Source organism: Delftia sp. WSY_10 (assembly GCF_043104705.1).
In the GTDB taxonomy this organism is placed as follows: Bacteria; Pseudomonadota; Gammaproteobacteria; order Burkholderiales; family Burkholderiaceae_C; genus Comamonas; species Comamonas tsuruhatensis.
The window spans coordinates 333,652-442,737 of the sequence record NZ_JBICKY010000057.1 but is presented as its reverse complement, the minus strand read 5'-3'; the positions used below and the strand labels follow the sequence as shown (position 1 = coordinate 442,737).

Annotated in this window: 107 protein-coding genes, 1 tRNA gene and 1 riboswitch (2 of these 109 cut by a window edge); of the genes, 52 read left to right on the top strand and 56 right to left on the bottom strand. The window is 67.8% G+C overall.

The window, feature by feature from the left end; all coding sequences use genetic code 11:
• On the bottom strand, positions 1 to 79 hold the start of the coding sequence (locus tag ACF8ML_RS27915) for a delta(1)-pyrroline-2-carboxylate reductase family protein (protein WP_392408545.1). It extends 869 nt beyond the left edge of the window; only the first 79 of its 948 coding nucleotides appear in the window; its start codon is at positions 77 to 79; its stop codon lies off the left edge, out of view.
• Positions 80 to 180: 101 nt separating this feature from the next.
• Between ACF8ML_RS27915 and ACF8ML_RS27910 the strand changes: the two genes are divergently transcribed.
• The 3 genes from ACF8ML_RS27910 (at position 181) to ACF8ML_RS27900 (ending at position 3,212) form a co-directional block, all read left to right on the top strand.
• Positions 181 to 537 (top strand): hypothetical protein, encoded by a 357-nt coding sequence (locus ACF8ML_RS27910; RefSeq protein WP_227472599.1) that lies wholly within the window; start codon positions 181 to 183, stop codon positions 535 to 537.
• A gap of 108 nt (positions 538 to 645) precedes the next feature.
• Positions 646 to 1,530 carry a neutral zinc metallopeptidase gene (locus ACF8ML_RS27905; protein WP_392408544.1) on the top strand — a complete coding sequence of 295 codons (885 nt, stop codon included), beginning with the start codon at positions 646 to 648 and terminating at the stop codon, positions 1,528 to 1,530.
• A gap of 185 nt (positions 1,531 to 1,715) precedes the next feature.
• Positions 1,716 to 3,212, top strand: coding sequence for a DEAD/DEAH box helicase (locus tag ACF8ML_RS27900; RefSeq protein ID WP_016452606.1), 1,497 nt, complete (start codon positions 1,716 to 1,718; stop codon positions 3,210 to 3,212).
• A 78-nt stretch (positions 3,213 to 3,290) separates the two neighbouring features.
• On the opposite strand, the gene ACF8ML_RS27895 is transcribed toward ACF8ML_RS27900, so the two are convergent.
• Positions 3,291 to 4,136, bottom strand: a complete 846-nt coding sequence (locus ACF8ML_RS27895) for a symmetrical bis(5'-nucleosyl)-tetraphosphatase (protein WP_392408543.1) — start codon at positions 4,134 to 4,136, stop codon at positions 3,291 to 3,293.
• Between the two features lie 24 nt (positions 4,137 to 4,160).
• Here ACF8ML_RS27895 and ACF8ML_RS27890 point away from each other — a divergent pair, with 24 nt between their 5' ends.
• The 3 genes from ACF8ML_RS27890 to ACF8ML_RS27880 all read left to right on the top strand — a co-directional run bounded on the left by ACF8ML_RS27890 (position 4,161) and on the right by ACF8ML_RS27880 (position 7,452).
• Positions 4,161 to 5,474, top strand: coding sequence for a hemolysin family protein (locus tag ACF8ML_RS27890; RefSeq protein WP_016449005.1), 1,314 nt, complete (start codon positions 4,161 to 4,163; stop codon positions 5,472 to 5,474).
• A 100-nt stretch (positions 5,475 to 5,574) separates the two neighbouring features.
• Positions 5,575 to 5,868, top strand: coding sequence for an H-NS histone family protein (locus ACF8ML_RS27885; RefSeq protein ID WP_016449004.1), 294 nt, complete (start codon positions 5,575 to 5,577; stop codon positions 5,866 to 5,868).
• A gap of 375 nt (positions 5,869 to 6,243) precedes the next feature.
• Positions 6,244 to 7,452, top strand: a complete 1,209-nt coding sequence (locus ACF8ML_RS27880) for an FAD-dependent monooxygenase (RefSeq protein WP_343740274.1) — start codon at positions 6,244 to 6,246, stop codon at positions 7,450 to 7,452.
• 18 nt (positions 7,453 to 7,470) lie between these two features.
• Here the strand turns inward: ACF8ML_RS27880 and ACF8ML_RS27875 are convergent, their stop codons facing one another.
• Both ACF8ML_RS27875 and kynA (ACF8ML_RS27870) read right to left on the bottom strand, forming a co-directional pair.
• The gene (locus tag ACF8ML_RS27875; protein WP_160853130.1) at positions 7,471 to 8,772 is read right to left on the bottom strand and encodes a nitrate/nitrite transporter; all 1,302 of its coding nucleotides are present in this window, start codon (positions 8,770 to 8,772) and stop codon (positions 7,471 to 7,473) included.
• Positions 8,773 to 8,863: 91 nt separating this feature from the next.
• Positions 8,864 to 9,739, bottom strand: coding sequence for a tryptophan 2,3-dioxygenase (gene kynA, locus ACF8ML_RS27870; protein WP_392408542.1), 876 nt, complete (start codon positions 9,737 to 9,739; stop codon positions 8,864 to 8,866).
• A gap of 163 nt (positions 9,740 to 9,902) precedes the next feature.
• Between kynA (ACF8ML_RS27870) and ada the strand changes: the two genes are divergently transcribed.
• On the top strand, positions 9,903 to 10,811 hold the full coding sequence (ada, locus tag ACF8ML_RS27865; protein ID WP_017407564.1) for a bifunctional DNA-binding transcriptional regulator/O6-methylguanine-DNA methyltransferase Ada: 909 nt from the start codon (positions 9,903 to 9,905) through the stop codon (positions 10,809 to 10,811).
• A complete protein-coding gene (locus ACF8ML_RS27860) occupies positions 10,808 to 11,818 on the top strand; it encodes a DNA-3-methyladenine glycosylase family protein (protein WP_392408541.1) in 1,011 nt (336 codons plus the stop codon). Before ada ends, ACF8ML_RS27860 begins: the two co-directional genes overlap by 4 nt.
• 17 nt (positions 11,819 to 11,835) lie before the next feature.
• Here ACF8ML_RS27860 and kynU read toward each other — a convergent pair whose 3' ends face one another.
• From kynU to ACF8ML_RS27815, 9 genes are all read right to left on the bottom strand, one after another.
• Positions 11,836 to 13,140, bottom strand: a complete 1,305-nt coding sequence (gene kynU, locus ACF8ML_RS27855) for a kynureninase (protein WP_392408540.1) — start codon at positions 13,138 to 13,140, stop codon at positions 11,836 to 11,838.
• Positions 13,141 to 13,192: 52 nt separating this feature from the next.
• Positions 13,193 to 13,822 carry an arylformamidase gene (gene kynB / locus ACF8ML_RS27850; RefSeq protein WP_392408539.1) on the bottom strand — a complete coding sequence of 210 codons (630 nt, stop codon included), beginning with the start codon at positions 13,820 to 13,822 and terminating at the stop codon, positions 13,193 to 13,195.
• Positions 13,823 to 13,826: 4 nt separating this feature from the next.
• Positions 13,827 to 15,224: an amino acid permease gene (locus ACF8ML_RS27845; RefSeq protein ID WP_016448996.1), complete on the bottom strand. Its 1,398-nt coding sequence runs from the start codon at positions 15,222 to 15,224 to the stop codon at positions 13,827 to 13,829.
• 99 nt (positions 15,225 to 15,323) lie between these two features.
• Entirely contained in the window at positions 15,324 to 16,109 is a 786-nt protein-coding gene (locus ACF8ML_RS27840) for an AraC family transcriptional regulator (RefSeq protein ID WP_016448995.1), read from the bottom strand.
• 12 nt (positions 16,110 to 16,121) lie between these two features.
• Entirely contained in the window at positions 16,122 to 16,742 is a 621-nt protein-coding gene (locus ACF8ML_RS27835; protein WP_034365336.1) for a LysE family translocator, read from the bottom strand.
• A 105-nt stretch (positions 16,743 to 16,847) separates the two neighbouring features.
• Complete coding sequence (locus ACF8ML_RS27830; RefSeq protein WP_013803668.1) at positions 16,848 to 17,225, bottom strand: RidA family protein; 378 nt, start codon at positions 17,223 to 17,225, stop codon at positions 16,848 to 16,850.
• 40 nt (positions 17,226 to 17,265) lie between these two features.
• Positions 17,266 to 18,126, bottom strand: coding sequence for a tryptophan 2,3-dioxygenase (gene kynA, locus ACF8ML_RS27825; protein ID WP_392408538.1), 861 nt, complete (start codon positions 18,124 to 18,126; stop codon positions 17,266 to 17,268).
• Positions 18,123 to 19,328 (bottom strand): amino acid aminotransferase, encoded by a 1,206-nt coding sequence (locus ACF8ML_RS27820; protein WP_200903718.1) that lies wholly within the window; start codon positions 19,326 to 19,328, stop codon positions 18,123 to 18,125. Before ACF8ML_RS27820 ends, kynA (ACF8ML_RS27825) begins: the two co-directional genes overlap by 4 nt.
• 75 nt (positions 19,329 to 19,403) lie before the next feature.
• The gene (locus ACF8ML_RS27815; protein WP_392408537.1) at positions 19,404 to 20,843 is read right to left on the bottom strand and encodes an amino acid permease; all 1,440 of its coding nucleotides are present in this window, start codon (positions 20,841 to 20,843) and stop codon (positions 19,404 to 19,406) included.
• 138 nt (positions 20,844 to 20,981) lie between these two features.
• Between ACF8ML_RS27815 and ACF8ML_RS27810 the strand changes: the two genes are divergently transcribed.
• Positions 20,982 to 21,452: an Lrp/AsnC family transcriptional regulator gene (locus ACF8ML_RS27810; protein ID WP_016448991.1), complete on the top strand. Its 471-nt coding sequence runs from the start codon at positions 20,982 to 20,984 to the stop codon at positions 21,450 to 21,452.
• A gap of 24 nt (positions 21,453 to 21,476) precedes the next feature.
• Here ACF8ML_RS27810 and ACF8ML_RS27805 read toward each other — a convergent pair whose 3' ends face one another.
• Positions 21,477 to 21,797 carry a YkgJ family cysteine cluster protein gene (locus ACF8ML_RS27805; protein ID WP_026062772.1) on the bottom strand — a complete coding sequence of 107 codons (321 nt, stop codon included), beginning with the start codon at positions 21,795 to 21,797 and terminating at the stop codon, positions 21,477 to 21,479.
• A 195-nt stretch (positions 21,798 to 21,992) separates the two neighbouring features.
• Between ACF8ML_RS27805 and ACF8ML_RS27800 the strand changes: the two genes are divergently transcribed.
• The 3 genes from ACF8ML_RS27800 to ACF8ML_RS27790 are packed head-to-tail and all read left to right on the top strand — an operon-like array spanning position 21,993 to position 24,498.
• A complete protein-coding gene (locus ACF8ML_RS27800; protein WP_016448989.1) occupies positions 21,993 to 22,349 on the top strand; it encodes a FeoA family protein in 357 nt (118 codons plus the stop codon).
• Positions 22,346 to 24,289 (top strand): ferrous iron transporter B, encoded by a 1,944-nt coding sequence (locus ACF8ML_RS27795; protein ID WP_016448988.1) that lies wholly within the window; start codon positions 22,346 to 22,348, stop codon positions 24,287 to 24,289. Before ACF8ML_RS27800 ends, ACF8ML_RS27795 begins: the two co-directional genes overlap by 4 nt.
• Positions 24,290 to 24,303: 14 nt before the next feature.
• Positions 24,304 to 24,498: a hypothetical protein gene (locus tag ACF8ML_RS27790; RefSeq protein ID WP_047474007.1), complete on the top strand. Its 195-nt coding sequence runs from the start codon at positions 24,304 to 24,306 to the stop codon at positions 24,496 to 24,498.
• 50 nt (positions 24,499 to 24,548) lie between these two features.
• Here ACF8ML_RS27790 and ACF8ML_RS27785 read toward each other — a convergent pair whose 3' ends face one another.
• The 4 genes from ACF8ML_RS27785 to ACF8ML_RS27770 form a co-directional block, all read right to left on the bottom strand.
• Positions 24,549 to 24,896, bottom strand: coding sequence for a YkgJ family cysteine cluster protein (locus ACF8ML_RS27785; RefSeq protein ID WP_047217800.1), 348 nt, complete (start codon positions 24,894 to 24,896; stop codon positions 24,549 to 24,551).
• Between the two features lie 94 nt (positions 24,897 to 24,990).
• A complete protein-coding gene (locus tag ACF8ML_RS27780; protein WP_016448985.1) occupies positions 24,991 to 25,209 on the bottom strand; it encodes a hypothetical protein in 219 nt (72 codons plus the stop codon).
• Positions 25,210 to 25,250: 41 nt separating this feature from the next.
• Complete coding sequence (gene argF, locus ACF8ML_RS27775) at positions 25,251 to 26,183, bottom strand: ornithine carbamoyltransferase (protein ID WP_016448984.1); 933 nt, start codon at positions 26,181 to 26,183, stop codon at positions 25,251 to 25,253.
• Between the two features lie 10 nt (positions 26,184 to 26,193).
• Entirely contained in the window at positions 26,194 to 27,390 is a 1,197-nt protein-coding gene (locus tag ACF8ML_RS27770) for an aspartate aminotransferase family protein (protein WP_392408536.1), read from the bottom strand.
• Positions 27,391 to 27,739: 349 nt separating this feature from the next.
• Between ACF8ML_RS27770 and ACF8ML_RS27765 the strand changes: the two genes are divergently transcribed.
• On the top strand, positions 27,740 to 28,057 hold the full coding sequence (locus ACF8ML_RS27765; RefSeq protein ID WP_012204103.1) for a DUF3579 domain-containing protein: 318 nt from the start codon (positions 27,740 to 27,742) through the stop codon (positions 28,055 to 28,057).
• Between the two features lie 235 nt (positions 28,058 to 28,292).
• On the opposite strand, the gene rpsT is transcribed toward ACF8ML_RS27765, so the two are convergent.
• Entirely contained in the window at positions 28,293 to 28,592 is a 300-nt protein-coding gene (gene rpsT, locus ACF8ML_RS27760; protein ID WP_016448982.1) for a 30S ribosomal protein S20, read from the bottom strand.
• A 181-nt stretch (positions 28,593 to 28,773) separates the two neighbouring features.
• On the opposite strand from rpsT, the gene murJ reads away from it, so the two are divergent.
• Positions 28,774 to 30,339: a murein biosynthesis integral membrane protein MurJ gene (murJ, locus tag ACF8ML_RS27755; RefSeq protein ID WP_016452589.1), complete on the top strand. Its 1,566-nt coding sequence runs from the start codon at positions 28,774 to 28,776 to the stop codon at positions 30,337 to 30,339.
• Positions 30,340 to 30,389: 50 nt separating this feature from the next.
• Entirely contained in the window at positions 30,390 to 31,235 is an 846-nt protein-coding gene (locus ACF8ML_RS27750; protein ID WP_016448980.1) for a SirB1 family protein, read from the top strand.
• Between the two features lie 19 nt (positions 31,236 to 31,254).
• Here ACF8ML_RS27750 and ACF8ML_RS27745 read toward each other — a convergent pair whose 3' ends face one another.
• Both ACF8ML_RS27745 and purM read right to left on the bottom strand, forming a co-directional pair.
• The gene (locus ACF8ML_RS27745) at positions 31,255 to 32,313 is read right to left on the bottom strand and encodes an AI-2E family transporter (protein WP_016448979.1); all 1,059 of its coding nucleotides are present in this window, start codon (positions 32,311 to 32,313) and stop codon (positions 31,255 to 31,257) included.
• A 17-nt stretch (positions 32,314 to 32,330) separates the two neighbouring features.
• Complete coding sequence (gene purM / locus ACF8ML_RS27740) at positions 32,331 to 33,383, bottom strand: phosphoribosylformylglycinamidine cyclo-ligase (RefSeq protein WP_016452588.1); 1,053 nt, start codon at positions 33,381 to 33,383, stop codon at positions 32,331 to 32,333.
• Positions 33,384 to 33,706: 323 nt separating this feature from the next.
• Between purM and hda the strand changes: the two genes are divergently transcribed.
• From hda to folK, 4 genes are all read left to right on the top strand, one after another.
• Positions 33,707 to 34,405, top strand: coding sequence for a DnaA regulatory inactivator Hda (hda, locus tag ACF8ML_RS27735; RefSeq protein WP_026062235.1), 699 nt, complete (start codon positions 33,707 to 33,709; stop codon positions 34,403 to 34,405).
• 88 nt (positions 34,406 to 34,493) lie between these two features.
• On the top strand, positions 34,494 to 35,195 hold the full coding sequence (locus ACF8ML_RS27730; RefSeq protein ID WP_047325866.1) for an HAD family phosphatase: 702 nt from the start codon (positions 34,494 to 34,496) through the stop codon (positions 35,193 to 35,195).
• Positions 35,192 to 36,775 (top strand): polynucleotide adenylyltransferase PcnB, encoded by a 1,584-nt coding sequence (gene pcnB, locus ACF8ML_RS27725; RefSeq protein WP_016448976.1) that lies wholly within the window; start codon positions 35,192 to 35,194, stop codon positions 36,773 to 36,775. The genes ACF8ML_RS27730 and pcnB overlap by 4 nt, the downstream gene beginning before the upstream one ends.
• Complete coding sequence (gene folK, locus ACF8ML_RS27720; RefSeq protein WP_016452586.1) at positions 36,750 to 37,265, top strand: 2-amino-4-hydroxy-6-hydroxymethyldihydropteridine diphosphokinase; 516 nt, start codon at positions 36,750 to 36,752, stop codon at positions 37,263 to 37,265. The genes pcnB and folK overlap by 26 nt, the downstream gene beginning before the upstream one ends.
• A gap of 84 nt (positions 37,266 to 37,349) precedes the next feature.
• Here folK and ACF8ML_RS27715 read toward each other — a convergent pair whose 3' ends face one another.
• The gene (locus ACF8ML_RS27715) at positions 37,350 to 38,318 is read right to left on the bottom strand and encodes a tripartite tricarboxylate transporter substrate binding protein (RefSeq protein ID WP_026062233.1); all 969 of its coding nucleotides are present in this window, start codon (positions 38,316 to 38,318) and stop codon (positions 37,350 to 37,352) included.
• 100 nt (positions 38,319 to 38,418) lie between these two features.
• A complete protein-coding gene (locus ACF8ML_RS27710) occupies positions 38,419 to 39,471 on the bottom strand; it encodes a CDP-6-deoxy-delta-3,4-glucoseen reductase (protein WP_016448973.1) in 1,053 nt (350 codons plus the stop codon).
• Positions 39,472 to 39,539: 68 nt separating this feature from the next.
• Here ACF8ML_RS27710 and ACF8ML_RS27705 point away from each other — a divergent pair, with 68 nt between their 5' ends.
• Positions 39,540 to 40,559: an SDR family oxidoreductase gene (locus tag ACF8ML_RS27705; RefSeq protein ID WP_016448972.1), complete on the top strand. Its 1,020-nt coding sequence runs from the start codon at positions 39,540 to 39,542 to the stop codon at positions 40,557 to 40,559.
• Between the two features lies 1 nt (position 40,560).
• Here the strand turns inward: ACF8ML_RS27705 and ACF8ML_RS27700 are convergent, their stop codons facing one another.
• Together ACF8ML_RS27700 and ACF8ML_RS27695 are read right to left on the bottom strand one after the other, a co-directional pair.
• On the bottom strand, positions 40,561 to 41,259 hold the full coding sequence (locus ACF8ML_RS27700; protein WP_047325864.1) for a DUF4124 domain-containing protein: 699 nt from the start codon (positions 41,257 to 41,259) through the stop codon (positions 40,561 to 40,563).
• 96 nt (positions 41,260 to 41,355) lie between these two features.
• On the bottom strand, positions 41,356 to 41,976 hold the full coding sequence (locus ACF8ML_RS27695) for a hypothetical protein (protein ID WP_392408534.1): 621 nt from the start codon (positions 41,974 to 41,976) through the stop codon (positions 41,356 to 41,358).
• Between the two features lie 278 nt (positions 41,977 to 42,254).
• Positions 42,255 to 42,423: riboswitch (FMN riboswitch) on the top strand.
• A 109-nt stretch (positions 42,424 to 42,532) separates the two neighbouring features.
• On the opposite strand from ACF8ML_RS27695, the gene ACF8ML_RS27690 reads away from it, so the two are divergent.
• Both ACF8ML_RS27690 and ACF8ML_RS27685 read left to right on the top strand, forming a co-directional pair.
• Positions 42,533 to 43,075: a 6,7-dimethyl-8-ribityllumazine synthase gene (locus tag ACF8ML_RS27690; protein WP_392408533.1), complete on the top strand. Its 543-nt coding sequence runs from the start codon at positions 42,533 to 42,535 to the stop codon at positions 43,073 to 43,075.
• A 158-nt stretch (positions 43,076 to 43,233) separates the two neighbouring features.
• On the top strand, positions 43,234 to 44,364 hold the full coding sequence (locus ACF8ML_RS27685; protein ID WP_016448968.1) for a branched-chain amino acid ABC transporter substrate-binding protein: 1,131 nt from the start codon (positions 43,234 to 43,236) through the stop codon (positions 44,362 to 44,364).
• Positions 44,365 to 44,411: 47 nt separating this feature from the next.
• On the opposite strand, the gene ACF8ML_RS27680 is transcribed toward ACF8ML_RS27685, so the two are convergent.
• Positions 44,412 to 45,368, bottom strand: a complete 957-nt coding sequence (locus ACF8ML_RS27680) for a LysR family transcriptional regulator (protein ID WP_016448967.1) — start codon at positions 45,366 to 45,368, stop codon at positions 44,412 to 44,414.
• Positions 45,369 to 45,491: 123 nt separating this feature from the next.
• Here ACF8ML_RS27680 and ACF8ML_RS27675 point away from each other — a divergent pair, with 123 nt between their 5' ends.
• The 3 genes from ACF8ML_RS27675 (at position 45,492) to ACF8ML_RS27665 (ending at position 47,941) form a co-directional block, all read left to right on the top strand.
• Entirely contained in the window at positions 45,492 to 46,145 is a 654-nt protein-coding gene (locus ACF8ML_RS27675) for an NAD(P)-dependent oxidoreductase (RefSeq protein WP_016448966.1), read from the top strand.
• A 79-nt stretch (positions 46,146 to 46,224) separates the two neighbouring features.
• Positions 46,225 to 46,614: a VOC family protein gene (locus ACF8ML_RS27670; protein ID WP_016448965.1), complete on the top strand. Its 390-nt coding sequence runs from the start codon at positions 46,225 to 46,227 to the stop codon at positions 46,612 to 46,614.
• A 100-nt stretch (positions 46,615 to 46,714) separates the two neighbouring features.
• A complete protein-coding gene (locus ACF8ML_RS27665) occupies positions 46,715 to 47,941 on the top strand; it encodes a sugar transporter (protein WP_016452582.1) in 1,227 nt (408 codons plus the stop codon).
• Positions 47,942 to 47,947: 6 nt separating this feature from the next.
• On the opposite strand, the gene ACF8ML_RS27660 is transcribed toward ACF8ML_RS27665, so the two are convergent.
• Both ACF8ML_RS27660 and ACF8ML_RS27655 read right to left on the bottom strand, forming a co-directional pair.
• Positions 47,948 to 49,186: a cyanate transporter gene (locus tag ACF8ML_RS27660; RefSeq protein WP_392408574.1), complete on the bottom strand. Its 1,239-nt coding sequence runs from the start codon at positions 49,184 to 49,186 to the stop codon at positions 47,948 to 47,950.
• Between the two features lie 4 nt (positions 49,187 to 49,190).
• Positions 49,191 to 49,652 (bottom strand): nucleoside deaminase, encoded by a 462-nt coding sequence (locus tag ACF8ML_RS27655; protein ID WP_047217797.1) that lies wholly within the window; start codon positions 49,650 to 49,652, stop codon positions 49,191 to 49,193.
• Positions 49,653 to 49,769: 117 nt separating this feature from the next.
• On the opposite strand from ACF8ML_RS27655, the gene ACF8ML_RS27650 reads away from it, so the two are divergent.
• Positions 49,770 to 50,648 carry a LysR substrate-binding domain-containing protein gene (locus ACF8ML_RS27650; RefSeq protein WP_392408532.1) on the top strand — a complete coding sequence of 293 codons (879 nt, stop codon included), beginning with the start codon at positions 49,770 to 49,772 and terminating at the stop codon, positions 50,646 to 50,648.
• Between the two features lie 46 nt (positions 50,649 to 50,694).
• On the opposite strand, the gene ACF8ML_RS27645 is transcribed toward ACF8ML_RS27650, so the two are convergent.
• From ACF8ML_RS27645 to ACF8ML_RS27635, 3 genes are all read right to left on the bottom strand, one after another.
• Positions 50,695 to 51,669 carry a tripartite tricarboxylate transporter substrate binding protein BugE gene (locus tag ACF8ML_RS27645; RefSeq protein WP_047325859.1) on the bottom strand — a complete coding sequence of 325 codons (975 nt, stop codon included), beginning with the start codon at positions 51,667 to 51,669 and terminating at the stop codon, positions 50,695 to 50,697.
• A 141-nt stretch (positions 51,670 to 51,810) separates the two neighbouring features.
• Positions 51,811 to 53,058: a CaiB/BaiF CoA-transferase family protein gene (locus tag ACF8ML_RS27640; protein ID WP_013803646.1), complete on the bottom strand. Its 1,248-nt coding sequence runs from the start codon at positions 53,056 to 53,058 to the stop codon at positions 51,811 to 51,813.
• Between the two features lie 189 nt (positions 53,059 to 53,247).
• Positions 53,248 to 54,444 (bottom strand): acyl-CoA dehydrogenase, encoded by a 1,197-nt coding sequence (locus ACF8ML_RS27635; RefSeq protein ID WP_016448959.1) that lies wholly within the window; start codon positions 54,442 to 54,444, stop codon positions 53,248 to 53,250.
• 229 nt (positions 54,445 to 54,673) lie between these two features.
• Here ACF8ML_RS27635 and ACF8ML_RS27630 point away from each other — a divergent pair, with 229 nt between their 5' ends.
• Positions 54,674 to 55,621 carry a LysR substrate-binding domain-containing protein gene (locus ACF8ML_RS27630; protein WP_012204131.1) on the top strand — a complete coding sequence of 316 codons (948 nt, stop codon included), beginning with the start codon at positions 54,674 to 54,676 and terminating at the stop codon, positions 55,619 to 55,621.
• A 120-nt stretch (positions 55,622 to 55,741) separates the two neighbouring features.
• On the opposite strand, the gene ACF8ML_RS27625 is transcribed toward ACF8ML_RS27630, so the two are convergent.
• The gene (locus tag ACF8ML_RS27625; RefSeq protein WP_392408531.1) at positions 55,742 to 56,488 is read right to left on the bottom strand and encodes an LrgB family protein; all 747 of its coding nucleotides are present in this window, start codon (positions 56,486 to 56,488) and stop codon (positions 55,742 to 55,744) included.
• Positions 56,485 to 56,862, bottom strand: coding sequence for a CidA/LrgA family protein (locus tag ACF8ML_RS27620; protein ID WP_017407068.1), 378 nt, complete (start codon positions 56,860 to 56,862; stop codon positions 56,485 to 56,487). The genes ACF8ML_RS27625 and ACF8ML_RS27620 overlap by 4 nt, the downstream gene beginning before the upstream one ends.
• A gap of 252 nt (positions 56,863 to 57,114) precedes the next feature.
• Between ACF8ML_RS27620 and ACF8ML_RS27615 the strand changes: the two genes are divergently transcribed.
• Positions 57,115 to 57,336, top strand: coding sequence for a hypothetical protein (locus tag ACF8ML_RS27615; protein WP_016452574.1), 222 nt, complete (start codon positions 57,115 to 57,117; stop codon positions 57,334 to 57,336).
• Positions 57,337 to 57,974: 638 nt separating this feature from the next.
• Here the strand turns inward: ACF8ML_RS27615 and ACF8ML_RS27610 are convergent.
• Positions 57,975 to 58,059: transfer RNA gene (locus tag ACF8ML_RS27610), tRNA-Leu, on the bottom strand.
• Between the two features lie 39 nt (positions 58,060 to 58,098).
• Here ACF8ML_RS27610 and cysM point away from each other — a divergent pair.
• From cysM to ACF8ML_RS27595, 3 genes are all read left to right on the top strand, one after another.
• Positions 58,099 to 59,004 (top strand): cysteine synthase CysM, encoded by a 906-nt coding sequence (gene cysM / locus ACF8ML_RS27605; RefSeq protein ID WP_017407070.1) that lies wholly within the window; start codon positions 58,099 to 58,101, stop codon positions 59,002 to 59,004.
• Positions 59,005 to 59,081: 77 nt separating this feature from the next.
• Positions 59,082 to 59,684 carry an NUDIX domain-containing protein gene (locus ACF8ML_RS27600; RefSeq protein WP_016452506.1) on the top strand — a complete coding sequence of 201 codons (603 nt, stop codon included), beginning with the start codon at positions 59,082 to 59,084 and terminating at the stop codon, positions 59,682 to 59,684.
• 26 nt (positions 59,685 to 59,710) lie between these two features.
• Complete coding sequence (locus tag ACF8ML_RS27595; RefSeq protein ID WP_012204137.1) at positions 59,711 to 59,938, top strand: sulfurtransferase TusA family protein; 228 nt, start codon at positions 59,711 to 59,713, stop codon at positions 59,936 to 59,938.
• An 85-nt stretch (positions 59,939 to 60,023) separates the two neighbouring features.
• On the opposite strand, the gene galU is transcribed toward ACF8ML_RS27595, so the two are convergent.
• From galU to ACF8ML_RS27580, 3 genes are all read right to left on the bottom strand, one after another.
• Entirely contained in the window at positions 60,024 to 60,911 is an 888-nt protein-coding gene (gene galU / locus ACF8ML_RS27590; RefSeq protein WP_392408530.1) for a UTP--glucose-1-phosphate uridylyltransferase GalU, read from the bottom strand.
• Positions 60,912 to 60,922: 11 nt separating this feature from the next.
• On the bottom strand, positions 60,923 to 63,835 hold the full coding sequence (locus ACF8ML_RS27585; RefSeq protein WP_392408529.1) for a valine--tRNA ligase: 2,913 nt from the start codon (positions 63,833 to 63,835) through the stop codon (positions 60,923 to 60,925).
• A gap of 146 nt (positions 63,836 to 63,981) precedes the next feature.
• Positions 63,982 to 64,611 (bottom strand): VOC family protein, encoded by a 630-nt coding sequence (locus ACF8ML_RS27580; RefSeq protein ID WP_012204140.1) that lies wholly within the window; start codon positions 64,609 to 64,611, stop codon positions 63,982 to 63,984.
• Between the two features lie 247 nt (positions 64,612 to 64,858).
• Between ACF8ML_RS27580 and ACF8ML_RS27575 the strand changes: the two genes are divergently transcribed.
• Together ACF8ML_RS27575 and ACF8ML_RS27570 are read left to right on the top strand one after the other, a co-directional pair.
• Positions 64,859 to 65,752, top strand: a complete 894-nt coding sequence (locus tag ACF8ML_RS27575; protein ID WP_043790489.1) for a cation diffusion facilitator family transporter — start codon at positions 64,859 to 64,861, stop codon at positions 65,750 to 65,752.
• A 37-nt stretch (positions 65,753 to 65,789) separates the two neighbouring features.
• Positions 65,790 to 66,038, top strand: coding sequence for a DUF1272 domain-containing protein (locus ACF8ML_RS27570; protein WP_012204142.1), 249 nt, complete (start codon positions 65,790 to 65,792; stop codon positions 66,036 to 66,038).
• Here the strand turns inward: ACF8ML_RS27570 and ACF8ML_RS27565 are convergent, their stop codons facing one another.
• From ACF8ML_RS27565 to ACF8ML_RS27555, 3 genes are read right to left on the bottom strand one after another with little or no spacing between them, the layout of a single operon-like run.
• Positions 66,039 to 66,443 carry a DUF2809 domain-containing protein gene (locus ACF8ML_RS27565; protein ID WP_392408528.1) on the bottom strand — a complete coding sequence of 135 codons (405 nt, stop codon included), beginning with the start codon at positions 66,441 to 66,443 and terminating at the stop codon, positions 66,039 to 66,041.
• Between the two features lie 20 nt (positions 66,444 to 66,463).
• A complete protein-coding gene (locus ACF8ML_RS27560; protein ID WP_016452503.1) occupies positions 66,464 to 66,811 on the bottom strand; it encodes an antibiotic biosynthesis monooxygenase in 348 nt (115 codons plus the stop codon).
• A gap of 34 nt (positions 66,812 to 66,845) precedes the next feature.
• Positions 66,846 to 67,475: an FMN-binding negative transcriptional regulator gene (locus tag ACF8ML_RS27555; protein WP_392408527.1), complete on the bottom strand. Its 630-nt coding sequence runs from the start codon at positions 67,473 to 67,475 to the stop codon at positions 66,846 to 66,848.
• A gap of 100 nt (positions 67,476 to 67,575) precedes the next feature.
• Between ACF8ML_RS27555 and ACF8ML_RS27550 the strand changes: the two genes are divergently transcribed.
• Complete coding sequence (locus tag ACF8ML_RS27550; protein WP_392408526.1) at positions 67,576 to 69,081, top strand: PLP-dependent aminotransferase family protein; 1,506 nt, start codon at positions 67,576 to 67,578, stop codon at positions 69,079 to 69,081.
• Between the two features lie 63 nt (positions 69,082 to 69,144).
• On the opposite strand, the gene ACF8ML_RS27545 is transcribed toward ACF8ML_RS27550, so the two are convergent.
• The 7 genes from ACF8ML_RS27545 to hemC form a co-directional block, all read right to left on the bottom strand.
• Positions 69,145 to 69,723 carry a YceI family protein gene (locus ACF8ML_RS27545; protein ID WP_016448945.1) on the bottom strand — a complete coding sequence of 193 codons (579 nt, stop codon included), beginning with the start codon at positions 69,721 to 69,723 and terminating at the stop codon, positions 69,145 to 69,147.
• 69 nt (positions 69,724 to 69,792) lie between these two features.
• Positions 69,793 to 70,365, bottom strand: coding sequence for a YceI family protein (locus ACF8ML_RS27540; RefSeq protein ID WP_016448944.1), 573 nt, complete (start codon positions 70,363 to 70,365; stop codon positions 69,793 to 69,795).
• Positions 70,366 to 70,457: 92 nt separating this feature from the next.
• Positions 70,458 to 71,051: a cytochrome b gene (locus ACF8ML_RS27535; RefSeq protein ID WP_016452500.1), complete on the bottom strand. Its 594-nt coding sequence runs from the start codon at positions 71,049 to 71,051 to the stop codon at positions 70,458 to 70,460.
• Positions 71,052 to 71,249: 198 nt separating this feature from the next.
• Complete coding sequence (locus ACF8ML_RS27530; RefSeq protein WP_016452499.1) at positions 71,250 to 72,557, bottom strand: heme biosynthesis HemY N-terminal domain-containing protein; 1,308 nt, start codon at positions 72,555 to 72,557, stop codon at positions 71,250 to 71,252.
• Positions 72,558 to 72,576: 19 nt separating this feature from the next.
• Positions 72,577 to 73,719, bottom strand: a complete 1,143-nt coding sequence (locus ACF8ML_RS27525; protein WP_034399587.1) for a uroporphyrinogen-III C-methyltransferase — start codon at positions 73,717 to 73,719, stop codon at positions 72,577 to 72,579.
• On the bottom strand, positions 73,716 to 74,525 hold the full coding sequence (locus tag ACF8ML_RS27520) for a uroporphyrinogen-III synthase (protein ID WP_392408524.1): 810 nt from the start codon (positions 74,523 to 74,525) through the stop codon (positions 73,716 to 73,718). The genes ACF8ML_RS27525 and ACF8ML_RS27520 overlap by 4 nt, the downstream gene beginning before the upstream one ends.
• 13 nt (positions 74,526 to 74,538) lie before the next feature.
• Positions 74,539 to 75,477 (bottom strand): hydroxymethylbilane synthase, encoded by a 939-nt coding sequence (hemC, locus tag ACF8ML_RS27515; protein ID WP_392408523.1) that lies wholly within the window; start codon positions 75,475 to 75,477, stop codon positions 74,539 to 74,541.
• 112 nt (positions 75,478 to 75,589) lie between these two features.
• Here hemC and ppc point away from each other — a divergent pair, with 112 nt between their 5' ends.
• Positions 75,590 to 78,439, top strand: a complete 2,850-nt coding sequence (ppc, locus tag ACF8ML_RS27510) for a phosphoenolpyruvate carboxylase (RefSeq protein WP_017406380.1) — start codon at positions 75,590 to 75,592, stop codon at positions 78,437 to 78,439.
• Between the two features lie 126 nt (positions 78,440 to 78,565).
• The gene (locus ACF8ML_RS27505; RefSeq protein WP_016448937.1) at positions 78,566 to 80,674 is read left to right on the top strand and encodes an EAL domain-containing protein; all 2,109 of its coding nucleotides are present in this window, start codon (positions 78,566 to 78,568) and stop codon (positions 80,672 to 80,674) included.
• 36 nt (positions 80,675 to 80,710) lie between these two features.
• Here ACF8ML_RS27505 and flhC read toward each other — a convergent pair whose 3' ends face one another.
• The 5 genes from flhC to ACF8ML_RS27480 form a co-directional block, all read right to left on the bottom strand.
• Entirely contained in the window at positions 80,711 to 81,253 is a 543-nt protein-coding gene (gene flhC / locus ACF8ML_RS27500) for a flagellar transcriptional regulator FlhC (protein ID WP_016448936.1), read from the bottom strand.
• 27 nt (positions 81,254 to 81,280) lie between these two features.
• Positions 81,281 to 81,607 carry a flagellar transcriptional regulator FlhD gene (gene flhD / locus ACF8ML_RS27495; RefSeq protein WP_012204159.1) on the bottom strand — a complete coding sequence of 109 codons (327 nt, stop codon included), beginning with the start codon at positions 81,605 to 81,607 and terminating at the stop codon, positions 81,281 to 81,283.
• A 319-nt stretch (positions 81,608 to 81,926) separates the two neighbouring features.
• The gene (locus ACF8ML_RS27490; RefSeq protein WP_392408522.1) at positions 81,927 to 82,835 is read right to left on the bottom strand and encodes a sulfurtransferase; all 909 of its coding nucleotides are present in this window, start codon (positions 82,833 to 82,835) and stop codon (positions 81,927 to 81,929) included.
• A 93-nt stretch (positions 82,836 to 82,928) separates the two neighbouring features.
• Complete coding sequence (locus ACF8ML_RS27485; RefSeq protein WP_016452492.1) at positions 82,929 to 83,834, bottom strand: DMT family transporter; 906 nt, start codon at positions 83,832 to 83,834, stop codon at positions 82,929 to 82,931.
• Between the two features lie 365 nt (positions 83,835 to 84,199).
• Positions 84,200 to 85,339: an aromatic ring-hydroxylating dioxygenase subunit alpha gene (locus ACF8ML_RS27480; protein WP_016448933.1), complete on the bottom strand. Its 1,140-nt coding sequence runs from the start codon at positions 85,337 to 85,339 to the stop codon at positions 84,200 to 84,202.
• A 340-nt stretch (positions 85,340 to 85,679) separates the two neighbouring features.
• On the opposite strand from ACF8ML_RS27480, the gene xseB reads away from it, so the two are divergent.
• The 5 genes from xseB to ACF8ML_RS27455 all read left to right on the top strand — a co-directional run bounded on the left by xseB (position 85,680) and on the right by ACF8ML_RS27455 (position 91,582).
• Positions 85,680 to 85,916, top strand: coding sequence for an exodeoxyribonuclease VII small subunit (gene xseB / locus ACF8ML_RS27475; protein ID WP_016448932.1), 237 nt, complete (start codon positions 85,680 to 85,682; stop codon positions 85,914 to 85,916).
• Positions 85,917 to 85,924: 8 nt separating this feature from the next.
• On the top strand, positions 85,925 to 86,875 hold the full coding sequence (locus tag ACF8ML_RS27470) for a polyprenyl synthetase family protein (protein ID WP_016448931.1): 951 nt from the start codon (positions 85,925 to 85,927) through the stop codon (positions 86,873 to 86,875).
• Between the two features lie 203 nt (positions 86,876 to 87,078).
• Positions 87,079 to 88,959 (top strand): 1-deoxy-D-xylulose-5-phosphate synthase, encoded by a 1,881-nt coding sequence (gene dxs / locus ACF8ML_RS27465; RefSeq protein WP_017405740.1) that lies wholly within the window; start codon positions 87,079 to 87,081, stop codon positions 88,957 to 88,959.
• A 264-nt stretch (positions 88,960 to 89,223) separates the two neighbouring features.
• Positions 89,224 to 90,306 (top strand): TRAP transporter substrate-binding protein, encoded by a 1,083-nt coding sequence (locus ACF8ML_RS27460; RefSeq protein ID WP_016452489.1) that lies wholly within the window; start codon positions 89,224 to 89,226, stop codon positions 90,304 to 90,306.
• 196 nt (positions 90,307 to 90,502) lie between these two features.
• Positions 90,503 to 91,582: a TRAP transporter substrate-binding protein gene (locus tag ACF8ML_RS27455; RefSeq protein ID WP_016448928.1), complete on the top strand. Its 1,080-nt coding sequence runs from the start codon at positions 90,503 to 90,505 to the stop codon at positions 91,580 to 91,582.
• A gap of 150 nt (positions 91,583 to 91,732) precedes the next feature.
• Here the strand turns inward: ACF8ML_RS27455 and ACF8ML_RS27450 are convergent, their stop codons facing one another.
• The 3 genes from ACF8ML_RS27450 to ACF8ML_RS27440 all read right to left on the bottom strand — a co-directional run bounded on the left by ACF8ML_RS27450 (position 91,733) and on the right by ACF8ML_RS27440 (position 95,558).
• Positions 91,733 to 93,565 carry a TRAP transporter large permease subunit gene (locus ACF8ML_RS27450; protein WP_016448927.1) on the bottom strand — a complete coding sequence of 611 codons (1,833 nt, stop codon included), beginning with the start codon at positions 93,563 to 93,565 and terminating at the stop codon, positions 91,733 to 91,735.
• A gap of 17 nt (positions 93,566 to 93,582) precedes the next feature.
• Positions 93,583 to 94,191, bottom strand: a complete 609-nt coding sequence (locus ACF8ML_RS27445) for a TRAP transporter small permease subunit (RefSeq protein WP_016452488.1) — start codon at positions 94,189 to 94,191, stop codon at positions 93,583 to 93,585.
• Between the two features lie 176 nt (positions 94,192 to 94,367).
• Complete coding sequence (locus tag ACF8ML_RS27440) at positions 94,368 to 95,558, bottom strand: helix-turn-helix domain-containing protein (protein WP_016448925.1); 1,191 nt, start codon at positions 95,556 to 95,558, stop codon at positions 94,368 to 94,370.
• Between the two features lie 267 nt (positions 95,559 to 95,825).
• Here ACF8ML_RS27440 and ACF8ML_RS27435 point away from each other — a divergent pair, with 267 nt between their 5' ends.
• The 9 genes from ACF8ML_RS27435 to ACF8ML_RS27395 all read left to right on the top strand — a co-directional run bounded on the left by ACF8ML_RS27435 (position 95,826) and on the right by ACF8ML_RS27395 (position 105,178).
• Entirely contained in the window at positions 95,826 to 96,302 is a 477-nt protein-coding gene (locus ACF8ML_RS27435) for a (2Fe-2S)-binding protein (RefSeq protein WP_013803615.1), read from the top strand.
• Between the two features lie 29 nt (positions 96,303 to 96,331).
• Positions 96,332 to 98,722, top strand: coding sequence for a xanthine dehydrogenase family protein molybdopterin-binding subunit (locus ACF8ML_RS27430; protein ID WP_310037964.1), 2,391 nt, complete (start codon positions 96,332 to 96,334; stop codon positions 98,720 to 98,722).
• A gap of 10 nt (positions 98,723 to 98,732) precedes the next feature.
• Positions 98,733 to 99,524, top strand: coding sequence for an FAD binding domain-containing protein (locus ACF8ML_RS27425; RefSeq protein ID WP_392408521.1), 792 nt, complete (start codon positions 98,733 to 98,735; stop codon positions 99,522 to 99,524).
• 157 nt (positions 99,525 to 99,681) lie between these two features.
• The gene (locus tag ACF8ML_RS27420) at positions 99,682 to 100,623 is read left to right on the top strand and encodes an AAA family ATPase (protein WP_392408520.1); all 942 of its coding nucleotides are present in this window, start codon (positions 99,682 to 99,684) and stop codon (positions 100,621 to 100,623) included.
• Positions 100,620 to 101,876 carry a VWA domain-containing protein gene (locus tag ACF8ML_RS27415; RefSeq protein WP_392408519.1) on the top strand — a complete coding sequence of 419 codons (1,257 nt, stop codon included), beginning with the start codon at positions 100,620 to 100,622 and terminating at the stop codon, positions 101,874 to 101,876. The genes ACF8ML_RS27420 and ACF8ML_RS27415 overlap by 4 nt, the downstream gene beginning before the upstream one ends.
• Positions 101,877 to 101,914: 38 nt before the next feature.
• The gene (locus ACF8ML_RS27410) at positions 101,915 to 102,646 is read left to right on the top strand and encodes a CoxG family protein (RefSeq protein ID WP_016448920.1); all 732 of its coding nucleotides are present in this window, start codon (positions 101,915 to 101,917) and stop codon (positions 102,644 to 102,646) included.
• Between the two features lie 254 nt (positions 102,647 to 102,900).
• Complete coding sequence (locus ACF8ML_RS27405; RefSeq protein WP_016448919.1) at positions 102,901 to 103,971, top strand: XdhC family protein; 1,071 nt, start codon at positions 102,901 to 102,903, stop codon at positions 103,969 to 103,971.
• Positions 103,972 to 104,141: 170 nt separating this feature from the next.
• Positions 104,142 to 104,834, top strand: coding sequence for an AzlC family ABC transporter permease (locus ACF8ML_RS27400; protein ID WP_338497474.1), 693 nt, complete (start codon positions 104,142 to 104,144; stop codon positions 104,832 to 104,834).
• A 5-nt stretch (positions 104,835 to 104,839) separates the two neighbouring features.
• Complete coding sequence (locus ACF8ML_RS27395; protein WP_392408517.1) at positions 104,840 to 105,178, top strand: AzlD domain-containing protein; 339 nt, start codon at positions 104,840 to 104,842, stop codon at positions 105,176 to 105,178.
• A gap of 2 nt (positions 105,179 to 105,180) precedes the next feature.
• Here the strand turns inward: ACF8ML_RS27395 and ACF8ML_RS27390 are convergent, their stop codons facing one another.
• Complete coding sequence (locus ACF8ML_RS27390) at positions 105,181 to 105,570, bottom strand: nuclear transport factor 2 family protein (RefSeq protein WP_013803605.1); 390 nt, start codon at positions 105,568 to 105,570, stop codon at positions 105,181 to 105,183.
• A 422-nt stretch (positions 105,571 to 105,992) separates the two neighbouring features.
• Between ACF8ML_RS27390 and ACF8ML_RS27385 the strand changes: the two genes are divergently transcribed.
• Complete coding sequence (locus ACF8ML_RS27385) at positions 105,993 to 107,600, top strand: efflux RND transporter periplasmic adaptor subunit (RefSeq protein ID WP_392408516.1); 1,608 nt, start codon at positions 105,993 to 105,995, stop codon at positions 107,598 to 107,600.
• Positions 107,601 to 107,645: 45 nt separating this feature from the next.
• Positions 107,646 to 109,086, top strand: partial view of an MdtB/MuxB family multidrug efflux RND transporter permease subunit gene (locus ACF8ML_RS27380; RefSeq protein ID WP_392408514.1) — the beginning only. 1,691 nt of this gene lie beyond the right edge of the window; 1,441 of the gene's 3,132 nt are visible here — the first part of the coding sequence; it begins with the start codon at positions 107,646 to 107,648; the stop codon falls past the right edge of the window.

The window sequence follows — 109,086 nt, the reverse complement described above, 5'->3', positions numbered from 1 at the left end:
CCAGCTCCTTCCAGGGCAGCAGGGCGGCGGTGGCCTGCGCGTCTAGGGCGGCGGAGGAGTGCGTGCTGGAATGGCTCATGGCCGCGACTGTACACAGTAGGCGCGCGCAGGCCAATGCGCGATGTGTCCGGTGGTGCACCCAGGCCCGCGCGGGCTTGCGCAGGCACTACGATGTCGCCTATGTCACAAAAGCCTTCTTATCCGCGCGAGGAGCCCAGCTGGGACGGTTCGGCGCGGCCCGAAGCTCCCCGCAAGGAATCGGCCCCGCGCTACGAGCAGCAGCGGCGCGGGCCCGCGCCCGAACCGTGGCAGCGCGAGGAGCCTCCCAGCGAACAGGCACCTGCGCCCCGCAGGCCCGGCGAGCCTGCACGCGAGCGGCGCAGGCGCGGCGGATGGGGGCTGGGCCTGGCGGTCGTCGTCGGCCTGTGCATCGTCGCCGCGCTGCTGGCCGGCATGGTGCTGGTGGCGCGCGAGCAGGTACTGCGCAGCCAGGCGCCGCCCGTCACTGCCCCCATGGCGGTGCAGCCCGTGCGCTGATACACGCCGTATCATTGCCGGGACTGCGGACGCTGCGGCCCCGCAGGTTCCGACGTAATATCGCCGCCCGATGCTGCAGGCCGCAGCACAGATCCAGGAGCGAACACCATGAGATGGGAAGGCAACCGCGAGTCGGACAATGTGGAGGACCGCCGTGATGACGGTGGTGGTGGTGGCGGTGGTGGTCCCGTCTTTGGCGGGCGCAGCATCGGCATCGGCACCATCGTCATCGCCCTGGTCGGTGGCTGGGTGCTGGGCATCAATCCGCTGACCATCCTGGGGGCGCTCAGCGGCGGCGCGCCGGTGCAGGTGCAGCAGCCCCAGGGGCCGGCCCACAAGCCGCCGGCCGACGACCAGCTCGCCCGCTTCGTCTCCACCGTGCTGGCCGATACCGAGGATGTGTGGCGCGAGGTGTTCCGCCAGGGCGGCGCCCAATATGCCGATCCCAAGCTCGTGCTGTTCCGCGGCGCCACGCCCACGGCCTGCGGCACGGGGCAGTCCGCCATGGGGCCGTTCTACTGCCCTGCCGACCAGAAGGTCTATATCGACCTGGGCTTCTACGAGACGCTCAAGAACCAGCTCGGCGCCCCCGGCGATTTCGCACAGGCCTATGTGATTGCCCACGAGGTGGGCCACCACGTGCAGAACCTGCTGGGCATCAGCGCCCAGGTGGACCGTGCGCGGGGCCGCGTCAGCAAGGTCGAATACAACCATCTGTCGGTCAAGCTGGAGCTGCAGGCCGATTGCCTGGCCGGCGTCTGGGCGAACCGCGCGCAAAGCGCACGCCAGATCCTGGAGCAGGGCGATGTGGAGTCGGCCATGAATGCCGCTTCCAAGATCGGCGACGACGCCCTGCAGCGCGCCGGTGGCGGCGCCGTCGTGCCCGACAGCTTCACGCATGGCACCAGTGCCCAGCGCCAGCGCTGGTTCAGCACCGGTCTGCGCACCGGAAGCGTCAAGTCCTGCGACACTTTCTCGGCCGCTTCGCTTTGAAAAATGACCCCCGAGGGGCGCTTTCCCATCTCGAGGCGGCGGCCCGGCGATGAAAAAATGCCCGCATAGCGGGCCCTCGTACCGGGTTTTTGCGGGTTGCGCTCACGCAACGCCATGCTTGTCCAGGTGCCAATTGGCGTTATTGCAACGCACAAATCGCGCTAGGTGCGACAATAGCGTCCTCAATGACAAGCTCTTTCTCCAATCTCCAACTGGCCGAGTCCCTGGCGCGCGCCGTGGCCGACATGGGCTACGAGTCCATGACGCCCATCCAGGCGCAGGCCATTCCGGTTGTTCTGACCGGCAAGGATGTCATGGGCGCAGCCCAGACCGGCACGGGCAAGACGGCAGCGTTCTCGCTGCCGTTGCTGCAGCGGCTGATGCGCCACGAAAATGCCTCCGCTTCGCCTGCACGGCACCCCGTGCGGGCGTTGGTGCTTTTGCCCACGCGCGAACTGGCGGACCAGGTGGCTCAGCAGATCGCCCAGTACGCCAAGTACACCAAGCTGCGCAGCACCGTGGTGTTCGGCGGCATGGACATGAAACCGCAGACGCTGGAACTGAAAAAGGGCGTCGAGGTGCTGGTGGCCACGCCGGGCCGGCTGCTTGACCATATCGAAGCCAAGAACGTGGTGCTCAACCAAGTCGAGTACGTGGTGCTCGACGAGGCGGACCGCATGCTGGACATCGGCTTTCTGCCCGACCTGCAGCGCATCCTGTCCCATCTGCCCAAGACACGCACCACCTTGCTGTTCAGCGCCACCTTCTCGCCCGAGATCAAGCGCCTGGCCGGCAGCTACCTGCAAGACCCCGTCACCATCGAAGTGGCCCGTCCCAACGAGACGGCGTCCACGGTGGAGCAGCGCTTCTACAGCGTCAGCGACGACGACAAGCGCTATGCGCTGCGTTCGCTGCTCAAGCAGCGCGAGATCCGCCAGGCCTTCGTCTTTTCCAACAGCAAGCTGGGCTGCGCCCGCCTGACGCGGGCGCTGGAGCGCGACGGTTTGCGCGCAACGGCGCTGCACGGCGACAAGAGCCAGGACGAGCGCCTGAAGGCGCTTGAAGCCTTCAAGCGCGGCGAGGTGGATCTGCTGGTGTGTACCGATGTCGCGGCCCGCGGCCTGGACATCAAGGACGTGCCGGCCGTCTTCAACTACGACGTGCCCTTCAACGCCGAAGACTATGTGCACCGCATCGGCCGCACGGGACGCGCAGGCGCCTCCGGCATTGCCGTGACCCTGGTGACCAACCACGATGCGCGCCTGGTGGGCGAGATCGAGAAGCTCATCAAGAAGAAGATCAACGTCGAAACCTGCCCCATGGAAGATTTCCGCGGCAGCGCACCGCGTGGTCACCGTTTCGACGAGCTGCCGCGCCAAGGCGCTGGCGGCGGGTACGGTCGTGAACGGGATCGCGGCGGCGAGCGTGGCGATCGCGGTGCCGATGCAGCACGGGGCAGCACGGGCTTCGGCCATCGCGGCTCGCGCATGGCCCAGCGCCCGGCGCATTCCGACCCCTTCTTCGACAAGCCCTATGAGCCTTCGGCCAGCGCCGACGCCAACTGGGAAAGCCAGCGCGCTGCGCCCAAGGCCGGCGGCAACATCAAGCCCAAGCGCAAGCTGGCGGCGCTGTTCAAGGCGCCGGTCGCGCCCGCCGCGCCCGTCGCCACCTCCGAGGTCTGAGCGCCGCACACGCGGCCTGCTTCCCGAATAACGCCTGCTTTGCAGGCGTTTTTTCATGGGTGCACGGGCTGCTCCCGATCAGCCTGGGACCTGGGCCTGCGGGCAATCCACCTGGATCAGCTCCCTGTCCGCCAGATGGTTGCCGAAGCGCATCATGCTCAGGCAGCCACCCCAGACGCAGCCCGTGTCCAGCGCCACCAGATCGGGCCGGTTGATATGGCCCAGCGTGGACCAGTGGCCAAAGGCAATGGGCACGCCCGCCGTGGCGCGGCCCGGCACATCGAACCAGGGCATGAGTCCTGGCGCCGCCTGCTCTGCCGACTCCGTGCTGTCGAAATCCATGACCCCCTGAGCGCTGCAAAAACGCAGCCGGGTCAGCGCGTTGACGATGACACGCAGCCGTTCCCAGCCCTGCAGATCCGGCGACCAGCGATCGGGCTGGTTGCCGTACATGGCTTGCAGGAAATCCGGCAATTGCGCGCTGCGAAGTACCGTGTGCACCTCGCCTGCAAGGTCCATCACTTCCTGGGCGGTCCACTGCGGCAGCACGCCTGCGTGGACCATCAGCAGCTCATCGCCATGCACCGTGCGGTGGCTGCGCGCCAGCGGCTGCTGTCGCAGCCAGTCCAGCAGCTGGTCACGATCGGGCGCTTGCAGCACCTGGGCCAAGGTGTCGCGGCGGCTGTTGCGGCGCACGCCGTGGGCGGCGGCCAGCAGGTGCAGGTCATGGTTGCCCAGCAGGGCGCGCATGGAGTCGCCGGCGGCCATGCAGGTGCGCAGTACCTTGTCCGATGCCGGGCCGCGATTCACCAGGTCGCCGAGGATGTACAAGGTATCGCGGCTGGCGGAGAAATCCACGCGTTGCAGCAGGCGCTCAAAGGCGTCGTGGCATCCCTGGATATCACCGATACAGTAAAGTGCCATGGTCTTCTTTCTGATATACGAACCATGGATTTTCTGCTGATCGCGTTGCTTACGCTGCTCAATGGGGTGTTTGCAATGTCCGAATTGGCACTGGCCTCCAGCCGCAAGGCTCGGTTGGTGGCACTGGCTGAAACAGGCGACAAGGGGGCGGTGGCGGCACTGGCCTTGCTCGACAACCCCACGCAATTTCTTTCTTCGGTGCAGGTGGGCATCACCTCCATCGGCCTGCTCAACGGTATCCTGGGTGAGGCGGCCTTCAGCGACGGACTGGCCGCATGGCTGCTGGGCCTGGGCGTTCCAGAGCGCGCAGCCAGCATTTCGGCAACGGCAGTCGTCGTGACCGTGATCACCTTCGTCACCATCGTTTTCGGCGAGCTGGTGCCCAAGCGCATCGGCCAGCTCTATCCCGAAACCGTGGCCATCGTGGTCTCACGGCCCATGACGTGGGTGGCGTCGGCAGCCAAGCCTTTTGTGCGGCTGCTGGCCTTCTCCACCCGCGCCATGCTGACCTTGCTGCGCATCAATGAATCGGCGGCACGCTCCGTGACCGAGGAGGAGATCGCGGCCAGCCTTGCCGAGGGCCGCGATGCCGGCGTCATCGAGGCCAGCGAACACCAGATGGTGCAGAACGTCTTCCATCTCGATGACCGCTCGCTGACGTCGATCATGGTGCCGCGCGGCGATGTGCAATGGCTGGATGCCGACATGACCGTCACCGAGGCATTGCAGGCTTCGGCCGATGACCACGCAAAGGGCGGCCATTCCTGGTATCCGGTGTGCCGCAATTCCCTTGATGACGTGGTCGGCATCATCAGCGTGGCGCGCCTGCTGGCATTGGGTCCCGATGCGGCGGGCTCCACGCTCTACGAGCATGTGCTGCCGGCCTCGTTCCTGCCCGAGACGCTCAGCGCCATGGAACTGCTGGAGCAATTGCGTGCCCGATCCGGGCGCATGGTGTTCGTGGTGGATGAATATGGCGTGGTGCAGGGCATCATGACGCCGCGCGATTTGCTGGAGGCGATTACCGGCGAGTTACAGCCTGTGACCGAAACGGAAGCATGGGCCATGCAGCGTGGGGATGGCTCCTGGTTATTGGACGGGCTGATGCCCATATCGGAGCTGAAGGCGCGCCTCGATATTCGTGACCTGCCCGATGAGCACCGTGGCCGATACAACACCGTTGCCGGCCTTCTCATGGCGGAAAGCGGTCATTTGCCGGTTCTGGGAGAGCGGATCAGCTGCGCGGGCTGGATCTTCGAGGTGATTGATCTCGATGGCAAACGCATTGACAAGGTGCTTGCCATTTCGGAATTATCCGAAGGGTCCTCGCTGCAATAGGCAACTGCGATATTGTGGATTTTGCTTACATGCGTCTTGCCCTGTAGGGCGATTATGTTTTTATAATGAAAGCTCTTAAACAACTTTCAAGGCGCACACCATGAGCTCTTACAAGGAATTGCTGAAGCAGCGACAGGAACTGGAGCAACAGATCCAGGAAGCGCGCAAGCGTGAACTGTCTGACGCCGTGGGCAAGGTTCGCAATTTGATTGCCGAATATGGCCTGACTGCGGATGACGTCTTTCCTTCGGCTCGTGGTCGCGGCAATGCGGGTGCAACGGGCACCAAGGTGGCGCCCAAGTACCGTGATCCCGCCACTGGCCAGACCTGGACCGGACGCGGCAAGCCGCCGAAGTGGATTCAGAATCAGGACCGCGAAAAGTTCGTCATCTGATTTTTCCATCGCGCATGTTGAAAGAGCCCGCCTTGTGCGGGCTTTTTTCATTGGCACGGCCATTTGTCAAAAATTGACTCGGTTGAGAATGACTATCATGCGCTGTGCAAAGCGTGGGCCTGTGCACGGACATTGCGCGGCGGCGATGCCAGGGGCGATTTCTGGCGGTAACGCAAAATGCACGGTGCCAGTGATGCACCTTGCGGCAGTTTGGAGCATGCGAGGTGGGTGTTTCCGGGTCTTGGCGTCTCAACGCATGGCGGATGCATGCGTGTTTCAGACAAATCCGATGATTTTTTGATTTTCTTCAGTGGTGGCCGACTTGAATATCCAGGCACCAGCCACCATGGGCGAAGGCAGGGGCACAATACGCGCATGAACAAGCAGGTGTTGATTGCCGGCGGCGGCATTGGTGGCCTGGCCGCCGCCATCGGTGCGTCGCGGGCGGGTTGGGAAGTGCGTCTTTTCGAGCAGGCGCCCGCGCTCAGTGAAGTGGGCGCCGGAATCCAGATCGGTCCGAATGTCGTGCGGCGGCTTCAGGCCTGGGGCCTGCAAAAACCGCTGCAGCAGGTGGTGGCATTGCCGGGCAGCCTGCGCGTGCGCAGCGCAGTCACCGGGCAGGAATTGGCGCATATGCCCTTGGGCAGCGAGTCCGTGCAACGCTATGGCGCGGCCTACGCCACCATCCACCGGGCCGATCTGCAGCAGCTGCTGAAGGAAGCCGCTCAGACTTATCCGGGCATGCACCTGAACCTGGGCCAGCCCATTGAAGGCTTTTCCGAAACGGACGGCGTGGTCACCGTGCGAACCCAGGCCGGCAAGCTGATCGAAGGCGATGCTCTGGTCGCCGCCGACGGCGTGCGCAGCGTCCTGCGCCAGCAGCTGCTGGGCGACGGCCCGCCTCGTGTCACCGGGCACCTGGCCTACCGCGCCCTGGTGCACCAGGCCCAGTTGCCCAAGCGGCTGCGTGCCACTGATGTCACGGCCTGGCTGGGCTCGCGCATGCATGCCATCCAGTACCCCGTGCGCCGGGGCGAGCTGCAGAACCTGGTGGTCATCGTCCAGGGCCCGGCGCCCGAGGACCTGGCGAACTGGGACCACGCGGGCAATCTCGATGATCTGGTGCGGGTGCTGCAGGGCAGCTGCCCGCAGCTGCTGGACCTGGTCCAGCATGTGCCTGCCGCTGGCGGTGACTGGCGGCTGTGGCCGGTGGGCGATCGCCCGCCCGTGCAATCGGCCGCGCAGATGGCGCGCGGCGTGGTGGCGCTGCTGGGCGATGCCGCCCACCCCATGCGACCCTATCTGGCCCAGGGCGCCGGCATGGCGATTGAAGATGCAGCGGAGCTGCAGCGCGCCCTGTCCATGCATGACCTGGATGTGAACATGCGCCTGCGCCGCTACGCGCTCAATCGCTGGCAGCGCAATGCGCGCGTGCAGGCGCGCTCGCAGCGCAACGGCCGCATCTTCCATGCCACGGGTCCGGTGCGCTGGGGGCGTGACCTGTCACTGCGCCTGCTGGGCTCCCGGCTGATGGATCTGCCTTGGCTGTACCGTGGCGATGGCTCGGCCGCCAACGCCTTGTAGAGGCACAGACTCCGGCCGCTAGGCGGCGGATGCCTGGCGCAGCAGCGGCGAGGAGGGCAGGAAACGGAACGCGGTTGACGCACCGACGAGGGTGGCCGCAATCGAGATCATCACGGCCTTGTAGGGCTCCACGCCCCAGGCCTCGGCCCAGGCCGCCACCCAGCCCGTGAACCATTGCACCAGGGCCACGCCCAGGAACATGGCCATGGTGAACAGCGACAGCGCGCGGCCGGTCATCTCGGGCGGGTAGGAAGCGCGCACATCGGCGTACTGCAGCACCGAATAGCCGGACAGCAGGCCCATGGCGAAGATCAGCGCCACATTGGTCCAGCCATGGTGCAAAAAGGCCATGAGCATGAACAGGCTGCCCATGAGCAGCGAGTAATTGGTGAGCCAGCGCCGGCGCCGCCCTGGGCCGGGATCCATGCGCCCGAAAATCGCGGGGCTGAACAGCGAGATCATCGATACGACCAGCGCCACATTGCCGCTTTCCACCAGCGAAAAGCCATAGCGATGGATGAGCAGCGGCCCCAGCCACAGGCCGCGCAGCGCCAGAAACGATGCATAGCAGGCCATGGCCAGCAGGACGATACCCAGGGTGTGCGGCAGCGTGAACAGCTCGGCCATGCGGCGTGCCGCCACGCCCCAGCTTTCCCGTGCGGCGGTCTGTGCTCCGCGGCGGGCGGGCTCGTGCACGCGCCACCAGATCAGCAGCCACGACAGGGCCGACATCACGGCCAGCAGCGCAAAGCCCGAGCGCCAGCCGAAATGCTGGACCAGCCAGGCCAGCGGCGTGCCTGTGAACAGCAGCCCCAAGCCGCCCACGCCCATGCCCACGCCCGACAGAAAGGCGAAGCGGTCCATGGGAAAGTGGCGCGAGATGAACATGGTGCAGGCCAGAAAGGCGGGCGAGCAGCCCACGCCGATCAGCAACTGGCCCACCATCAGCCAGCCGTAGTTGGGTGCGGCGGCGGACAGTGCCGACCCCGCAATCGCCAGCGGAAACGACAGCAGCACCGTGCGCCGCAGGCCGTAGAGGTCCATGCCGATGCCCATCAGCAGCTGGGCCACGCCGAAGGACAGTCCGAACAGGCCCGCAAAGGCCCCCAGCGACTGGGCCGTAAGCCCGAAATCCTGCTGCAGGCCGGTCGCCATGACCGAGGTCGTGGTGCGAAAGGCCTGGCTCAGCGCAAAGGCCGAGAGCAGGGCCAGCAGCATGGCCCACAGCAGCTGGCTGCGTGGCGGCGGTGCTGCGGTGGAGGTCTGCGAAGCCTCTGTGTGTGTGTTGTTGTGTGGGGGCTGTTGCGGCGCTGCGGACACGGTATTTCTCCTGGCGCCGCAGCTTACCCGTTTGCGCGCATGCGCGCTGTCGCCACCGCAGCGGTCTGCCGTCGGTGGCGCCCGCCAGTTCTTACAGCTCGGTGCGCAGCGCCCAGATTTCGGGGAACAGCACCACGTCCAGCATCTTGCGCAGGTAGCTGACGCCGCCGGTGCCGCCCGTGCCGCGCTTGAAGCCGATGACGCGCTCCACCGTGGTCAGATGGCGGAAGCGCCAAAGTCGGAAGGCGTCCTCGATGTCGGCCAGCTTTTCGCCGAGCTGGTACAGGTCCCAGTGCTGGTGGGGATCGCGGTAGACCGTGATCCAGGCCTGCTTGACGCCTTCGCTGACCTCGTAGGGCTGGGTCCAGTCGCGCTCCAGCCGGTCGGCGGGCACCTCGATGCCCTCGCGCGCCAGCAGTTGCAGGGACACGTCGTAGAGCGAGGGCGAGCGCCATGCCGCCTCCACCTGGGCCAGCAGATCGGGCCGGTGGGCATGGGGCTGGAGCATGGCGGCATTCTTGTTGCCCAGGGAGAACTCGATGCAGCGGTACTGGTAGCTCTGGAAGCCGCTGGAGTTGGCCAGGTAGGGACGCATGGCCGTGTACTCGGGCGGCGTCATGGTGGACAGCACGGTCCAGGCGCTGACCAGCTGCTCCATGATGCGGCTGACGCGGGCCAGCATCTTGAAGGCGTCGGCGCGCGTGCCGCTGGCGATGGCGGCCGTGGCGGCGCGGACCTCGTGCAGCATCAGCTTCATCCACAGCTCGCTGGTCTGGTGCTGGATGATGAACAGCATCTCGTCATGCGCGGGCGACAGCGGGTGCTGGGCCGTGAGGATCTGGTCCAGGTGCAGGTAGTCGCCATAGCTCATGGACTGGCTGAAGTCCAGCTGGGCGCGCTCCTCTTTGACGATGGATTCGGTGCGGCCGGGGCTGTTCATGGGACAGCCGGAGTGTTCGGTGGTCATGTGGGAGTCTCGCAAGTCTCGATGCGGAAAATGCAGGGCGCAGCGTAACCGAATCCCGCGCAGCAATCCTGCGGGTTGCAAGAAGCGGGATGCGCGTCTGCGCCCGGCTGCGTAGAGTAGGGCATCCGATGACCCTGAAAGACATGCCGTGTCCCACCAAGCCATGAATCAAGCCAGCGATGCCCCTGCCAACCCCGCTGCCCTGGTGGCCCGATGCTGCCGCTGGCTGGAGACCGAGGAGCCGCCCCCCGCCCTGGGCGCGCTGGCAGAACGCTCGGGGCTGAGCCCCTGGCAGCTGCACCGTCTGTTCAAGCAGGCCACGGGCCTCACGCCCAAGGCCTATGCCAAGGCGCACCGCGCGCGTGCGCTGCGCCAGGCGCTGCAGCCAGGCCAGAGCGACTCGGTCACCGATGCCGCCTACCTCAGCGGCTATGCGGCCAGCAGCAGTTTCTACCGTGACGCAGGCGCCATGCTGGGCATGGCGCCCGGCGACTACCGGCGCGGCGGCATGCGCCAGACCATCCGCTTTGCGGTGGCCGAATGCACGCTGGGCAGCATCCTGGTGGCCAGCACCGATCGCGGCGTGTGCTGCGTGCTGCTGGGCGACGATGCCGAGGCCCTGGTCCAGGACCTGCAGCAGCGCTTTCCGCTGGCCGAACTGGTGGGCGGCGATGCCGGATTCGAGCACACCGTGGCCCAGGTCGTGGCCCTGGTCGAGCAGCCGCGCCGGGGCCTGGCACTGCCGCTGGATGTGCAGGGCACGGCCTTCCAGCAGCGCGTATGGCAGGCGCTGTGCGCCATTCCCGCCGGCCAGACCCTGAGCTATTCGGAACTGGCCCTGCGCCTGGGCATGCCCACGGGTGCCCGGGCCGTGGCCAGCGCCGTCGCGGCCAACCCCATTGCCGTGGCCGTGCCCTGCCACCGCGTGGTGCGCAATGACGGCAGCATCTCCGGCTACCGCTGGGGCGTGGAGCGCAAGCGCGCCCTGCTGCTGCGCGAGGCGCGCCAGGCGCAGGAGGCGGCTGGCAAGGACGCTGGGCACGCACCGCTGCGCCAGGCAGGAAGCGCATGAGCGGGCAAGGACAAGGGCCAGGGCAAGGGCGTGGCACCGGCCAGACCTATCAGGCGCAGCAGCAACTGACGCTGCCGGCCGGCTACCGCATGACCGAGTTCTGGGGCTTTCACCGGCGCGATGCCCAGCGCCTGTCCGAATGCGATCTGCAGGATGGCGGCACCATCCGCATGCACAAGGGCCTGATGTGGAAAGGCCTTCCCACGCTGCTCACCCTGGAGCTGACGCCGCAGTGCGAAGAGGCGGCCGTGGTGCAGGCCCGATGGCGCCTGCCCGCCGGTGCAGGCGCAATCACCGGCATGGACGATGTGCTGGCCGCCATGCTGCGGCGCATGTTCGGACTGTCCCAGGATGTGGGGGAGTTCGAGCGCCGCTTTGGCCGCCATGAGCGGCTGGGACCGCTGCTGGCGCGCCAGCCTGGCCTGCATGTGCCCGCGGCCTGCACGCCCTGGGAGGCGCTGAGCTGGGCCGTCACCGGGCAGCAGATCAGCGTGGCGGCAGCCGTGTCGCTGCGCCGCCGCCTGATCGCCGCAGCCGGCCAGCCGGTGGCGCTGCACGATGGCCATGCCGACGCGCCGCAGCAGCTGTGGTGCATGCCGGAGGCCGCGCAGGTGGCGCAGCTGAGCGAGGACGACCTGCGCGCAGCCGGCTTTTCGCGGAGCAAGACGCACACGCTGCGCCTGCTGGCGCAGGCCGTGCAGTCGGGTGAATTGCCGCTGGACGACTGGGCGGCCTTGCCTGAACTGCCGGTGGCCGAGATCCGCGGGCGGCTGCTGGCTCTCAAGGGGATAGGCCCGTGGACCGTGAACTACATGCTGCTGCGCGGCTATGGCCACCTGGACGGCCCGCTGCACGGCGATGTGGCCGTGCGCCGCGCCCTGGCGCGGCTGCTGGAGACGGAATCCGTGGACGCCGCGCAGACCGAGTTGTGGCTGCGGGACTTCGCGCCTTGGCGCGCCCTGGTCGCGGCCCATCTCTGGGCCTCGCTGTCGTCCACGGCGTTCTGAAGGGCTGGCTCCAGGCTTCAGGTCACCGCATTGACGCGGTTGAACTCCGGCTTGCGCCATTCGCCCGATTCCAGCACCTGGCGCAGGTGCTCCACGGCATGCCAGACATCTTCGAATCCCACGTACAGCGGCGTGAAGCCGAAGCGCAGGATGTCTTTGTGCAGGCCCGTGCCGTCGCCCTTGCGGAAGTCGCCGATCACGCCGCGCGCGATCAGCGCCTGCACGATGGCATAGGCGCCGCTGTCCTTGCCGTCCACGCCCAGCCCCTCCTCGCGCGTGAGGCAGACCTGGGAGCCGCGCCGGCCGTGCTCGCGCGGCGTGGCCAGGCCCAGGCCGTGGCCCTGGCAGCGTTCCTCGACCAGGGCGATGAACAGGTCGGTCAGCGCCAGCGACTTCTTGCGCAGCGCGTCCATGCCGCCCAGCGGCTCCACGGCAGTGAACACGTCCAGGCCGCACTGCAGCACGCTCAGGCTGACCATGGGCTGGGTGCCGCACAGGTAGCGCTGTATGCCCTGGGCCGGGTGGTAGTCCGGCACAAACTTGAAAGGCTCGGCATGGCCGAACCAGCCCGACAGCGGCTGCCAGAAGCGGTTGATCAGGCGTGGATGGGCCCAGACAAAGGCCGGCGCACCGGGGCCGCCGTTGAGGTACTTGTAGCTGCAGCCGATGGCGAAGTCGGCATTCGCGCCCTTGAGATCGACAGGCACGGCGCCCGCGCTGTGGCACAGGTCCCAGACGCAGAGAATGCCCTTGCCCTGCGCGGCAGCCGTCACGGCAGCCATGTCGTGCATGGCGCCCGTGCGGTAGTTCACATGGGTGAGCATGCAGATGGCGACCTCGTCGGTCAGCGCATGGGCAATCTCCTCGGGTTCGAGCAGCACCAGCTCCAGGCCGTATTCCTGGCAGACCGACTGGGCGATGTAGAGGTCGGTGGGGAAGTTGCTGCGCTCGCTGATCAGGCGCTTGCGCTGCGGAGCGTCCTCGCGCGCGATGCGGGCCGCAGCCGTCAGCACCTTGTAGAGGTTGATGGAGGCCGTGTCGGTGAACACCAGCTCGCCCGCGCCCACGCCCAGCCAGGGGGCGAACTGGTCGCCCAGGCGCTGGGGCAGGCTGATCCAGCCGGCGTCGTTCCACGAGCGGATCAGGCCCTGCGCCCATTCCTGCTGCACCACCTCGGCCACGCGCGCGGCGGCGGCGCGGGGGCTGGCGCCCAGCGAATTGCCGTCAAGGTAGATCACGCCTTCGGGCAGCGTGAATTGGTCGCGCAGGGCGCGCAGCGGGTCTTGCGCATCGAGGGTGAGGCAGTCTTGCAGGCTCGTCACGGGGTCTCCTTGGGTATGGAAAAGGCGAAAGGCGAAAGGTGCGGCCCGGGAATCAGGCCAGGGCACGCAGCACGGCGCGCACGGGCGAGGCATCGGCCTCGACCAGCTTGAGCGGCAGGGCGATGAGCTCGTAGTCGCCCTCGAGCACCTCGTCCAGCACCAGGTTCTCCAGCACGCGCAGGCCGCGCCGGCGGATCACCTGGTGGCTGTCCAGGCTCTTGCTGCTGGCCGGGTCGATGCTGGCCGTGTCAATGCCGATGAGCTTCACCCCCAGGTCGGCCAGCCGCTCCACCGTGGCCGGTGCATAGGCTGCCAGTTCCTGGTCCCAGGTGGTGGGGGCGCGCTCGTAGGTGCGCACCAGCACGCGTGCCGGAAGATGCTCCACGGCGTGGGCGATGTGCTCCCATTCGACCAGCGGTCCCTTGCCGATGGCGTGGATCACGCGGCAGGGGCCGAGGAAGGCGTCGAGATCCACGTTGCCGATGGATGCCCCGTCGGCGTCATAGTGCAGCGGTGCATCGGCATGCGCTCCCACATGGGGCGACAGCGTGATGGCGCTGACATTGACCGGGCAGCCCGGCCCGATGGTGGCGCACCATTGCTGGCTGTAGGCCGTGTCGCCGGGAAAGACGGGGCTGGCGGCCTGCACGGCCGGGGAGATGTCCCAGAGTCTGCGGGTCATGGTTTCACTCCTTCGGGGCGGTTCGGGCGGCCTGTGCGCGCGGCCGGTACCACAGCGCATACACCAGGGCCAGCAGGCCCAGGAAGGGCAGGCCCGTGAGCAGCGTCATGTGGAAGACCTCGGTGAAATAGGTGGTGACGATCACGCCCAGCATCAGCGCGGCGCCGGCCAGCGTGAACAGCGGATAGCCCCACATGCGGAACTGCAGGCGCTGGCCCGGATGCTCGCGCGACCAGCGCGCGCGGAAAAACAGATGGGTCACGAAGATCATGAACCAGGTGAACATGGCGCCGAACATGGACACGGACATCATCCACAGCAGCGAGCCTTCGGGCTTCCACAGGTTCACGGCCACGGCCACGGCAATGCCCAGGCAGGAGATGGCAATCGCCGCCACGGGCACGCCGCGGCTGTTCAGCCGCCCGAACACCGAGGGCGCATAGCCACCGCGCGACAGGCTGAACATCATGCGCGAGGTCACATACAGCTGGCTGTTCATGGCCGACAGCGCGGCCACCAGCACCACGAAGTTGATGATGCTGGCAGCGCCCGGGATGCCGATGATCTCCATCACCTTCACGAAGGGGCTCTTGTCCGTGCCGGCCTGCTGCCAGGGCACGATGGCCAGCATCAGCGCCAGCGTCAGCAGGTAGAAGATCACCAGGCGCGCCATGGTGGTGCGAAAGGCCCGGGTGATGGCGCGCTTGGGGTCCTCGGCCTCGCCGGCCGCCACGGCCACGGCCTCCAGGCTCAGGTAGCTGAAGATGGCGATGATCACGGCCACCCAGGTGCCCCACAGGCCCTTGGGGAAGAAGCCGCCATCGGCTGTGTAGTTGAAAAAGCCGATGCCCTGGGGCTGCGAGCCGAACACCACCCAGGCGCCGATCAGGATGAAGGCCACGATGGCGATGATCTTGACCATGGAAAAGCCGTACTCCACCTGGCCGAAGGCCTTGACGCTGCTGGCGTTGACGGCCACCAGCGCGCCCGAGAACACCACCACCCAGATCCAGCGCGGCACGTCGGGGAACCAGTAGCCCATGTAGATGCCTATGGCCGTCACCTCCATGCCCACGGCCAGCACCACGGCGGCCCAGTAGGCATAGCGGACCATGAAGCCGGCCATCGGGCTGATGTAGTGCTCGGCATAGGCGCCGAACGAGCCCGAGGTCGGGTGGGCCACCGTCATCTCGGCCAGGCAGCCCATCAGCAGCAGCGAGATCAGCGCGCCGATGGCGTAGCTGACCAGCACGCTGGGGCCGGCGAAGCCGATGGCGAAGGCGCTGCCCATGAAAAGGCCGGTGCCGATGGCGCCTCCGATGGCGATCATCACCATCTGGGCGGCGGACAGCTGCTGGCGCAGGCCGGTTTCTCGTTGCTGAATGTCTTGGAAGGCGGCCATGGTGCGCGGCGGTTGGGGGCTGAAAGCGGAAGGCGTAAGTATCTGCGCTTTCACCGCCGGCTCCGGGCTGGCCGCTGCAAAACCATGGGAGGGTCCGGCTCAGGCTCCGCGTGCGTAGCAGCCCGGCGTCAGCGCATGGTGGGCCTTGAAGGCGCGCTGCAGGTGGGCCTGGTCGGCAAAGCCCATGGCATAGGCCGCATCGGACAGCGCCGCCCCCGTGGCCAGCAGGCGGCGCGCGCCGTTGATGCGCAGGTTCAGGCGGTAGCTGCCGGGCGTCATGCCCGTGGCCGCCTTGAAGCGGCGGATGAAGCGCGTGGCGCTCATGCCGCATTCCTGGGCCAGGGACTGCACGGTCAGGCCTGCATCGGGTCCTGCATGCAGGCGCTGCAGCGCGGGGGCCAGGGCCGCCGCATCGCCGGGCAGGGGCAAGGCTGCGGGCTGGGCACAGCGGTCCAGCAGGTGCTCCAGGCCCAGGGCCAGGCGGTCGGCGGCGGCCGCGCCATCGACGGGGCGGCACAGGCCATCCACCAGGCGGGCGATGTCCGCATCCGTGAGCGTGCGCCGGGGAAAGCGCAGCGCGGCCACGCCCAGCCGCGCGTGCAGCCAGTCGGCATCGACAAACAGCATGCGGTAGGACCACGGCGCGCCGGGGTCGGGATTGCAGGCATGCCAGGCGCCGGGCTCGATCAGCACCACGCCGCCCGCCTCCACGGGCTGCGGGCCGTGGGCATGGTGGAACACGGTGCGGCCCGCGTCCACGATGCCGATCGAGTACTCGGCATGCATGTGCAGCCGAAAGCAATGCGGCGAGCGCGCGCTGTCGCGCAGCTCGGCCCAGGGAGCGGCCGGATGGCGGTGGAATCGGTGGGGAGAGGCTGAAGTCATGGCGGCCAGCCATCATGCCAGCATGGCCGCCACGCTGGCGACCAGCAGCAGGGCCAGCAGGCGGTGGAACAGGCGCTGGCGGCGTTCGGTGCGCAGCCAGCCCGAAAGCAGCTGGCCCAGCAGCGCCCAGCTGCCGACCCCCACCAGGCAGGCCAGCAGCGAGATGGCGCAAAACTGCAGCAGCGCCCACGGCGCATTCGCGTGGGGCAGCACGAACAGGCCCACGCCGGCCAGCGCCACCAGCCAGGCCTTGGGGTTGAGCGTCTGCACGGCCGTGCCCTGCAACAGCGCTTGCAGCAAGGCCTGCAGCGTGCGCTGCGATCCGGCCTGCTGCTGCGCACCGGCCTGGCCCACAGGTGCGTTGGCCAGCCGCCAGGCCAGCCACAGCAGATAGGCGGCGCACAGCCACTGTGCGGCCGCAGACAGCTGCGGCAGCGTCTGCAGCAGCCACTGTGCGCCCTGGCCCATGACCCAGACCACGGCCGCATAGCTGGCGCTGGCGCCCAGCACATAGGCGGCAGAGACCAGGCGCGAGCGGGCTGCGCCGTGGCGCAGGGCCAGCACATTGACGGGGCCGGGCGTGATGGCACCCACGAGGGTGAAGACGCCCATGGCGAGCAGCGAGGAGGACATGAGATTTCGCGCGGACGCAGGACTGCACAAGGCCCGCAGTCTCCCCCCGCACGCCGCCCCTGTATTGAACGCAATTGCGGGGCGCCGGCATGTCCGTCACAGCCTCTAGGGGAGCATGGCGTAGGCCACGATCTCCAGCTTCATGCCCGGCACCACCAGCGCCGAAATCCCCATGCTGGAGCGGTTGGGATAGGGCGCCTCGAAGAACTCGCGGTACACGGCGTCGATGGCCGGCATGTCGGCCACGTCGGTCATGTAGATCAGCACCTGGGTCACATGCGCCAGCGTGCCGCCTGCGGCCTGCAGCGCGTTGCGCAGGTTGGTGAAGGTCAGGCGCGCCTGCTGTTCGATGGGGCCGGTGTCGATGCTGCCGTCGGGCCGCACGGGGCCGTGGGCCGTGAACAGCATCTGGCCGCTGGCCTTGACGGCCCAGGAGAAGGGCTGCTTGAGCGGCGGCAGTCCCACGTCGATGATTTGCTTCATGGTGTCTTGGTTCTTGGTGGTTGTTGTCAGGCGGAAGGCCTTACAGCGCGGTTCTCACGGACCAGATTTCGGGGAACAGCACCACGTCCAGCATCTTGCGCAGATAGCTGACGCCGCCCGTGCCGCCCGTGCCGCGCTTGAAGCCGATGACGCGCTCCACCGTGGTCACATGGCGAAAGCGCCACAGGCGGAAGGCGTCCTCGATGTCGGCCAGCTTTTCGCCGAGCTGGTACAGGTCCCAGTGCGACTGCGGGTCGCGGTAGACCTGCGCCCAGGCGGCCTCGACCTCGGGGCTGGCCGTGTAGGGCTGGGTCCAGTCGCGTTCCATGTGCCCGGCAGGAATGGCCAACCCCTGGCGTGCCAGCAGGCGCAGGGCCTCGTCGTACAGGGAAGGTGCGCGCCATGCGGCATCCACCCGGGCCAGCAGGTCGGGCCGGTGGGCATGGGGCTGGAGCATGGCGGCATTCTTGTTGCCCAGCGCGAACTCGATGCAGCGGTACTGGTAGCTCTGGAACCCGCTGGAGCTGGCGAGATACGGGCGCATGGCCGTGTACTCGGTAGGCGTCATGGTGGCCAGCACGGACCAGGCGCCGACCAGCTGCTCCATGATGCGGCTCACGCGGGCCAGCATCTTGAAGGCGTCGGCATGGCGGTCGTCCGCCACGGCGGCCGTGGCCGCGCCCAGCTCGTGCAGCATCAGCTTCATCCACAGCTCGCTGGTCTGGTGCTGGATGATGAACAGCAACTCGTCATGCGTGGGCGACAGCAGTTGCTGTGCGCCCAGGATGGCGTCCAGCTGCAGGTAGTCGCCATAGCTCATGGACTGGCTGAAATCCAGCTGCGCCCTTTCCTCGGCGACGATGCGCTCGGTCAGGCCGCCATGGACGGGGCAGCCGCTCATTGCGGCGACTCCAGCACCGTGGCAATGGCGTCGGCCACGTACTGCACGTTGGCGCCGGACAGGCCCGACATGCACATGCGGCCCGAGCGGATCAGGTACACGCCATGCTCGTCGCGCAGGCGGTGGACCTGGGGCTCGGTGATGCCTGTGTAGCTGAACATGCCGCGCTGGGTCAGCAGGAAGCCGAAGTCGCGCCGCTCGCCAAAGCGCTCCTGCAGCGCGCTGTGCAGCTGGGCGCGCATGTCCTTGATGCGCCCGCGCATCTGCGCCAGCTCCTGCGCCCATTGGGCGCTCAGCTCGGGCGATGCCAGCACCTGCTGCACCAGGCGTGCGCCACGGGTGGGTGGCGAGGAATAGTTGCTGCGCACCGTGGCCTTGAGCTGGCCCAGCACATTGCCGGCCGTGGACGCGTCGTTGCAGACCACGCTGAGGCCGCCCACGCGTTCGCCATACAGCGAGAAGTTCTTGGAAAACGAATTGGCCACGAAGGCCTGGGCGCCCGCGTCGGCCAGGGCGCGCACGGACCAGGCGTCTTCATCGAGCCCATCGCCAAAGCCCTGGTAGGCCATGTCCACAAAGGGGATCAGGCCGCGCTCCACGATCACCGGGATCAGTTGCTGCCACTGCTCGCGCGACAGGTCCACGCCCGTGGGGTTGTGGCAGCTGGCATGCAGCAGCACCACGCTGCCCGAGGGCAGTTCGCGTAGCGTCTGCAGCATGGCGTCGAAGCGCAGGCTGCCCGTGGCAGCGTCGTAGTAGGGATAGCTGTGGGTGCGCAGTCCCGCGCCCTGGAAGATGGCCAGGTGGTTGTCCCAGGTGGGATCGCTGAGCCAGACCTCGGCGCCGGGGAAATAGTGCTGGATGAAGTCCGCGCCCAGCTTGAGCGCGCCCGAGCCGCCCAGGGTCTGCACGGTGGCGATGCGCTGACTGCGCACGGCCTCATGACCGGCGCCGAACACCAGGTCCTGCACCAGCTGGCGGTAGGGAGCAATGCCTTCGATGGGCAGGTAGCCGCTGGGGCTTTGCTCGCGGGCCAGGGCATCGCCGGCCTGGCGCACGCAGTCCAGCACGGGCAGGCGGCCGGCCTCGTCGAAATACAGGCCGATGCTCAGGCTGACCTTGTCGGCGCGTGGGTCCTGCTGGAAGGCCTCCATCAGCGACAGGATGGGATCTCCGGGGTAGGGCGGGACGTGGCTGAACATCGAGGCGCGGGCGGTATCGAGGGGGGCAAGAGTCGTCATGTGTCTAAGGCAGAGAGAGAAACGGGAGGCCGGATGTCACCGGGCGGGAACCTGGGCTTGGGTGGATGTTGGGGTCTGGGTTGAGGTTGGGGTCTGAGGGGAGGGCTGGCCGGCCGGCCGGCGATACCAGATGGCGTAGACGGCGGCCAGCAGCAGCAAAAAGGGCAGGCCCGTGAGCACGGTCAGGCGGAATACGTCGGTGAACAGCGTGGACACCAGGGCGGCCAGCATCAGCGCCGCGCCCAGCAGCGTCAGCACCGGAAAGCCCCACATGCGAAAGGCCAGCGGCCGGTTGCCCTGGCGCACCCAGTGGATGCGGAAGAACAGGTGGGTCACGAAAATCATGAACCACGTGAACATGGCGCCGAACATGGCCACGGCCATCATCAGCATGAAGGACTGCTCGGGATTGATGATGTTGAACAGGGTGGCCACGGCAATGCCCAGGCACGACAGCAGCAGCGCCGGCAGCGGCACGCCGCGCGAGTTCACGCGGCCCAGCACGGCGGGCGCATGGCCGGCGCGCGAGAGGCTGAACATCATGCGGGTGGTGATGTACAGCTGGCTGTTCATGGCCGACAGGGCGGCCACCAGCACCACGAAATTGACCACGCTGGCCGCGCCGGGCAGGCCGATGATCTCCATCACCTTGACGAAGGGGCTGCCCTCCTTGCCGGCGGCCGACCACGGCACGATGGCCAGCATCAGCGCGATCGTGGCCAGGTAGAACACCACCAGGCGCACCATGGTGGAGCGGAAGGCGCTGGTGACGGCGCGCTGCGGGTCCTTGGCCTCGCCGGCGGCCACCGCGATCATCTCGATGCTCAGGTAGCTGAAGATGGCGATGATCACGCCCACCCAGGTCCCCCACAGGCCGTTGGGGAAGAAGCCGCCGTTGTTGACGTAGTTGGCAAAGCCCACGCCGTCCGGACGGGCGCCGAACACCACCCAGGCGCCGACCACGATGAAGGCCGCGATGGCGATGATCTTGATCATGGAGAAGCTGTACTCCACGGCGCCGAAGGCCTTGACGCTCATCATGTTCACGCCGATGAGCGCGCCCGAGAAGATCACCACCCAGGCCCAGCGCGGCACCTCGGGGAACCAGTAGCCCATGTACAGGCCCACGGCCGTCACCTCGGTGCCCACGGCCAGCACCACGCAGGCCCAGTAGGCATAGCGGACCATGAAGCCGGCCATCGGGCTGATGTAGTGCTCGGCATAGGCGCCGAACGAGCCCGAGGTCGGGTGGGCCACCGTCATCTCGGCCAGGCAGCCCATGAGCAGCAGCGAGATCACTGCGCCGATGGCATAGCTGATCAGCACGCTGGGCCCGGCAAAGCCGATGGCAAAGCCGCTGCCCAGGAACAGGCCGGTGCCGACGGCACCGCCGATGGCGATCATGGTCATCTGTCCGGCGGACAGCTGCTGTTTGAGTCCGGCTTCGCGCTGGACGATGTCTTCGAAGGCTGGCATGGGTTGTTGTCTCCGTTGCTGTGGGGGGCTTCGGAGGCGGATGCTATGGACGGCCTTCGCGGGGCGTTTAGTAGTTATCCCTAAATCGACTTGATCTTGGATAAGTTATTCTGTGAAACATGAATTCATAGGTGGTTTATGCCAATCGACATCGACAGAACGGACCGGCTGCTGATCCGCGCCCTGCAGGACAACGCGCGGCTGACCTCGGGTGAGCTGGCGCAGCGTGTGCATTTGTCGCAGTCACCGTCATGGCGGCGCATCAAGCGGCTGGAGGACGAGGGCGTGATCACCGGCTACCACGCCGCGCTGAGCCGGCGCGCCATAGGCTTTGGCGTGCTGGCCTTCGTGATGGTGGGCATAGACCACCAGAACGAGGAGTCCTCGCGCCATTTCCAGGAAGCGGTCTGCGCCATTCCCGAGGTCGTGATGTTCCATGGCATCTCGGGGCCGGAGGACTTCCTGCTGGTCGTCGTGGCGCGCGATCTCGACGCCTATTCCGATCTGCTGCTCAGCCGCCTGCACCGGCTGCCCGGCGTGCGCCAGGTGCACACGCATTTCTCGCTGCAGGAATTCAAGGGACAGTTGGCGGGGCTGCCGGTGGAATGACGGCTGGTGGCGCCTGGCAGGCTGCTAGAGCAGGCCGCTGTCCAGCGCCTGCATGCCATGGCGCACGCGCACGCGGTTGCAGGCATCGCTGCCGGCGGCGAACTCGCGGCAGGGCGAGGGGCGCCATTCATAGATGCCGCAATGGGCCTTCTCGCCCACCTTGCCGACCAGGGCCGCGCAGCGGGGACGCGCCCAGTCGGTTCCGCGCATGCGGCAGGTGTGGTCGGTGACTTCCTCGGCCAGCCCGGCTGGCACGCGGCCGCCCTGCGCCTGCGACTCGTGCACGGAAAAGTCCACGCGAAACGATGCGCAGCAGGCGCCGCAGCTCAGGCAGGGATGGGTCATGGCGTGGGGAGGGGAGTGCGCAAAGGCCGTGTCGGCGTCGGCCGCCATTGTGCCGCGCGCCGCTCGCCTGGGCCCGCCAGGGGGCAAAGCCGGGAACGCAAAACCCTGTCCCGCACTCCGATACCATGCGCGGTCCCGCCGCCCGGGTTCGATCAAAATCAAAATGAGAATAAAAATCAATTGATACAACACGCCATGCATTCGATGAACCCCGCGACGGACGCTGCGGCTCCGTCCACGCTGTCCGCGCCTCCCATGTCCTCCTCTGCTGCCGTTGCCGCCGTTGCTGCCACCACGGCCATCACCCTTGATGCCCTGCCCCGCCAGGTATCGGCGCGCGTGGTCGAGCTCCATGCCGCACGCGATGCCAGCGAGCAGGAACTGCTGCTGCGGCTCATGGAGATCGGCTTTCTGCCCGGCGAGCCCGTGCGCATCCTGGCCGCGGGCTTTCCGGGCGACGACCCGCTGGCCGTGCGCGTGGGCCAGACCACGTTCGCTTTGCGCCGCCATGAGGCGGCCCTGGTGCGCGTGGCGCCGGAGGCGGTGGCATGAGCGCGTCGTCCTCTCCCAAACTCATTCAGCCGCTGCAGCCTGCTCAGGGCGGCGGCGGCAGCGGTGATTCCGCACTGCGCCTGGCCTTGCTGGGCAACCCCAACTGCGGCAAGACGGCGCTGTTCAACCTGCTGACCGGCGCACGCCAGAAGGTGGCCAACTACGCGGGCGTGACCGTGGAGCGCAAGGAAGGCTGGCTGAGCACGGCCAGCGGCCGGCGCGTGCGCGTGCTGGACCTGCCGGGCACCTACAGCCTGCACGCGCACAGCGAGGATGAGCGCATCACGCGCGACATCGTCTCGGGTCGCCATGCGCGCGAGGCGCCGCCCGAACTGTTGGTCTGCGTCACCGACGCCACCCATCTGCGCCTGAACCTGCGCCTGGTGCTGGAGGCCCAGCGCCTGGGCCTGCCCATGCTGCTGGTGCTCAACATGAGCGACATGGCCAGGCGCCAGGGCATCGATATCGACCGCGAGGCGCTGTCACGCGCCCTGGGCATGCCCGTGCTGTCCACGGTGGGCGTGCGCCAGGACGGCGCGCGCGAACTGCTGCAATGGCTGGACGGCCCCGAAGCCCGCGCCCTGGCGGCGCCGCAGCTGCAGGCCCCGGCCCGCCCGGGCGATGCGCGCGAGCAGGTGCTGGCCCTGCACCAGCAGGTGGCCCGCATCATGGCCGACTGCGTCAAGGAGCCCGTGGTGGATACCCGGCGCGACGACCGTATCGACGCCGTGGTGCTGCACCCGCTGTGGGGCATGCTGCTGCTGGCGGCCACGCTGTTCCTGATGTTCCAGGCCGTGTTCAGCTGGGCGCAGCCGCTGATGGATGGTATCGAGGGCGGCGTTTCGGCCGTCTCGGCCCTGGTCAACGAGCACATGCCCGAAGGCGCGCTGCGCAGCCTGCTGGCCGATGGCGTGATCGCCGGCACGGGCGCCGTGCTGGTCTTCCTGCCGCAGATCCTGATCCTGTTCCTGTTTATCCTTGCACTCGAGGATTCGGGCTACCTGCCGCGTGCCGCCTTTTTGCTGGACCGCATCATGGGCAAGGTCGGCCTGTCGGGCCGCTCCTTCATTCCGCTGCTGTCCAGCTTCGCCTGCGCCGTGCCCGGCATCATGGCCACGCGCTCCATCACCAGCTGGCGCGACCGCCTGGTGACCATCATGATCGCGCCGCTGATGACCTGCTCGGCGCGCCTGCCGGTCTATGCGCTGCTGATCAGCGCCTTCATTCCCGAGCGCACGGTGGGCGGCATCTTCAACCTGCAGGGCCTGGTGCTGTTCGCGCTGTACGTGGCCGGCATCGCCAGTGCCATGGCCGTGGCCGGCGTGGCCAAGCTGGTGGGCCGCAGCGCCGGCCCCACGCCGCTGCTGATGGAGCTGCCCTCCTACCGCTGGCCCAGCCCGCGCAGCCTGGCCCTGGGCCTGTACGAGCGCGCCATGATCTTCCTGCGCCGCGTCGGCGGCATCATCCTGACCGTGAGCATCGTGCTGTGGTTCCTGGCCAGCTACCCGGCGCCGCCCGATGGCGTCACCGAAGCGGCCATCCGCTACAGCTTTGCAGGCCGCATCGGCGGCTGGCTGGAGGTGGTCCTGGCGCCGATCGGCTTCAACTGGCAGATCGCCATCGCCCTGGTGCCCGGCATGGCCGCGCGCGAAGTGGCCGTCAGTGCCATGGGCACGGTCTATGCGCTGTCCGCTGCCAGCGACGAGGCCATGGCCGAGCAGCTGGGGCCGCTGATCGCCCATACCTGGTCCCTGGCCACGGCGCTGTCGCTGCTGGCCTGGTTCGTGTTCGCGCCCCAGTGCATTTCCACGCTGGCGGCCGTGCGGCGCGAGACCAATGGCTGGCGCTATCCGCTGCTGATGACGGGCTACCTGTTCGCGCTGGCCTACCTGGCCAGCTTCATCACCTACCGCGTGGCCCTCGCGCTGGGCGCGGGCTGAGGAGGGCATTGAGCATGTGGCAAAACATCATCGTGGGCGTGATCGTGATGGTGGCGGCCGTGTCCCTGGTCTGGCGCTACCTGCCGGCGCGTTGGCGGCTGAAGGCCGGTCAGCTGCATCCGTCGCTGGCGCCCAAGGACGGGGGCGGCTGCGGCGGCTGCAGCGCCTGCGGCGGAGACAGCTGCGCACCGGACAGGCGCCAGCCATAGCGCCAGATCGGTCGCCAGGCCGGTCGCCGGGCCGCCGGCCGGTTGCACGCTCAGGCAGCGGCCAGCCAGATGCGGGCGCCGTCATCCAGCGCAGGCAGGCCATGCGCCAGGCGCGCAGCGTTGCAGCGGTCCGTGCCCATCTCGAATTCCCGGCAGGTCGATGAGCGCTGCTCGTAGATGCTGCATGCCACCTGTTCGCCGCAGCGGCCCGTGAGGGCCTTGCAGCGCACGGGGCGGCGCTCGGTGCCGTTCATGCGCCAGCGGTTGCCGTGGACCTCATGGGCCAGTTCATCGGGAACGGTGCCGCCCATGGAGCGCAGCTCGTAGACGGAAAATTCGACACGGAAGTGTTCGCAGCAGACGCCGCAGTTCAGGCAGGGATGCAGGGCTTCGGACATGGAAGTTCTTCTTCGGGAGACAGCAGGGCACGCACAGGCTTGCCGCGCCCGGTGCCCGGGGCGGCGCATAAGGCTGGGAAGAGGGGGTGCGGCCCTAGGTATGGCCCTGGAGGAACTTCAGATAGAAGGTGTGGATGCGCACGAACAGCGCACGCACCCGGGCCGCGAAATGCCGGCGCGGCCCGAAGAACGAGGGCACGCGCGTATGGCGTGCAATGTGCGGATGGCGCAATGCGCAGCCGCCCAACGGAAACACCGCCTGGGGGCGCTTGGCCTGCAGGCGGTGTCTGGAGTGTTCGTGGCTCAGGTGCATGGGTGTGAGGGAATGCGCCTGGGCCAAAGGAGTGGGCGTGATCAGCCCGGCTGGCGGCCCAGCAGCAGGTACTCCATCAGTGCCTTTTGCACATGCATCCGGTTCTCTGCCTCATCCCAGACCACGGACTGCGGCCCGTCGATGACCTCGGCCTGCACTTCCTCGCCACGGTGGGCGGGCAGGCAGTGCATGAACAGGGCGTCGGCACGCGCGGCGGCCATCATCTCGGCATCTACGCACCAGTCGGCGAAGGCCTTCTTGCGGGCCTCGTTCTCGGCCTCGTAGCCCATGCTGGTCCACACGTCGGTGGTCACCAGGTCGGCGCCCTTGCAGGCATCCAGCGGGTCCTTGAAGACCTTGTAGCAGCCCTCGCGCGGCGCCTTGCCGCCAAAGGCCAGCTTCTCGTCCACTTCGTAGCCGCCCGGCGTGCTGACGTGGACGGTGAAGCCCAGCAGGTCGGCAGCCTGCAGCCAGGTGTTGGCCATGTTGTTGCCGTCGCCGACCCAGGCGACGGTCTTGCCCTGGATCGAACCGCGGTGCTCGATGAAGGTGAAGATGTCGGCCAGGATCTGGCAGGGGTGGAACTCGTTGGTCAGGCCGTTGATGACGGGCACGCGCGAGTACTCGGCAAAGCGCACGATCTTGTCCTGGCCGTAGGTGCGGATCATCACCAGGTCGGTCATGCGGCTGATGACGCGCGCGCTGTCCTCGATGGGCTCGGCGCGGCCCAGTTGGCTGTCGCCCGTGGTCAGGTGGACCACCGAGCCGCCGAGCTGGTACATGCCGGCCTCGAAGCTCACGCGGGTGCGCGTGCTGGCCTTCTCGAAGATCATGGCCAGCGTGCGGTCGCTGAGCGTGTGGTGCTTTTCGTAGTTCTTGAACTTCTTCTTGATCAGGGCCGCGCGCTCGAGCACATAGGCGTACTCGTCGGCCGTGAAGTCGGAAAACTGCAGATAGTGCTTGATGGCAGTCATAGGCAGGTCCTCATTCGGACAGGAATTGCACGATCAGGGGCTTGAGCTTGGCGACCACTTCGTCGGCCTCGGCCTCGGTCATGATCAGCGGCGGCACCAGGCGCACCACGGTGTCGGCGGTCACGCTGAACAGCAGGCCGGCTTCGGCGCCACGGCCCAGCAGGGCGCCGCAGGGCTTGTTCAGCTCGATGCCGATGATCAGGCCCTGGCCGCGCACATCGACCACGCCCGTGACCTCGGCCAGCTCCTTTTGCAGCGTGGACTTCAGGCGGTCTCCCACCTTGGTGGCATGGGCCAGCAGGCCGTCTTCTTCCATGATGCGGATGGTTTCGATGCCCGCACGCATGGCCAGCGGATTGCCGCCGAAGGTGGAGCCGTGGTTGCCCGGCTGCAGCACGGTGGCCGCCTTGCCGTGGGCGACGACGGCGCCGATGGGCACGCCCGAGCCCAGGCCCTTGGCCAGGGTCATCACGTCGGGGACGATGCCGGCCCACTGGTGGGCGAACCACTTGCCCGTGCGGCCCATGCCTGCCTGGACTTCGTCGAACATCATCAGCCAGCCATTGGCATCGCACAGGGCGCGCACCTGCTGCATGTACTCGATGCGCATGGGGTGCAGGCCGCCTTCGCCCTGGATGGGCTCCATCATCACGGCAACCACGTCGGGGTTGCCGGCCGTGGCCTGCTGCAGCGCCTCGAAGTCATTGACCGGCACGCGCAGGAAGCCGTCGAGCAGCGGGCCGAAGCCGTCGCGCACCTTGGGGTTGCCCGTGGCCGTCATGGTGGCGATGGAGCGGCCGTGGAAGGCATGCTCGTAGACCACGATCACCGGCTTGGCGATGCCCTTGTCCACGCCGTACTTGCGCGCGATCTTGATGGCGGCCTCGTTGGCCTCCAGGCCCGTGCTGCAGAAGAAGACATTGGTCATCTTCGCGCGCTCGGTCAGCAGCTTGGCCAGCGTTTCCTGGCCGGGCACATGGTAGTAGTTGGAGGTGTGGATGAGCTTGGCCACCTGGTCCTGCAGCGCAGGCACCAGCTTGGGGTGGTTGTGGCCCAGCGTGTTCACTGCAATGCCGCCCAGCGCATCGAGGTACTGCTTGCCGTTGACGTCCCACACGCGGCAGCCCTGGCCTCGCTCCAGAGCGATCGGTACGCGGCCATAGGTGTTCATCACGTGGGGCGAGGCAGCCTCGATGAAAGCGGTCATTGCAAAAATCTCCTGAGCTGGAAAGTAAACGGCATCCGGGCGTTGCCGCCGCAGATGCCTGAAAAACAGCGAAGCCCGATTCTAGGGGCCGCGCAATGGCCTACCGTTGCGGTTTGCGCATCACAGCCATGCAATGAACCTACGCCACACTTGGTTAGTGCGCTGCACAACGGTCCAGCTCTTATATAAGAGATAAAATGCCTGCTTGGCCTGCCGGCAGCGATCCTGTCTGCGGGCTCTGACTTTTTTGAAGGACTTGCGCAAACAGGAAGTGGCAAGGTGCTGGGCCCCTTGGCAAGCCGCCTGTTTTGCTCCTTGTTGCACAAGTCGTATTTTGGTGCGCATCCTGATGGTCTCTCCCTCCAGCAAAGAACTGTTCATCCAGGGCATCACCCACGAAGGCAAGACTTTCCGGCCCAGCGACTGGGCCGAGCGGCTGGCAGGCGTCATGAGCCAGTTCCGCCCCGGTGGTGCCCAGCGCGGCAGCCACCTGAGCTACTCGCCCTGGTGTGTTCCCACAACGCTCAACGGCGTCAAGTGCGTGGTCGTGCATCGCGACCTGCGCGACTACGAGCCCATGGCCTGGGATTTCTGCCTGAATTTCGCCAAGGACAACAACCTGCAGGTTGCCGAAGCCTGCCTGATACCGGACGAGCCGGCCCGCTGAGGCCGGTTTCTTTTTTTGCGGGGCCGGTTCCCGCCCGATGTGAAGCGCGCCTGGGGTGCGTTTTTTTTCGGCTGCGCTTTGCTGGAGCCGGGCTTTTCCTTCGGTGCGATTGCCGATGGCGGCGCTTTTGTCCAGGCACAAAAAAACCGCCCGAAGGCGGTTTTCTCGTTCGCTGACAGCGCACCCGTTACAAACGGCAGATGGCCGGGACCATCCGTGCGGTTGCCTAAGTGGATTAGGCGGCGGGGGCTGCCAGGGCCTTGACCTTGGCGGACAGGCGGCTCTTGTCGCGAGCGGCCTTGTTCTTGTGGAAGATGCCCTTGTCGGCGATCGTGTCCAGAACGGATTGGGCTGCGGCAAACAGTTCGGTTGCCTTGGCCTTGTCGCCAGTCAGAACGGCCTTCTCGACCTTCTTGACGGCGGTGCGGTACTTGGAACGCAGCGAAGTGTTGGCTGCGTTGAGCTTGACGTCCTGGCGGGCGCGCTTGCGGCCGGATGCCAGGCGGGGGTTCTTCTTTACGGGCTTGGATGCCATGATATGTATTCCTAGTGTCTGAGGATGTTGTCGGCGAAGCGCGAGATTATAGCATGCAGTCCCTCCAGGGCCTGTGGGCCCCAGGCCGCGCAATCGGGCCTGTTGCAACGGAGTGCAAGAGCCGTCCGGCCCGCCCTGGCACGCAACTGCGGTGGCCGTGCCAGCGCATACACTCCCCACGGTGTCACTGTTCAAAGCCGCCTCCACCGTTTCCCTGCTGACGCTGGCCTCCCGTATCACCGGGCTGGTGCGCGATCTGCTCATGGCCTCCATGTTCGGAGCCAATGCGCTGACCGATGCGTTCAATGTCGCGTTCAGGATTCCCAATCTCTTCCGGCGGCTGTTCGCCGAAGGCGCCTTCAGCCAGGCCTTTGTGCCGGTGCTGGCCGCCAGCAAGGCCAAGGAGGGGGAGGAGGCCACGCGCAGGCTGATCTCCCATGTGGCCACGCTGCTGTTCTGGGTGCTGCTCGTGACCTGCGTGCTGGGCGTGGTCGGCGCGCCGCTGCTGGTCTGGCTGCTGGCCAGCGGCCTGCGCCAGTCGCCCGAAGGCTATGACGCAGCCGTGCTGATGACGCGCTGGATGTTCCCCTACATCGGCTTCATGTCGCTGGTGGCGCTGTCGTCCGGCGTGCTCAATACCTGGCGGCGCTTTGCCGTCTCGGCCGCCACGCCCGTGCTGCTGAACCTGGCCATGATTGCCGCCGCCTTCTGGGGTGCACCCTGGCTGCAGGCGCGCGGCATAGAGCCCATCTATGCCATGGCCGGTGGTGTGATGCTGGGCGGCGTGCTGCAGCTGGCGGTACAGCTGCCGGCGCTGGCAGGCCTGGGCCTGCTGCCCCGCATCGGGTTTTCTCCAGCCGCCTTGCGCCAGGCCTGGCAAGAGGCCGGCGTGCGCCGCATCCTCAGGCTGATGGCGCCGGCGCTGCTGGGCGTGGGCGTGGCCCAGGTCTCGCTGATGATCAACACCCAGATCGCCTCCTATCTGCAGCCGGGCAGCGTGACCTGGCTGTTCTATGCCGACCGGCTCATGGAATTTCCGACGGCGCTGCTGGGCGTGGCGCTGGGCGTGGTGCTCACGCCCCAGCTGGCTGCGGCCAAGGCGGCCGACGACTCGGAGCGCTACTCGGCCATGCTGGACTGGGGGCTGCGCCTGGTGGTGCTGTTTTCCGTGCCCTGCGCGGTGGGGCTGCTCACTTTCGCCGAGCCGCTCGTGGCCACGCTGTTCCACCGTGGCGCGCTGCAGGACAGCGATGTGGGCCAGATCGCGCTGGCGCTGGTGGGCTACGGCGCCGGCCTGGTGGGCCTGGTGGCCATCAAGGTGCTGGCGCCCGGCTACTACGCAAGCCAGGACATCCGCACGCCCGTCAAGATCGCCATCGTGGTGCTGATCATCACCCAGCTGCTCAACCTGGTGCTGGTGCCCTTCATGGCGCATACGGGTCTGGCGCTGTCCATCGGCCTGGCGGCCCTGGTCAATGCGGGCTGGCTGCTGTGGGGGCTGCTGCGCCGGGGCGTCTACCGTCCCAAGCCCGGCTGGGGGCGGCTGGCCTTGCAGGTGATTGCGGCCAGCAGTCTGCTGGCCGTGCTGCTGACCTGGGGAAGCCAGCATTTCGACTGGATTGCGCTGCGTGCCAACGGATGGCAGCGCGTGGGCCTGCTTGCCGGCCTGATGGCGGCCTCGGCCCTGCTGTACTTTGGCGCGCTGTGGGCAGCCGGGCTCAAGCTGCGGGCACTGCTGCGGCGCTAGCCCGAACCCGCATAATTGCAGGCCTGGGCGCTGCAAATTCACAAGGCATCATGAGCTGGAGCTACGACGACACGCCAACGGCCCTGCAATACTTTGCAGCGCTGGTGCAAAGCGATGAACACCTGCCGCTGATGGAGGCGGCAATCAGCATCGCCCAGGATGCCGTGCCCGATCTCGACCTGCAGGCGGCCAGCGCCGAACTGGACCGGCTGCAGGTGCGCCTGGTCCAGCGCCTGGCCGGCGAAACCGATCCGCTGCAGTGCCTGCGCGGACTCAACCAGTTCTTCTACGGCGAGCTGGGCTTTGGCGGCAATCTCAACGACTACTACGACCCCGCCAACAGCTACATCCACCATGTGCTGCAGACGCGGCGCGGCATTCCCATCAGTGTGGCGCTGATCTGGCTGGAGCTGGCTGCGGCCATCGATCTGCCGGCGCAGGGCGTGAGCTTTCCCGGCCATTTCCTGGTCAAGATGCGCCTGCCCCAGGGGCAGGTGGTGATGGACCCGTTGAGTGGCGAGTCCTTTTCGGCCAACAGCCTGGCCGAGCGGCTGGAGCCCTTCTGGCAGAGCGCGGGCCTGTCGGCCGAAGAGGCCGCTCCGCTGGGCATGTACCTGCAGGGCGCCTCGCCGCGCGACGTTCTGGAGCGCATGCTGCGCAACCTGCAGGAAATCCACCATGCCCGGCGCGACTGGCCGCTGCTGGTGGCCGTGCTCAACCGGCTGGCCGTGCTGCGGCCCGACATGCCCGAGATCCTGCGGGACCGGGGGCTGGCCTATGCGCAATGGGGGGTGACCGAGCGTGCGCTTGAAGACCTGGAGCGCTTCCTGCAGTCCCAGCAGGGCGCGCAGGCCGTGGCCGTGCGCGAGGTGATCCGGCGGCTGAGAGGGCTGTAGCCGCCCGCGCGTGGGCTGATCAGACCAGCCGGACGGCTTCCAGCTCTTTCTTGAGATAGGCGTAGAACAGCGGAGCGGCCACCAGGCCTGCAGGGCCGAACACCGATTCGGCCACGAACATCACCGCCAGCAGCTCCCATACGCCCATGTGCGTGCGCTGGCCCACGACCTTGGCGTTGATCACGTACTCGGCCTTGTGGATCAGGATCAGAAAGCCCAGGCAGGCGGCGGCGGCCACAGGGGACACCGACAGGCCCACGATGGTGATCACCGCATTGCACAGCAGGTTGCCCACGATGGGTACCAGGCCTGCAATGAAGGTCAGCGTGATCAGGGCTGGCGTGTAGGGCAGGGTCAGGTTCCAGTGCGGCAGCACGCCCAGAAGGAAGATGGCCGTCAGGAAGGTGTTGAAGGCCGCAATCCAGAACTGGGCCGCCACGATCTGGCGGAAGGCCAGTCCCATGAGCCGGATGCGCTCGCGCAGCGCTGCCACCAGGGGCGGGCGGCGCGTGACCATGGGCCGCACGGCGGCCAGGGCGCCGATGATCAGGCCCACGTAGGCATAGAGCAGGCCGGTGAGCCAGGCGCGGCCCGCATGGGCCAGGGCGCCGGCCTTGGCGGCCAGGTAGCTGGCCAGCAGGTGCTGGATTTCCTGTGCGCCGTCCGGCAGCTGGTCGGCCATGTCGGCCGGCAGCTTGTCACGCAGCTCCAGCACCGTGTGCGCCAGATAGTCGAGCAGCTCGCGGTACTGCTGTGGCGCGTCGGTGATGTAGGTGCGCGTGTGCGACAGCGCGCCGCTGAGCAGGGCCAGCGGCGCAAGAATGACGATGGTGGCTGCCACCAGTTGCGTCCAGCGCGGCAGCGAGCCGCGCCGGGACTTGGGCTGGGCGCGTGACAGCAGCCCGGCAAGCGCGCGCGTGACCAGAAAGCCCACGCAGACGCACAGCATGCCCGGCAGCAGCCCCTGCCACATGATCAGCAGCAGGGCGCCGGCCATCAGCACATAGCTGGACAGCGTCACGCCGCGCGTGGGCGCGGGCTGCGGGGAGATGATGGGCGAGGGCAGGTGCTGGGTCATGCGCTGCGGGCCCGTGGTCAGCGGACCTCGACAGGCTCGCCCTCGCCGCGTGCGGCGATGCGTCCGATGGTGTGGACCGTCTCGCCCAGCTTCGCGAGCGTGGCGGCCGTGGCTTCGGCAGCCTCGGCGGGCACGACAACGACCATGCCGATGCCGTTGTTGAAGGTGCGGTTCATTTCCACGGCATCGATGCCGGCCGTCTTCTGCAGCCAGGCGAACAGCTCGGTCTGGGGCCAGCTGCCGGCATCCAGGTGGGCGGCCAGGCCTTCGGGCAGCACGCGGGGGATGTTCTCCAGCAGGCCGCCGCCCGTGATGTGGGCCAGCGCCTTGATGGGGTGCTGCTCCAGCGCCGCCAGCACGTTCTTCACGTACAGGCGCGTGGGTTCCATGATGGCCTGCTTGAACGGCTTGCCGTCCAGCGTTTCGGGCAGGCTGCCCTGGCTTTCGGCGCGCTCGATGCACTTGCGCACCAGGGAGAAACCGTTGGAGTGCACGCCGGCCGAGGCCAGTCCCAGCACCACGTCGCCAGCAGCAACGCTCTGGCCCGTGAGGATCTTGGACTTTTCGACGGCGCCGACGGCAAAGCCGGCCAGATCGTATTCGCCGGCCGGGTACATGCCGGGCATTTCGGCGGTTTCACCGCCGATCAGTGCGCAGCCCGACAGCTCGCAGCCGCGCGCAATGCCGCCGACCACGGCAGCGGCCGTGTCCACGTCCAGCTTGCCGCAGGCGAAGTAGTCGAGGAAGAACAGGGGCTCGGCGCCCTGGACCAGCACGTCGTTGACGCTCATGGCCACCAGGTCGATGCCGACGGTGTCGTGCATGTTCCACTCGAAGGCCAGCTTGAGCTTGGTGCCCACGCCGTCGGTGCCCGAGACCAGCACGGGCTCCTTGTAGCGCTTGGGCACCTCGAACAGTGCGCCGAAGCCTCCGATGCCGGCCATCACGCCTTCGCGCATGGTCTTCTTGGCCAGCGGCTTGATGCGCTCGACCAGCGCGTCGCCAGCGACGATGTCGACGCCGGCGTCTTTGTAGGAGATCGGGGTAGAGGAGGGGGCAGAAGAGCTCATGGATGGGTACGGTGCGGTAGGCCCGAGGCCGGGCTGGAACCCCGGGATTCTACGGCGCCGGCCGCCGGCAGGCGCGCGCGCCAGTGGGCTTCGAGGGGGCTTTCGTTGCACAAGCGGGCCGGCTGCCGCCGTGCCGTGCGCCGCGCAGACTAAAATCCCTGTTGCGCCCGGGAACGCCCCGGCGTCGCCCGCCTTGCCGCAGCGCTGCGGCAGGGCGGGCCTGTCTTTGCCATCAACCCAATGCCGTTGCCGATTCCTTTGCCTGCTTTTGCCGCATGGACCCGCCTGGACACAGGAAAGGGGGCGCTGCGCGTATGTCGCAGATGAAGCAGCTGGCTCTGGATATCAGCATGGCGTCGAGCCCGACGCTGTCGCGCTTTTTCGTCGGCCCCAATGCCGCGGTGATCGATCATTTGCGCCATTGGGTGGGCGATGGCCGCATGCAGACGGCCCGCACGCCAGTGCCCACTTATCTTTGGGGCGAATCGGGCTCGGGCAAGACCCATCTGCTCAAGGCCGTGCGCGAGGCCCTGCGCGAGCAGGGTGCCATGGTGGGCTGGATGGATGCCTCCACCCTGTTCCCGCCGCCCTTCGACGAGCGCTGGGCGGCGGTGCTGATGGACGATGTGGACATCTACACTCCGCTGCAGCAGGCGCGGGCCTTCAACTGGTTTGTGAATGCGACGAGCCCGGCCACGGGCTCGCCGCGCTGGGTGCTGGGGGCCGGCCCGCTGCCGCCGGCAGACCTCAAGCTGCGCGAGGATCTGCGCACGCGGCTGGGCTGGGGCCATGTGTTCCAGCTGCAGCTGCTCGACGAAACCGCGCGCCGCGCGGTGCTGCGCCAGGAGGCCGATGCCCGTGGCGTTTTTCTGGGCGACGATGTGATGGACTACATGCTCAAGCGCTTCTCGCGTGACCTGGGCAGCCTGATGCAGCTGCTCGACATGCTCGACGGCTTTGCGCTGCGCAACAAGCGCGCCATCACCATTCCGTTGCTCAAGACGATGCTGGAAACCGAATGAGCCCGCATTTTCTTGTGGGCAGGGACTGCGGGAGCCGGCGGAGCCTGCGTTGCAAGGGCAGCGCGGGACCCATTTTTTTAGGATATGCATGACCTCTGATCAGAAGCAACTCCGGCCCCGGCTGGCGTTGTTCGACCTGGACCACACGCTGCTGCCGCTCGATTCGGACTATGAGTGGGGCGAGTTCACGACGCGCATCGGCTGGACCGATCCGGTCGAGTTCGGCCGCCGCAATGCCGAGTTCTTCGCGCACTACCAGGCGGGCACGCTCGACGTGCACGACTATGTGCGCTTTGCCACCGAGGCCTTCTGCGCCCGTGGCGCGCAGCAGGCCGCCGAGGCGCACGAGCGCTTCATGCGCGAGGTGATCACCCCCGCCATCCGTCCCCAGGCACTGGAGCTGCTGCGCACGCACCAGCAGGCGGGCGACCAGATCATCATCGTCACGGCCACCAACGAGTTCGTGACGCGCCCCATCGCCGCCGCCCTCGGCGTGCAGGAATTGATCGCGGTGGAACTGGAGCGCGACGCGCAGGGCTGGTTCACGGGCGAGATCCGTGGCACGCCCAGCATGCGCGGCGGCAAGGTGCAGCGCATGCAGCAGTGGCTGGATGCGCGCGGCCTGCAGTGGAGCGGCGTGGAGACCTCCTTCTACAGCGACTCCTGGAACGACGTTCCCCTGCTCGAGCGCGTGGACCACCCTGTGGCCACCAACCCCGACACTCGGCTGCGCGCCCTGGCCCAGGAACGTGGCTGGCGCATTCTGGACCTGTTTGGCGAAGCACCATGATCAAGAACATCATCGACAAGCTGCTGGGCAAGGCCTCGGCCGCCCCACGGGCGCGCAAGTCGCCCTTCGGCAAGCGCCAGGAGGTGCCCGTGCAGGTGCACGGCATCGATCCCAACCTGGTGGACCGGCGTGCCCTCGACGTGGTCGAGACGCTGCAGGATGCGGGCTACGAGGCCTACATCGTGGGCGGCGCCGTGCGCGACCTGCTGCTGGGCCTGCGCCCCAAGGACTTCGACGTGGCCACCAATGCCACGCCCGAGCAGGTCAAGGGCCTGTTCCGCCGCGCCTTCATCATCGGCAAGCGCTTTCGCATCGTGCACGTGGTCTATGGCCGCGGGCGCGAGAACGAGGTCATCGAAGTCTCCACCTTCCGCGCCTTCCTGGACAACAGCGCGGCCGAGGCCGTGAGCGGCAACGAGCGCACCAGCAAGGCCCAGCTCGCCGGCATGCACCATGCGGTGGACGCCAGCGGCCGCGTGCTGCGCGACAACGTCTGGGGTCCGCAGGACCAGGATGCCACGCGCCGCGACTTCACGATCAACGCCATGTACTACGATCCGCGCACGCAGATCGTGGTGGACTATCACAAGGGCATTGACGACGCCAAGAAGCGCATGCTGCGCATGATTGGCGACCCGGCCACGCGCTACCGTGAAGATCCGGTGCGCATCATCCGCGCCGTGCGCTTCGCCGCCAAGCTGGCGGGCAAGGGCTTCAAGCTCGAGCCCAAGACGGCCAAGCCCCTGGTGGAGTGCGAGCCGCTGCTGGCCGATGTGCCGCAAAGCCGCCTGTTCGATGAAATGCTCAAGCTGCTGCAGACCGGCCATGCGCTGGCTTCGGTGGAGCAATTGCGCGGCCTGGGCCTGGCGCGCGGCATCTACTCGCTGCTGGATGTGGTGGTCGAGCGTGCCGAGCAGCCCTTCGTGCAGGCCGCGCTGACCGATACCGATCGCCGTGTCGAGGAAGGCAAGCCCGTGGCGCCCAGCTTCCTGCTGGCCTGCGTGCTGTGGCATGACGTGAAGACCGGCTGGGAGCGCCGCCTGAACCAGCGCCAGCACCCGTTCCCCGCGCTGCAGGAATCCATCGACGAAGTGTTCGACCAGCGCATCGGCGATGTCTCGGGACGCGGCAAGCTGGCCGCCGACATGCGCGAGATCTGGGTCATGCAGCCGCGCTTCGACAAGCGCACGGGCGCCACGCCGTTCAGCCTGGTGGCCCAGCCGCGCTTTCGCGCGGGCTTCGATTTCATGCGGCTGCGCGCCGATATCGGCGAGGTCGAGGAAAGCCTGGCCAGCTGGTGGCAGGAGTTCCAGAATGCCGACGACGCGCGCCGCGACGACCTGATCGCCCAGGCGCGCGACGAGCAGCGCGCCCGCCAGCGCAGCGCCGAACCCAAGGTGCACCGCGTGCCCAAGGTCCGCCAGCCGCGCGATGGCGTGAACCTGGCGGAAGGCGTGCAGCCTGAGGATCCCGCACCGGCACAGGCTGGCAGCGAGGAGGCTGCAGCGCCCAAGAAGCGGCGGCGGCGCCGCCGCAAGCCCCAGGGCGGGGGCGATGGCGGCATGGGCGGCGATGACTGAGCCAGGCCACTGGGTCGCCATCGGCCTGGGCGCCAACCTCGGTGACTGCGGCCAGGCCCTGGGACAGGCCTTGAAGGCCATCGGCGGCCTGACGGGCACGCGCCTGCTGGCCGTCTCCTCGCTCTACAGCACGGCGCCCATCGATTCCAGCGGTCCCGACTATCTGAACGCCGTGGCCGCCGTGCGCACCACGCTGCAGCCGCTGGCGCTGCTCGATGCGCTGCAGGCCATCGAACTGGCGGCCGGGCGCGAGCGCCCCTACCGCAATGCGCCGCGCACGCTGGACCTGGACATCGAGCTGTGGGGCGACGAGCGCATCGCGCTGCCGCGCCTGAGCGTGCCGCACCCGCGCATGCACGAGCGCGCCTTCGTGCTCGTGCCGCTGGCCGAGATCGCGCCTGAGCGCGTCACGCCCGCGCAGCTGCAGGCCGTGGCGGGGCAGGGCATCTGCCTGGCGCACAAGCCTGGCTGGCATCTCCGGCAAGCCTGAATCCCGACAGTGGCCTGAATGAAAAAGCCGCAGCGCCCTGAGGGCGGCTGCGGCTTTTTGCCAGGCGGGACGCGATGGATCGGCTCAGTCCACCTTCGCTCCGGAGGCCTTGACGATGGCCTGGTACTTGGCGCGCTCGGCCGCCATGAACCTGTCGAACTCGGCGGGCGTGGAGGACACGGGCTCGGCCATCAGGGTCTCGAAGCGGGTCTTGGTCTCGGGCGCGGCCAGTGCGTCGGCAAAGGCCCGGCTCAGCTTGTCCAGCACGGGCTTGGGCGTGCCGGCCGGGGCCACCAGGCCCCACCAGGTATCGATGGCAAAGCCGGGGAAGGTCTTGGACAGCGCGGGCACGCCGGGCAGCAGCGTGGTGGGGTTCAGCGAGGTCACGGCCAGCGCCTTGAGCTTGCCCGAGCGGATATTGGGTGCAGCGGCAGCCAGGTTGTCGATGTTGAAGTCCACCTCGCCCGACAGCAGGGCCAGCTGGGCCGGGTTGGCGCCACGGTAGGGCACGTGCAGGGCGAAGATGCCGGCTTTTTGCTTGAGCATTTCGCCCGCCAGGTGGCCTGCGCTGCCGTTGCCGCCGCTGCCGTAGTTGAGCTTGCCGGGGTGGGACTTGGCGTAGGCGATCAGGTCGGCCACGCTGTGGATCTTGAGCTGCTCGGCACGGGCCGCATTCATCACCAGCACGTTGGGCACGCGCACCATCTGGGTGATGCCCGCGAAGTCCTTGCCCGCGTCGTAGGGCATCTTGGTGTACAGCCAGGGATTGACGGCATGGGTGGCCGTGGCGGCCAGGCCGATGGTCATGCCGTCCGGCGTGGCGCGGGCAATGGCGTCGGCGCCGATGTTGCCGCCGGCGCCGGCCTTGTTGTCGATGATTACCACCCCCAGGGAGTCACGCACCCGCTCGGCCAGCGCGCGCGCGGTGATGTCCAGCGGACCGCCGGGCGCATAGGGCACGATCAGGCGGATGGGCTCTTGCGCCAGGGCAAGCGGGGAGGCCAGGGCAGCAGCGGCCGCCATGACCGAGAGAAGGCTGTTTCTACGGTTCATAGGGGCGCTATTGTGCAAAAAAATTGCGACACCTGGCTGCGCGCAGGTATGGGAAGCAGTTTTTCTGCGTATTGCTTGATCCGTGCCACCTTCTGCACACTCAGGAAGCCTTGTCGGCCTCGGAGGTGAACGCGTCCGCGTAGAACTCTTCCGCCGGCAGGCCGCGTTGCTCCACATAGGCATGGCGTGCCGAATCGACCACGATGGGCGCACCGCAGGCATAGACCTGATGGCCGGACAAGTTGGCAAAGTCGTCCAGCACGGCCTGGTGCACGAAGCCCGTGCGGCCGGTCCAGCCGTCTTCCGGCAGCGCGTCGGAGACCACGGGCACATAGCACAGCTGGGGCATGGCTTCGGCCTGCTCGCGCACCCAGGCGTCGAGGTAGAGGTCCTCGGGCCGGCGTCCTCCCCAGTACAGGGTGACGGAGCGGGTGATGCCCTTGTGGCGGATGTGCTCCAGCAGCGCCTTGATGGGGGCGAAGCCCGTTCCCGAAGCCAGGAAGATGAGGGGCTTGTCGCTGTCCTCGCGCAGGAAGAAGCTGCCGAACGGGCCCTCCACGCGCAGGATTTCCTTTTCCTTCATGGCGCCGAACACGTGGTCGGTGAACTTGCCGCCCGGCATGTGGCGGATGTGCAGCTCCAGCCCCGGTGCCGTGTCCTGCACATGGGGGGCCGTGGCCATGGAGTAGGCGCGGCGGGCGCCGTCGCGCAGGATGAATTCCACGTACTGGCCTGCGTGGTAGCGGAACTTGTCTGCAGCGGGCAGCTGCAGGCGCACCTGCATCACGTCGTGCGACTTCTTCTCCAGCGTGGCCACGCGCACGGGCATCTTCTTGATCGGGAAGGCGCTGGCATCGGTCACCTGGCGCGACTCCAGCACCACCGAGGTGCTGGGCGTGGCGCAGCAGGTCAGCACATAGCCGTCGGCCTCTTCCTGGGCGGTCAACGCTTTTTCCGAGTGGGCGCCATGGGTGACCTCGCCGAGCAGCTTCTTGCACTTGCAGGAGCCGCAGGCACCGTCCTTGCAGCCATAGGGCAGGCCCACGCCGCAGCGGATGGCGGCGGCCAGGATGGTCTCGCTGCCCTGCGTGGCGAAGGCGCGGCCGCTGGGCTGTACGGTGATTTCGTGGGAAGCGTTGGCTATCTCGGTCATGTTCTCGGTATCCTCGGGGGCGCTGGCGGCGCGTGGAGCGCGCCGGCGATCTTCTTTCCCGGACGGACATGCCGCTGCCGCGACCGGCGGCGCGCGGGTGGCCGCCCTCGCAACAGGCCAGGATTTTGCCCTCAAACCAAAACCCATTGGGCGCGCTGCCGGCGCGCTTTCGACGCGAACGCGTGCTCATCGTCGGCTGCGGCGACGTGGGGCTGCGCGTGGCTGGTGCATTGGCGGGCGCGCCCGTCGCCCGTTCGGGTGCCGCACGACGGGGCCCGCGCGTGCTGGCCCTGACGCGTGGCGCCGAGCGCCTGCAGGATCTGCGCGGGCGCGGCATCACGCCGCTGCTGGGCGATCTGGACGCGCCTGCCACGCTGCGCCGTCTGGCCGGCCTGGCCACGCGCGTCGTCCACCTGGCGCCGCCGCCCAATCCGCCTGCCGGCGAAGATGGCTGGTGGCTGGACCCGCGCACCACGGCTTTGCTGCGCGTGCTGCGCCTTCGCGGCCGGCCGGCCAGCCTGGTCTATGGCTCGACCTCCGGCGTCTATGGCAACTGCGAGGGCGCCTGGATCGACGAAAGCCGCCCGCCCGCACCGGCCACGGCGCGTGCCCAGCGCCGCGTGAACGCTGAGCGAGCCGTGCGCTTTGCCGGGCGCGGCGGCCTGCGCGCCAGCATTCTGCGCATCCCGGGCATCTATGCGCCGGACCGGGAAAACGGCACGCCGCGCGGGCGCCTGCTGCGAGGGACACCCCTGCTGTGTGCCGCAGAGGATGTCTATACCAACCACATCCATGCCGACGACCTGGCCCGCGCCTGCGTGCGGGCGCTGTGGCTCGGCCGGCCGCAGCGCATCTACCACGCCAGCGACGATACGCAGCTGCGCATGGGCGACTACTTCGACCTTGCGGCCGATCTCTATGGACTGCCGCGCCCCGCACGCATCACGCGCGAGCAGGCGCAGCGCGAGCTGCCGGCCAGCCTGCTGAGCTTCATGGGGGAGTCACGCCGCCTGCGCAACCAGCGCCTGAAGGAGGAGCTGGGCCTGAGATTGCGCTACCCGACCGTGGAGCAGGGGCTGCGCGCCTGAATCAGCGCGGGTGGATGCCGCCGTTGGTGTCGTAGCAGCGGAACACGTTGCAGTGCGAGATGGGGGCCGAAGGCGGCAGCGGCTGCGGCGGCACGGGGCGTCCGACGATCCACGGCCGGTTGATGGCATTGGGCTGCAATGCGCGCGATTGCTGCAGCTGTTCATAGGCCTTGGGGCCCAGGCAGGCCATCTCCATCTGCTGCTGGGCGGCCTGGCTGCGCGGGCCCCAGGTGGCGGGATCGGGATTGGCCTCGGCCAGGATGGTGTCCAGGCGGCGGCGCGCCTGCTGGCAGGCCGGGGAGTCGCCGCCGTCGCGCTGGGCCGAGCTCTCGCGCTCGCGCCGGCTGCGTGCCTCGCGCTCCTGCTGCTGGGCACGCGTGCGGCGCTCGGCCTCTTCGCGGGCCAGTTGCTGGTTCTTGCGCTCTATGGCGGCGGCGGACTGCGCGCGCTCGCGCTCCAGCTCTTCGGGGCTGGGGGCTTCCTGCACCTGCACGCGGTTTTCGCCGTCCTTGCAACTGCTGTTGGTGTAGGTGACGCGGCCGGTCTTGGCGTCCGTGCAGCGGATGACCTGGGCCGAGGCCGGGCCTGCGGTGAGCGCCAGCACCAGCGGTACAAACATCGGTACAAGCGCCGCCAGCGCCCAGCGCGCGGCCGCCGATGAACGGCGGCCGGTGTGGCCAAGGTCTTGGGTGCGGTGCATGGCGGTTTCCTTTCCCATCACAAGCGGCACAAGGATGTGGTGTATTGCCGATTATGGTGCGGCGCCCAGGGGCTGGAAATGCCGCCGGTCAGCCGTTCAGCGCCAGTGGCGCGGATCCTGGGTGGGGTAGGGGTTGCCGCCGCCCTGGCTTTCACGCTGCATGCGCTCGATGGCGCGTTGCTGCTGCTCCCGGTCCCGTTGCTGGCGTTCGCGCTCGCGCTGCTGCTGGCCCTGGTCGCGTTCGCGCTCTCGCTGCTGGCGCTCGGCTTCGCGGCGCTGCTGCTCCTGCATGCGCTCGCGCAACTGGCGGTCGCGGTCCTGGGCCTGGCGGTCACGGTCCCGGTCGCGCTCGCGCATTTCACGCTCGCGTTGTTGGCGGTCACGCCAGGCATCGCGGTTGCGTTCCTGCTGGATGCGCTCGCGCTCGTACTGCAGGCGCTCACGTTCGCGCTGCAGGCGCTGGCGCTCGTACCAGCCGTTGTCCGGATAGGCGGGCTGCGTGGGATACGAGGGGTAGACGACGCCGCCCGACGGATAGCTGGGATAGGACGGGTAGCTGGGATAGCTGGGGTAGCCGGAGCCCATGTCCGAATAGCCATCGGGCGGCACGGCGCAGGCGGTGACCAGGGCTGCAAGGCCAAGGCCGGCCAGCAGGCGCAGGGGGCGCAGGCCAGGCTGCGGGCGCTGCTGCGTGGGGGAGGCGTTGGTTCGGGTCATGGTGTGGTGTCCGGGCAAAGGCGTGTTTCCTGTCTGGATCTCTTCATATGACGTTTGACAGGCCTCAATGGTTGACCTGGATCGTCCTGGCGAGGCAACGACGGCGACAGCGGGACTTCTATTTTGATAGCAATTGGTCCATGTACTGTAGGTGCTTCCAGATGAAATCCGCAGGCACAGCGCGCAATGGCTGCGGTCGCCCCGATCGCCGCAATGGCATCTGCGCGGGACTAGAATGGCCGCTGTCTTTGGCGGCGCGCAGTCCGTGCGCCGCAAAGCAGCGTTCTCAGGGCGGGGTGAAATTCCCCACCGGCGGTATCTGGATCTGTCTTTCGGCATGTGTCCAGCAGCCCGCGAGCGCCCGGCTAGCCGCAAGGCCGGCCGGGGTCAGCAGATCTGGTGAGATGCCAGAGCCGACGGTCACAGTCCGGATGAAAGAGATCGCGCAGCACCTGCATGGCAGGCGCCATGCCCATGGTTTTCCCATGGGCTGCGCCGCGCCATGCGGCGCCATGGCGCGCGCCCTGATTCATTTGTCTCATCTCGAAAGAGCACCATGAATCAGACTCCTGTCTCCTTGAACTTCTCCGCACACGGCACGGCCTCGGGCACGCCGTGGAAGGCCGTCGCGGGCCGCAGCCGCGTGGCCGTGATCTGCGCGAGCTGGCATACCGATGTCGTGCACCAGGCGCGCGACTCCATGGCGGCCGAGCTGCAGGCCCAGGGAGTGGCCGCGCAGAACATCAACCACTTCAACGTGCCCGGCGCCTTCGAGATCCCGCTGCTGGCCAAGAAGCTGGCCGACAGCGGCCGTTTCGACGCGGTCATCGCCTGCGCGCTGGTGGTCAACGGCGGCATCTATCGCCACGAGTTCGTGTCCTCGGCCGTGATCGACGGCCTGATGCGCGTGCAGCTCGATACCGAAGTGCCGGTGTTCTCGGCCGTGCTCACGCCGCGCGATTTCCACGAACATGGCGACCATGTGGAGTTCTTCCGTGCCCACTTCGTGAAGAAGGGCGTGGAAGTGGCGCATGCCTGCCTGGCGGCGCTGGACCAGCTGGCGCAGGTACAGGCACTGGGCCAGGCGCGCGCGGCGTGAGCCGGCCAGCCTCCCAGCACAGCTTTGGTTGGGGATGGATTCTCGTAAACACTGAGTTGGGGCCGAGTGTCGCGGTCCCGTCACGCGGCGTGACGCGCCATTGCCAAGCCGCGATGACGGGAATAACGTGACGGCCTGTTTCAACTGAGGAGTGCGCGATGAAGATGTCCCGGAAGTTGTGTATTGCGGCCGTCGTGGCCGGCATGGGTGGCGTGGCCATGGCCCAGGAGCAGGTGATCCGCATCGGCCACATCGGCCCCGTGTCCGGACCCCAGGCCAATTTCGGCAAGGACAACGAGAACGGCGTGCGCATGGCCATTGACGACCTCAATGCCAAGGGCATGGAGATCGCCGGCAAGAAGGTCAAGTTCCAGCTGGTGGCCGAAGACGATGTGGCCGATCCCAAGCAGGGCACGGCCGCTTCGCAGAAGCTGTGCGACGACAAGGTCGCCGGCGCCGTGGCCTTCCTCAACTCGGGCGTGGCCATCCCCTCGTCCAAGGTCTTCCAGGACTGCGGCATTCCCATGATCACGGGCGCGGCCACCAACCCCGACCTGACCAAGCCCGGCTGGAACACCACCTACCGCGTGATTGCCAATGACAACGCGCTGGGCGCGGCGCTGGCCAAGTACGCGGCCGAAACGCTCAAGCTCAAGACCGTGGCCATCATCGATGACCGCACGGCCTACGGCCAGGGCCTGGCCAATGTGTTCAAGAAGGATGCGGAAAAGCTGGGCGTGAAGGTCGTGGCCTCGGAGTTCACGAACGACAAGGCCACGGACTTCATGGCCATCCTGACCTCGATCAAGGCCAAGAAGCCCGAAGGCATCTTCTACGGCGGCATGTATGGCCAGGCCGGCCCCATGCTGCGCCAGATGGCCCAGCTGGGCATGAACGATGCCAAGTACTTCGGCGGCGACGGCCTGTGCGTGCCCGAGCTGGCCAAGGTGGCCGCCGGCGCCAAGCCGCTGGACAACGTGATCTGCGCCGACGGCGGCGCCTCGCTGGCCAAGATGCCTGGCGGCACGGAATGGAAGAAGCGCTACGACGCCAAGTACCCCGGCCAGTTCCAGGTCTACAGCCCGTACTTCTACGACGCCACCATGATGCTGGCCGACGCCATGAAGCGCGCCAACTCCTGGGACCCCAAGGTCTACATCCCCTTCCTGCAGAAGGCCGACTACTCGGGCGTGACCTCCAAGATCGCTTTCGAGAAGAACGGCGAGATGAAGAACCCTTCGTACACGCTGAGCGTGTTCAAGAACGGCCAGAAGACGGCCCTCGACTGAGAGCCTGTCCTTCCTTCGTTTTCATGCCCGCCTTGTGCGGGCTTTTTTTATCGGCCCGGGACCTCGGCCGGGGCCTGCGCCGGCGCATCGACCACGCCGGGCAACTGCGCCAGATAGGCCTGCAGCGCGGCAATGGCCTGGCGCACCTTGGCGGGCTGGGCCTGGCGCTGCGGGGTGACGGCCCAGATGTCCAGGCCGCCGAAGTCCCAGTCGGGCAGCAGGCGCACCAGGCGTCCTTCGGCCACCGCGTCGGCAACGTCCATGCTGCCCAGCAGGGCCAGGCCCAGGCCGGCCTCGCACATCTGCTGGAGGGACAGTTGGTTGTTGCTGGCCACATGGGGCTGCACCTGCAGGCTGTAGGTCTCGCCCGTGGCCGGGTGGCGTGCCTCGGCCCGCAGGGCCTGGCCCTGGCCTTCGCGCGCAAGGCCCAGCCAGCGCGCGCTGGCCAGCGGTGCCGGGTGGCGCCAGGCCGCGCCGCCGCCGTGCTCCTGTATCCATGCGGGCGAGGCGCACAGCCAGTTGCGCATGGCGCCCAGGCGCCGGGCCGCCCAGCCCGAGTCGGCCAGACGGCCAAAGCGCAGCGCCAGGTCGATGCGGCTTTGGATGAGGTCGATGGGAGCATCGTCCACATCCAGGTGCAGGCGCAGTGCCGGATGCCGGGCCAGCCAGCTGCCCAGGGCTGGCGCGATATGGCGCGCAAAGCCCACGGTGGCTGACAGGCGCAGTTCGCCGCCGGGCTCGTCGCGCGCGGCGGCCAGCTCGGCCCGCGCCTGGCTGGCGGCCTGTGCCATGGCGGCGCACTGCTGGTAGTAGCGCTCGCCCGTGTCGGTGAGGGCGATCTGCCGGGTGGAGCGGTGCAGCAGGGTGACGCCGCCGTCGCGCTCGAGCTGGCGCACCTGCTGGCTCACGGCCGAGGGGCTCATGCCCAGGGCGCGCGCGGCGGCGCTCATCGATCCGTGCTGCACCACGGCGGCGAAAACGGCCATGCGTTTGTAGTCGTCCATGGGCTGTATTGTGAAGTGGTGCTTCAAGCTGTTGGGGAAAGCTGCTGTCTTCCGCAGTGATTGTGAACGGCGTAATCTCAATGCCATCGTGAACAGGCGCCCAGGCGCCGCAAAGGAATGAAGATGAAAGTGGCACTCATTGGCGCAACCGGCTTTGTGGGTTCGGCGGTATTGAAGGAGCTGCTGCAGCGCGGCCACGAGGTCGTGGCCCTGGTGCGCGACCCCGCCAGGCTGGCGGCCCAGCCGCATCTGCACGCCGTGCAGGCCGATGTGCTGGATGCCGCCGCCGTGCAGCGGGCCGTGGCAGGCGCGGACGCCGTGGTCAGCGCCTACAACGCGGGCTGGGGCAATCCCGACATCTATGAGGATTTCATGCGCGGCTCGCGCGCCATCGTGGCGGGCACGAAGGCGGCTGGCGTCAAGCGCTATCTGGTGGTGGGCGGTGCGGGCAGCCTCTACATCGCGCCCGGCAGGCAACTGGTGGACACGCCCGAGTTCCCGGCCGCCATCAAGCCCGGCGCCTCGGCTGCGCGCGATGCCCTCAACGATCTGCAAAAGGAGCAGGGCCTGGACTGGACGATGCTGAGCCCGCCGATTGCCCTGCACCTGGGTGACCATGGCGAGCGCACGGGCCAGTACCGCACGGGCAAGGATGAGCCGTTGATGCAGGCCGACGGCCAGCCCGGCACCATCTCCGCCGCCGATCTGGCCGTGGCCCTGGTCGATGCGCTGGACAAGGGCCTGCACCTGCGCGAGCGCTTTACCGTCGCTTACTGAGCACCGGGGGCTCCCGGCTGGTGCGCAGGCGGCCTCCATGGCATGCTGGTGCCTGTCACGAACAGGCAGGAGCGCCGCCATGATCGACCACACGGGAATCCTCGTATCGGACTTCGACCGCAGCCGGGAGTTTTATGCGCGGGCGCTGGCTCCCCTGGGCTACGAGATCCTGATGGAGCTGTCCGCCGAGCTCACCGGCCACGGCGACACGGCCGGCTTTGGCGAGCCGCCCAAGCCTGATTTCTGGATCACCGGCGGCGAGCCCAACCAGCCGCCCATCCATGTGGCCTTTCGCGTGGACAACCGCAACATGGTCGATGATTTCCACGCGGCCGCCCTGGCCGCAGGCGGGCGCTGCAATGGCGAGCCCGGCCTGCGACCGCACTACCACGACGACTATTACGCAGCCTTCGTGCTCGACCCCGACGGCCACAACATCGAGGCCGTCTGCCACCTGCCGCCCGCCTGAGTCCCCCTGGCGGCACTGGGGCCTGCGCGGCAGCTGACATCAGGCGGTCGCATGGCGCAGCACAATATTGCGCTGCAACAAAAAAGGCCCCACGTTCCCCATGCCCCCTTCCGTTTCCGCTGCGGCCGGCTCCGTTTCCGCGTCATCCACACCCACGGCCGCCCAGGCCTGGCTCAGCGTGATTGCGCTGGCGCTGGGCGCCTTCGTCTTCAATACCACCGAGTTCGTGCCCGTGGGCCTGCTCAGCAGCATTGGCGCGAGCTTTGGCATGCCCACCGAGCAGGTCGGGCTGATGCTGACCATCTACGCCTGGATCGTGGCCCTGGCCTCGCTGCCCTTCATGCTGCTCACGCGCAATGTGGAGCGGCGCAAGCTGCTGATGGGCGTGTTCGCGCTGTTCGTGGCCAGCCATGTGCTGTCAGGCGTGGCCTGGAGCTTTGCCTCGCTCATGGTCAGCCGCATCGGCATTGCGCTGTCGCATGCGGTGTTCTGGTCCATCACGGCCTCGCTGGCCGTGCGCGTGGCGCCGCCCGGCAGGAAGGCCGTGGCGCTGAGCCTGCTGGCCACCGGCACCTCCATGGCCATGGTGCTGGGCATTCCGCTGGGCCGCATCGTGGGCGAATGGCTGGGCTGGCGCACGACGTTCCTGGCCGTGGGCGGGGTGGCCGCCATCGTCATGGTGGCCCTGGCCCGGCTGCTGCCGCGCCTGCCCAGCGAGAACGCGGGCAACCTGGCCAGCGTGCCCATGCTGCTGCGCCGCCCGGCGCTGCTGTCCATCTACATCCTGCTGGTGGTCGTGATCACCGGGCAGTTCACTGCCTACAGCTATATCGAGCCCTTCGTGCAGGACATCGCGGGCTTCGAGGGCAAGGTGACCACGGCCGTGCTGCTGCTGTACGGCGGCATGGGCATCGTGGGCAGCGTGATGTTCAGCTGGTGGGGGCTGCGCCATCCGCGCGGCTTTCTGCTGGCCGCCATTGGCGTGCTGTCGGCCAGCCTGCTGATGCTGGTGCCGGCCTCGGGCCATGAGGCATCGCTCTACGTGATGAGCTCGGTCTGGGGTGTCGCCATGATCTGCTTCGCCCTGGCCATGCAGTCCCAGGTGCTCAAGCTGGCTGCCGACGCCACCGATGTGGGCATGTCCATGTTCTCGGGCATCTTCAACATCGGCATTGGCGGCGGCGCGTTGCTGGGCAGTCAGGTCAGCATGCATGCGGGCATGCAGAACATCGGCTGGATCGGCGGCGGCCTGGTGGCGCTGGGCCTGGCCTGGTGCGTCTGGGCCTTCGTGCGCTGGTCTGCCGGCTTCCAGGCAACGGCGCACTGAAGCGGGTCAGCCGCCGGGTGCCCGCATGGCCTGGGCGTAGCGCTGCGGTGCCAGGCGAGACACCAGCACGCAGACCACGAGCACGGCGGCCATCTGTGCCAGCCAGCCGGCGCCGAATCCGCCCGTGAACTGGTGCAGCCGGGCGATCACATAGGGCGCCAGTGCCGCAATCAGAAAGCCGCCGCCCTGCATCAGCGCATTGAGCGCACCGGCCTGCGTGGGGTGGGGAAGATGGTCCAGCGCCACCACCATCATCAGCGCGAAGCAGCCACCCAGGCCGATGCCGAGGATGACGATGTTGAGCAGCGGCGCCGCATCAGGCCACCAGGCCAGCGCGGCCAGGCCGATGATCTGGCACAGCAGCGTGAACCCTAGCCATGGCCGGCGGTCGGCATGGCGCGCAGCCAGCACGGGCAGTCCCAGCGCGGCGCTGGCCTGGGCCACCGACAGCAGGGCCACCAGGCCGCCGCTTTGCGCGGGGCTCCAGCCGTGCGTCTGGTAGAAGGGCGCAAGCCAGGCCACCATGGCCGCATAGCCGCCGTTGATGAGGCCGAAGCAGGCCATCAGCATCCAGGTGCGCGGACGCCGGCGCAGCCAGCCGGTGTCTTGCGTGGCGTTGGCCCCTGCCATGGGCGCCGGAGCCGGCAACGCACGCAGCGCATGCCGCGCCAGCGCCATTGCCAGCAGGGCGGGCGCAGTCCACAGCGCCAGTGCAAAGCGCCAGTCCAGTCCCCATTGCACGGCCAGCGGCGAAATCTGGGCACCCAGGGCGCCGCCGCCCATGAGCGCGGCCGAGTACAGCCCCATCATCTGCGCCATGCGTGCGGGCGACTGGCGCTTGATCAGGCCCGGCAGCACGCTTTGCACCAGGGCCACGCCAGCGCCGCACAGCGCGGCCGTGGCCAGCAGGGTGGCCGCACTGGAGCCCGCCACGCGCAGCGCGCAGCCCAGCGCAATCACCGCCAAGGACCCGACCACGGCGCGGCGCGGACCCAGGCGCCGCAGCGCGGCCGGGGCCAGCCAAGCGCCCAGGCCCATCAACGCCATGGGCAGCAGCGTCAGCCAGGACAGCGTGGACAGATCCATGCCCGTGGCGGACTGGATCTGCGGGCCCAGCGGGCCGATGGCCGTGAGAAACGGGCGCAGGTTCAGCGTGACCAGGACCACGGTGGCCAGCCACAGCGCCGTTGGAATGGCGTGCGCTGCGGCGGGCGCCTCGGTGCGTGCGGGCGCAATGGACGACATGGCTTCAGGCCCAGGGCGCGTTGCCATACAGCTGGGCCGCCGTGATGCCCGTGTCCAGCCGCCTCAGGGGCAGCGGTGGCGGCTGCAGCGGCATGCGCAGCCGCTGGTAGGCGCCCTCGCTGGACAGGCCATACGGCTGTGCATCCGCGTTGTCGAAGGCGAAGAAAACCTGCTCGGCCCCGGCCATCACCAGCGCCGCCAGGCACATGGGGCAGGGGTGGCCGCTGGCGTAGATGGTGCAGCCGGCCAGGCTGGCGTTGGCCTGGGCGCGCGTGCCCGCGCGCAGCGCCTGCATTTCGGCATGGGCGCTGGGGTCATGGCTTTGCACGATCTCGTTGACGCCCGTGGACAGGATCTGCCCCTCGCGCGCGAGCAGGGCGCCGAAGGGCCGGCCGCCCCGCAGGCGGTTGTCGTGCGCCAGCTGCACGGCATGGCGCAGCAGGCGGATGTGTTCTTGTTCTTGCATGGGGATGGCTGGGCAATCGGGAGCTGAGGCCGCAGTCTAGGACGGGGGCCATCAATTGGAAAATTAAATGATCAAATGCCAGGCAGTGACAAAGCCACTGAAATTCGCCCAAGCCCCATGCAGCCCTCTTCCATAGACCCCACCCTGCTGCGCAGCTTCTGCGCCGTGGCCGAAACCGGCAGCTTCACGCGCGCGGCGCAGGGCGTGCACCTGACCCAGTCCACGGTCAGCCAGCAGATCCGCAGGCTGGAGGAGCAAATGGGCTGCACGCTGCTGGACCGCAGCGGGCGCCATGTGGAATGCACGCTGGAAGGAGAGCGCCTGCTGGCCTATGCGCAACGCATCCTCGCGCTCATGGACGAGGCCGTGGAGCAGCTGGCAGGCGCCACCGAGGCCGTGCTGCGCATCGGCGTACCAGAGGACTTTGCCGGCAATGCCTTGATGCCCGCCTTGGGCGCGCTGGCGCGCAGCCAGCCGCAGTTGCGGCTGGAGCTGAGCAGCGGGCTGTCGCAGGCGATATGGCAGCAGTTCCAGTCCGGCGAGCTGGACCTGGCCATCGTCAAGCAGCGCAGCGGCAGCACGCCCGGCATGGCGCGCTGGCCTGAACCGCTGGCCTGGATAGACAGTGCGCGGCATCCCTGCCACGGGATGGAACCCTTGCCTCTGGTGGTGTTTCCACAGGGCGGCCTGTACCGCAGCGAGATGACGCATGCGCTGGATGCCGCCGGCCGGCGCTGGCGCCTGGCCTATGTGAGCGCCAGCCTGGCCAGCCTGGAAGCCGCCGTGGAGCAGGGCCTGGGCATCAGCCTGCTGCCGCGCCGGCTGGTCGGGCCCGGCCACCGCCTGCTCGACGGCATGGCCGGCTTCGCCCCCGTGCCTGATGTGGAAGTGGCTCTGCACGTGCGGGCCCAGTTGTCGGCGCCGGGCCGGCGTCTGGCCGGGCGCCTGTGTGGGGTGTGCGAGGCGTTGCTGTCGCCTGCCGCTGGCGAAGCCTGAAAAAATCCCCGCCGTGGAGGGGATGGTCGGCGGGTGACGCGCTGGCTCAATCCATCGTCAGGTTCTGCTTTTGCACCACTTCCTTGTAGACCGCCAGTTCGGCCTTGATCTCTTCAAAGAAATGCTCGGGCGTGTCGGCCACGATCAGCGAGCCGGTTTCCTCGATGCGCTTCTTGATGGCGGGGTCCTGCAGCACCTTGCGCGTGGCGGCATTGACCTTGTCCACGATTTCGCGCGGCAGGTTCTTGGGGCCGACGATGCCGTAGTAGGCCATGCGGTTGACGGGGGCCAGGCCCACTTCCTTGAAGGTGGGCACATCGGGCAGCGCTGCCAGGCGCTGAGGCGCGGCCACCACGATGGGCACCAGGCGCTTTTCCTTGACGAAGCCCAGTGCGGAGGGCAGGTTGTCGAAGATCAGCGGAACCTGGCCGGCCACGGCGTCGTTCAGCGCGGGGCCGCTGCCACGGTAGGGCACGTGGGTGATGTCGGTGCCCGTGGACAGCTTGAACATCTCCATCATCAGATGGGTGATGCTGCCGTTACCGGGCGAGGCGTAGGAGTACTTGCCGGGGTTCTTCTTCACCTCGGCCAGGAACTCCTGGTAGTTCTTGCCCGCGAACTTGGGGTGGGCCGCAATGATGTTGGGCGTGGCCGCGATGTTCACGATGGGCGTGAAGTCTGTCAGCACGTTGTACGGGATCTTGGGGTTGATCGCCGGGTTGGTGGCCGTGGTGGACACGGTGGCGATGCCCAGGCTGTAGCCGTCGGGCTGGGAGCGCGCCGTCTCGGCCGCGCCGATGCTGCCGCCGCCGCCGCCCTTGTTCTCGACCACCACGGGCTGGCCCAGGGCGCGGCCCAGCGGCTCGGCCACGATGCGCGCGATCAGGTCGGTGGTGCCGCCGGCCGCGAAGGGCACGAGCAGCTTGATGGGTTTGGCAGGGTAGCCCTGGGCATGGGCTGCGCCCGACAGCGTGAGGGCGCCGAGGATGCCGGCGAGCGCGATGCGAGTGGTGTGAGTCATGGTGTTGTCTCCTTGAATGGATGTTGTGAGCGTTTGTTGTGAGGCACCGACGGGTGGGAAGGCTGGGTTTTTTTAAGACATTCGTATGGCGGTGCTTGAGGAAAAAGGTGTGGAGGAGTCGGTGTTGCCTGGCGCAGGCGATCAGACCACGCCGCGCGAGCGCAGCGCCTGGATGGCCATGGGTGCAATGCCCAGCTCGCCCAGCACTTCATCGGTGTGCTGGCCCAGGGAGGGCGGTGCGCTGCGCAGCACGGGCGGGGTGTCGCTCAGCCGCATGGGGCTGGCCACGCCGGCGATGCGCGAGATGCCGTCGCCGGCCTCGCGCGGCAGCTCGACGCGTATGCCGCGTGCGCGCACCTGCGGGTCGTCGAAGGCCTGGGCGATGGTGTTGATGGGGCCGCAGGGCACGGCCTTGTCTTCCAGCAGCGCAATCCATTCGGCCGTGCCGCGTGTCTTCATGAGGGGCACCATCCGCTCCAGCAGCGCCTGGCGGTTGCGCACGCGCGCGGTGTTGGTGGCAAAGCGCTCGTCCTGCGCCCAGCCGGCTTCGCCGACGGCGGCGCAAAAGCGCGCGAACTGCCCGTCATTGCCAATGGCCAGCAGCACGTTGCCGTTGGCCGTGGCGAAGTCCTGGTAGGGCGCCAGGCTGGGGTGGATGTTGCCGGCGCGGCCCGGCGATTCGCCCGTGGCCAGAAAGCCGGCGGCCTGGTTGGCCAGCACGGCCATGCCCACGTCGAGCAGGGCCATGTCGATGTGCTGGCCCCGGCCCGAGGCCTGGCGCGCATGCAGCGCGGCCAGGATGGCATTGCTGGCATACAGGCCCGTGAAGACATCGATCACGGCCACGCCCACCTTCAGCGGGCCGCCTCCGGGCGCCTCGTCGGCATGGCCGGTGATGCTCATCAGCCCGCACATGGCCTGCACCATGAGGTCGTAGCCCGCGCGCTCGGCATACGGGCCGGTCTGGCCGAAACCCGTGACCGAGCAATAGATCAGACGCGGGTTGAGCGCCTTGAGGCTTTCGTAGTCCAGCCCGTACTGGGCCAGGCCACCGACCTTGAAGTTCTCCACCAGCACGTCGGCCCCGGCCGCCATCTGGCGAATCAGCTGCTGCCCATCGGGGGTTGACATGTCGATGGTGACCGAGCGCTTGTTGCGGTTGCAGGCCGTGAAATAGCTGGCCTCCTGCGTAGCCTGCCCATCGTCGCGCGGCAGGAACGGAGGCCCCCAGTGGCGCGTGTCATCGCCGGCCACGGGCCGCTCGACCTTGATCACATCGGCGCCCAGGTCGGCCAGCGTCTGCGTGCACCAGGGCCCGGCCAGCACGCGGGAAAGATCAAGCACCTTGATGCCAGCCAATGCGGCCGGCGCGGAGGATGTGGAGGACATGAGAGGGAAGAAATATGAGCGCGCCCGATGCCGCTGGTAGTTCAGCTCAGGGCTTGAGCTTCCATCACCCATAGCGTGTGACATGGGCGTGGAGCAGGCCAGGGACGCCGAGCAAGAGCCGCCTCGCGGCGAGGGCGTCGTCCCCCTCCGCGAAGCGAGAAGGGGGAAGGCGCGAAGCGCCTCAGGGGGTCAGTTGGCAAAAGCTGCGATGCCAGTCTGCGCCCGGCCCAGGATCAGCGCATGCACATCGTGCGTGCCTTCGTAGGTGTTGACCACTTCCAGGTTGACCAGGTGGCGGGCCACGCCGAACTCGTCGCTGATGCCGTTGCCGCCCATCATGTCGCGCGCCATGCGGGCAATGTCCAGCGACTTGCCGCAGTTGTTGCGCTTGATCAGCGAGGTGATCTCGATCACGTTCTGGTGCTCGTCCTTCATGCGGCCCACGCGCAGCGCGGCCTGCAGGCCCAGGGTGATCTCGGTCTGCATGTCGGCCAGCTTCTTCTGCACCAGCTGGTTGGCGGCCAGGGGGCGGCCGAACTGCTTGCGGTCCAGCGTGTACTGGCGCGCCGTGTGCCAGCAGAACTCGGCTGCGCCCAGGGCGCCCCAGGCAATGCCGAAGCGTGCGCTGTTCAGGCAGGTGAAGGGGCCCTTGAGGCCGCGCACCTCGGGGAAGGCGTTTTCCTCGGGGACGAAGACATCGTCCATCACGATCTCGCCCGTGATGGAGGCGCGCAGGCCCACCTTGCCGTGGATGGCCGGGGCCGACAGGCCCTTCATGCCCTTGTCCAGGATGAAGCCGCGGATCTCGCCCACATGGCCGTCCTCGGTCACTTCCTTGGCCCAGACCACGAACACGTCGGCCACGGGGCTGTTGGTGATCCACATCTTGTTGCCCTTGAGGCGGTAGCCGCCGTCCACCTTGTAGGCGCGGCTGGACATGCTGCCGGGGTCGGAGCCGTGGTCGGGTTCGGTCAGGCCGAAGCAGCCGATGAACTCGCCGCTGGCCAGCTTGGGCAGGTACCTGTTCTTCTGGTCTTCGGTGCCGAATTCATTGATGGGCACCATCACCAGCGAGCTTTGCACGCTGGCCATGGAGCGGTAGCCCGAGTCCACGCGCTCGATCTCGCGCGCCACCAGGCCGTAGCTGACATAGTTCAGGCCCGCGCCGCCGTACTGCGTGGGGATGGTGGGGCCCAGCAGGCCCAGCTCGCCCATCTCGCGGAAGATGCTCACGTCGGTCTTTTCATGGCGGAACATTTCCAGCACGCGGGGTGCCAGCTTCTCCTGGCAGTAGGCATGGGCCGCGTCGCGGATCATGCGCTCGTCTTCGCTCAGTTGCTGGTCGAGCTGGAAGGGGTCATCCCATTGGAAGCTGTTGCGGGCCATGGCGTGGTTTCTCCAAAAAACAAAGAGGTCAAGGGCGGGTCGCTGCCATATGCCAAAGCCGGGCAGGCTGTGACCATGGAGCGTTGTTGCGACGCATCTTAGAAGCGGGCCTGCGCGTGGCGCAAACGATGTTTGTTCATCCATGAATGCGTAAAACGCATGTATGAATGGGTTGTTGCGGGTTATTCCCTATGATGCGAGGCTCTGAAGTGCATTGAATTCATGAGATATGCGTAGAGCCCTGCCATCCACCCAAGCCCTTGCCTGCTTCGAGTCGGCCGCCCGCCACATCAGCTACACGCGTGCGGCGCAGGAGCTGTCGCTCACGCAAAGCGCGGTATCGCGCCAGATCATTGCGCTGGAGGAGTTCCTGGGCGTGCAGCTGTTCCGGCGCACGCGCCACGGCGTGCTGCTGACGGAGGCCGGCACGCAGTACGCCCAGCAGGTCTCGCGCTGGCTGCACGGCCTGGAGCGCGACACGCTGGACATCATGGCCCACCAGGGCGAGGGAGGCCCGCTCAACCTGGCGGCCGTGCCCACCTTCGCCACGCGCTGGCTGCTGCCGCGCCTGCCGCAGCTGGCGCGCGAGCATCCCGAGGTCACCGTGCACATCGATGTGCAGACGCGGCCCTTCCTGTTTGCCGATACCGTGTTCGACGCTGCGCTCTATGCAGGCACGCCCGAGCAGGTGGCACGCTGGCCCGGTGTGCAGGCGCAATGGCTGATGGACGAAGAGGTGGTGCCCGTGTGCAGCCCGCAACTGCTGGCCACGGCCCAGGCGCGCGAGCCGGGCCGGGCCTGGCTGCCTGTGGGGGCGGACATCGTGGCCCGGATGCCGCTGCTGCAGCAAAGCACGCGGCCCTACGGCTGGCAGCAGTGGTTCGATGCCATGGGCGTGGCCGCGCCGCGCGCGCTGGACGGCATGCGGCTGGAGCTCTTCTCCATGCTGGCCGTGGCCGCCAGCCAGGGCCTGGGCGTGGCGCTGATGCCACCCATGCTGATCGAGCAGGAACTGGCGCGCGGCGACCTCATCATTGCCTGCCCCCAGCCACTGCGCGGCAACCGCGCCTACTACCTGGTCACGCCGGCCCTGGCGCCCGATGCGCAGCCCGCGCCCGCCCTGCGCGTGTTCTCTTCATGGCTGCAGCAGCGCGCCAGGGAGCACCGGCCTGCCTGAAAATTAAGCAGGCTTTGGATTGTTCAACGATGACAGTCACTTAACTGACTTATCCTTGCTGCTGGCGGCGCTTGTCCACAGGCTTGTGGGGGTGTCTCTGGGGAAAACCCGCAATCGCGCTCAAAACCAGGGCAGCACGGCCAGGCACAGCGGCATGACCACGGCCGTGGCCACGCCGTTCAGGCCCATGGCCAGGGCCGAGAAGGCGCCCATGGTCGGATTCACCTGCAGCGCGCGTGCCGTGCCGATGGCGTGGGCCGTAAGTCCCAGGGCAAAACCCTGCACGGCCGGGTCATCGCTGCGCACCAGGCGGCTCAGCAGCGGCGCCATCATCGTGCCCGCAATGCCGGTGATGGCCACGGCCACGGCCGCCAGCGAGGCCGGACCGCCAAAGCGCTCGGCCATGGGCAGGGCGATGGGAATGGTGGCCGACTTGGGCGCCAGCGCCACCAGCGTCTGCACCGTCGCTCCCAGGCTCCAGCCGATCAGCAGTGCCGACAGCAACGCCACCACGCAGCCCACGGCCAGCGCCACGCTGATGGGCAGCCACAGCGCGCGGATGCGCTCGCGCTGGGCGTACAGCGGAATTGCCAGCGCGACGGTGGCCGGGCCGATCAGCAGTCCCAGCAGCGAGACGCCGCTGCGGTAGCTGGCATAGGAGGTGCCCGTGGCCAGCAGCACGCCCACGATGACGACCACAGCCGTGAACACGGGAATCAGGAGCGGATGGTTGCCGCTTCGACGGTACAGCGCCATGGCCGCCAGGTAGACGGCCATGGTCAGCACCAGCCAGGGCAGGTGGGCGGTGGAGGCATTGCCGGACAGCGACTGCCAGGCGCTGTGCCAGTGGGTGGTGAGCGCGTTCATGCCTTGTCTCCCTGGCTGGCGGCCGCCTCGCGGGCGCGCTGGCGCTCCAGGCACCAGCGGAAGGTGAAGGCCGTGGCCAGGAAGGTAATGGCTGCACCCGCCACGCAGGCGATCACGAAGGGCTGCCATTCGCGCGACAGCCGGTCGAACTCCAGCATCACGCCTGCAATGACGGGAATGAACAGCAGCATCATGTTCTGCAGCAGCACGCCGGCGGCCTTCTCCAGCGACTCGGGCAGGCGGCCGTGCAGCAGCAGCGCCGCCAGCAGCAGCAGCGTGCCCATAAGCGCTCCCGGAAGCGGCAGCCCCGTGAGCTGGACGATGGCCTCTCCCAGCAACTGGAAGGCGAACAAGGCGGTGATGGCGTACAACATGAAAACCTGAATCCCTGGAGCAGATGGCAAGAGCGGACAGCAGAGGGCGGCGGCAAGAGAGCGGGCTGCCCGTTTCCCGGACAGGGCAGTGCCCTGGCACCTGTGGGACGCCGCCGCAAAGCGTGCCATCATCGCCCACATCGCGAAAAAAGGTGCGGACACCGATTGCGCGGCGTCCCGGCCAACGCTATGTTGGGACCCATGCCTTGGGCAGTGCCGGGGCATGAGACTTTGAATAGCGAAGGAGTAGCGATGGCCGAAACCACATATCACGCACCCGTGTACGAGCCGACGGTGGATGAACTCGAAGTGCTCAAGAAGCTGGAAATGGGCGAGCCCGTGTCGCTGGAAAGCGCGGCGCGCGAGCATCTGTCCAAGAGGCTGCGCGAGCGTGGACTGGTCGAAGTGGACAGCAGCCATCAATGGCACATCACGGCGGCGGGCCGTGCCCAGATCCGCCGCTCCGATGCCTGAGGCGCGGCGCGGCAGGTGACCCCGGTTTCAAGGGTTTTCCCTTGGATTCAGGGGCTGCCTGATTTGCAGGCAGCCTAGCTTGCGGCCAGTGAATGCAAGCACTTGGACGCCTCGTTCACTTGCTGTTCACTGAATATCCACAGGGTTGTTCAAGGGTTCTGTGGAGAAAAAAAGCCACCCCAGGGTGGCTTTTTTCATGGGCATCACCAGGCTTTTGCAGCGGGCGCACCGGGCTGGTGCCCGCGCCGGAAATTGGCTGCATGGCGATGGTGCAGATACCGGTTTTCAGAGGGAAGGTGCCGGATTTCGCGCACTGGGCAAGGCTAGGGGGCAGGCCGCGGTGGGGGCGATTCGAGGCGGGCTGGACATGCGCCTGATTGCAGTCCGTTTCCGCCTTGGCGGTGGCTTGATGCCAAAGTTGTACACAGGTTGGGCGGTGTGCGGGTGAAAGCGCGCAGGGGCTATCCCGCCCAAAGCATGAGGACGCAGGATCTGGTCAGGCTGGAGGCCTTGAATTGCAGTGCAGCCGCTGAAAAGGGCTGGTGCAGGAAGGAGGGGTGTGCGGACACTGTGAAGACAGCGGCCGGAAAAGAAATAGCCGAAAAAGCAGCGGACTGCTTTTTCGGCTACGTAATCTCTGGTGCCCGGGGCCGGAATCGAACCGGCACGCCTTGCGGCGGGGGATTTTGAGTCCCCTGCGTCTACCAATTTCACCACCCGGGCTACTTAGCGCAGGGGCGAATTATGGCACAGTGTGAGGCTATGAAAATTTATCCGACCATCGAAGACGCCATCGGCCGCACGCCCCTGGTGGCATTGCAGCGCATCGGTGCGCAGTCTCGCCAGGAACGTGGCAACGTGGTGCTGGGCAAGCTGGAAGGCAACAATCCGGCCGGTTCGGTCAAGGACAGGCCGGCCCTGTCGATGATCCGCCGCGCCGAAGAGCGCGGCGACATCAAGCCCGGCGACACGCTGATCGAGGCCACCTCGGGCAATACCGGCATTGCGCTGGCCATGGCCGCCACGATCAAGGGCTACCGGATGGTGCTGATCATGCCCGAGGACCTGTCCATCGAGCGTGCCCAGACGATGAAGGCCTATGGCGCCGAGCTGATCCTCACGCCCAAGAGCGGCGGCATGGAATACGCGCGCGACCTGGCCGACCAGATGGTGGCCCAGGGCAAGGGCGTGGTGCTCGACCAGTTCGGCAACCCCGACAACCCGCGTATCCACTACGAGACCACCGGCCCCGAGCTGTGGGAGCAGACCGGCGGCGAGATCACCCATTTCGTGAGCGCCATGGGCACCACGGGCACGATCACCGGCGTGGCGAAGTTCCTCAAGGAAAAGAACCCTGCCATCCGCATCGTGGGCGCCCAGCCGGCCGAGGGCTCGCGCATCCCCGGCATCCGCAAGTGGCCCGAGGAATACATGCCCAAGATCTACGACGCCTCGCTGATCGACGAGACCGTGCTCGTGGGCCAGGACGATGCCGAAGACATGGCGCGCCGCCTGGCGCGCGAGGAAGGCATCTTTGCCGGCATCTCGGCGGCGGGCGCCTGCTGGGTGGCCCAGCAGATTGCCGAGCGCGAGAACAACGCCACCATCGTCTTCGTGGTCTGCGACCGCGGCGACCGCTATCTGTCCACGGGCGTCTTCCCCGCCTGACGCAGCGACAGGCCCGCCTTCCGGCGGGCCTTCCTGTTTGCATAGAGCCAGGACAGCAAAAAACCAGGAACAGCCCCATGCACTATGAAACCCGCTATTGCACGCACTGCGCAACGCCCCTGCAGTGGGTGATCCAGGCCGAGGACGGCGGCGATGTATCGCGCCTGCGCTGCCCCGAGTGCGGCTGGACGCACTGGAACAATCCCACGCCCGTGCTGGCCGCCATCGTGGAGCTGGACGGCAAGGTGCTGCTGGCGCGCAATGCGGCCTGGCCCGAGAAGGTCTTCGGCCTGATCACGGGCTTCATGGAAGCCGGCGAGTCGCCCGAGGAGGGCGTGGCGCGCGAGGTGGCGGAGGAAACCGGCCTGAAGGCCGAGTCGCTGGAGCTGATCAGCGTGCATGAGTTCCTGCGCATGAACCAGGTGATCATCGCCTTCCATGTGCGCGCCAGCGGCCAGGTGCGGCTGTCGCCCGAGCTGCTGGAATACCGCCTGCTGGAGCCCGAGAAAGTCCAGGCCTGGCCTTCGGGCACCGGCATGGCGCTGGCCAAGTGGCTGCGCAGCCGGGGGCATGATCCTGTGATCCGTGACTTCTGGAAGCGTGCCGAGCAGGCCCAGGAGGCTGAAGCGAGTCGCGCCGATCAAGACACTGCTGCCGGCCTCAGCCGCGATGCCGCCTAGAATCCCAGGCTCAAGAGGTGCATCCGATGGAAATTCACAAGGAAATCGACACGCGCGGGCTCAACTGCCCGCTGCCCATTCTCAAGGCCAAGAAGGCGCTGGCCGAACTGGACAGCGGCCAGCTGCTCAAGGTGGTGGCCACGGATACCGGATCGCTGCGCGACTTCCAGGCCTTCGCCAAGCAGACCGGCAATGAACTGGTGGAGCAGCAGACCGTGGGCGCGGAGTTCATCCACATCCTGCGCCGGCGCTGAGCGGCTGCACGCGGCTCGCTCCAAAGAAAAAGGCCTGCTTTCGCAGGCCTTTTGCATGGGGCAGGGGCGGCCCTGGGGCCCGGCCTCAGATGCTCAGGCCCTGCAGGTATTCGCGGAAGCTCGCGCCCACGTCCTCGTGCTGCAGCGCCAGCTCCACCGTGGCCTGCAAAAAGCCTTCCTTGCTGCCGCAGTCGTAGCGCTTGCCCTTGTACTGGAAGGCGTAGACGGCTTCATGGGCCATCAAGCGTTCAATGGCGTCGGTCAGCTGGATCTCGCCGCCCACGCCCTTGGGCTGGTTGCGGATCTCCTCGAAGATGGCCGGTGTCAGCACATAGCGGCCGGCCACGCCCATGCGCGAGGGCGCCTTCTCGGGCGCGGGCTTTTCGACGATCTTCTCGATGCGCATCAGCGCGCCGCCGGCCGGCTCGCCGGCCACGATGCCGTAGCGCTTGGTCTGCTCCAGCGGCACTTCCTGCACGGCCAGCAGGGAGCGGCCCTGTTTCTGGAAAGCCGAGGTCATCTGGGCCATCACGCCCGGGCCGCCGGACTCGCCCACCATCAGGTCGTCGGCCAGCAGCACGGCAAAGGGCTCGTTGCCCACCAGCGGCTCGGCGCACAGCACGGCGTGGCCCAGGCCCAGGGAGCGCGGCTGGCGCACGAACAGGCAGTTCATGTCGGTGGGGCTGATGCTGCGCACCAGCTCCAGCATGGCCTGCTTGCCGGCGTTCTCCAGCTCGTTTTCCAGCTCGTAGGCGGTGTCGAAATGGTCCTCGATGGCGCGCTTGCTGCGGCCGGTGACGAAGATCATGTCGCGGATGCCGGCCTCGTAGGCCTCTTCCACGGCGTACTGGATCAGCGGCTTGTCCACCACGGGCAGCATCTCCTTGGGAGAGGCCTTGGTGGCGGGCAGAAAGCGCGTGCCGAGCCCGGCAACGGGAAACACGGCTTTGCGGACACGGGTCTGGGTGCTCATAAACGGATCTTTCAACCCAGGCGGGCGAGTTGTTCCTGGATGCGGATCAGCGTTGCGCCGAAGTCGGCCACGCGCTTCTTTTCCTGGTCGATGACGGCCGGGGGTGCCTTGGCCACGAAGGCCTCGTTGCCCAGCTTGGCATTGGCCTTGGTGATTTCGCCTTCCAGGCGTGCGGCTTCCTTGGACAGGCGGGCCTTTTCGGCCGCCACGTCGATCTCCACGAACAGCGCCAGGCGCGCCTCGCCCACCACGCAGACGGGCGCGGCCTGGGCGGCCTCGGCCCAGGCGGCTTCGTCGTCGAACACCTTGACTTCGCTGAGCTTGGCCAGGTTCTGAAGCACGGCGGCGTTGGTGCGCAGGAACTGCGCCTCGTCGTCCGAGCTGGCCACGGCCAGCAGCGGCAGGCGCTGTGCGGGCGACACGCCCATCTCGCCGCGCAGCGTGCGGCAGGCGTCGATCATCTGCTTGATGCGGCCCACGTAGGCGATGGCGGCCTCGTCGATCTTCTCGGGCTGGGCCTCGGGGTAGCGGGCCACGGCCACGGACTCGCCGGGCAGGCCGGCGACCGGGGCGACCTTCTGCCACAGGGCTTCGGTCACGAACGGGATGATGGGGTGGGCCAGGCGCAGGATGGCCTCCAGCGTGCGGATCAGCGTGCGGCGCGTGGCGCGCTGCTGGGCCTCGCTGCCGGTCTGGATCTGCACCTTGGCGATTTCCAGGTACCAGTCGCAGAACTCGTTCCAGACGAAGTCGTACAGCGCGTTGGCCACGTTGTCCAGGCGGAATTCGGCAAAGCCCTTGGCCACTTCGGCCTCGACCTTCTGCAGCTGCGAGGTGATCCAGCGGTCGGGCTGGCTGAACTGCATGTAGCCCGCGAACTCGCCGCCGGCCTGGCATTGCTCCTTGGTGTGGGGCAGCAGGCCGCAGTCATGGCCTTCGCAGTTCATCAGCACGAAGCGGCTGGCGTTCCACAGTTTGTTGCAGAAGTTGCGGTAGCCCTCGCAGCGCTTGCTGTCGAAGTTGATGGAGCGGCCCAGCGAGGCCAGGGCCGCGAAGGTGAAGCGCAGCGCGTCGGCGCCGTAGGCGGGAATGCCCTCGGGGAATTCCTTTTGCGTGTTCTTGCGCACCTGGGGGGCGGTCTCGGGGCGGCGCAGGCCCTGGGTGCGCTTGTCCAGCAAGGTGTCCAGGTCGATGCCGTCGATCAGGTCCACGGGGTCGAGCACGTTGCCCTCGGACTTGCTCATCTTCTTGCCCTGGGCGTCACGCACCAGGCCATGCATGTAGACATGGCGGAAGGGCACGCGGCCCGTGAAGTGCGTGGTCATCATGATCATCCGGGCGACCCAGAAGAAGATGATGTCGTAGCCCGTGACCAGCACCGAGCTGGGCAGGTAGAGGTTGTAGTCATCGTCGGCCGCCTCGGTCTGGTTCGGCCAGCCCATGGTGGAGAACGGCACCAGGGCCGAGGAGTACCAGGTGTCCAGCACGTCCTCGTCGCGCGTGAGCGTCTTGCCGGGGGCCTGGGCCTGGGCTTCTTCCTCGGTGCGGGCCACGTAGACCTTGCCGTCCTCGTCGTACCAGGCGGGAATCTGGTGGCCCCACCACAGCTGGCGCGAGATGCACCAGTCCTGGATGTTGTTCATCCACTGGTTGTAGGTGTTGACCCAGTTCTCGGGCACGAACTGCACCTGGCCGCTGGAGACGGCATCGATGGCCTTCTGCGCGATGGACTTGCCCGTGGCATCGCCTTCGCCCACCTTGTTCATGGCCACGAACCACTGGTCGGTCAGCATGGGCTCGATCACCTGGCCCGTGCGCGTGCAGATGGGCACCATGAGCTTGTGCTTCTTGGTCTCGATCAGCAGGCCGGCCGCGTCCAGGTCGGCCACGATGGCCTTGCGCGCCACGAAGCGGTCCATGCCGCGGTACTTCTCGGGCGCCTCGTCGTTGATGGTGGCCGTGAGCGTCAGCACGCAGATCATCGGCAGGCCGTGGCGCTGGCCCACGGCGTAGTCGTTGTTGTCATGCGCGGGCGTGACCTTGACCACGCCCGTGCCGAACTCGCGGTCCACGTAGTCGTCGGCAATGATGGGGATCTCGCGGCCCACCAGGGGCAGGATCACGGTCTTGCCGATCAGCGCCTGGTAGCGCTCGTCCTCGGGGTGCACCATCAGGGCTGCGTCGCCCAGCATGGTTTCCGGGCGCGTGGTGGCCACCACGAGCTGGCCCGAGCCGTCGGCCAGCGGATAGGCGATGTGCCACAGCGAGCCGTCCTTTTCCTCGTTCTCGACCTCGAGGTCGGAGACGGCGGACATCAGCTTGGGATCCCAGTTCACCAGGCGCTTGCCACGGTAGATCAGGCCCTGCTGGTACAGGCGCACGAAGGTCTCGTTGACGATGGACGACAGCTTGTCGTCCATGGTGAAGTACTCGCGGCTCCAGTCCACGCTGTCGCCCATGCGGCGCATCTGGCCGGTGATGGTGTTGCCGCTCTGGTTCTTCCACTCCCAGACCTTGCTCACGAAGTTCTTGCGCGCCTCGGGAGGCGTCGCGCCCATGTCGTGGCGGCTGGCAATGCCCTGCTCCTGCAGCTGGCGCTCCACCACGATCTGCGTGGCGATGCCCGCGTGGTCGGTGCCGGGCACCCAGACCGTGTTGTGGCCCTTCATGCGGTGGTAGCGCGTGAGGCTGTCCATGATGGTCTGGTTGAACGCATGGCCCATGTGCAGCGTGCCCGTCACATTGGGCGGCGGCAGCTGGATGGAGAACGAGGGCTGGGATGCATCTGCCTGGCCCGTGCCGCGCACGCCGGCTGCGCCGTAGCCGCGCTTTTCCCATTCGGGGCCCCATTGAGCCTCGATGGCTGCGGGTTCAAACGATTTGGACAGGCTGTCGAGGCCGGGCTGGGCAATGGTGTCGCTCATGGCTTGCTTGCGGGGAATTGTGCGAATGGCGTTTGGCAAATGAAAACGGCATCCGTTGAAGGGATGCCGTCTGCATATGCGAAATGGATGACGGTTTGACGGAGATTCTACCGACCCCGTCCGCCTGCCTGTTCGCCGGGTCTTATTCAGGCCGCTGCGTCGGGGACGAACTCGGGCCTGTCGTTGCTCTGGGGCTTGAGCGGCTGCGCCGCCTTGCCTTCGGCGCGTTCCTTGCGCCATTGCTCCTTGCGTGCCGTCCACTCGTTCAGGCGGGCGTGGGCGGTGGTGCTTTCGCGCGCCATCTGCACTTCGTCGGCCAGCTGGGCCGACAGCTCCAGGCGGATGCCGTTGGGATCGAAGAAATAGATGCTCTTGAAGATGTGGTGGTCGGTCACGCCCAGCACCTCGATGCCATGCGCCACCAGGCGGGCCTTGGTGTTCTCCAGTTCCTCGACGGTGTCCACGCGGAAGGCGATGTGGTTGATCCACAGCGGCGTGTTGGGCGAGGGCAGGGCCTTTTCGTCGTCGCCGATGTCGAAGAAGGCGATGAACGAACCATCCTTCAGGCGGAAGAAGAAGTGCGTGTAGGGGCAGTACTCGCCCGTGCTGGGCACGTAGTCGCTCTGGATGATGTGGTAGAGCGGCAGGCCCAGGATGTCCTCGTAGAAGTGGCGGGTCTCCTCGGCATCGCGGGCCTTGTAGGCGTAGTGGTGCAGCTGCTGCACGGCGGCGGGCGGTGGCAGTGTGGACAGGTCGGGACGGGCGCTTGTGTTCATCGAATGTCTCCTTGGTGGATGTTTTGATTCTACTATTCGTAATCAATTTACCTAAATGAAATGTTGCGATGGATGCAGGGATATGCGCGCTGCGGTGTCCGGGCCACCTGCGGTGCCGAGTTGCCGCCAGCACTTGACCTTCAAGTCACTTCACGCTTTCTCATCGAGGTCCGATCCCCCCGCTTGCCATGGTCGCCATGGATGCGGCGGCCCTCTGTTCACAACCGTTTTCAAGTCAAGGAACCTCATGAGCGACAGCCATCAGCACGGCGACGTGCGCGCCCTGCCGGAATCCCGTCTCTGGTTTGCCTTCGGATTGACCGGCACCTTCATGGTGGTGGAGATCATCGGCGGCATGGTCACGGGCAGCCTGGCCCTGATCTCCGACGCCATGCACATGCTGACCGACGCGATGGCGCTGCTGCTGGCCCTGGTGGCCATACGCGCCGGCCGCAAGGCAGCCGACCTGCTGCGCACCTACGGCTATGCGCGCTTCGAGATCCTGGCCGCCGCCGTCAACGCACTGGTGCTGCTGGGAGTGGCCTTCTACATCCTGTATGAGGCCTACCGCCGCCTGTCGGCACCCGCGGAAATCCAGTCCCTGGGCATGATGGCGGTGGCGGCCGCGGGCCTGGTGATCAATCTGATCTCCATGCGCCTGCTGTCGGGCGGCAAGGACGAGAGCCTGAACGTGAAGGGCGCGTACCTGGAGGTATGGGCTGACATGCTGGGCTCGATCGGCGTGCTCGCCGGTGCTGCGCTGATCTGGCTGACGGGCTGGCGGTGGATCGACTCGGCGGTGGCCGTGGGCATCGGCTTCATGGTGTTCCCGCGGACGTGGACCCTGTTGCGCGAGTGCATCAACATCCTGCTGGAAGGCGTGCCCTCCGGGATGAACCTGCAGGCGGTGCGCGAGACGATTGCGGGCACGGCGGGCGTGGCAGCGATCCACGATGTCCACCTGTGGGCGGTCACGCAGAGCAAGCCCATGCTGACCGGCCATGTGGTGCTGCTGCCCGGCGCGGACGGCGAGCAGGTGCGTCGCGATATCGAAGACAGGCTGCAGGCCGGCTTCGACCTGCACCATACGACGCTGCAGATGGAGCGCGAGGACCGCTCCCCGGCAGAGCACATCCACTAGGATGCCAGTCTTCATGGACCACACCCGGAGTGCACCGATGCTTGAGCTTCGACCCAACTGCGAATGCTGCGACAAGGACCTGCCGCCAGAGTCCGCCGAGGCCCGCATCTGCACCTTCGAGTGCACGTTCTGTGCCGGCTGTGCGGATCATGTGCTGCACGGCGCCTGCCCCAACTGCGGTGGCGAGCTGGTGGCCAGGCCGCGCCGGCCGGCGGACAAGCTGGAGCGGTATCCGGCCTCGACGAAGCGGGTGCTCAAGGCCGGTGGCTGCGCTGTACGGGCCTGATCAGAGCACAGGCCTGGCTCTGCGGCCACGGAACGCAGCCTCCACCACCAGCACGGCTGCAAAACCCATCACATAGGCCAGCACATCCCACCAGTCGGCCGTGCTGCCCAGCACGATGCGCAAGGCGCGGTTGGGAATGTGCAACTGGAAGGTCGATGCCAGGAACTGGCCCAGTTCCACCAGCAGGCCCACGCCCAGCGCGGCCGACGCCAGCAGCAGCACGCGCGCGGCGATCACGGTCTTGAACACGGCATAGACCCAGGCCACGGCCAACACGTCGCCGAAGAAGCTGCGCACCCAGCCCCAGCGTGCGCCGACGGTGGCCAGCAGCACGAGCAGGACAAACAGGGCCACCGCCCACGCCAGGGAAACAGGATCAAAACGCCATCGCATGGCCGCCATCATCGGGCCAAAAGCGGGTCCGGTCAGCGCGCCGGGTGCGCAGTGCCTTGCGCAGCGGTGGCCAGCGGGTGCGCTATCCCGCCATCGCCGTAGCTGCCCACCACGTGGGCGATCACCACTTGGTAGCCCTTGAGCCAGCGCGCCTGCTGCCGCTTGGCCTCGATATGCGCAGGGTGGCGCATCAGCTCTTGCAGCGCCTCCCAGGTCTGCCAGTAGTAGACGTTGGAGACCAGGCCTGTGGCGGGGTTCTCCCAGGCCTCTTCGCCCAGGTAGCCGGGGATGGCGCGGGCGATCGCGGCGATCCGGCCGTCAAGGGCATGGAACTGCGCGTCGTATTCGCCCGGCGCGAAGGTGAAGGTGGATGTGTACATCGGTGGTTGGCAACCTGTGTGAGGGTGGCTGGCGCTAGATGCGCGGCGCCGCATCCATGGCGCCGGCCAGCGGCTCCTGTCCGCGCTCGCGCAGCGCGCCGATGGCGCCTTCCAGGTCGCGGGCCTGCCGGTTCTGGCTGAGCTTGGCCTTGCCCTCCAGGCGGGTGATGCGGATCTGCAGGCCGACGATGGCCTGCAGCATGCCGTCGATGAATTCCCGCGGCGAGTCGGACATCTTCCAGGGCTGGGCCTGCGATGCCTCATGGACCCGGGTGAGCCGGCCGACCAGGCCGCGCACGAATCTCTCGTCGTCATGGATGCTGATTTGCCCGTGCACATGCACGGCCTCGTAGTTCCAGGTGGGCACCAGGCGGTGCGTCTCGTGCTTGCTTGGATACCAGCTGGGCGAGATATAGCCTTCGGCACCACGGAAGATGACCAGCACCTCGGCGCCATCGCGGCACTGCTGCCAGATGGGATTGGCGCGGGCCACATGGGCGCTCAGCGTGCCCATCTCCCCTGGGGCCGCATCCAGCAGGAACGGCAGGTGGTTGGCGTCCAGCACGCCGTTGGCCTGGGTGACGAGCGTGCCCAGGGGGTAGCTGCGGATCAGGCCGTGCAGGCTGCCGGAATCGGTGAGGGAGAAATGGGCGGGCGTGTACATGGAGCTTGGCGCAACGGTGGACCGGCATCGGGGGAAACAGGACTATCCACCATCCCTGGCACAATGAAAAATCCAGTTTCGTGATTTTTTGGAAGACCAGTTGAAGTCCCATTTCGCCGCGGATACCGGGGCTGCGCCCAGCGCCCGCCGCATCCACGAATGGCTGAAATCCCAGATGGCCGACGGCAGCCTGGCCGTGGGCGCGCGCCTGCCTTCCACCCGCGCGCTGGCGCTGGACCTCGGTGTGTCGCGCACCACCATCACGGCGGTCTACGAGCAGCTTGCGGCCGAGGGCTATCTGGAGACTGCACAGGGCGCCCGGGCGCGCGTGGCAGCTGGCGCGGAGCAGCGCAGCCGCGCGCCCCGCATTGCGGCTGCGGCGCAGGATTGCCGATCCCGCCTGTCTTCCTATGGACGGCGCGTGGATGCGCTGGCGCAGGCCCAGCCCGCTCGCGCCGGGGATGAAGGGCCTGCCGTGATCGACTTTCTGTACGGCGCCCTGGCCTTTGATGACTTTCCCACGCTGGCCTGGCGGCGTGCCTACAACCGCGCCATCGTGCAGCGCCAGTCCTCCCTGTCCTACGACGCGCCCGAAGGCGAGCTGGCGCTGCGCATGGCGCTGCAAGGCTATCTGCGCAGGGCGCGGGGGCTTGTCTGTTCGGCCGATCAGATCGTGGTGGTGCAGGGCTCGCAGCAGGCCATCGACCTGTGCGCGCGCGTGCTGGTCGATCCGGGCGAGACCGTGCTGATGGAAGAACCCTGCTACCTGATGGCGCGCCGCGTGTTCGAGGCCCAGGGCGCATGCCTGCAGGAAATGGCCGTCGATGAACAGGGCCTGGATACCTCGGCGCTGGCCGGGCGCCAGGCGCGGCTGGCCTATGTCACGCCCTCGCACCAGTTTCCGCTGGGCGGCGTGCTGCCCATAGGCCGCAGGCAGCAGCTGCTGGCCTGGGCGCGCGCCACGGGTGCCTGGATTCTGGAGGACGACTACGACGGCGAATTCCGCTACGGGCTGCGCCCCATCGACGCCCTGCAGTCCATTGACGAGGTGGGTTGCGTCATCCATGTCGGCACCTTCTCCAAGGCCTTGTCCCCGCAGATGCGCATGGGCTACCTGGTGCTGCCGCCGTCCCTGGTGCCCGTGTTCCGGGAAGCCCGGCGGCTGGCCGACCGGCATGCGCCGCGCCTGGACCAGCTGGTGCTGGCCGCGCTGATCGACGACGGCAGCTACGAGCGCCATGTGCGCGCTGCCCGCCGTCGCAACGAAGGCCGGCGGGCGGCATTGCTGCAGGCGCTGGAGCGGCACCTGCCGGGCGCGGTGCAGGTCGAAGGCTCGGCCTCCGGCCTGCATGTGGTGGCCTGGGTGCCTGCCGTGCATCAGCGCGATGAGATTGCCCTGGTGCGGTTGGCGCGAGAGCGCGGCGTGGGCGTTCGCCCCATCTCGCCGCTCTATGCGGCCGGTGACGCCCATCGCCGCCAGTCCTGCGCCGGGCTGGTCCTGGGCTATGCAAGCCTGCAGCCGCAGGCCATCGAGCAAGGGGTGCTCAGGCTGGCGGGAGTGGTCAGGAGGTGGCAGGCCCGGCCCGCAACGCAAAAAAGCCCGTGACCGGCTTCCGGATCACGGGCTTTGGGTCGCATCGCCCCGAAAGGCACTGCGGCGAATACCGTTTTACTGCTGCTTGACCGCCTCGATGGACATCACCAGGCGCACTTGCTTGGGGAAGCCGTAGTCCACGCCGTAGTTCACGCCGAAGGCGGTGCGGTCGATCACGGCCTCGAAGTCGCCGCCGCAGGTCTCGCGCTTTTGCAGCATGGCGTTGGGGTAGCAGGTGAACTTGTTGGCCTTGATGGTCACGGGCTGGGTCTTGTCCAGGATGGTCAGCTGGCCGGTGACTTCCTTGAGCTTGTCGCCGTCGAAGACGAACTTGTCGGAGACGAACTTGGCCTGGGGGAACTTGGCCACGTTGAAGATGTCGGCGCTCTTGAGGTGCTTGTCGAAGGCGGCGGTGCCCGAGCTCAGCGAGTCCATTTCCAGCACGACTTCGACCTTGCCGGCCTTGGCATCACGGTCGAATTCCACGGTGCCGCTCTTCTTGTCGAAGCGCACGCGGTTGGTCGAGGCACCGTTGTGGTCGATCTCGAACGTGGCGAAGGTGTGCGTCGGGTCGATGGCGTAGGTTGCGGGAGCCGCCTGGGCAGCGGTGGCGAACAGGCCGGCAATGGCCAGGGCAAACACGGAAGTGCGCATGAAAGAACTCCTAGGTTGGGGTTGCACGAAACGGAAAAGAAAACGGCCAATGCTGGGCAAGAGTGCCGCTTACAGCTTGCCCACGCCGGTCAGGGCCAGCTTGAATTGCACCTGGACCTCGTCGGCCACCATGGAGGTATCGCCCCATTCGCCTTCGCCGATCTTGAACTGCAGGCGCTTGAGCGGCAGCGTGCCGGTGGCCGTGGTCGTGGTGCCGGACTGTGCCAGTTGCACGGGAATGCTCACGTTCTGGACCTGGCCCTTGATGCTGAGCTTGCCGTCCACCTGGTACTTGCCGCCGCCCAGCGCCTTGACGGCCGTGGAGTCGAAGACGGCCTGCGGGAATTTGGCGACGTTGAACCAATCGGCCTTGGGCAGCTCGGCATCGGTTTCCTTGGCGCCCATGGTGGCGCTGCCGGTGTCCACGGTGAAGCGGATCTTGCTGGTGTCGGGCTTGGCCGTGTCGAACTGGACCTGGGCATCGAATTTCTTGAAGTGGCCCTGCAGGGGCACGCCCATCTGCTTGGCCGTGAAGTTCACGGCGCTCTGGGCGGGAACGAGCTTTTGCTCGGCCAGGGCCGCCTGGGAGGTCAGGGCCGCAGCGGCCAGGGCAATGGTGGTCAGCGTGGCGGAAAAGCGCATGGCAGGACTCCTTTGGGGGTCGGGAAACATTCGATCGGGGATGGCTGGGGCGCGCGCAGCGCGGTGCGCAGGCCCTGGCTGGGGGAGAAAACTCAGGCGCGGCCCGGCAGCATGCGGGAGATGAGGCCGTCGCGGTCGATGAACTGGTGCTTGAGGGCGGCGCCCACATGCATGGCGATCAGCGCGACCAGGGCCCAGGCCGCCCAGCCGTGCAGGGGCTTGAGGGTTTCGGCCAGCTCGGGGCTTGCGCTCACGAAGTCGGGCAGGGGCAGCACGCCGAGGAAGACGATGGGAAAGCCGGCCGCCGAGCTGTAGGCCCAGCCCAGCAGGGGCACGGCAAAGAACAGCAGGTACATGGCGTGGTGGGTGCCGTTGTGGGCCCAGTGCTGCCATTGGGGCATGGCGCGGGCCACGGCGGCGGGCAGTTCGGGCGGGCGATGGGTGATGCGCCAGACCAGGCGCAGCAGGCTCAGCGTCAACAGCGTGACGCCCAGCCACTTGTGCCAGTTGTAGAGCTTCAGGCGCGAGGGCGAGAACGGCAGGCCTGTCATGTACCAGCCCAGGGCCAGGGCGGCGATCAGGCCCAGGGCCAGCAGCCAGTGGGCAGCCATGGCCACGCCGTTGTAGCGCGTGGCTTTGGAGGAGGATTTTGCTGGCGCGTTGGCGCGGGCTGAGGACTCTGTCATGGATGGCGGCAGGCTTTGGAACCGTTCAGGGCCCCTGCAAAGGGGCCCTGGATGGCAAGAAAGGGTGCGGTGCGCTCTGCGTGGACTTCGTGCACTGCGGACAACGTGCAGTGTAGGAAGCGGCAAATCCAAAAGAGTTCAGCGGTATTGACGGCTCGATTCAAAAAAGATGAAGGCTCGCCGTGCCGCGCGGAGGGCTCAGGGCCGGGTCGGATCGGCGGGCAGCACAACCACGGCCTGCGCTGCCTGCTTCCAGGCGGCAGCCGCTGCATCGGCATCGCCGCGGTGCTCGGCCATCAGGGCCAGGCGCTGCCAGGCGCGGGTGCGCAGTGCGCTTTCCTGCAGGTGGGGGGCTGCGCGCAGCAAAAGCTGCTGGGCCTTGCCCCAGAGCTGGCGCTGCACGCATGCCATGCCGGCCAGGTATTGCAGGCGGGCTTCGCGCGGATGGGCGTTGCTGGCCGCCTCGATGCGAGCCAGCCAGGCGCCGTCCAGGCCGTCCAGGCAGGGCTCCAGCACCTGGACCAGGCGCGGCAGGTGGGATTCGCTGCGCGGGCCTGCGTGGGACAGCAGGCGCTCCCACACGGGCAGCAGCCAGGCACGGGCCTGCGCGGCCTCGCCGCCCAGGGCCATGAGACGCGATGCGGCCGGCAGCGCAATCTCGGGCATGGCGCGCTCTTCCGTGTCCAGCGACAGCCAGAAGTGCTGCAGCTGCGTGGTGTCGCGTGCCTCGTTGATGCTCTCCAGTACCAGGCCGCGCACCACGCTGGCGGCGGCCGCGGGCGAGAAGGCGCGGTGCTTGGCCAGCAGGCGCGCCGTGTCCAGCGCCGTCGATGTCTGGCCTGCCAGGCGCGAGGCCTTCAGGCGGATGCGCAGCGCGATCGTGCGGCGTGCCGCGCCCTGGGGCAGTTCGGCCAGGCGGCGTAGTGCGTCGGATGCGTCGCGGTCGTCCAGGGCCCAACGCGCGGCGCGCATCTGTGCGCCTTCGCGCATTTCCTGCTCCTGGGCGTTGCCCTGGGCCGGTGCGTTGGCCAGGACCTCACGCCAATGGTGGTCGCGCTGCTGGCGGTCCTGCAGTGCATGGGAGGCATCGGCGGCCACCATGTGGGCGGCGGCGCGCAGCCGCATGCCGTGCGGCACGGCGGCATGGGTCTCGGCCAGGGACTCTTCCATGGCCAGGGCCGCCAGCGCGGACTTGCGTGCGCGCAGGAAGCGGCCGGCCTGCTGGTGCGACAGGGCTTCCAGCAGGCTGTGGTGCATGGCGCGCTCTTTCTGCTGGCTGCGCCAGCGCCGCGCCTGGTGCGGCATCTGCAGCAGCGCGGCCAGCGCGCGCAGCGCGGCATACAGCAGCACGAAGGCCAGCACGATGATGGCAATGGCCAGGTTCAGGGACAGGTCCAGCCGGTAGGGCGCCCAGAACAGGGTCACCGTGCCCTGGTTGGAGCCCGCGAACAAGGCGGCCGCAACGGCCATGCCGAACAAACCGATCAACCACAGTGCAGCGCGCATTCGTCTGTCTCCCGGCTGCTCAGCGGCCTGCGGCGGCCGTTGCCAGGGCCGCCAGGGTTTCCTGCAGCGCAGGCTGTTCGGTGGTGCGCAGATTGGCCTGGATCTGCTGCAGCTGGGCCTGCACGATCTGGGTGCGCCGCGCGGCAGGATCAAAGTACTTGTTCACGGCCATCCCGGAAGCGGCCAGGTCGGCCCGCGCCGCATCCCACTGGCGCGACAGCAGGGCCAGACGCGAGTTCAGCAGCTTGAGCTTGAGGTTCTCGCGCAGGAAATAGGCCTGTTCCGGCGCCAGCAGGATGGCGTCCGGGTGGTCTATGCGGCTGACGCGCAGCAGGTCCTGGGCTTCTTCGCGCACGGCCGTCCAGCCGCGCTCGCCCCAGGATTGCCACCAGCGCCATTCGGTGGGGCTGCCCTCGATGGGGGCGGGCTCGGGCTGGCGGGCCGCCTGGCCGGCCACGCCGCGATGGCGGCTGGCGCGTGGCTGGGCCACGGCGTTGAGCAGGGGCATCTCGTCGACCAGGCGCACCAGGTCCTCGATGCGCGTGAGCAGGCCGGCGGTGTCGGTCACGCTCATGCGGGCCAGCCGTTCCAGGTCGCGGTCCAGCGCGCGCATGACCGGGGCCAGCCGGGGCTGGGCGGCGCGTTCAATGCGCTGGCGGGCGTTCTTGAGCGTGGCCACCAGCGGCTGCAGGCTGCCGGACAGCTCGGCCTGCTGCTGTGCCAGGCGGATGGAGGATTCGATGTCCACCACCAGGTTTTCGTCGCGCGAGCGCGACATGCTTTGCAGGAGTTCGTCGAGCTGCGTGCGCTGCAGAGACAGCTCGGCAATGCGCGCCTCCATGACCGAGGTGCGCGCCGCGCTATCGCGGGCCAGGTCCTGGGCATCGCGCGCCAGGGTGCGGGCCTCGACCGACTGGGAGCCGGACTGCGCGGACTGGCGCGCCAGCTGTTCCTGGATATTGCCCAGGCGCTGCCACAGCATGCCGCAGGCAATGAGCGCGGCGACGGCCACGGCGCCCACGCCGTAGACCAGGGCCGAGGAGCCGCCGCGCAGGTCTGCAGCGGGGCTGCTTTGGGCGGAGCCGGCTGCGAAGGCTGCTGCGGAGGATGCGGGCGTTAGGTCCTGCGGGGTGGGGCGGTCTTGCGCTGCGTCGGAACTCATGGCAACGATTCTATCGACGCAACCACGTCCTCCAGAGCGGGCCGGCATTGCTTGACATCTCCGAATCCCATGTGTCTTGCCTGGGCAGCGATTCGCTCGTGCGTAGCGAGCGCTCGCGCTTTTTGCCACGATTGGCCCGGCAGGAGCTGTTGCAGGTTGGCAACGGATTCGGCGCTGCTGAGCAGCCACAGCGTGCCATCTTCGGCCGCCTGGCGTGCCAGTGCCGTCTGGGCTGCATCCCAGGCAGGCAGTTCGCGCTGGTAGACGGCCAGCATTTCGACCTGGGCACCTGCCTCGCGCAGTCGGGCGGCCAGCCAATCGCGGCCGGCGCCTGCCGTGGCCGGCACGGTCCTGGGCGCTCCTGCCTGGCTGTCGCCGCGCACGATGAGCACGCGGTCGCCCGCATGGATCTGGTCATGCACGCGCTGCCATAGCGTTTCGGATTCGAACTGGGCGGCGTCCGGCGGTGGGCCGTCGATCTGTGCTGGCGCAATGCCCAGGGCCAGCAGCGCCTGGGCGGTGCCGGGGCCGGGCGTCCAGGCGCGGGTGGAGACCGGAAGCCGTGTGGGGTCGGTGCCGAAGAAATGCTGGACGGCATTGCCGCTGACGAACATCACGGCGCGGTAGCCCGGGCCTTCGCGCAGCGCGTTGCGGGCGGCCTGCAAGGCCTGTTGCGTGGCCGCATCGCGGCAGGGGCCTATGGCCATCAGTGCCAGCGCCTGGGCTGGAAGGCCCCGGGCCTGCAGCGCATCCACCCACGCGGCCGCGTCATGGGCCGGGCGGGTGACGAGTATGCGCGGTGGCATGTGGGCGTGCCGTCTAGAGCTTGGGGGCCGGCTGGGCGCCCGCCGCCTGCAGCAGCGCAGCCACGTGCTGGCCCAGTGCGTCGGCACTGGCGAAGTCGGTGACGGTGGCGTCGGCGTGCACCTGCACCAGCGGCAGCCGGCCTTCCGGGTCTCCCCAGGCTGCGTCCAGGCGCAGTTGCTGGCCGTCGAAGGTGCCGTGCGCCGCCAGCGGCATGGAGCAGCTGCCGCCCATGCAGCGGCTGACGGCGCGCTCGGCGGTCACGGTCAGCCAGGTGGTCTGGTGGGCCAGCGGGGCCAGGGCGTTGATCAGGTCCTGGCGGTCGGCGCGCACCTCGATGCCCAGCGCGCCCTGGCCTGCGGCAGGCAGCATGCCGGCGGGCTCGAACCTGGCGCGGATGCGGTCGGCCAGGCCCAGGCGCATCAGGCCGGCAGCGGCCAGCACGATGGCGTCGTAGTGGCCTTCGTCCAGCTTGCGCAGGCGGGTGTTCACGTTGCCGCGCAGCGGCTCTATCCTCAGGTCGGGGCGCAGGGCCTGCAGCAGTGCCTGGCGGCGCAGGCTCGATGTGCCGACGACGGCGCCCTGCGGCAGCTCGGCCAGCGCGGCGTAGCGATTGGAGACAAAAGCGTCGCGCGGGTCTTCGCGTTCCATCACGCAGGCCAGCACAAAGCCTTCGGGCAGCTCCATGGGCACGTCCTTGAGCGAGTGCACGGCGATGTGGGCGCGGCCTTCCTCCAGCGCCACTTCCAGCTCCTTGACGAACAGGCCCTTGCCGCCCACCTTGGACAGCGTGCGGTCCAGGATCTGGTCGCCCTTGGTGGTCATGCCCAGCAGTTCCACTTCATGCCCCCGGGCGCGCAGCAGTGCCTGGACATGCTCGGCCTGCCACAGTGCCAGCTGGCTCTCGCGCGTGGCGATCACGATGGAGTGGGGGATCAGTGGTTTGGTATTCATCAGGAGCCTCGGGGGGAGCGCGGGATGCTAGCATGCTGCGCCGCAGTAAACCCGGCACCAGGACCGAAGCCCAAGCAAACCGATACGCTGACCGATTCCAGGAGATTCGTTGATGGCCACCGCCCCCCGCAAGAGCAATGCGCGAGATGACAGGCGTGATGACAAGCCTGTCCGCAAGACGGACAAGGACCTGCCGCTGATCGAGGACATACGCCTGCTGGGGCGCATTCTGGGCGATGTGATCCGCGAGCAGGAAGGCGTGGCGGCCTTCGAGCTGATCGAGCAGGTGCGCCAGCTGTCGGTGACCTTCCGTCGCGATGCCGACGAGACCGCCGACCGCGCGCTCAAGCGCCTGCTCAAGGGCCTGACCACGGACCAGACGGTGAGCGTGATCCGCGCCTTCACCTATTTCAGCCATCTGGCCAACCTGGCCGAGGACCGCCACCACATCCGCCGCCGCGCCGTGCACGAGCGCGCGGGCAACACGCAGGAAGGCAGCATCGAAGTGGCGCTGGCGCGCCTGCGCTGGGCCGGCATCTCGGCCGGTACCGTGGCGCAGACGCTGGCCAGGAGCTATGTGGCACCCGTGCTCACGGCCCACCCCACGGAAGTGCAGCGCCAGAGCATCCTGGTGGCCGAGCGCGACATCTCCCAACTGCTGGCCGCGCGCGAGGACATCGTGGCCCGCGCCCAGCTGTACAACAGCGCCAAGGACGCGCTCACCCCGCGCGAACTCGAACGCAACGAGGCCCAGCTGCGCGCCCGCGTCAGCCAGCTGTGGCAGACACGCCTGCTGCGCTACTCCAAGCTCACCGTGGCCGACGAGATCGAAAACGCGCTGTCCTACTACGAAGCCACCTTCTTGCGCGAGATTCCCAAGCTGTATGCGCAACTGGAGCAGGAGCTGGGCAACACCCTGCCCGTGCACAGCTTCCTGCGCATGGGCCACTGGATCGGCGGCGACCGCGACGGCAACCCCAATGTCACGGCCCAGAGCCTGGAGCTGGCGCTGTCGCGCCAGGCCGACGTGGCGCTGCGCCACTATCTGCGCGAGGTGCACTACCTGGGCGGCGAGCTGTCGCTGTCCCAGCGCCTGGCCGATGTCACGCCCGAGATGCAGGCGCTGGCAGAGCGCTCGCCCGACACCAACGAGCACCGCTCCGACGAACCCTACCGCCGCGCGCTCACCGGCATCTACGCGCGCCTGGCCGCCACGCTCAAGGTGCTGACCGGCGGCGAGGCCGCGCGCCATGCCGTGGCGCCGCAGAACGCCTATGCCTCGCCCGAGGAGTTCCTGGCCGACCTGCGCGTCATCGACGACTCGCTCAGCCGCAACCATGGCGAGGTGCTGGCGCCCCAGCGCCTGCGTCCGCTGATGCGCGCCGTGCAGGTTTTCGGCTTCCACCTGGCCACCGTGGATCTGCGCCAAAGTTCGGACAAGCATGAGGAGGTGGTGGCCGAGCTGCTGGCCACCGCACGCCTGGAGCCCGACTATTCGGGCCTGCAGGAAGACGCCAAGTGCGCCCTGCTGGTGCGCCTGCTGGAAGAGGCGCGGCCGCTGCGCGTGGTGGGCGCCGACTATTCCGAGCATGCGCGCGGTGAACTGGCCATCTTCGAGGCCGCGCGCCGCCTGCGCGCGACCCTGGGCGCCGAGGCGATACGCCACTGCATCATCAGCCACACCGAGTCGGTCAGCGACCTGCTGGAAGTGCTGCTGCTGCAAAAGGAGGCGGGGCTGCTGCGCGGCACGCTGGACGACGGCGCCGTCTGCGACGTGATCGTCGTGCCGCTGTTCGAGACCATCGGCGACCTGCGCAGCGCCGCGCCCATCATGCGGCGCTACTTCCAGCTGCCCGGAGTGGCGGCCATGGTGCAGCGCAGCGGCGGCGAGCAGGACATCATGCTGGGCTACAGCGACAGCAACAAGGATGGCGGCATCTTCACCAGCAACTGGGAGCTGTACCGCGCCGAGATCTCGCTGGTCGAGCTGTTCGATGATCTGGCCGACAGCCATGGCATCAGCCTGCGCATGTTCCATGGCCGCGGCGGCACGGTGGGCCGTGGCGGCGGCCCCAGCTACCAGGCCATCCTGGCGCAGCCCCCGGGCACCGTGCGCGGCCAGATCCGGCTGACCGAGCAGGGCGAGGTCATCGCCTCCAAGTACGCCAACCCCGAGATCGGCCGGCGCAACCTGGAGACCCTGGTGGCCGCCACGCTGGAGGCCACGCTGCTGCAGCCGACCAAGCCGGCCACGCGCGCCTTCCTGGATGCGGCGGCGTTTCTGTCCGAGGCCAGCATGGGCGCCTACCGCGCCCTGGTGTACGAGACCCCTGGCTTCACCAGCTACTTCTTCAGCAGCACGCCCATCCGCGAGATTGCCGAGCTGAACATCGGATCGCGCCCGGCTTCGCGCAAGCCCTCGCAGAAGATCGAGGACCTGCGCGCGATTCCCTGGGGCTTCAGCTGGGGCCAGTGCCGGCTCACGCTGCCGGGCTGGTACGGCTTCGGCGCGGCGGTGCAGGCCTTCATCGGGCAGCCGGGCAAGGATGGCAAGGCCCAGCTGGCCCTGCTGCAGAAGATGTACCGCCAGTGGCCGTTCTTCCGCACCCTGCTGTCCAACATGGACATGGTGCTGGCCAAGAGCGACCTGAACCTGGCCTCGCGCTATGCCGACCTGGTGCCGGACGCACGCCTGCGCCGCCGCATCTTCAGCGCCATCGAGGCCGAGTGGCACAGCACCGTCGATGCGCTGGCGCGCATCACGGGCGACAAGCAGCGCCTGGCCCACAACGAGGCGCTGGCGCGCTCCATCCGCCACCGCTTTCCCTACATCGATCCGCTGCACCATCTGCAGGTGGAACTGGTGCGCCGCTGGCGCGGCGGCCAGACCGATGAGCGCATCAAGACCGGCATCCACCTGTCGATCAATGGCATTGCGGCCGGCGTGCGCAATACCGGCTGATCGAGGGCGCGAGCGGGCCGGGAGGCCCCTCGCGCCGCCATGCGCAGGGCGCCGGCCGGCCGCCGTGTAGGATGTGCTTCGGACAGGGGCGCATGACTCCTGCCGGGAAGTGAAGGGTGGGAGCTTATGGGCAACAAGACGCCATGGCCGGGGTTCCCGGACATGCAACTGTTCCTGACGCAGCGCCTGGCCAGGCTGGCCGGTGCCAACTCCATGCGGGCCATACGCGAAGGCCTGCTCTGGCTGGTCCCATGCCTGCTGGTCTCGGCCCTGTTTCTCATACTGTCGGCGCTGGCGCAGATGTCCGGCCAGCCCGAGCCCGTGGTGCAGCTTCTTGCGGGCCTGCATGCGCAGATCGGCAGCATCCTGCCGCTGCTGGTGGCCGCCTCCATCGGCTACATGCTCTCCATACGCCACAGGCTGCCGCGCCTGCCGGTGACCTTTCTGTGCTTTGCCCATGTGCAGATGGCCATCTTCCTGCTGCGCGAGCATCCGCGCGCGGCGGCCACGCTGGTGCTGTTCATCGCCATAGCCTCGCCCCTGATCACCGTGCCGCTGATGGCCAGGCTCAGCGCCATGCGCTGGACGCGCATTGCGCGCACGGGCTTTGTGGGCGAGAACGTACGCGAGGTGATGAACCTGGTCGTGCCCGGCTCCATCGTCGCGCTGCTGCTGGTGGTGCTGCTGCTGGGCCTGCAGCAGGTGCTGCCCGATATCACCCAGGCCGAACTGCCGCTGGCCATCGCCACCCCCGAGAGCCCCTATCGCAGCGGGCTGACGCTGACGCTGCTCAATTCCGTGCTCTGGTTCTTTGGCGTGCAGGGCTACTACGCCATGCAACCCTTCTTCCAGGTGCTGGACCAGGCCGTGCTGGCCAACGCCGCCGCCGTGGCCAAGGGGCTGGTGGCGCCCTGGGCGCTCAACGGCGGCCTGATGGGGTCCTTCGTCTTCATCGGCGGCTCGGGGGCCACGCTGTCACTGGCGCTGGCCGTGCTGCTGTTTTGCAAGGGGCGCGGCCTGCGCATGCTGGCGCTGGCCGCGCTGCCCATCTCCCTGCTCAACGTCAACGAGATCCTGCTGTTCGGCCTGCCGGTCATCCTGAACCTGCGCCTGCTCGTGCCTTTTCTGGCGGTGCCCGCCATCAACCTGGTCGTGGCCGTCACGGTGGTGCAGGCCGGCTGGGTGGCTCCGGCCTCGATGGTGCTGCCCCTGACCGCGCCCGTGGTCTTCAATGCCTACGTGAGCACGGGCGGCGACATGGGCGCCGTGGTGCTGCAACTGGCGCTGACGGTGTTGGGGGCGCTGGTCTATGCGCCTTATGTGCGCTCCATCGACCGGCTGGGCCAGGACGATGGCGCCATCGTGCTGCGCGCGCTGGACACCACGTTCTCCCGGCTGCCCGAGGAGGCAGGCCTGGTCACGCGCGATCCGCTGGTGCTGGCGCACGAGACCCAGGCCCGGCGCGAGACCATGCTGTCCCATATCCGCCGCATCAGCGAGTACGAATTCCACCTGGAATTCCAGCCCCAGGTCTCGCACCGCAGCGGCTTGTGCCTGGGCTGCGAGGCCCTGTTGCGCGCCCACGATTCGCAGGGCAGGCTGCAGCAGCCCGGCGGCTTTCTGCGCTGGCTGGGTGATGCCGGCCTGATGCGCGAGGTCGATCTGTGGGTGGCGGGCGCTGCCGTGCGCCAATGCCGGCTGTGGCGCCAGCACGGTTTTTCCCTGCCGATCAGCATCAATGTCACGGGCGCCACGCTGACATCGCCCGAGTACTGCTCGCGCCTGCTGATGCTGCTGGCGCAGGCCAGGGGCCAGGTGGGCGTGGAGATCACGGAGGAAGCGCTGGTGGGCGATGTGGAGGCGATCCGCAAGGCCATAGGCCAGATCCACGCGCTGGGCGCCAAGGTGGCCATAGACGACTTCGGCACCGGCTTCTCGTCCATGAGCTACCTGCACCAGTTCGACGTGGATGCCATCAAGATCGACCGCAGCTTCGTCGTGGCCAGCGGTCATGCCAAGGGCGCGCTGGTGCTGGACGGCCTGCTGCGCTTTTGCGAGGCGCTGCAGTTGAACGTGGTGGCCGAAGGCGTGGAGACCCAGGCGCAGCTGCAGGCCCTGGGCTTCGAGGGCGAGCTGCTGGTGCAGGGCTGGTACTTCAGCCGGGCCCTGCCGGGAGAGCAGTTGCCGCAGTTCGCCAGCGACTGCGCCGCCAGGGCAGGCGGCGAGACGGTCTGAATCCGTGCTGGTGCATCGCTGCGGCGATGCAGGGGCTCAATGCAGCATCAGGGAGCCGGCGCTCTTGCTCTTGCCGGCGCGTGCGGGCGGATTGCACAGGCCGCACTGGTAGTGGCGCTCGTTCTCGTAGGGCTCGGTCACGAACTGGCCCTTGCACACGGAGCACTGGGTGCGGGTCAGCATCTGCGCATCGACAAACTTCACCAGGCGCCATGCGCGTGTGAAGGACAGCAGCGCCTCCAGCTCGGCGGCCTGGATCTGCTCGGTATAGAGACGGTAGGCCTTGGTCAGTTGTTCAACGGCATCCAGCTCGGCGCCCTTGGACAGGTATTCGTAGATATTCAGGAACAGCGAACTGTGGATGTTCTCCTGCCAAGTCAGGAACCAGTCGGTCGAGAACGGCAGCTGGCCCTTGGATGGCGACTTGCCGGCGATCTCCTTGTACAGGCGGATCAGGCGCTCGTAGGACAGCGTGGTCTCGGATTCGAGCACCTGCATGCGTGCACCCATCTCGATGAGCATGGCGGCACGCTCGATCTGCTTGGACTCGTTCAGGACACTTTTGACGGCGGTGGACATGGCGGGCTCCAGAGTTCTTCGGGCGGATCAGAGGACTTCGGAAACGCGGCTGGCCATCAGGATGTTGGCGTGCAGCGTATTGGTCGCACCGTTGCCGATCTTGTTGCTGCTGTGGTTGGTCAGCAAGCTCCAGACCATTTCGTCGTCCACGCGGAAGCTGGCGAGCAGGGTATTGCGCGAGGCCAGCTTCAGCACCTGGGCTGCCGACAGCGCGGCCAGCAGGTCGCAGGATTCTTCGTTCAGTCCCAGGCGGAACACCGCTTCCGCCTTGTCCTGGCGGATCAGGGTCTGGGCCAGCATCAGGTAAGTGAGGTTGGCTTCGCGGATTTCGGCAAGCAGCTGTTCATTGTTCATAGGACCATCCTTTGCATCTCGGCAGCCGCAACACCGGGGTAGAAACAAGATGTTCAACCTGTTGCGATCTGTTGGGATGGATTGTGGAGGAGGGTCCCTGGCCGTTGAAGTCGGGGCAGGTCTGCGCCGGATGTCTGGTTGTGAGACGGCGTTTGTAAGATTTACCTTACACCTGTAGCAAGGTTTGGATGACTCGATTTCGCCCGGCCTCTGCCGTCCGGGGGCCTGGGAGCAGGCCGCTGCAGTGGTGTTGTTGCATGTCGGCCTTTTGACACAGTGCTGTCATTGTGCAGCCTCCCAGGGGCGGGCATAAGCCGAATTAGCCGCGCTCCACCGGCCTCTTCGGGTCACTGCACCACTCGCTCCAGCTGCCCGCGAAAAGCCGTGCCGGCGGCAGTCCTGCAATGCGCATGGCCAGCAGGTTGGGCAGGGCGCTCACGCCGCTGCCGCACTGGTGGACCACGCTGGCCGGATCGCGGCCGGCCAGCAGCCGGTCGAACTCGGCGCGCAGCAGGGCGGCGGGCTTGAAGCGGCCGTCGGCCGCAATGTTTTCGGTGAAGGGCCTGTTCAGTGCGCCCGGGATATGGCCGGCCACGGGGTCCAGCGGCTCGACGTCGCCGCGATAGCGTGCCGGCGCGCGCGCATCGACCACGGTCTGGCCTGCGCTGCCCAGTGCATCTAGCACCTGCTGTGCCGTCGCCAGCTGCTGCAGCGGCTCGTGCAGCTCGAAGTTGGACTGAAAGCGCGCGCTTTCCTCGCCCGATGCCACGGGCTGGCCTGCGGCCTGCCAGGCCTGGAGACCTCCGTCGAGCACGGCCACATCGCCATGGCCGGCCCATTGCAGCATCCACCACAGGCGCCCGCAGTAGTTGGCGCCGTTGCGGTCATAGACCACGGCCTGCATGTCGTTGGAAAAACCGATCTCCGACAGCCACATGGCAAACAGCTCGCGGCTGGGCAGCGGGTGGCGGCCGCCCGAGGCGGCCTGCTCGCTGGCCGCCACGCTGCCATGTGCGCCGGGCACGCCGTGTTTTGCGCTGAGGTCATGGTCCAGGTCGGCGAAGACGGCGCCGGGAATATGCGCCTGCAGGTACTGCGCCTTGCCGGCCGTGGGTTGGGCCAGGTCGAAGCTGCAGTCAAAGACCATCAGCGGACGGCCGCCGGACTGCAGCGCGGCCAGCTCCTGGACGGAGATCAGGGTCTGGTAGGAGGAGGTGTTGGATGTCATGGATGCGGAACTCCGAAAGCCAGCGCAGGCGGCGGTGCGCCTGCGGCAAAAGGTCCGATCCATTATGCGACGGCCCCAGGCGGGCCGTCGCCGTCAGCCGCGTGAACGCAGGGCCGTGGCCAGGGCGCCGCTGGCCACGATCAGCACGATGCCGGCCCAGCCGATCAGCGGCACGCTTTCGCCGAACAGCGCCAGGCTCAGAAGGGCGGCAAAGACGATGCCCGAGTACTGCAGATTGGCCACCACCAGGGTATTGCGGCTGTTGCCGGCCGAAGCGTAGGCCGCCGTCATGCAGACCTGGGCCACGGCAGCCAGCACGCCCACGGGCAGCAGCCACAGCGCGCGCCAGCCCGGCCAGGCGGACACGCCCGTGAAGCACATGGCCAGGGCGCCGGCCACGGCCGAGCCCAGTGCGAAATAGAACACCACGCGCGCCTCGGGCTCGCCCATGCGCGACAGCGTGGCCACCTGCATATAGGCCATGGCGGCGAACACCCCGCCGATCAGGCCGCCCGCGCTGGCCACGAATTCCTGCGGCGCCGCGCTGGGGCGCAGCACCAGGATCACGCCCACGAAGCCCAGGGCCACGGTGGCGACCAGGCTCCAGGGAAACGGCGGCAGCGCGCGCAGCGCATGCGATTCGGGTTGGCGGCGCAGCTGGTGGCGCAGCAGCAGGCCCTGGCCGATCAGAAAGACCGCCATCCAGATGCTGCTCATGGAGTTGAAGGTGGCGGCCGTGGCCAGCGGCAGGTGGCCGATGGAGTAGAACCAGGCGCCCATGGAGGTTACGCCCACGAAGCTGCGCCAGGCATGCTCGCGCGGGTAGCGCGTGGCCAGCGAAATGCCCTGGTGGCGCGCCAGCCACCACAGCGCCACCATGCTGACCAGCCCGCGGTAGAAGACGATCTCCGCCGCGTTGAAATCCTGGGAGGCGAACTTCACACACACACTCATGACCGCAAAGACGAATGCGGCCGCCACCATCCACAGGGCTTGCATATTAGTGACCGGATAGAGCCGCACAAGGACCGCGGCGCTGGACGAGAAAAGGGTTGGGTTTTGTTTTTGGCGCATGCCGCCTGGCTGTCTACGGCCCGGGGCCGCGGCAGGGGCACGCGCAAGGCACTGTATTGCATAAGCCAAGACATTGGGTCTGCCTCGGGATGCATTGCAGTCGCCAGCCCTGCCCATTGGGCACACCAGGGCGCTTGCATTCAGAAGAGCTGTGCGGCGGGCCTGCCGCTCGATGAAGGCGGCCCGATGCAGGAGGCCCAATGCAGGAGGCCCAATGCAGGAGGCCCAATGCCGGAGGCCCAATACAGACGGCCCGCACGAATGCGGGCCGTCGGAAGAGCCGGAGCCGATCAGCGTGCGGGGACTGCGTCACCCATCACGCCGCGATACCACTCATGGAAGTGCTGCATGCCGTCTTCCATGGGGCTCTGGTAGGGGCCGACCTCGTTGTCGCCGCGCTCGTACAGCGCCCTGCGGCCGGCGTCCATGCGCTCGCCGATCTCGTCGTCCTCGATGCAGGTCTCCATGTAGGCGGCCTTTTGCGCCTGCACGAATTCGGGCTCGAAGGCGGCGATCTCTTCGGGGTAGTAGAACTCGACCACGTTCAGTGTCCGGTCCACGGCCAGCGGGTGCAGGGTCGAGACCGTGAGCACGTGCGGATACCACTCCACCATGATGTGCGGGTAGTAGGTCAGCCAGATCGCTCCGCGTTCGGGCAGCTCGCCGTTGCGGTAGGCCAGCAGCACGTCGTGCCACTTCCTGTAGGTGTCCGAGCCGGGCCGGGCAAAGCCGGGCGCCACGCCCACGGTCTGCACCGAGTACTCCCTGGAAAACTCCCACTGCAGGTCATCGCAGGTCACGAAGTTGCCCAGGCCCGGATGGAACGGGCCCACGTGGTAGTCCTCGAGGTAGACCTCGATGAAGGTCTTCCAGTTGTAGTTGCACTCGTGCATCTCGACATGGTCGAGCACGAAGCCCTCGAAGCTCAGCTGCTCGCGCAGCTTCATGCCGGCGAGGTCGGCCTCGATGTCGCGGCCGTTGTCCTCGAACAGCAGGCCGTTCCACTCGCGCAGCCGGTAGTTGTTCAGGTTCAGGCAGGGATCGTGGCTGAAGTGCGGTGCGCCCAGCAGCTCGCCGCTGGTGCTGTAGGTCCAGCGGTGCAGCGGGCAGACGATGTTGCCCCCCGCATGGCCCTTGCCTTCAGTCATCAGGTTGCCCCTGCCCTTGAGCATCACGGCCTGGCGGTGGCGGCAGACGTTGGAGATCAGCTCCACCTGCCCCCTGGCGTTGCGCACCAGAGCCCGGCCTTCCTTTTCCTGAGGCAGGGCGTAGTAGTCGCCTATCTCGGGAACGGCCAGTTGGTGGCCCACGTAGCGCGGGCCGCGTTGAAAGATGGTCTCCAACTCACGCTGGAACAGCGCAGGGTCGAAGTAGCTGGAAACTGGTAGTTGGCTTGCGGCCTGCTGCAGTTGAAGACTTAAATCAGACATGGATGACCTGACCTAAAGACTCCCCACAGGGAGGGTGCGCGTGCGCACGGGATTGGAAAAAGCAAAACCGGCCGTTCCTGGACATGGAGACAGGCTTCACGACTTGAAAACAAGCGGCGCCCGAGGCGTCCTGTCTTGTCGGTGAGCCCGACCGCATGCCTAGGCAAGGGGCCGGTTTGGCGGGGAATGGGATTATAGCCCGTGGGGTTATTTCCGGATGCCCGGTACGTGTATTGCAAGCGGCCGATGGCGCCTGTCAAGGGCTGTCCGGTTATTGGCGGCGCGGTCGCGGAGGGACGCCTAGAATCGTCGGTTCCCCACAACGCACTGCCAACGCCACATGCCCAAGGCTGCCCCCAAGGCTCCCGCCGAGCCCACCAGTTACGAATCCGCGCTGCAGGAGCTGGAGCAGCTCATCGCGCAGATCGAGTCGGGCCAGCTGCCTCTGGAGCAGATGCTGGCCGGCTACCAGCGCGCGGCGCAGCTGCTCGGCTACTGCCGTGGCCAGCTCGACGCGGTGCAGGAGCAGGTCAAGGTGCTTGACGAGGGGACCCTGGCCCCTTGGAGCCAGGATTGAAGATTGCCATGAGTGCCCTGATGACTTCCGCTTCCGATGTTTCCCAGGCGCCGGGCCTTGGCGCGCTGGATTTTCCCTGCTGGATGAACGACCGCCTGGCGCGCACCGAAAGCGCGCTGTCCCAATGGGTGGGCGTGGATGCGCCGGCCGGCCTGGGCGAAGCCATGCGATACGCCGTGCTCGATGGCGGCAAGCGCCTGCGCCCGCTGCTGGTCTGGGCTGCGGCCGAGGCCGTGGCCGGCCTGCCGTCGGCCGCCGTGCGTGCCGGCTGCGCCGTGGAACTGATCCATGCCTATTCGCTGGTGCACGACGACATGCCCTGCATGGACAACGACGTGCTGCGCCGTGGCAAGCCCACGGTCCATGTGCAGTTCGGCGAGGCCTCGGCCCTGCTGGCCGGCGACGCGCTGCAGGCACTGGCCTTCGAGCTGCTCGTGCCCGCGCCCGACGAGGCTGACGGCATGCCCGATACGCTGCAGGCACGGCTGTGCCGGCTGCTGGGCCGTGCCGCAGGCGCGCAGGGCATGGCCGGTGGCCAGGCCATTGACCTGGCCAGCGTGGGCCTGCAACTGAGCGAGGCCCAACTGCGCGAGATGCACCGCCTCAAGACCGGCGCCCTGCTGCATGCCAGCGTGCTCATGGGCGCAGCCTGCAAGGAGGGCGTGGATGCCCAGGCCTGGCAGGCGCTGTCCGACTACGGGCAGGCGCTGGGCGTGGCCTTCCAGGTGGTGGATGACATCCTCGACGTGGTGGCCGACTCGGCCACCCTGGGCAAGACGGCCGGCAAGGACGCGGCCAACGACAAGCCGACCTACGTCTCGCTGCTGGGCCTGGACCAGGCCCGCGCCCATGCCGACGAGCTGTGCGCCCTGGCGCACGCGGCGCTGGCGCGCAGCGGCCTGCCGGACACGCGGGCCCTGGCGGCACTGGCCGACATGGTCGTGAGCCGCACTCACTGACAATGAAGCACCCCCTGAGTCGCTTCGCGCCTTCCCCCTCTCTACCCGCTTCGCGGGGGAGGGGGACGACACCCTCGCTGCGGGGCGGCCCTTGCTCGGTGTCCCTTGGTGGGGGCGCGCTACTTGCAAGGGTGGCGTTCGATGCCACAGGCAACTGATACGAAAATATGGGCGATGGTCTTGCGGCCATCAAGATATCTAGCATGACCACGAACACCTACTCCCTGCTGCAGACCATCGACGATCCCGCGGATCTGAGGCGTCTGTCGCGTGCCGAACTCAAGACCCTGGCCCAGCAGCTGCGTGCCTATGTGCTCGACAGCGTCTCCAAGACCGGCGGGCATCTGAGTTCCAACCTGGGCACGGTGGAGCTGACGGTGGCGCTGCATGCGGTGTTCGACACGCCCTACGACCGCGTCGTCTGGGACGTGGGCCACCAGACCTATCCGCACAAGATCCTCACGGGCCGGCGCGAGCGCATGGCGTCGCTGCGCCAGTTCGGCGGCCTGTCGGGCTTTCCGCAGCGCGCCGAGAGCGAGTACGACACCTTCGGCACGGCCCACTCCTCCACCAGCATCTCGGCCGCCCTGGGCATGGCCCTGGCCGCCAAGCAAAAGGGCGAGGACCGCCGCGCCATCGCCGTCATCGGCGACGGCGCCATGACGGCCGGCATGGCCTTCGAGGCGCTGAACAACGCCGGCGTGACCGATGCCAACCTGCTGGTCATCCTCAACGACAACGACATGAGCATCAGCCCGCCCGTGGGCGCGCTCAACCGCTACCTGGCCCAGCTCATGAGCGGGCAGTTCTATGCCAAGGCGCGCGACATGGGCAAGAGCGTGCTCAAGCAGGTGCCGCCGCTGCTGGAGCTGGCTAAGCGGCTGGAGCAACAGGCCAAGGGCATGGTCGTGCCGGCCACGCTGTTCGAGAACTTCGGCTTCAACTACATCGGCCCCATCGACGGGCATGACCTGGACTCGCTGATCCCCACGCTGGAGAACATCAAGAGCCTCAAGGGCCCGCAGTTCCTGCACGTGGTCACGAAGAAGGGCCAGGGCTACAAGCTGGCCGAGGCCGACCCCGTGGCCTACCACGGCCCCGGCAAGTTCGACCCCAGCGTGGGCCTGGTCAAGCCGGCCACGCCCCCGAAGCAGACCTTCACCCAGGTCTTCGGCCAGTGGCTGTGCGACATGGCGGACAAGGACCAGCGCCTGGTGGGCATCACGCCGGCCATGCGCGAGGGCTCGGGCATGGTGGAATTCCACAAGCGCTTTCCGGGCCGCTACTACGACGTGGGCATTGCCGAGCAGCATGCCGTCACCTTCGCGGCCGGCATGGCCTGCGAGGGGCTCAAGCCCGTGGTCGCCATCTACTCGACCTTCCTGCAGCGCGCCTACGACCAGCTGATCCATGACGTGGCGCTGCAAAAGCTGCCCGTGGTCTTTGCGCTGGACCGTGCGGGCCTGGTCGGCGCCGACGGCGCCACGCATGCCGGTGCCTACGACATTGCCTTCGTGCGCTGCGTTCCCCACATGAGCATGGCCTGCCCGGCCGACGAGCGCGAATGCCGCCAACTGCTCACCACGGCCTACGAGCAGGACCATCCGGTGGCCGTGCGCTACCCGCGTGGGGCGGGCGTGGGCGTGGCCCCGCTGGAGAGCCTGCAGGGGCTGCCCTTCGGCAAGGGCGAGGTGCGCCGCGAATCGGCGGCGAAGAAGGTCGCCATCCTGGCCTTCGGCACCTTGCTGTATCCCGCGCTGACCGCAGCCGAGGCGCTGGACGCCACCGTGGTCAACATGCGCTGGGCCAAGCCGCTGGACGAGGAACTGCTGCGCCAGGTGGCCTCCACGCACGAGCTCATCGTCACCGTGGAAGAGGGCTGCATCATGGGTGGCGCAGGCAGCGCCGTGGCCGAGTCGCTGCAGGCTGCCGGCATTACGCGACAGCTGCTGCAGCTGGGCCTGCCCGACGAGTTCATCGAGCACGGCGATCCCGCCAGGCTGCTGGCCCTGCAGGGGTTGGACGCGGCCGGCATCGAGGCGTCGGTGCGCGCCCACCTGGCGCCTGAGCGCGCCGTGGCCTGAAGATGGGACGGGCCTGTGCCCCGCGATGGGGCGCATCGCGCATGCCGAGCAGGACTACGCGGGGGAAAACCCCGTCCGCGCTTGCTTTGCGGCGTTTTTAGAATCGATACCACCTGATACAGTGTGAATGCACGTGCGAACGTGCGTTTTTTTTGCCGCCGGGCCCCCAAGGCAGAAGCGGCCCCTCGGAGGGGCAGCGGACCTTGCGCAGCAAGGGGTGGTGGTGGCTTTTTCTGACTGACAACACATCGCGGAGAGACATTCATGGACCGTCGTTCGATCATCAAACATGCGGGAATCGCCGGCGTGCTGGCTGTGGGAGCCGCACCCGCAGTCCACGCCCAGGAGGCGGTCCGCTGGCGTCTGGCCGCGAGCTTTCCCAAGTCGCTGGACACCATCTTCGGCTCGGCCGAAATGTTCTCCAAGACGCTCAAGGCGATGTCGGGCGGCAAGTTCGAAGTCTCGGTGCATGCGGCCGGTGAGCTGATGCCCGCCTTCGGCGTGGTCGACGGCATCCAGAACGGCACCATCGAGATGGCGCTGACGGCGCCCTACTACTTCACCGGCAAGGACTACATCTTCGCCTTCGGCTGCGCCGTGCCCTTCGGCCTGACGGCGCGCCAGATGGATGCATGGATGGAGCACGGCGGCGGCCGCAAGCTCATGGACGAGTTCTATGCCCAGTACAACATCAAGAGCCAGAGCGCAGGCAACACGGGCACCCAGATGGGCGGCTGGTTCCGCAAGGAGATCAAGTCGGTGGCCGATCTCAAGGGCCTGAAGATGCGCCTGGGCGGCGGCCTGTTCGGCGACGCCATGCTCAAGCTCGGCGTGGTCGCGCAGAACATGCCCGTGGGCGAGGTCTACCAGGCGCTTGAAAAGGGCACGCTGGATGCCGTGGAATTCGTGGGTCCGTACGACGACCAGAAGCTGGGCTTCAACAAGGTCGCTCCCTACTACTACTACCCCGGCTGGTGGGAAGGCGGCGCCGAGCTGGAGTTCTTCATCAACACCAAGGCGTATGCGGCCCTGTCGCCCGAGTACAAGGCCATGGTCGATGCGGCCTGCAACGTGGCAGCGCGCGACATGACGGCCAAGTACGACGCCAACAACCCCGTGGCGCTCAAGAAGCTGGTGGCCGACAAGACCCAGCTCAAGGCCTTCCCCAAGGACTTCATGGATGCCGGCTACAAGGCCGTCATGGAGATCATGGCCGAGCATGACGCCAAGTCGCCCATGTTCAAGAAGATCAACCAGAGCCTGCGCACCTTCCAGCGCGACCAGCTGCTGTGGGAGCGCTTCTCGGAGTTCCGCTACAACAGCTACATGACCACGGCCAAGCTGTAAGCAGGTCTGCAGCCAGCAGCACGCACAAGGACGGTCCATGCCTTCCACGCCTGCAGGCCAAGCCCGCGTCCCCTCTGCGAAATGCAGCGGGGACGGCGGGCTTTTTTGTTCCGATGATGTATGTGGGCCGAGCTGCCAAGAGCAGTCCGGCCTTTTTTGAATGCTCTCAAGCAGAGCGAATCAGGAGGAGACAGAGATGGACAGAAGAAAAGCACTCAAGCACGCCGGTCTGGCCGGCGTATTGACTGCCGCAGCGGCGCCAGCCGTTCATGCGCAGGCGGCGGTGCGCTGGCGCCTGGCGTCCAGCTTTCCGCGTTCGCTGGACACCATCTACGGCTCTGCCGAGGTGTTTTCCAAGGCGATCAAGGAAATGTCGGGCGGCAAGTTCGAGGTGTCGGTGCATGCGGCCGGCGAGCTGATGCCCGCCTTCGGCGTGGTCGATGGCGTGCAAAACGGCACGGTGGAGATCGCGCACACGGCGCCCTACTACTTCTTCGGCAAGAACGAGGCCTTTGCCATCGGCGGCGCCATTCCGTTCGGCATGAACTCGCGCCAGCTCACGGCCTGGAACGTGGACGGCAACGGCGGCAAGCTGATGCGCGAGTTCTATGCCGAATACGGCATCGTCAACTTCCTGGGCGGCAACACCGGCGCCCAGATGGGAGGCTGGTTCCGCAAGGAGGTCAAGACGACCGAGGACATCAAGGGCCTGAAGTTCCGCATCGGCGGCTTCGCGGGCCGGATCATCGAGCGCATGGGCGGCGTGCCCCAGAACATCCCGGGTGGCGAAATCTACCAGGCGCTGGAAAAGGGCACCATCGATGCGGCCGAATGGATCGGCCCCTATGACGACCTCAAGCTGGGCTTCAACAAGGTCGCGCCGTTCTACTACTACCCCGGCTGGTGGGAAGGCAGCCTGAACCTCGAGTTCTACGTGAACCAGAAGGCGCTGGCCGCGCTGACGCCCGAGCAGCGCGCCATGGTGCAGGCCGCCTCGCACGAGGCCCATGTGGTCACCCAGGCCCGCTACGACGCGCGCAATCCAGGCGCGCTCAAGCAACTGGTGGCCAGCAAGGCCAAGGTGCTGGCCTTCCCGCAGACCGTGCTCGATGCCTCCTACAAGACCACCATGGCGGTCTATGCGGAGCTGGCCGAGAAAAACCCTGCATGGAAGAAGATCTACAGCGACTACCGCAACTTCCAGCGCGACGAGGTGCTGTGGTTCCGCTTCGCCGAGGCGCGCTACGACGCCTTCATGTCGGCGCAGAAGCTGTGAAGTCGCGGCGCCCTCGGGCGTCATGCGCGAAAGAAAGCCGGGCACTGCCCGGCTTTTTTCATGCGCGCAGGGGACCGGCGCACGCCGGGGTCCGAACGAAAAAAGGCCCCGCGGTTGCGGGGCCTTTGCTGTCCTTGAGGGAGCCTGCGATCAGCTGCCGGACTTGCTCTCGCCCGGCGTGGCCGGCTGCTCGCGCTGCAGCTGGTCCTGCAGCGCCTTGAGCGCATCGTCCTCACCGCCCGCCGGGGCCGAGGGCTCGCCAGGGGTGCCCTCGGGTGCGGGGGGCTGGTTCGCGCCGTCGCCGTTGAACATGGGGTCGTTGAAGTCGATGGCCTCGGGCATGGATGCCTCCATCTCCTGGCGCACCTTGTCCAGGTCGTACTCCACCTTCTTGTCCAGCCCGCTGGAGACGATGCCGGGGAAGATGATGATCAGGGCCACCATGACCAGCTGGATCAGCAGGAAGGGGATGGCGCCCGCATAGATCTGCATGGTGGTCACGGGCTCGGTCATCTTCTTGGTGACCTTGTCCACGTAGGCCTTGGCCGGTGCCACGCTGCGCAGGAAGAACAGCGCGAAGCCGAAGGGCGGGTGCATGAACGAGGTCTGCATGTTCACGGCCAGCAGCACGCCGAACCAGACCAGGTCGATGCCCAGCTTGTCGGCCACGGGGGCCAGCAGCGGCACGACGATGAAGGACAGCTCGAAGAAGTCCAGGAAGAAGGCCAGCACGAAGATCATGATGTTGACCACGATCAGGAAGCCGATCTCGCCGCCGGGCAGGGACACCAGCAGCTCCTCCACCCACTTGGGGCCGTCCACGCCCTGGAAGGTCAGGCCGAACATGGTCGCGCCGATCAGGATGAACATCACGAAGCACGACAGCTTGGTGGTGGACATCAGCGCCTGCTTGAGCAGGTCCATGCTCAGGCGGCCGCGCACGAAGGCCATGACGGCCGCGCCCAGCGCGCCCATGGCGCCGCCTTCGGTGGGGGTTGCCACGCCCAGGAAGATGGTGCCCAGCACCAGGAAGATCAGCAGCAGCGGCGGGATCAGCACGAAGGTCACGCGCTCGGCCATGCGGCTGAGCAGGTGCAGGCCCGTGAGCTTGTTGAACATGGCGGCAATGAAGGCCAGCGCCACGCCGAAGCACATGGACACCACGATGGTCTCGTCCAGAGCGACCTTCTCCACCACATCGCCGGACCACCAGGTGTGCAGCTGGGGCATGTACTGGGCGACCACCATCGAGGCCGCCACGCACAGCACGGTCAGCACCAGGGTGGAGGGCAGGCCGGAGTTGCCATTGGGCTCGCGCAGCGTGCGCGCCTCGGGCGGCAGGGCGGGCACCATGGCGGGCTTGAAGATGGCCAGCACGACGATGAACAGCGCATAGAAGCCCGTCAGCATCAGGCCCGGCAGGAAGGCGCCCTTGTACATGTCGCCCACGCTGCGGCCCAGCTGGTCGGCCAGCACGATCAGCACCAGGGACGGCGGAATGATCTGCGCCAGCGTGCCCGAGGCCGCGATCACGCCCGAGGCGACCCGGCGGTCATAGCCGTAGCGCATCATGATGGGCAGGGAGATCAGGCCCATGGAGATCACCGATGCCGCGACCACGCCCGTGGTCGCCGCCAGCAGCGCGCCCACGAAGATCACCGCAAAGGCCACGCCGCCGCGCACGGGGCCGAAGAGCTGGCCCACGGTCTCCAGCAGGTCCTCGGCCATGCCGCTTCGCTCCAGTATCAGCCCCATGAGGGTGAAGAACGGTATGGCCAGCATCGTCTCGTTCTGCATGATGCCGAAGATGCGCAGCGGAAGGGCCTGCAGCAGGGCTTCGGGCAGCACGCCCAGTTCGATGCCGACAAAGGCGAAGAACAGTCCGCAGGCGCCCAGGCTGAATGCCACGGGAAATCCCACGAGCAGGAAAAGTATCAGCCCCGCGAACATGATCGGGGCCAGGTTGTGGATCACGAATTCCATGATGTCTGTTTCCCCGATCAGGCGCCTTGCCCGCTTTTGTCCTTGGCTCCTGCCAGCCCGCGCAGGGCTTCGGCCAGGTCTTGCTCTGCGGTCTTCTCGCCCTTCTTGGCCGTGGGATCGTCGATCAGGCCCTTCAGGAAGGCGATGCGCTTGATCAGCTCCGACATGCCCTGCAGCAGCAGCAGCCCGAAGCCCAGGGGAATCATCAGGTAGACGGGCCAGCGCACCAGGCCGCCTGCATTGCCCGACATCTCGCCGGTCTGCATGGCCTGGATCACGAACGGCGTGCCGAACCACAGGATGGCCAGCGCCATGGGGGTCAGGAAAAAGACGAAGCCGAAGATGTCGATCCAGATCTGCGTGCGCTTGGACAGACGGCTGGCGATCACATCCACCTTCACGTGCTCGCCCTGCAGCAGCGTATATCCGGCGGCCAGCAGGAAGGAGGCGGCGAACAGGTACCACTGCACTTCGAGGTAGGCGTTCGAGCTGGTGTGCAACACCTTGCGCACGATGGCATTGATGCCGCTGATGACCGTCGAGGCCAGGATCAGCCAGATAAGGCATCGCCCGACCAGGCTGTTGAGCCAGTCGACCCCTCTTGAGAATTTGAGCAAAGCCTGCATGGTGTCTCCAAAAAGTAGGCTGTATTGGGTCCGTCGCCGTACGCCGGCCTGTAGGCCGGCGCGCAGCGCTCTTGTCGGCGCATGGACCAAAGCCGTCGATTCTACGGAGACCCGAACGCCGCAGGCGGCCTGCTCCCCCTAAAAGAAATCCGTGTGAACCCGAGGAAACGTCCCGTTCAGGTTGTCGCGCGGGGCCTGCGGGCGCCCAGTTTTCGGTACATCGTGGCCCGGCTGATGCCCAGCGCGCGGGCGGCCCGGGTCACATTGCCCTGGGCATCCTGCAGGGCCTGCTCGATCAGCACGCCCTCGCTGGCGCGCAGCGGGCTGGCCTGGGCGGCGGCAGCGAGTGCCGCCGTGCCCAGCGCAGGCAGCAGCTGGCGCAGCTGGGGCCCGGGCTGCACCAGTGCCTGCAGCCGCAGGCCCGACCACAGCGGCAGGCGCAGCGGTTCGTTGGGGCGCTGGCGCGCATGCTCCACCAGCGCCGTCCAGGGCATGGCCAGCAGTTCGCTGCAGTGCAGCGGCTGGCCCGGCTGCGCCAGCGGCTGGGGCACCAGCTGGCGCGCCAGGGTATTGCTGCCCGCCACATGCCCTTCGGCGTCCACGGCCAGCAGGCCTTCGCCCTCCTGTCCCAGAGGCCCGCCGGGCCAGTTCAGGTGCAGCAGCAGCGCGTGGGGCAGGGCGCGCAGCAGCCGGTCCTCGATGGCGCGGGCGCAGCGCAGCGCCAGGTGCATCAGCTCGGGCCGCTCGGGCACGTCCACGCCCGTGATGTCCAGCATGCCCAGGCAGCGGCCGTCCGGGGCGTACAGCGGTGCGCCCGCGCAGCTGTAGTGGCGGTTGGCCTCGAAGAAATGCTCGGCCCGGTGCAGCCAGACGGGGCCGTGCTCGGCCAGGGCCGCACCGATGGCGGTGGTGCCCACGCCCTGCTCGGACAGGTCCACGCCCACACGGGCGATGGCCTGCACGCGGATGTCGCTGCGGTCCAGCGGCCCCTGCACGTCCAGCACGGTGCCGTGCGCATCGGTCAGCAGGCTGAAGTAGCGCATGGCGCCCACGGCGCCCACCAGCTGGGTCATCACGGGGTGCGCCGCCTGCAGCAGCGCCTCGTGGCCGTCACGTGCCTGGCGCAGCGCATGCGGCCCCAGTGCTTCGTAGACCACGCGCTCGCCCGGGCGGCGGCCTGCCGCCAGGCAGCGCTGCCAGGAGCGCCACAGCCAGGGCGCGATGCCGGCAGGGGGGGCGGGCAGAGTGGCAGGCGGCATGCCGGCCAGCGCCTGCTCGCCGAAGGCCAGGCTGCGGGCCCGGGCGATCTGCGCGTGGCGCGGATCGGCGGGGCAGGGCTGCGCGGCGTCGGGGCTCAGGGCGAACATGGGGCGGGGACTCCTGTGGCTGGCTGGCAAGGGATTGCGAACGGGCTGGCAGGCGGGCACGGTCGAAGCCGGGGGCGCAGGCGCAAGCGGTGCGGGCTGCGGCTGCGGTGACGACTGTGTCATTTTGAGAATATCCGCGCCGCCCGGCCCGGGCTTGCGGGTCAACCCTAGAACGGGCGCCTGCGGGCAGGGCGACCATGGCAGGCGAGGTTTCCGGCGTTCCCCCACGTTCCAGATCACCGCCGAACACAGGCAGGAGACAGCACGATGAATGTCCAGCTCACCGTCAACGGGCGCGCGCAGCGCATCGACGTTCCACCCAACACCTTGCTCGTGCATGCGCTGCGCGAGCACCTGCGCCTGACCGGCACGCATGTGGGCTGCGACACCAGCCAGTGCGGTGCCTGCACCGTCATCGTCGACGGCCACGCCGTCAAGTCCTGCGCCATGCTGGCCGTGCAGGCCGAAGGCTGCGAGGTGCGCACCATCGAAGGGCTGGCGGATATCGACGGCGGCCTGCACCCCATGCAGGCGGCCTTCAAGGAGTGCCACGGCCTGCAATGCGGCTTTTGCACGCCGGGCATGGTCATGAGCGCCGTGGACCTGTGCCAGCGCCAGCCGTGCGCGGGCGATCGCGAGATCCGCGAGGCGCTGGAGGGCAACCTGTGCCGCTGCACGGGCTACCAGAACATCGTGGCCGCCGTGAAAAAGGGCAGCCAGGCCATGGCAGGGCCTGCGGCCTGAGCGCCGCAGGTCACCACAAGGAGACAGCCATGGGTGCATCCGACTTTTCCAAGCTCCCCCACATCGGCGAGCCCGTCAAGCGCAAGGAGGACTACCGCTTCCTCACGGGCGCGGGCCAGTACACCGACGACATCGCGCTGGCCGCCCAGGCCCATGCGGTGTTTGTGCGCTCGCCGCACGCGCATGCGCGCGTGCGCTCCGTGTCCACCGACGCGGCCAAGGCCGCGCCCGGCGTCATCGGCGTGCTCACGGGCGCCGACGTGGCGGCCGACAAGATCAACGGCCTGCCCTGCGGCTGGCTGATCACCAGCACCAACGGCGAGCCCATGAAGGAGCCGCCGCATCCCATCCTGGCGCTGGACACCGTGCGCTACGTGGGTGACCAGGTCGCCATGGTCGTGGCCGAGACGCTGGAGCAGGCGCGCGACGCGGCCGAGCTGGTGGAGGTGGACTACGACCCGCTGCCCGCCGTGGTGCTGGTGGCCGACGCCGCGGCCGGCAGCGTGCCCGGCGCGGTGGTGCACGACATCGCCCCCGACAACCACTGCTACAAATGGGCCATCGGCGACAAGGCCGCCGTGGATGCCGTGTTCGCCGGTGCCGCCCACATCGCCCAGCTGGACCTGGTCAACAACCGCCTGGTTCCCAACGCCATGGAGCCGCGCGCGGCCATCGGCAGCTACAGCCGCGCCAATGACGAGTACACGCTGTACGTGGCCAACCAGAACCCGCACGTCGAGCGGCTGCTGATGACGGCCTTCGTCATGGGCCTGCCCGAGCACAAGGTGCGCGTGATCGCGCCCGACGTGGGCGGCGGATTCGGCTCCAAGATCTTCCTGTATGCCGAGGATGTCTGCCTGACCTGGGGTGCGCGAAAGCTCAACCGCAACATCAAGTGGACGGCCGACCGCAGCGAGTCCTTCCTCACCGACGCCCATGGCCGCGACCACGTCAGCCATGCCGAGATGGCCATGGACGCCAGCGGCAAGTTCCTGGCCATGCGCGTGCACACGGATGCCAACCTGGGCGCCTACCTGAGCACCTTCGCCAGCGCCGTGCCCACCATCCTCTATGCCACCTTGCTGGCCGGCCAGTACGCCACGCCCCAGGTCTATGTGGAAGTCGATGCCTGGTTCACCCACACCGCGCCCGTCGATGCCTACCGGGGCGCGGGCCGGCCCGAGGCCACCTACCTGCTGGAGCGCCTGGTCAGCCGCTGCGCCTGGCAGCTGAACCTGTCCCAGGCCGAGATACGGCGGCGCAACTTCGTCACCAGCTTCCCCTACCAGACGCCCGTGGCCCTGCAGTACGACGTGGGCGACTACGGCGCCTGCATGGACAAGGCCGAGGCCCTGGCCGACGTGGCCGGCTTTGCCGCGCGCCGTGCCGACAGCGAGGCGCGGGGCCTCAGGCGCGGCCTGGGCTACAGCAGCTACATCGAGGCCTGCGGCCTGGCGCCCAGCAACATCGCAGGCGCCCTGGGCGCGCGGGCCGGCCTCTTCGAATGCGGCGAGGTGCGCGTGCACCCCACGGGCAGCGTCACCGTGTTCACGGGCTCGCACAGCCATGGCCAGGGGCACGAGACCACCTTCGCCCAGGTGGTGGCCGCGCGCCTGGGGATACCCGTGGAGAACGTGGACATCGTCCACGGCGACACGGGCCGTGTGCCGTTCGGCATGGGCACCTATGGCTCGCGCTCCATCAGCGTGGGCGGCGCGGCCATCATGAAGGCGCTGGACAAGATCGAGGCCAAGGCCAAGAAGATCGCGGCCCACCTGATGGAGGCCAGCGACGCCGACATCGACTTCGCAGGCGGCGAGTTCACGGTGCGCGGCACCGACAAGAAAATCCCCTTCGCCCAGATCGCGCTCACCGCCTATGTGCCGCACAACTACCCGCTGGACAAGCTGGAGCCCGGCCTCAACGAAACCGCCTTCTACGACCCCACCAACTTCACCTTTCCCGCAGGCACGTACATCTGCGAGGTCGAGGTGGACCCGGCCACGGGCGTGGTGCGCGTGGACCGCTTCAGCGCCGTGGACGACTTCGGCACCATCATCAATCCCATGATCGTCGAGGGCCAGGTGCACGGCGGCGTGGCCCAGGGCATAGGCCAGGCGCTGCTGGAAAACTGCGTCTACGACCGCGAGACCGGCCAGCTGCTCACCGGCAGCTTCATGGACTACGCCATGCCGCGCGCCGACGATTTCCCCGAATTCAAGCTCGGCACCGTCTGCACGCCCTGCACGCACAACCCGCTGGGCACCAAGGGCTGCGGCGAGGCGGGGGCCATAGGCTCGCCGCCCGCCGTCATCAATGCCGTGCTTGACGCACTGCATCCCCTGGGTGTCAGGGACCTGGACATGCCGGCCAGCCCGCACCGTGTCTGGTCGGCCATCGACGCCGCAGCCACCTCCTGAGGAGAGCGCCATGTACCCATTCACCTATGAAGCCCCTGGCACCACGGCCGACGCCGCTGCCCTGGCCGCCCAGGGCGGCCAGTACCTGGCCGGCGGGCAAAGCCTGCTGCCATCGATGCGCCTGCGCCTGGCGCGGCCCGAACAGATCGTGGACCTGAACCGCGTCCAGGGCCTGGCCGGCATCGCCGTCAACGGCCAGACCGTGGAAATCCGCGCCATGACACGCCACGCCGACGTGGCCGCCAACCCGCAGGTCCAGGCCGCCATCCCGGCCCTGGCCGAGCTGGCCGGCGGCATCGGCGACCGCCAGGTGCGTGCGCGCGGCACCATCGGCGGCTCGCTGGCCAACAACGACCCCGCTGCCTGCTACCCCAGCGCCGTGCTGGGCCTGGGCGCCACCGTCGTCACCGACCGGCGCGAGATCGCGGCCGACGACTTCTTCCAGGGCATGTACACCACGGCGCTGGGCAGCGGCGAGCTGATCACGGCCGTGCGCTTTCCCGTGCCGAGGAAGGCCGCCTACCTCAAGTTCAAGCAGCCCGCCTCGCGCTTCGCCCTGGTGGGCGTCTTCGTCGCCCAGACCGACAGCGGCGTGCGCGTGGCCATCACGGGCGCCGGGCTCAGCGTGTTCCGCCACACGGGGCTGGAGGCCGCGCTCAACCAGAGCTTCACGCCTGACGCGGCCGCCCAGGTGCTGATCGACCATGCCGACCTCAACAGCGACCTGCATGCCAGCGCGCGCTACCGGGCGCAGTTGATCAGCGTGCAGACGCAGCGTGCGGTATCGCAGATGCTGGGGTGACTATGGTGACCCCCTGAGTCGCTTCGCGCCTTCCCCCTTGAAGGGGGACGACACCCTCGGTGCGGGGCGGCCCTTCCTCGGTGTCCCTGAGTTGGATTGCGCCAGTTTTGCGCAGCGCAGACGAAGCGCAGTTCCATGACGATTGGATAAGGACTGAATGAAGGTTCCCGAGCAAGCCATTGCCTCCATAGACGCCCTGGTCGCCGCGCTGCAGGCCGAAGGCTATTTCGCCGACCGGCGCCTGGCCACGGCCGTCTTCCTGGCCCTGCGGCTGCAGCGGCCGCTGCTGCTGGAGGGCGAGCCCGGCGTGGGCAAGACCGCGCTGGCCCAGGCGCTGGCGCGCGTGCTGGAGCGCCGCCTGATCCGGCTGCAGTGCTATGACGGCATGGAGCAGCGCGAGGCGCTGTATGAATGGAACTACGCGGCCCAGCTGCTGCACCTGCGCGCGGCCGAGCTGGCTTCGGCGCAGCCCGCGGCCGCACCGCAGCAGGACCGACTGCAGCGCGCAGAGCAGGAGGTCTACCAGGAGCGCTACCTGGTAAGCCGCCCGCTGCTGCAGGCCCTGCAGCAGCCCGAGCCCGGCGCCGTGCTGCTGATCGACGAGATCGACCGCGCCGACGAGCCCTTCGAGGCCTTCCTGCTGGAGTACCTGGGCGAGTACCAGGTCAGCATTCCCGAGCTGGGCACGGTGGCGGCACGCGTGCCGCCCGTGACCGTGCTCACCAGCAACCGCACGCGCGACCTGCACGACGCCGTCAAGCGCCGCTGCCTCTACCACTGGCTGGACTATCCCGGGCGCGAGCGCGAGCTGGCCATCGTGCGCGCCCTGGTACCTGGGGCCGGGCAGGTCCTGACGGCCCAGGTGGCGAGCTTCGTGGGGCGGCTGCGCAGCCAGCCCTTTGCCGACGCCTTCCAGCGGGTGCCCGGCATTGCCGAAAGCGTGGAATGGGCCAAGGCCCTGGTGGCGCTGGACACCCTGGTGGTCGATCCCGAAGTCGTGCACGACACGGCCGGCATCCTCTTCAAGCAGCGCGAGGACGTGGCCGCGCTCACGCCCGAGCGGCTGCAGCAACTGCTGGCGCCGGAGCCCGCGCCGTGACGGCTGGTGCAGCCGGTGCCGCCGGTGCCGCCGATGGGGGCGAGCGCACCAGCTGGCTGGGCGATGCGCGCAGCGGCAAGCTGGCAGGCAACCTGGTCGGCTTTGCGCGTGCGCTGCGCCGCGCGGGCGTGCCCGTGGATGGCGGGCGCATGGCGCTGGCCCAGCAGGCCCTGTCCCTGGTCGGCCTGGCGCGCGAGGACATGGCCGCAGCGCTGGAGGCCGTATTTGTGAGCAACGCCCAGGACCGCGCCGTGTTCCGCGAACTGTTCGACGCCTACTTCCGCAATCCCGATGTGGCCCGGCAACTGCTGGCCCAGTTGCTGCCGCAGGCGCCCCGGCCGTCCGCGCCGCGCCACCGCCCGCGCGTGCAGGAAGCCCTGTCGCCCCGCCAGGCAGGCGAGGGCAGGGCCGCCGTCGATGAAGAGCTGAAGCTGGACGCCGCCATGACGGCCAGCGAGCGCCACCGCCTGCGCCATGCCGACTTCAACCAGCTCAGCGCCAGCGAATACCTGCTGGTGCAGCGCCTGGCCCGGGACATTGCCCTTCCCTTGCCCCGCTACCGCAGCCGCCGCACGCGCACCGGCCAGCGCGGCGCGGTGCCCGACTGGGCTGCCAGCCTGCGTGCGGCATCGCGCCACGGCGGCGAAATGCTGCAGCTGCTGCGGCGCGAACGGCGGCGCCTGCCGCTGCCCTGGCTGGCCCTGGTCGATGTCTCGGGCTCCATGGAGCGCTATGCGCGGCTGCTGCTGGCCTTCCTGCACGCGGCCACCAGCACGCAGCGCCATGCGGGCCTGCGCCGCCAGGTCTTCAGCTTCGGCACCGAGCTGCGCGACCTGGGCCCGGCCTTTGCCCAGGCCGACACCGACGCCATGCTCGAGCGCGCCAACGCCGCCATTGCCGACTTTGGCGGCGGCACGCGCCTGGGCAGCAGCCTGGGCGAACTGCGCCGCCTGCATGCGCGCCACCGGGTTTCAGGCCTGGTGGGCCGGCGCACCCTGGTGCTCATCATCAGCGACGGCCTGGACACCGGCGATGCCGCCGAGCTGGACCGCGAACTGGCCTGGCTGCGCCGCCACAGCGCGCGGCTGCTGTGGCTCAACCCGCTGCTGAGCTTTGACGGGTATGCCCCACTGGCCCAGGGGGCGGCCGTGCTGCATCGTCATGCCCATGCCATGCTTGCGGTACACAACCTGGAATCGCTGCAGCAACTGGCCGGTCACCTGGCGCGGCTGCTGGCGGCGCCAGGCCGCTGAGCCGCTTGCGGCCACCCCCATCGCAGAAAGGAATTGCCATGGAAATGCAAGCCAGCCGTTCCCTCGCCGTCAGCCAGCAGCAGGCCTGGGAGGCGCTCAACGATCCCGAAACGCTCAAGGCCTGCCTGGCCGGCTGCGACCGCTTCGAACCCCAGGGCGATGACCAGTACGCCGTGGGCATGGCGGTCAAGGTGGGGCCGGTATCGGCCAAGTTCAGCGGCAAGGTCACGCTGTCCGACATCACGCCGCCCGAGCGCTACCGCATCGCCTTTGAAGGCCAGGGCGGCGTGGCCGGCTTCGGCAAGGGCGAGGCCGACGTCACCCTCACTCCCGAGCCCGCTGACGCCGCAGGCCAGCCGCGCTGCCTGCTCAGCTACAGCGTGCAGGCCCAGGTCGGCGGCAAGATCGCCCAGCTGGGCCAGCGGCTGATCGACGGCGCCGCGCGCAACATGGCCGACGACTTCTTCGCACGATTCGATACGCTGATGCAGCAGCGCCACCCGCGCGCGCCGGCAGCGCCTGCCGATGCAGGCGACACCGCCGACCTGTCCCACCTGCCTGCCGGCCTGGCCGATGAAACCGGCCACATCGAGCCCACCGTGGACGCCCAGGCCTGGGAGCACGACGCCGCAGCCGGCGTGGCCACGCCGCTGGATGCCGCACCGGCCACCGAGGCCGAGGAACGCTCGCGCCGCGCCATCCCGCTGTGGTGCTGGGGGCTGGCCATCGTCGTCGTCCTGGGCGCCGGCTGGCTGCTTTCGCGGTACTAGGGCGCTCCCCCTGAGCGGCTGCGCCGCTTCCCCCTCTCTCGCTTCGCGGGAGGGGGACGACGCCCTCGCCGCGAGGCGGCTCTTGCTCGGCGTCTCTGGCCTCAGATTTGTTGTGGCTTCTATGCTTCGCCCTGCGCTACCAAGCCCTTTTTACATGCTGCTGCACCCTTCTTGATGCAGAGAGACAATAGCCGCCGAAAAGCGCCAGGCGCCCAGCTGCACAGGCAAGCCAGGTGCCGGCGTGGAGATTTGCAATGGAAAACCTGGATGTTCATGTTCTGCGCCACCTCGCGCAATGGCGCGCTCAGGGCGAGCGCGCGCTGCTGGCCACGGTAGTGCGTACCTGGGGCTCGTCGCCCCGGCCCATCGGCTCCATCATGGCGCTGGGGGCCTCGGGCGCCGTGGTCGGCTCCGTGTCCGGCGGCTGCATCGAGGACGACCTGATCGCCCGCTACAGCCACGCCTCGGACGCCGACGCCCTGCGCGACGGCGCGCCCCGGCTGCTGCGCTACGGCGTCAGCGCCGACGAGGCCCACCGCTTCGGCCTGCCCTGCGGCGGCACGCTGGAGCTGCTGCTCGAATTCAATCCCGACGCTGCTGCGCTGCAGCAACTTGTGCAATGGCTGGACGAAGGCCGCATGGTGCGGCGCACCGTGGACAAGGCCACGGGCCAGGTCGCCCAGCAGGTTAGCGACGCACCCGAGCCGCTGGTGCATGCCGGGCAGCAGGTCGCCAACAGCTTCGGTCCCGAGTACCGCATGCTGCTCATCGGCGCAGGCCAGCTGTCCGAATACCTGGCCACCATGGCGCTGTTCAACGGCTTTGCGGTCACCGTCTGCGACCCGCGCGAGGAATACAGCCGCCACTGGAGCGTGGCCGGCGTGCAGCTGTCGCGCGAGATGCCCGACGACCTCGTGCGCACCATGCGCGCCGATGCGCGCACCTGCATCATCGGCCTCACGCACGACCCCAAGCTCGACGACCTGGCCCTCATGGAAGCCCTGGAATCCCCGGCCTTCTACGTCGGCGCCATCGGCTCGCGCCGCAACACCGCGCTGCGCCTGCAGCGCCTGAGCGAGCACTTCGGCCTGGGCGACGCGCAGCTCGCGCGCCTGCGCGGCCCCATCGGCCTGTACATAGGCAGCAAGACGCCTCCCGAAATCGCCGTCAGCATCATGGCCGAGGTCCTGGCCGCCAAGAACGGCGTGGCCCTGCCGCGCGGCATGACCGTGGAAGAAGGCAAGCTCGCCGCAGCCCAGCCCCCGCAGCCGCTGGAGGATGACGGGCCCGAGGGCATCACGCCCCTGGTGTGCGGGGTGGGTTAGACGGGGCGCCGCAGGCGGGTGGCATGGGGCTGCAGTGACGGGAGTCGAGGCGCTATATTGATCGATCTTCTTTCATAGAGGGAGGCGATCATGTGTTTGGCTGGGAATGAGGCCGGCTTGCCCGGCACGATTGTCGGCAATCCTGTGGCGAAAGGGTTCGGAGGCGCGGCGTGAGCGGCGCTCGTCCGCTGGCTGCCGGCCTGACCGCCAGCCTCTCCGTGGCAACAGGCTATCTGCCGATTGCTTTTTCCTTTGGCGTGGCGGCCGTTCAGGCGGGTCTTGCTCCATCCATTGCCGTGATGGCTTCCGTGCTGGTCTATGCCGGAGCCAGCCAGTTCCTGCTGATTTCGTTGCTGGCTTCGGGAGCCGGGCTGTGGACCGCTTTGCCCACGGTGCTGTTGATGAATGCGCGGCATGTGCTGTATGGCCCGGCCCTGCAGGTGGTGCTGGGGCCGCGGCAGCGCCTGGCCACGCCCTGGTTGGCCTTTGGCCTGACCGATGAGGTGTTTGCCACCGCCATGAGCAAGATGCAGGGCGTGCCAGAGGCCGAGCGCGAGCACTGGTTTCTGGGCCTGCAACTTGGCGCCTACGCGGCCTGGGTGGGCGGCACGGTGATGGGGGTGACGCTGGTGGGCGAGGTGGATCGGTGGCCGGCAGCCGTCCGCGAGGGGCTGGCCTTCGTTCTGCCGGCATTGTTCTTTGCGCTGCTGCTGGAGGCGGGGGTGCTGCGCTGGTGGCGTGCGGTGCTCACGGCCGCCGTGGTCGCCGCGGTGCTGGTTTGCTTCATTCCGGGCTACCACGCACTGGCGCTGGCGATCCTGTGCGGTGCGCTGGCGCATGCGGCCACGGCCGATAGGGGCTGATCACCATGTCGTACACATTCTGGATCTTGCTGTTGTGCGGTGCCGGCACCTTTGGCCTGCGCTGGTTGCCGTTGTGGCAGGCACGCCGCAGAGGGCACTCTGCACGGGCGTCCCGGAAGGTGCAGAGGTGGCTGGCGGGTGTCGGGCCCGCCGCCATCGCTGCCCTGTTCGTGGTGTCAACCTGGGGGCTGTTGGTCAGCGATGTCCGCTGGGGGCAGGTGGCCGTGATCTCCGTGGCTTTGCTGGCCATCTGCCTCGCACGCCTGGTGCGTAAAGGCATTGCCATGCCGACCTTGGCTGGTGCGCTGACCTACGGCCTGCTGGCTCATGTCAAGCCCTGGTGATGTCAGTGCGGCTGGGCATGGAAGGCCTTGTTGGCAATCTTCCAGCCGGCCTCGGTCTTGAGCAGCACGAAGTAGTCGATGAAGGTGATGGCGCCGTGCACCAGGGTGATCTTGGCGCTGGCCGCCGTGCCGCCGATGTCGATGGCGTCGATGCTGCGGCGGCGCGTGGCCTCGTCGGCGGCGGGCTGGCCCTTGAAGCGGGCGCAGTAGGTGTCGATGTCCCAGGAGGTCAGCGGGCCTTCGCGCACGCTTTCGATGCGGGCGGTGGGCATGAAGGCGGCGCGCATGTGGGCGCTGTTGTCCTCGGCATGGCCGCGCATGTACAGCTCCAGCGGCACGCGCACGGCGGCTTCTTCGGGGTGGTCGGTCAGGCGTGGGTTGGCAGTCGTCATGGTGTTCTCCTGGGACGGATGGATGGCGGCCTGCGCCTGCAGGCCGGCGGCCGCGCATCGTAGCCACAAGCGCGGGGTGCAGTCCAACGGGGTGACAGGCGCGACCTGCGCCGGGCTGGGGTGCAATGCCTTGTTTTCAATGGACTTTTCGGCCGATGCGCCCCGCATTGGCCGTGCCTGAGTCAACAGTGTTGTGAGCGCCGTGCCCTGTCTGAGGCCCTGCCGACGGGTGGCCGACCTGTTTCCGAAAACGCTCTGGCCAGGGCGGGTAAAGCCGGGGTAAAGCGGGGGTAATGCCTGCGTAAAACGGCGATCTGCCTCGTTTTGGAGAGCATGGGACTGGCTACCATAGCCGCATCCGCCGCCGTGCCCCGTTCCGGGGCCGGGCCCACGGCTTCCTCCCACGATTTCCCGCAGTGACCATGAAACGCCTGTCCAGCAGCCCCCTTGTTGCAGATGCCCACGGCGTACGCCAATGTGGCCGGATACGGCCTGCCCTGATGTGGGGCGTGATGGCATTGGCCTTGGTGGCGGGGGGCGGGCTGTGGTGGTGGAACAAGCGTGCGCCGGCGCAGGGCGAGCAGGCCTCGGCCGGTGCGCCCGGCCCGGGTGGCGGGCGTGCGGGAGGCGGCCGGCGCGGCCCCGGCGGCCCGGGTGGACCTGGCGGCCCCGGCGCCATGGGTGCCCAGGCGCAGCCGGTGTCCGTGGGCGTGGTGGAGCGGCGCGACATGCGCGTGCTGATCAGCGCCATCGGCACCATGAACCCTCGCGCCACGGCCGTGGTGCGCGCCAAGGTGTCGGGCGAGTTGCTGCGCCTGCATTTCAAGGAAGGCGACGAGGTCAAGGCCGGCCAGCTGCTGGCCGAGATCGATCCGCGCAGCTTCCAGGCCAGCTTCAACCAGATCCAGGGCACGCTGCAGCGCGACCAGGCGCTGCTCAAGAACGCCCAGCTGGACCTGCAGCGCTACAAGGAGCTGCAGGCCCAGGATTCCATTGCCGGCCAGCAGGTCGATACCCAGGCTGCGCTGGTGCGCCAGTACCAGGGCACGGTGGCCGCCGACCAGGCCCAGGCCGATGCGGCCAGGCTGCAACTGAGCTACACGCGCATCACGGCGCCCATTGCGGGCCGGCTGGGCCTGCGCCAGGCGGACCGGGGCAATGTGGTCAACCCTTCGGATGCCAACGGCATCGTCACCATCACCCAGGTCAAGCCCATCGATGCGGTGTTCTCCGTGCCCGAGGCGCATGTGGGCACGCTGGCGCGGCGCCTGGCCGAGGGCCGCGAGCTGCCCGTGGAGCTGTGGGACCGGGACCTCAAGCAGCAGCTGGGGCGCGGCCGGCTGAATGCGGTGGACAACAGCATCGACATCGCCACCGGCACCATCAAGGCCAAGGCCGCCTTCGACAATGCCGAGGGCCGGCTGTTCGCCAACCAGTTCGTCAACGTCAGGCTGGAAGTGGACCGGCTGGAGCAGGCGCTGACCGTGCCGACCACGGCCGTGCAGAACAACTACGTCTATCTGGTCCAGGAGGATGGCACGGTGACGCAGCGGCGCATCGCCGTGGGCGTGACCGATGGCGACCGCGTCAGCGTCAAGGGCGAACTCAAGCCTGGCGAGCAGGTGGTGGTCGATGGCATTGACCGCCTGCGCGAAGGCGCCAAGGTCACGGTGATCGAGCCCGACAAGGTGCAGAAGGTGGACCAGGCCGTGCAGGACGCCTCCAGCCAGCCGCGCGGCATGCGCAATCTGCCGCCCGATGTGCGCGCCAAGCTGGCGACCATGAACCCCGACGAGCGCAAGGCCTACCTGCAGAAGCTGCGCGCCGAGCGCGGTGGGCTGCGCAATGGCGGCAATGGCGGTGGCAACAGTGGCGGCAGCAATGGCGCCGGCAGCGGCGCACCGGCCGCCGAAGGTTCCGCGCCTGCATCCCAGGCACCTGCGCCGTCACCGGGCTCGCCCCAGCCATCGCCCGGCCCGGCGTCTGCCGCTCCGGCGGCTCCAGCGGCTCCCGCTCCTGCCGGGCGCTGAGCAGCGCCCGGCACCTGAAGACCGCAAGCCCTTCCAGGCGGCCCCATGAATCTTTCCCGCATCTTCATCCTGCGACCCGTCGCCACCTCGCTGCTGATGGTGGCGGTGCTGATCGCCGGCCTGCTGGCCTACCGGCTGCTGCCGATTTCGGCCCTGCCCGAGGTGGACTACCCCACCATCCAGGTCACCACGCTGTACCCGGGCGCCAGCCCCGACGTGATGACCTCCAACGTCACCGCGCCGCTGGAGCGCCAGCTCGGCCAGATGCCGGGGCTGTCGCAGATGTCGTCCACCAGTTCGGGCGGCGCCTCGGTGATCACGCTGCGCTTTGCGCTGGACATGGCCATGGACGTGGCCGAGCAGCAGGTGCAGGCCGCCATCAACGCGGGTGCCAACCTGCTGCCCAGCGACCTGCCCATGCCCCCGCTGTACAGCAAGGTCAATCCGGCGGATGCGCCCATCCTCACGCTGGCCATCACCTCGCCCTCGCTGCCGGTGATCCGCGTCAATGACCTGGTGGAGAACCGCCTGGCGCCCAAGCTCTCGCAGGTCAACGGCGTGGGGCTGGTGGCGATTGCGGGTGGTCGCCGGCCCGCCGTGCGCATCCAGGCCAACCCGACGGCGCTGGCCGGCCTGGGCATGACGCTGGACGATGTGCGCACCGCCATCGCCGCCGCCAACGTCAAGCAGGCCAAGGGCGGCTTCGACGGCCCGGCGCGCGCCTCCACCATCGATGCCAACGACCAGCTGCAGTCGGCGGCCGAGTACCGCAACCTCATCATCGCCTTCAAGAACGGCCTGCCCGTGCGCCTGTCCGACATCGCCCAGACCGTGGACGATGCCGAGAACACGCGCCTGGCCGCCTGGGCCGGCACGCCCGAGGGTGGCTCGCGCGCGGGCGTGATCCTCAACATCCGGCGCCAGCCCGGCGCCAACGTGATCGAGACGGTGGACCGCATCAAGGCGCTGCTGCCCCAGCTCAAGGAGACGCTGCCGGCCTCGCTGGACGTGCAGGTGCTGACCGACCGCACGGTGACCATCCGCGCCTCGGTCAACGACATGCAGCTGGAGCTGATGCTGGCCATCGCCCTGGTGGTGGCGGTGATCTTCGTCTTCCTGCGCAGCGCCTCGGCCACGCTGATACCGAGCTTTGCCGTGCCGCTGTCGCTGATCGGCACCTTCGGCGTGATGTACCTGGCCGGTTTTTCCATCAACAACCTCACGCTGATGGCGCTGACGATCTCCACCGGCTTCGTGGTGGACGATGCCATCGTTATGATCGAGAACATCGCGCGCTTCGTGGAAAAGGGCGAGCCGCCCATGCAGGCCGCGCTCAAGGGCGCCAGGCAGATCGGCTTCACCATCATCTCGCTGACGATTTCGCTGATCGCCGTGCTGATCCCGCTGCTGTTCATGGGCGACGTGGTGGGGCGGCTGTTCCACGAGTTCGCCATCACCATGGCGGTGGCCATCCTGATCTCGGCCG

Excerpts from the sequence above, each read along its gene's own strand:
- ACF8ML_RS27910 (WP_227472599.1), top strand. The coding sequence starts at position 181 with ATGTCACAAAAGCCTTCTTATCCGCGCGAGGAGCCCAGCTGGGACGGT.
- ACF8ML_RS27905 (WP_392408544.1), top strand. The coding sequence starts at position 646 with ATGAGATGGGAAGGCAACCGCGAGTCGGACAATGTGGAGGACCGCCGT.
- ACF8ML_RS27900 (WP_016452606.1), top strand. The coding sequence starts at position 1,716 with ATGACAAGCTCTTTCTCCAATCTCCAACTGGCCGAGTCCCTGGCGCGC.
- ACF8ML_RS27895 (WP_392408543.1), bottom strand. The coding sequence starts at position 4,136 with ATGGCACTTTACTGTATCGGTGATATCCAGGGATGCCACGACGCCTTT.
- ACF8ML_RS27890 (WP_016449005.1), top strand. The coding sequence starts at position 4,161 with ATGGATTTTCTGCTGATCGCGTTGCTTACGCTGCTCAATGGGGTGTTT.
- ACF8ML_RS27885 (WP_016449004.1), top strand. The coding sequence starts at position 5,575 with ATGAGCTCTTACAAGGAATTGCTGAAGCAGCGACAGGAACTGGAGCAA.
- ACF8ML_RS27880 (WP_343740274.1), top strand. The coding sequence starts at position 6,244 with ATGAACAAGCAGGTGTTGATTGCCGGCGGCGGCATTGGTGGCCTGGCC.
- kynA (WP_392408542.1), bottom strand. The coding sequence starts at position 9,739 with ATGACCACCGAACACTCCGGCTGTCCCATGAACAGCCCCGGCCGCACC.
- ada (WP_017407564.1), top strand. The coding sequence starts at position 9,903 with ATGAATCAAGCCAGCGATGCCCCTGCCAACCCCGCTGCCCTGGTGGCC.
- ACF8ML_RS27860 (WP_392408541.1), top strand. The coding sequence starts at position 10,808 with ATGAGCGGGCAAGGACAAGGGCCAGGGCAAGGGCGTGGCACCGGCCAG.
- kynB (WP_392408539.1), bottom strand. The coding sequence starts at position 13,822 with ATGACCCGCAGACTCTGGGACATCTCCCCGGCCGTGCAGGCCGCCAGC.
- ACF8ML_RS27845 (WP_016448996.1), bottom strand. The coding sequence starts at position 15,224 with ATGGCCGCCTTCCAAGACATTCAGCAACGAGAAACCGGCCTGCGCCAG.
- ACF8ML_RS27840 (WP_016448995.1), bottom strand. The coding sequence starts at position 16,109 with ATGACTTCAGCCTCTCCCCACCGATTCCACCGCCATCCGGCCGCTCCC.
- ACF8ML_RS27835 (WP_034365336.1), bottom strand. The coding sequence starts at position 16,742 with ATGTCCTCCTCGCTGCTCGCCATGGGCGTCTTCACCCTCGTGGGTGCC.
- ACF8ML_RS27830 (WP_013803668.1), bottom strand. The coding sequence starts at position 17,225 with ATGAAGCAAATCATCGACGTGGGACTGCCGCCGCTCAAGCAGCCCTTC.
- kynA (WP_392408538.1), bottom strand. The coding sequence starts at position 18,126 with ATGAGCGGCTGCCCCGTCCATGGCGGCCTGACCGAGCGCATCGTCGCC.
- ACF8ML_RS27820 (WP_200903718.1), bottom strand. The coding sequence starts at position 19,328 with ATGTTCAGCCACGTCCCGCCCTACCCCGGAGATCCCATCCTGTCGCTG.
- ACF8ML_RS27815 (WP_392408537.1), bottom strand. The coding sequence starts at position 20,843 with ATGCCAGCCTTCGAAGACATCGTCCAGCGCGAAGCCGGACTCAAACAG.
- ACF8ML_RS27810 (WP_016448991.1), top strand. The coding sequence starts at position 20,982 with ATGCCAATCGACATCGACAGAACGGACCGGCTGCTGATCCGCGCCCTG.
- ACF8ML_RS27805 (WP_026062772.1), bottom strand. The coding sequence starts at position 21,797 with ATGACCCATCCCTGCCTGAGCTGCGGCGCCTGCTGCGCATCGTTTCGC.
- ACF8ML_RS27800 (WP_016448989.1), top strand. The coding sequence starts at position 21,993 with ATGCATTCGATGAACCCCGCGACGGACGCTGCGGCTCCGTCCACGCTG.
- ACF8ML_RS27795 (WP_016448988.1), top strand. The coding sequence starts at position 22,346 with ATGAGCGCGTCGTCCTCTCCCAAACTCATTCAGCCGCTGCAGCCTGCT.
- ACF8ML_RS27790 (WP_047474007.1), top strand. The coding sequence starts at position 24,304 with ATGTGGCAAAACATCATCGTGGGCGTGATCGTGATGGTGGCGGCCGTG.
- ACF8ML_RS27785 (WP_047217800.1), bottom strand. The coding sequence starts at position 24,896 with ATGTCCGAAGCCCTGCATCCCTGCCTGAACTGCGGCGTCTGCTGCGAA.
- ACF8ML_RS27780 (WP_016448985.1), bottom strand. The coding sequence starts at position 25,209 with ATGCACCTGAGCCACGAACACTCCAGACACCGCCTGCAGGCCAAGCGC.
- argF (WP_016448984.1), bottom strand. The coding sequence starts at position 26,183 with ATGACTGCCATCAAGCACTATCTGCAGTTTTCCGACTTCACGGCCGAC.
- ACF8ML_RS27770 (WP_392408536.1), bottom strand. The coding sequence starts at position 27,390 with ATGACCGCTTTCATCGAGGCTGCCTCGCCCCACGTGATGAACACCTAT.
- ACF8ML_RS27765 (WP_012204103.1), top strand. The coding sequence starts at position 27,740 with ATGGTCTCTCCCTCCAGCAAAGAACTGTTCATCCAGGGCATCACCCAC.
- rpsT (WP_016448982.1), bottom strand. The coding sequence starts at position 28,592 with ATGGCATCCAAGCCCGTAAAGAAGAACCCCCGCCTGGCATCCGGCCGC.
- ACF8ML_RS27750 (WP_016448980.1), top strand. The coding sequence starts at position 30,390 with ATGAGCTGGAGCTACGACGACACGCCAACGGCCCTGCAATACTTTGCA.
- ACF8ML_RS27745 (WP_016448979.1), bottom strand. The coding sequence starts at position 32,313 with ATGACCCAGCACCTGCCCTCGCCCATCATCTCCCCGCAGCCCGCGCCC.
- purM (WP_016452588.1), bottom strand. The coding sequence starts at position 33,383 with ATGAGCTCTTCTGCCCCCTCCTCTACCCCGATCTCCTACAAAGACGCC.
- hda (WP_026062235.1), top strand. The coding sequence starts at position 33,707 with ATGAAGCAGCTGGCTCTGGATATCAGCATGGCGTCGAGCCCGACGCTG.
- ACF8ML_RS27730 (WP_047325866.1), top strand. The coding sequence starts at position 34,494 with ATGACCTCTGATCAGAAGCAACTCCGGCCCCGGCTGGCGTTGTTCGAC.
- pcnB (WP_016448976.1), top strand. The coding sequence starts at position 35,192 with ATGATCAAGAACATCATCGACAAGCTGCTGGGCAAGGCCTCGGCCGCC.
- folK (WP_016452586.1), top strand. The coding sequence starts at position 36,750 with ATGGCGGCATGGGCGGCGATGACTGAGCCAGGCCACTGGGTCGCCATC.
- ACF8ML_RS27715 (WP_026062233.1), bottom strand. The coding sequence starts at position 38,318 with ATGAACCGTAGAAACAGCCTTCTCTCGGTCATGGCGGCCGCTGCTGCC.
- ACF8ML_RS27710 (WP_016448973.1), bottom strand. The coding sequence starts at position 39,471 with ATGACCGAGATAGCCAACGCTTCCCACGAAATCACCGTACAGCCCAGC.
- ACF8ML_RS27705 (WP_016448972.1), top strand. The coding sequence starts at position 39,540 with ATGCCGCTGCCGCGACCGGCGGCGCGCGGGTGGCCGCCCTCGCAACAG.
- ACF8ML_RS27700 (WP_047325864.1), bottom strand. The coding sequence starts at position 41,259 with ATGCACCGCACCCAAGACCTTGGCCACACCGGCCGCCGTTCATCGGCG.
- ACF8ML_RS27695 (WP_392408534.1), bottom strand. The coding sequence starts at position 41,976 with ATGACCCGAACCAACGCCTCCCCCACGCAGCAGCGCCCGCAGCCTGGC.
- ACF8ML_RS27690 (WP_392408533.1), top strand. The coding sequence starts at position 42,533 with ATGAATCAGACTCCTGTCTCCTTGAACTTCTCCGCACACGGCACGGCC.
- ACF8ML_RS27685 (WP_016448968.1), top strand. The coding sequence starts at position 43,234 with ATGAAGATGTCCCGGAAGTTGTGTATTGCGGCCGTCGTGGCCGGCATG.
- ACF8ML_RS27680 (WP_016448967.1), bottom strand. The coding sequence starts at position 45,368 with ATGGACGACTACAAACGCATGGCCGTTTTCGCCGCCGTGGTGCAGCAC.
- ACF8ML_RS27675 (WP_016448966.1), top strand. The coding sequence starts at position 45,492 with ATGAAAGTGGCACTCATTGGCGCAACCGGCTTTGTGGGTTCGGCGGTA.
- ACF8ML_RS27670 (WP_016448965.1), top strand. The coding sequence starts at position 46,225 with ATGATCGACCACACGGGAATCCTCGTATCGGACTTCGACCGCAGCCGG.
- ACF8ML_RS27665 (WP_016452582.1), top strand. The coding sequence starts at position 46,715 with ATGCCCCCTTCCGTTTCCGCTGCGGCCGGCTCCGTTTCCGCGTCATCC.
- ACF8ML_RS27660 (WP_392408574.1), bottom strand. The coding sequence starts at position 49,186 with ATGTCGTCCATTGCGCCCGCACGCACCGAGGCGCCCGCCGCAGCGCAC.
- ACF8ML_RS27655 (WP_047217797.1), bottom strand. The coding sequence starts at position 49,652 with ATGCAAGAACAAGAACACATCCGCCTGCTGCGCCATGCCGTGCAGCTG.
- ACF8ML_RS27650 (WP_392408532.1), top strand. The coding sequence starts at position 49,770 with ATGCAGCCCTCTTCCATAGACCCCACCCTGCTGCGCAGCTTCTGCGCC.
- ACF8ML_RS27645 (WP_047325859.1), bottom strand. The coding sequence starts at position 51,669 with ATGACTCACACCACTCGCATCGCGCTCGCCGGCATCCTCGGCGCCCTC.
- ACF8ML_RS27640 (WP_013803646.1), bottom strand. The coding sequence starts at position 53,058 with ATGTCCTCCACATCCTCCGCGCCGGCCGCATTGGCTGGCATCAAGGTG.
- ACF8ML_RS27635 (WP_016448959.1), bottom strand. The coding sequence starts at position 54,444 with ATGGCCCGCAACAGCTTCCAATGGGATGACCCCTTCCAGCTCGACCAG.
- ACF8ML_RS27630 (WP_012204131.1), top strand. The coding sequence starts at position 54,674 with ATGCGTAGAGCCCTGCCATCCACCCAAGCCCTTGCCTGCTTCGAGTCG.
- ACF8ML_RS27625 (WP_392408531.1), bottom strand. The coding sequence starts at position 56,488 with ATGAACGCGCTCACCACCCACTGGCACAGCGCCTGGCAGTCGCTGTCC.
- ACF8ML_RS27620 (WP_017407068.1), bottom strand. The coding sequence starts at position 56,862 with ATGTTGTACGCCATCACCGCCTTGTTCGCCTTCCAGTTGCTGGGAGAG.
- ACF8ML_RS27615 (WP_016452574.1), top strand. The coding sequence starts at position 57,115 with ATGGCCGAAACCACATATCACGCACCCGTGTACGAGCCGACGGTGGAT.
- cysM (WP_017407070.1), top strand. The coding sequence starts at position 58,099 with ATGAAAATTTATCCGACCATCGAAGACGCCATCGGCCGCACGCCCCTG.
- ACF8ML_RS27600 (WP_016452506.1), top strand. The coding sequence starts at position 59,082 with ATGCACTATGAAACCCGCTATTGCACGCACTGCGCAACGCCCCTGCAG.
- ACF8ML_RS27595 (WP_012204137.1), top strand. The coding sequence starts at position 59,711 with ATGGAAATTCACAAGGAAATCGACACGCGCGGGCTCAACTGCCCGCTG.
- galU (WP_392408530.1), bottom strand. The coding sequence starts at position 60,911 with ATGAGCACCCAGACCCGTGTCCGCAAAGCCGTGTTTCCCGTTGCCGGG.
- ACF8ML_RS27585 (WP_392408529.1), bottom strand. The coding sequence starts at position 63,835 with ATGAGCGACACCATTGCCCAGCCCGGCCTCGACAGCCTGTCCAAATCG.
- ACF8ML_RS27580 (WP_012204140.1), bottom strand. The coding sequence starts at position 64,611 with ATGAACACAAGCGCCCGTCCCGACCTGTCCACACTGCCACCGCCCGCC.
- ACF8ML_RS27575 (WP_043790489.1), top strand. The coding sequence starts at position 64,859 with ATGAGCGACAGCCATCAGCACGGCGACGTGCGCGCCCTGCCGGAATCC.
- ACF8ML_RS27570 (WP_012204142.1), top strand. The coding sequence starts at position 65,790 with ATGCTTGAGCTTCGACCCAACTGCGAATGCTGCGACAAGGACCTGCCG.
- ACF8ML_RS27565 (WP_392408528.1), bottom strand. The coding sequence starts at position 66,443 with ATGATGGCGGCCATGCGATGGCGTTTTGATCCTGTTTCCCTGGCGTGG.
- ACF8ML_RS27560 (WP_016452503.1), bottom strand. The coding sequence starts at position 66,811 with ATGTACACATCCACCTTCACCTTCGCGCCGGGCGAATACGACGCGCAG.
- ACF8ML_RS27555 (WP_392408527.1), bottom strand. The coding sequence starts at position 67,475 with ATGTACACGCCCGCCCATTTCTCCCTCACCGATTCCGGCAGCCTGCAC.
- ACF8ML_RS27545 (WP_016448945.1), bottom strand. The coding sequence starts at position 69,723 with ATGCGCACTTCCGTGTTTGCCCTGGCCATTGCCGGCCTGTTCGCCACC.
- ACF8ML_RS27540 (WP_016448944.1), bottom strand. The coding sequence starts at position 70,365 with ATGCGCTTTTCCGCCACGCTGACCACCATTGCCCTGGCCGCTGCGGCC.
- ACF8ML_RS27535 (WP_016452500.1), bottom strand. The coding sequence starts at position 71,051 with ATGACAGAGTCCTCAGCCCGCGCCAACGCGCCAGCAAAATCCTCCTCC.
- ACF8ML_RS27530 (WP_016452499.1), bottom strand. The coding sequence starts at position 72,557 with ATGCGCGCTGCACTGTGGTTGATCGGTTTGTTCGGCATGGCCGTTGCG.
- ACF8ML_RS27525 (WP_034399587.1), bottom strand. The coding sequence starts at position 73,719 with ATGAGTTCCGACGCAGCGCAAGACCGCCCCACCCCGCAGGACCTAACG.
- ACF8ML_RS27520 (WP_392408524.1), bottom strand. The coding sequence starts at position 74,525 with ATGCCACCGCGCATACTCGTCACCCGCCCGGCCCATGACGCGGCCGCG.
- hemC (WP_392408523.1), bottom strand. The coding sequence starts at position 75,477 with ATGAATACCAAACCACTGATCCCCCACTCCATCGTGATCGCCACGCGC.
- ppc (WP_017406380.1), top strand. The coding sequence starts at position 75,590 with ATGGCCACCGCCCCCCGCAAGAGCAATGCGCGAGATGACAGGCGTGAT.
- ACF8ML_RS27505 (WP_016448937.1), top strand. The coding sequence starts at position 78,566 with ATGGGCAACAAGACGCCATGGCCGGGGTTCCCGGACATGCAACTGTTC.
- flhC (WP_016448936.1), bottom strand. The coding sequence starts at position 81,253 with ATGTCCACCGCCGTCAAAAGTGTCCTGAACGAGTCCAAGCAGATCGAG.
- flhD (WP_012204159.1), bottom strand. The coding sequence starts at position 81,607 with ATGAACAATGAACAGCTGCTTGCCGAAATCCGCGAAGCCAACCTCACT.
- ACF8ML_RS27490 (WP_392408522.1), bottom strand. The coding sequence starts at position 82,835 with ATGACATCCAACACCTCCTCCTACCAGACCCTGATCTCCGTCCAGGAG.
- ACF8ML_RS27485 (WP_016452492.1), bottom strand. The coding sequence starts at position 83,834 with ATGCAAGCCCTGTGGATGGTGGCGGCCGCATTCGTCTTTGCGGTCATG.
- ACF8ML_RS27480 (WP_016448933.1), bottom strand. The coding sequence starts at position 85,339 with ATGTCTGATTTAAGTCTTCAACTGCAGCAGGCCGCAAGCCAACTACCA.
- xseB (WP_016448932.1), top strand. The coding sequence starts at position 85,680 with ATGCCCAAGGCTGCCCCCAAGGCTCCCGCCGAGCCCACCAGTTACGAA.
- ACF8ML_RS27470 (WP_016448931.1), top strand. The coding sequence starts at position 85,925 with ATGAGTGCCCTGATGACTTCCGCTTCCGATGTTTCCCAGGCGCCGGGC.
- dxs (WP_017405740.1), top strand. The coding sequence starts at position 87,079 with ATGACCACGAACACCTACTCCCTGCTGCAGACCATCGACGATCCCGCG.
- ACF8ML_RS27460 (WP_016452489.1), top strand. The coding sequence starts at position 89,224 with ATGGACCGTCGTTCGATCATCAAACATGCGGGAATCGCCGGCGTGCTG.
- ACF8ML_RS27455 (WP_016448928.1), top strand. The coding sequence starts at position 90,503 with ATGGACAGAAGAAAAGCACTCAAGCACGCCGGTCTGGCCGGCGTATTG.
- ACF8ML_RS27450 (WP_016448927.1), bottom strand. The coding sequence starts at position 93,565 with ATGGAATTCGTGATCCACAACCTGGCCCCGATCATGTTCGCGGGGCTG.
- ACF8ML_RS27445 (WP_016452488.1), bottom strand. The coding sequence starts at position 94,191 with ATGCAGGCTTTGCTCAAATTCTCAAGAGGGGTCGACTGGCTCAACAGC.
- ACF8ML_RS27440 (WP_016448925.1), bottom strand. The coding sequence starts at position 95,558 with ATGTTCGCCCTGAGCCCCGACGCCGCGCAGCCCTGCCCCGCCGATCCG.
- ACF8ML_RS27435 (WP_013803615.1), top strand. The coding sequence starts at position 95,826 with ATGAATGTCCAGCTCACCGTCAACGGGCGCGCGCAGCGCATCGACGTT.
- ACF8ML_RS27430 (WP_310037964.1), top strand. The coding sequence starts at position 96,332 with ATGGGTGCATCCGACTTTTCCAAGCTCCCCCACATCGGCGAGCCCGTC.
- ACF8ML_RS27425 (WP_392408521.1), top strand. The coding sequence starts at position 98,733 with ATGTACCCATTCACCTATGAAGCCCCTGGCACCACGGCCGACGCCGCT.
- ACF8ML_RS27420 (WP_392408520.1), top strand. The coding sequence starts at position 99,682 with ATGAAGGTTCCCGAGCAAGCCATTGCCTCCATAGACGCCCTGGTCGCC.
- ACF8ML_RS27410 (WP_016448920.1), top strand. The coding sequence starts at position 101,915 with ATGGAAATGCAAGCCAGCCGTTCCCTCGCCGTCAGCCAGCAGCAGGCC.
- ACF8ML_RS27405 (WP_016448919.1), top strand. The coding sequence starts at position 102,901 with ATGGAAAACCTGGATGTTCATGTTCTGCGCCACCTCGCGCAATGGCGC.
- ACF8ML_RS27395 (WP_392408517.1), top strand. The coding sequence starts at position 104,840 with ATGTCGTACACATTCTGGATCTTGCTGTTGTGCGGTGCCGGCACCTTT.
- ACF8ML_RS27390 (WP_013803605.1), bottom strand. The coding sequence starts at position 105,570 with ATGACGACTGCCAACCCACGCCTGACCGACCACCCCGAAGAAGCCGCC.
- ACF8ML_RS27385 (WP_392408516.1), top strand. The coding sequence starts at position 105,993 with ATGAAACGCCTGTCCAGCAGCCCCCTTGTTGCAGATGCCCACGGCGTA.